This is a genomic window from Virgibacillus necropolis (assembly GCF_044793635.1).
GTDB lineage: Bacteria > Bacillota > Bacilli > Bacillales > Amphibacillaceae > Virgibacillus_F > Virgibacillus_F necropolis_A.
On the sequence record NZ_CP084992.1, the window covers coordinates 1,384,115 to 1,499,457 of the forward strand.

General features: G+C 38.4%; 87 protein-coding genes, 1 tRNA gene and 2 pseudogenes (1 of these 90 cut by a window edge). 22 read left to right on the forward strand and 68 right to left on the reverse strand.

Annotated features, from left to right (window positions below):
• Positions 1 to 84 precede the first annotated feature (84 nt).
• The 5 genes from LG329_RS06790 to LG329_RS06810 all read right to left on the reverse strand — a co-directional run bounded on the left by LG329_RS06790 (position 85) and on the right by LG329_RS06810 (position 6,246).
• Positions 85 to 321: a hypothetical protein gene (locus LG329_RS06790; RefSeq protein ID WP_404455050.1), complete on the reverse strand. Its 237-nt coding sequence runs from the start codon at positions 319 to 321 to the stop codon at positions 85 to 87.
• 485 nt (positions 322 to 806) lie between these two features.
• Positions 807 to 2,219 carry a dihydropyrimidinase gene (gene hydA / locus LG329_RS06795; RefSeq protein WP_404455053.1) on the reverse strand — a complete coding sequence of 471 codons (1,413 nt, stop codon included), beginning with the start codon at positions 2,217 to 2,219 and terminating at the stop codon, positions 807 to 809.
• Positions 2,220 to 2,239: 20 nt separating this feature from the next.
• The gene (gene preA / locus LG329_RS06800; RefSeq protein WP_404455056.1) at positions 2,240 to 3,520 is read right to left on the reverse strand and encodes an NAD-dependent dihydropyrimidine dehydrogenase subunit PreA; all 1,281 of its coding nucleotides are present in this window, start codon (positions 3,518 to 3,520) and stop codon (positions 2,240 to 2,242) included.
• 32 nt (positions 3,521 to 3,552) lie between these two features.
• Positions 3,553 to 4,929 (reverse strand): NAD(P)-dependent oxidoreductase, encoded by a 1,377-nt coding sequence (locus LG329_RS06805; protein ID WP_404456451.1) that lies wholly within the window; start codon positions 4,927 to 4,929, stop codon positions 3,553 to 3,555.
• Positions 4,930 to 4,998: 69 nt separating this feature from the next.
• Complete coding sequence (locus LG329_RS06810; protein ID WP_404455059.1) at positions 4,999 to 6,246, reverse strand: Zn-dependent hydrolase; 1,248 nt, start codon at positions 6,244 to 6,246, stop codon at positions 4,999 to 5,001.
• 402 nt (positions 6,247 to 6,648) lie between these two features.
• Between LG329_RS06810 and LG329_RS06815 the strand changes: the two genes are divergently transcribed.
• From LG329_RS06815 to LG329_RS06835, 5 genes are all read left to right on the forward strand, one after another.
• Positions 6,649 to 8,043: a hypothetical protein gene (locus tag LG329_RS06815; protein WP_404455062.1), complete on the forward strand. Its 1,395-nt coding sequence runs from the start codon at positions 6,649 to 6,651 to the stop codon at positions 8,041 to 8,043.
• A gap of 796 nt (positions 8,044 to 8,839) precedes the next feature.
• Positions 8,840 to 9,016: a hypothetical protein gene (locus LG329_RS06820; RefSeq protein ID WP_404455065.1), complete on the forward strand. Its 177-nt coding sequence runs from the start codon at positions 8,840 to 8,842 to the stop codon at positions 9,014 to 9,016.
• Positions 9,009 to 9,140, forward strand: coding sequence for a hypothetical protein (locus LG329_RS06825; protein WP_404455068.1), 132 nt, complete (start codon positions 9,009 to 9,011; stop codon positions 9,138 to 9,140). The genes LG329_RS06820 and LG329_RS06825 overlap by 8 nt, the downstream gene beginning before the upstream one ends.
• 446 nt (positions 9,141 to 9,586) lie before the next feature.
• On the forward strand, positions 9,587 to 10,729 hold the full coding sequence (proB, locus tag LG329_RS06830; RefSeq protein WP_404455070.1) for a glutamate 5-kinase: 1,143 nt from the start codon (positions 9,587 to 9,589) through the stop codon (positions 10,727 to 10,729).
• Positions 10,730 to 10,742: 13 nt separating this feature from the next.
• On the forward strand, positions 10,743 to 12,002 hold the full coding sequence (locus tag LG329_RS06835) for a glutamate-5-semialdehyde dehydrogenase (protein WP_404455074.1): 1,260 nt from the start codon (positions 10,743 to 10,745) through the stop codon (positions 12,000 to 12,002).
• A gap of 123 nt (positions 12,003 to 12,125) precedes the next feature.
• Here the strand turns inward: LG329_RS06835 and LG329_RS06840 are convergent, their stop codons facing one another.
• Both LG329_RS06840 and LG329_RS06845 read right to left on the reverse strand, forming a co-directional pair.
• A complete protein-coding gene (locus LG329_RS06840; RefSeq protein WP_404455076.1) occupies positions 12,126 to 12,503 on the reverse strand; it encodes a hypothetical protein in 378 nt (125 codons plus the stop codon).
• A 210-nt stretch (positions 12,504 to 12,713) separates the two neighbouring features.
• Positions 12,714 to 13,895 carry a CdaR family transcriptional regulator gene (locus LG329_RS06845; protein WP_404455078.1) on the reverse strand — a complete coding sequence of 394 codons (1,182 nt, stop codon included), beginning with the start codon at positions 13,893 to 13,895 and terminating at the stop codon, positions 12,714 to 12,716.
• A gap of 161 nt (positions 13,896 to 14,056) precedes the next feature.
• Between LG329_RS06845 and LG329_RS06850 the strand changes: the two genes are divergently transcribed.
• The 3 genes from LG329_RS06850 (at position 14,057) to LG329_RS06860 (ending at position 18,027) form a co-directional block, all read left to right on the forward strand.
• Positions 14,057 to 15,223: an NAD(P)/FAD-dependent oxidoreductase gene (locus tag LG329_RS06850; protein ID WP_404455081.1), complete on the forward strand. Its 1,167-nt coding sequence runs from the start codon at positions 14,057 to 14,059 to the stop codon at positions 15,221 to 15,223.
• A gap of 336 nt (positions 15,224 to 15,559) precedes the next feature.
• Positions 15,560 to 16,516, forward strand: coding sequence for an ornithine cyclodeaminase family protein (locus tag LG329_RS06855; protein ID WP_404455084.1), 957 nt, complete (start codon positions 15,560 to 15,562; stop codon positions 16,514 to 16,516).
• A 50-nt stretch (positions 16,517 to 16,566) separates the two neighbouring features.
• Positions 16,567 to 18,027: a sodium/proline symporter gene (locus LG329_RS06860; RefSeq protein WP_404455087.1), complete on the forward strand. Its 1,461-nt coding sequence runs from the start codon at positions 16,567 to 16,569 to the stop codon at positions 18,025 to 18,027.
• A 108-nt stretch (positions 18,028 to 18,135) separates the two neighbouring features.
• Here LG329_RS06860 and frlD read toward each other — a convergent pair whose 3' ends face one another.
• The 6 genes from frlD to LG329_RS06890 form a co-directional block, all read right to left on the reverse strand.
• On the reverse strand, positions 18,136 to 18,918 hold the full coding sequence (gene frlD, locus LG329_RS06865; RefSeq protein ID WP_404455090.1) for a fructoselysine 6-kinase: 783 nt from the start codon (positions 18,916 to 18,918) through the stop codon (positions 18,136 to 18,138).
• A gap of 49 nt (positions 18,919 to 18,967) precedes the next feature.
• A complete protein-coding gene (locus tag LG329_RS06870; protein WP_404455093.1) occupies positions 18,968 to 19,777 on the reverse strand; it encodes a sugar phosphate isomerase/epimerase family protein in 810 nt (269 codons plus the stop codon).
• 85 nt (positions 19,778 to 19,862) lie between these two features.
• The gene (locus LG329_RS06875) at positions 19,863 to 20,699 is read right to left on the reverse strand and encodes a carbohydrate ABC transporter permease (RefSeq protein WP_404455096.1); all 837 of its coding nucleotides are present in this window, start codon (positions 20,697 to 20,699) and stop codon (positions 19,863 to 19,865) included.
• Between the two features lie 51 nt (positions 20,700 to 20,750).
• Positions 20,751 to 21,620, reverse strand: coding sequence for a carbohydrate ABC transporter permease (locus LG329_RS06880; protein ID WP_404456454.1), 870 nt, complete (start codon positions 21,618 to 21,620; stop codon positions 20,751 to 20,753).
• 63 nt (positions 21,621 to 21,683) lie between these two features.
• Positions 21,684 to 22,967: an ABC transporter substrate-binding protein gene (locus LG329_RS06885; RefSeq protein ID WP_404455099.1), complete on the reverse strand. Its 1,284-nt coding sequence runs from the start codon at positions 22,965 to 22,967 to the stop codon at positions 21,684 to 21,686.
• 84 nt (positions 22,968 to 23,051) lie between these two features.
• Positions 23,052 to 23,753 carry a GntR family transcriptional regulator gene (locus LG329_RS06890; protein ID WP_404456457.1) on the reverse strand — a complete coding sequence of 234 codons (702 nt, stop codon included), beginning with the start codon at positions 23,751 to 23,753 and terminating at the stop codon, positions 23,052 to 23,054.
• A 519-nt stretch (positions 23,754 to 24,272) separates the two neighbouring features.
• Between LG329_RS06890 and LG329_RS06895 the strand changes: the two genes are divergently transcribed.
• Positions 24,273 to 25,283 carry an SIS domain-containing protein gene (locus LG329_RS06895; protein ID WP_404455102.1) on the forward strand — a complete coding sequence of 337 codons (1,011 nt, stop codon included), beginning with the start codon at positions 24,273 to 24,275 and terminating at the stop codon, positions 25,281 to 25,283.
• A gap of 261 nt (positions 25,284 to 25,544) precedes the next feature.
• Here LG329_RS06895 and LG329_RS06900 read toward each other — a convergent pair whose 3' ends face one another.
• From LG329_RS06900 to LG329_RS06910, 3 genes are all read right to left on the reverse strand, one after another.
• Positions 25,545 to 26,000 (reverse strand): DinB family protein, encoded by a 456-nt coding sequence (locus tag LG329_RS06900; RefSeq protein WP_404455104.1) that lies wholly within the window; start codon positions 25,998 to 26,000, stop codon positions 25,545 to 25,547.
• Positions 26,001 to 26,078: 78 nt separating this feature from the next.
• A complete protein-coding gene (gene lhgO / locus LG329_RS06905; protein ID WP_404455106.1) occupies positions 26,079 to 27,260 on the reverse strand; it encodes an L-2-hydroxyglutarate oxidase in 1,182 nt (393 codons plus the stop codon).
• 20 nt (positions 27,261 to 27,280) lie between these two features.
• Complete coding sequence (locus LG329_RS06910; protein WP_404455109.1) at positions 27,281 to 28,570, reverse strand: Nramp family divalent metal transporter; 1,290 nt, start codon at positions 28,568 to 28,570, stop codon at positions 27,281 to 27,283.
• 268 nt (positions 28,571 to 28,838) lie between these two features.
• On the opposite strand from LG329_RS06910, the gene LG329_RS06915 reads away from it, so the two are divergent.
• Positions 28,839 to 29,228, forward strand: a complete 390-nt coding sequence (locus LG329_RS06915) for an RNase H family protein (protein ID WP_404455112.1) — start codon at positions 28,839 to 28,841, stop codon at positions 29,226 to 29,228.
• Between the two features lie 70 nt (positions 29,229 to 29,298).
• Positions 29,299 to 30,405, forward strand: a complete 1,107-nt coding sequence (locus LG329_RS06920) for a class II histone deacetylase (protein WP_404455114.1) — start codon at positions 29,299 to 29,301, stop codon at positions 30,403 to 30,405.
• 121 nt (positions 30,406 to 30,526) lie between these two features.
• Here the strand turns inward: LG329_RS06920 and LG329_RS06925 are convergent, their stop codons facing one another.
• Both LG329_RS06925 and LG329_RS06930 read right to left on the reverse strand, forming a co-directional pair.
• On the reverse strand, positions 30,527 to 32,152 hold the full coding sequence (locus tag LG329_RS06925) for an AMP-binding protein (RefSeq protein ID WP_404455117.1): 1,626 nt from the start codon (positions 32,150 to 32,152) through the stop codon (positions 30,527 to 30,529).
• A 22-nt stretch (positions 32,153 to 32,174) separates the two neighbouring features.
• Positions 32,175 to 32,945, reverse strand: a complete 771-nt coding sequence (locus tag LG329_RS06930; RefSeq protein ID WP_404455119.1) for an enoyl-CoA hydratase/isomerase family protein — start codon at positions 32,943 to 32,945, stop codon at positions 32,175 to 32,177.
• 589 nt (positions 32,946 to 33,534) lie between these two features.
• Between LG329_RS06930 and LG329_RS06935 the strand changes: the two genes are divergently transcribed.
• Positions 33,535 to 33,720 carry a Spo0E family sporulation regulatory protein-aspartic acid phosphatase gene (locus tag LG329_RS06935; protein WP_404455122.1) on the forward strand — a complete coding sequence of 62 codons (186 nt, stop codon included), beginning with the start codon at positions 33,535 to 33,537 and terminating at the stop codon, positions 33,718 to 33,720.
• 263 nt (positions 33,721 to 33,983) lie between these two features.
• A tRNA-Ala gene (locus LG329_RS06940) sits at positions 33,984 to 34,054 on the forward strand.
• 16 nt (positions 34,055 to 34,070) lie between these two features.
• Here the strand turns inward: LG329_RS06940 and LG329_RS06945 are convergent.
• The 3 genes from LG329_RS06945 to LG329_RS06955 form a co-directional block, all read right to left on the reverse strand.
• The gene (locus tag LG329_RS06945) at positions 34,071 to 34,970 is read right to left on the reverse strand and encodes a DMT family transporter (RefSeq protein WP_404455125.1); all 900 of its coding nucleotides are present in this window, start codon (positions 34,968 to 34,970) and stop codon (positions 34,071 to 34,073) included.
• A gap of 193 nt (positions 34,971 to 35,163) precedes the next feature.
• Positions 35,164 to 36,648, reverse strand: coding sequence for a sodium/proline symporter PutP (gene putP / locus LG329_RS06950; RefSeq protein ID WP_404455128.1), 1,485 nt, complete (start codon positions 36,646 to 36,648; stop codon positions 35,164 to 35,166).
• Positions 36,649 to 37,181: 533 nt separating this feature from the next.
• Positions 37,182 to 37,655 (reverse strand): hypothetical protein, encoded by a 474-nt coding sequence (locus LG329_RS06955; RefSeq protein ID WP_404455131.1) that lies wholly within the window; start codon positions 37,653 to 37,655, stop codon positions 37,182 to 37,184.
• Between the two features lie 516 nt (positions 37,656 to 38,171).
• Between LG329_RS06955 and LG329_RS06960 the strand changes: the two genes are divergently transcribed.
• Positions 38,172 to 39,515, forward strand: a complete 1,344-nt coding sequence (locus LG329_RS06960) for an MATE family efflux transporter (RefSeq protein ID WP_404455134.1) — start codon at positions 38,172 to 38,174, stop codon at positions 39,513 to 39,515.
• 349 nt (positions 39,516 to 39,864) lie between these two features.
• Here the strand turns inward: LG329_RS06960 and LG329_RS06965 are convergent, their stop codons facing one another.
• From LG329_RS06965 to LG329_RS07000, 8 genes are all read right to left on the reverse strand, one after another.
• The gene (locus LG329_RS06965) at positions 39,865 to 41,313 is read right to left on the reverse strand and encodes an aldehyde dehydrogenase family protein (RefSeq protein WP_404455137.1); all 1,449 of its coding nucleotides are present in this window, start codon (positions 41,311 to 41,313) and stop codon (positions 39,865 to 39,867) included.
• Positions 41,314 to 41,328: 15 nt separating this feature from the next.
• Positions 41,329 to 42,075: an SDR family NAD(P)-dependent oxidoreductase gene (locus LG329_RS06970; protein WP_404455140.1), complete on the reverse strand. Its 747-nt coding sequence runs from the start codon at positions 42,073 to 42,075 to the stop codon at positions 41,329 to 41,331.
• Positions 42,076 to 42,091: 16 nt separating this feature from the next.
• Positions 42,092 to 43,147, reverse strand: a complete 1,056-nt coding sequence (locus LG329_RS06975; RefSeq protein WP_404455143.1) for a tartrate dehydrogenase — start codon at positions 43,145 to 43,147, stop codon at positions 42,092 to 42,094.
• Positions 43,147 to 44,376, reverse strand: coding sequence for a M20 family metallopeptidase (locus LG329_RS06980; protein ID WP_404455146.1), 1,230 nt, complete (start codon positions 44,374 to 44,376; stop codon positions 43,147 to 43,149). The genes LG329_RS06975 and LG329_RS06980 overlap by 1 nt, the downstream gene beginning before the upstream one ends.
• The gene (gene panF / locus LG329_RS06985) at positions 44,373 to 45,839 is read right to left on the reverse strand and encodes a sodium/pantothenate symporter (RefSeq protein WP_404455149.1); all 1,467 of its coding nucleotides are present in this window, start codon (positions 45,837 to 45,839) and stop codon (positions 44,373 to 44,375) included. Before panF ends, LG329_RS06980 begins: the two co-directional genes overlap by 4 nt.
• A complete protein-coding gene (locus LG329_RS06990; protein WP_404455151.1) occupies positions 45,839 to 46,123 on the reverse strand; it encodes a YhdT family protein in 285 nt (94 codons plus the stop codon). Before LG329_RS06990 ends, panF begins: the two co-directional genes overlap by 1 nt.
• A 229-nt stretch (positions 46,124 to 46,352) precedes the next feature.
• Positions 46,353 to 47,762 carry an amidohydrolase gene (locus LG329_RS06995; protein WP_404455154.1) on the reverse strand — a complete coding sequence of 470 codons (1,410 nt, stop codon included), beginning with the start codon at positions 47,760 to 47,762 and terminating at the stop codon, positions 46,353 to 46,355.
• Positions 47,763 to 48,194: 432 nt separating this feature from the next.
• The gene (locus tag LG329_RS07000) at positions 48,195 to 49,553 is read right to left on the reverse strand and encodes a GntP family permease (protein ID WP_404455156.1); all 1,359 of its coding nucleotides are present in this window, start codon (positions 49,551 to 49,553) and stop codon (positions 48,195 to 48,197) included.
• A gap of 272 nt (positions 49,554 to 49,825) precedes the next feature.
• On the opposite strand from LG329_RS07000, the gene LG329_RS07005 reads away from it, so the two are divergent.
• The 4 genes from LG329_RS07005 to LG329_RS07020 all read left to right on the forward strand — a co-directional run bounded on the left by LG329_RS07005 (position 49,826) and on the right by LG329_RS07020 (position 56,230).
• On the forward strand, positions 49,826 to 51,487 hold the full coding sequence (locus LG329_RS07005) for a peptide ABC transporter substrate-binding protein (protein WP_404455158.1): 1,662 nt from the start codon (positions 49,826 to 49,828) through the stop codon (positions 51,485 to 51,487).
• Between the two features lie 24 nt (positions 51,488 to 51,511).
• Positions 51,512 to 52,534 carry an asparaginase gene (locus LG329_RS07010; RefSeq protein WP_404455160.1) on the forward strand — a complete coding sequence of 341 codons (1,023 nt, stop codon included), beginning with the start codon at positions 51,512 to 51,514 and terminating at the stop codon, positions 52,532 to 52,534.
• 695 nt (positions 52,535 to 53,229) lie between these two features.
• On the forward strand, positions 53,230 to 55,197 hold the full coding sequence (locus LG329_RS07015; protein ID WP_404456460.1) for a YjhG/YagF family D-xylonate dehydratase: 1,968 nt from the start codon (positions 53,230 to 53,232) through the stop codon (positions 55,195 to 55,197).
• A 172-nt stretch (positions 55,198 to 55,369) separates the two neighbouring features.
• On the forward strand, positions 55,370 to 56,230 hold the full coding sequence (locus LG329_RS07020) for a hypothetical protein (RefSeq protein WP_404455163.1): 861 nt from the start codon (positions 55,370 to 55,372) through the stop codon (positions 56,228 to 56,230).
• A 455-nt stretch (positions 56,231 to 56,685) separates the two neighbouring features.
• On the opposite strand, the gene LG329_RS07025 is transcribed toward LG329_RS07020, so the two are convergent.
• From LG329_RS07025 to LG329_RS07100, 16 genes are all read right to left on the reverse strand, one after another.
• Positions 56,686 to 57,729 (reverse strand): NAD(P)-dependent alcohol dehydrogenase, encoded by a 1,044-nt coding sequence (locus tag LG329_RS07025; RefSeq protein WP_404456463.1) that lies wholly within the window; start codon positions 57,727 to 57,729, stop codon positions 56,686 to 56,688.
• 144 nt (positions 57,730 to 57,873) lie between these two features.
• Positions 57,874 to 58,887: an endo-1,4-beta-xylanase gene (locus LG329_RS07030; protein WP_404455166.1), complete on the reverse strand. Its 1,014-nt coding sequence runs from the start codon at positions 58,885 to 58,887 to the stop codon at positions 57,874 to 57,876.
• Positions 58,888 to 58,911: 24 nt separating this feature from the next.
• Positions 58,912 to 60,051, reverse strand: coding sequence for a glycosyl hydrolase family 8 (locus LG329_RS07035; RefSeq protein ID WP_404455168.1), 1,140 nt, complete (start codon positions 60,049 to 60,051; stop codon positions 58,912 to 58,914).
• Between the two features lie 46 nt (positions 60,052 to 60,097).
• A complete protein-coding gene (locus tag LG329_RS07040; protein WP_404455171.1) occupies positions 60,098 to 60,883 on the reverse strand; it encodes a Nif3-like dinuclear metal center hexameric protein in 786 nt (261 codons plus the stop codon).
• A gap of 69 nt (positions 60,884 to 60,952) precedes the next feature.
• Positions 60,953 to 64,369, reverse strand: a complete 3,417-nt coding sequence (locus LG329_RS07045) for a glycoside hydrolase family 2 TIM barrel-domain containing protein (RefSeq protein WP_404455174.1) — start codon at positions 64,367 to 64,369, stop codon at positions 60,953 to 60,955.
• 538 nt (positions 64,370 to 64,907) lie between these two features.
• The gene (locus LG329_RS07050) at positions 64,908 to 65,297 is read right to left on the reverse strand and encodes a VOC family protein (RefSeq protein WP_404455177.1); all 390 of its coding nucleotides are present in this window, start codon (positions 65,295 to 65,297) and stop codon (positions 64,908 to 64,910) included.
• A gap of 11 nt (positions 65,298 to 65,308) precedes the next feature.
• Positions 65,309 to 66,412, reverse strand: a complete 1,104-nt coding sequence (locus LG329_RS07055) for a Gfo/Idh/MocA family protein (RefSeq protein WP_404455180.1) — start codon at positions 66,410 to 66,412, stop codon at positions 65,309 to 65,311.
• 242 nt (positions 66,413 to 66,654) lie between these two features.
• On the reverse strand, positions 66,655 to 67,809 hold the full coding sequence (locus LG329_RS07060; protein ID WP_404455183.1) for a Gfo/Idh/MocA family protein: 1,155 nt from the start codon (positions 67,807 to 67,809) through the stop codon (positions 66,655 to 66,657).
• A 48-nt stretch (positions 67,810 to 67,857) separates the two neighbouring features.
• The gene (locus LG329_RS07065) at positions 67,858 to 69,363 is read right to left on the reverse strand and encodes a xylan 1,4-beta-xylosidase (RefSeq protein WP_404455185.1); all 1,506 of its coding nucleotides are present in this window, start codon (positions 69,361 to 69,363) and stop codon (positions 67,858 to 67,860) included.
• Between the two features lie 116 nt (positions 69,364 to 69,479).
• Complete coding sequence (locus LG329_RS07070) at positions 69,480 to 70,166, reverse strand: DUF624 domain-containing protein (RefSeq protein ID WP_404455188.1); 687 nt, start codon at positions 70,164 to 70,166, stop codon at positions 69,480 to 69,482.
• A gap of 251 nt (positions 70,167 to 70,417) precedes the next feature.
• Positions 70,418 to 72,037, reverse strand: coding sequence for an extracellular solute-binding protein (locus LG329_RS07075; RefSeq protein WP_404455191.1), 1,620 nt, complete (start codon positions 72,035 to 72,037; stop codon positions 70,418 to 70,420).
• 85 nt (positions 72,038 to 72,122) lie between these two features.
• The gene (locus LG329_RS07080; RefSeq protein ID WP_404455194.1) at positions 72,123 to 72,995 is read right to left on the reverse strand and encodes a carbohydrate ABC transporter permease; all 873 of its coding nucleotides are present in this window, start codon (positions 72,993 to 72,995) and stop codon (positions 72,123 to 72,125) included.
• Between the two features lie 12 nt (positions 72,996 to 73,007).
• Positions 73,008 to 73,922: an ABC transporter permease gene (locus tag LG329_RS07085; protein ID WP_404456466.1), complete on the reverse strand. Its 915-nt coding sequence runs from the start codon at positions 73,920 to 73,922 to the stop codon at positions 73,008 to 73,010.
• 330 nt (positions 73,923 to 74,252) lie between these two features.
• Positions 74,253 to 75,098, reverse strand: coding sequence for an SDR family oxidoreductase (locus LG329_RS07090; RefSeq protein WP_404455197.1), 846 nt, complete (start codon positions 75,096 to 75,098; stop codon positions 74,253 to 74,255).
• Positions 75,098 to 76,222 (reverse strand): mannonate dehydratase, encoded by a 1,125-nt coding sequence (gene uxuA / locus LG329_RS07095; protein ID WP_404455200.1) that lies wholly within the window; start codon positions 76,220 to 76,222, stop codon positions 75,098 to 75,100. Before uxuA (LG329_RS07095) ends, LG329_RS07090 begins: the two co-directional genes overlap by 1 nt.
• 87 nt (positions 76,223 to 76,309) lie before the next feature.
• A complete protein-coding gene (locus LG329_RS07100) occupies positions 76,310 to 78,412 on the reverse strand; it encodes an alpha-glucuronidase family glycosyl hydrolase (RefSeq protein ID WP_404455203.1) in 2,103 nt (700 codons plus the stop codon).
• Positions 78,413 to 78,806: 394 nt separating this feature from the next.
• Here LG329_RS07100 and LG329_RS07105 point away from each other — a divergent pair.
• Positions 78,807 to 79,022, forward strand: a pseudogene (locus LG329_RS07105) (transposase); the annotation flags it as partial.
• A gap of 297 nt (positions 79,023 to 79,319) precedes the next feature.
• Here LG329_RS07105 and uxaC read toward each other — a convergent pair.
• The 15 genes and pseudogenes from uxaC to LG329_RS07180 form a co-directional block, all read right to left on the reverse strand.
• A complete protein-coding gene (gene uxaC / locus LG329_RS07110) occupies positions 79,320 to 80,729 on the reverse strand; it encodes a glucuronate isomerase (RefSeq protein WP_404455206.1) in 1,410 nt (469 codons plus the stop codon).
• A gap of 15 nt (positions 80,730 to 80,744) precedes the next feature.
• Positions 80,745 to 80,897 (reverse strand): annotated as a pseudogene (locus tag LG329_RS07115) (D-lyxose/D-mannose family sugar isomerase); the annotation flags it as partial.
• 21 nt (positions 80,898 to 80,918) lie between these two features.
• The gene (gene uxuA, locus LG329_RS07120; RefSeq protein WP_404455208.1) at positions 80,919 to 82,019 is read right to left on the reverse strand and encodes a mannonate dehydratase; all 1,101 of its coding nucleotides are present in this window, start codon (positions 82,017 to 82,019) and stop codon (positions 80,919 to 80,921) included.
• 333 nt (positions 82,020 to 82,352) lie between these two features.
• Positions 82,353 to 83,030, reverse strand: coding sequence for a GntR family transcriptional regulator (locus LG329_RS07125; protein ID WP_404455211.1), 678 nt, complete (start codon positions 83,028 to 83,030; stop codon positions 82,353 to 82,355).
• Positions 83,031 to 83,453: 423 nt separating this feature from the next.
• Positions 83,454 to 84,569, reverse strand: a complete 1,116-nt coding sequence (locus LG329_RS07130) for a Gfo/Idh/MocA family protein (protein WP_404455214.1) — start codon at positions 84,567 to 84,569, stop codon at positions 83,454 to 83,456.
• Between the two features lie 52 nt (positions 84,570 to 84,621).
• Positions 84,622 to 85,272 (reverse strand): ThuA domain-containing protein, encoded by a 651-nt coding sequence (locus LG329_RS07135; protein ID WP_404455216.1) that lies wholly within the window; start codon positions 85,270 to 85,272, stop codon positions 84,622 to 84,624.
• A gap of 68 nt (positions 85,273 to 85,340) precedes the next feature.
• On the reverse strand, positions 85,341 to 86,915 hold the full coding sequence (locus LG329_RS07140) for a glycoside hydrolase family 43 protein (protein ID WP_404455219.1): 1,575 nt from the start codon (positions 86,913 to 86,915) through the stop codon (positions 85,341 to 85,343).
• 78 nt (positions 86,916 to 86,993) lie between these two features.
• On the reverse strand, positions 86,994 to 88,460 hold the full coding sequence (gene gucD / locus LG329_RS07145) for an alpha-ketoglutaric semialdehyde dehydrogenase GucD (protein ID WP_404455222.1): 1,467 nt from the start codon (positions 88,458 to 88,460) through the stop codon (positions 86,994 to 86,996).
• A 52-nt stretch (positions 88,461 to 88,512) separates the two neighbouring features.
• Positions 88,513 to 89,394 (reverse strand): fumarylacetoacetate hydrolase family protein, encoded by an 882-nt coding sequence (locus tag LG329_RS07150; RefSeq protein WP_404455224.1) that lies wholly within the window; start codon positions 89,392 to 89,394, stop codon positions 88,513 to 88,515.
• 149 nt (positions 89,395 to 89,543) lie between these two features.
• Positions 89,544 to 90,314 (reverse strand): IclR family transcriptional regulator, encoded by a 771-nt coding sequence (locus tag LG329_RS07155; RefSeq protein ID WP_404455227.1) that lies wholly within the window; start codon positions 90,312 to 90,314, stop codon positions 89,544 to 89,546.
• 282 nt (positions 90,315 to 90,596) lie between these two features.
• On the reverse strand, positions 90,597 to 92,015 hold the full coding sequence (xylE, locus tag LG329_RS07160; protein ID WP_404455229.1) for a D-xylose transporter XylE: 1,419 nt from the start codon (positions 92,013 to 92,015) through the stop codon (positions 90,597 to 90,599).
• A 364-nt stretch (positions 92,016 to 92,379) separates the two neighbouring features.
• Complete coding sequence (locus LG329_RS07165) at positions 92,380 to 93,372, reverse strand: LacI family DNA-binding transcriptional regulator (RefSeq protein ID WP_404455232.1); 993 nt, start codon at positions 93,370 to 93,372, stop codon at positions 92,380 to 92,382.
• Positions 93,373 to 93,443: 71 nt separating this feature from the next.
• The gene (locus LG329_RS07170) at positions 93,444 to 94,241 is read right to left on the reverse strand and encodes a carbohydrate ABC transporter permease (protein WP_404456469.1); all 798 of its coding nucleotides are present in this window, start codon (positions 94,239 to 94,241) and stop codon (positions 93,444 to 93,446) included.
• Between the two features lie 48 nt (positions 94,242 to 94,289).
• Positions 94,290 to 95,189, reverse strand: a complete 900-nt coding sequence (locus tag LG329_RS07175) for a carbohydrate ABC transporter permease (protein ID WP_404455235.1) — start codon at positions 95,187 to 95,189, stop codon at positions 94,290 to 94,292.
• 114 nt (positions 95,190 to 95,303) lie between these two features.
• The gene (locus LG329_RS07180; RefSeq protein WP_404455238.1) at positions 95,304 to 96,539 is read right to left on the reverse strand and encodes a sugar ABC transporter substrate-binding protein; all 1,236 of its coding nucleotides are present in this window, start codon (positions 96,537 to 96,539) and stop codon (positions 95,304 to 95,306) included.
• Positions 96,540 to 96,808: 269 nt separating this feature from the next.
• On the opposite strand from LG329_RS07180, the gene bglX reads away from it, so the two are divergent.
• Complete coding sequence (bglX, locus tag LG329_RS07185) at positions 96,809 to 98,974, forward strand: beta-glucosidase BglX (protein ID WP_404455241.1); 2,166 nt, start codon at positions 96,809 to 96,811, stop codon at positions 98,972 to 98,974.
• Between the two features lie 22 nt (positions 98,975 to 98,996).
• Positions 98,997 to 102,329, forward strand: coding sequence for a GH36-type glycosyl hydrolase domain-containing protein (locus tag LG329_RS07190; protein WP_404455244.1), 3,333 nt, complete (start codon positions 98,997 to 98,999; stop codon positions 102,327 to 102,329).
• 357 nt (positions 102,330 to 102,686) lie between these two features.
• Here the strand turns inward: LG329_RS07190 and LG329_RS07195 are convergent, their stop codons facing one another.
• The 6 genes from LG329_RS07195 to LG329_RS07220 form a co-directional block, all read right to left on the reverse strand.
• Positions 102,687 to 104,450, reverse strand: a complete 1,764-nt coding sequence (locus LG329_RS07195; protein WP_404455246.1) for an L-lactate permease — start codon at positions 104,448 to 104,450, stop codon at positions 102,687 to 102,689.
• 657 nt (positions 104,451 to 105,107) lie between these two features.
• On the reverse strand, positions 105,108 to 105,872 hold the full coding sequence (locus tag LG329_RS07200) for a fumarylacetoacetate hydrolase family protein (protein ID WP_404455249.1): 765 nt from the start codon (positions 105,870 to 105,872) through the stop codon (positions 105,108 to 105,110).
• Between the two features lie 85 nt (positions 105,873 to 105,957).
• Entirely contained in the window at positions 105,958 to 107,415 is a 1,458-nt protein-coding gene (locus LG329_RS07205) for an FAD-linked oxidase C-terminal domain-containing protein (RefSeq protein WP_404455251.1), read from the reverse strand.
• Positions 107,416 to 107,433: 18 nt separating this feature from the next.
• Positions 107,434 to 108,816: a (Fe-S)-binding protein gene (locus LG329_RS07210; protein ID WP_404455253.1), complete on the reverse strand. Its 1,383-nt coding sequence runs from the start codon at positions 108,814 to 108,816 to the stop codon at positions 107,434 to 107,436.
• A gap of 1 nt (position 108,817) precedes the next feature.
• Positions 108,818 to 110,134: an FAD-binding oxidoreductase gene (locus LG329_RS07215; protein ID WP_404455256.1), complete on the reverse strand. Its 1,317-nt coding sequence runs from the start codon at positions 110,132 to 110,134 to the stop codon at positions 108,818 to 108,820.
• A gap of 162 nt (positions 110,135 to 110,296) precedes the next feature.
• A complete protein-coding gene (locus LG329_RS07220) occupies positions 110,297 to 112,492 on the reverse strand; it encodes a malate synthase G (RefSeq protein ID WP_404455259.1) in 2,196 nt (731 codons plus the stop codon).
• A gap of 160 nt (positions 112,493 to 112,652) precedes the next feature.
• Between LG329_RS07220 and LG329_RS07225 the strand changes: the two genes are divergently transcribed.
• Positions 112,653 to 113,537 (forward strand): LysR family transcriptional regulator, encoded by an 885-nt coding sequence (locus LG329_RS07225; protein ID WP_404455262.1) that lies wholly within the window; start codon positions 112,653 to 112,655, stop codon positions 113,535 to 113,537.
• A 34-nt stretch (positions 113,538 to 113,571) separates the two neighbouring features.
• On the opposite strand, the gene LG329_RS07230 is transcribed toward LG329_RS07225, so the two are convergent.
• Positions 113,572 to 114,264 (reverse strand): lactate utilization protein C, encoded by a 693-nt coding sequence (locus LG329_RS07230; protein ID WP_404455265.1) that lies wholly within the window; start codon positions 114,262 to 114,264, stop codon positions 113,572 to 113,574.
• Positions 114,265 to 114,270: 6 nt separating this feature from the next.
• Positions 114,271 to 115,343, reverse strand: the 3' portion of a protein-coding gene (locus tag LG329_RS07235; RefSeq protein ID WP_404455268.1) for a LutB/LldF family L-lactate oxidation iron-sulfur protein. Its footprint extends 358 nt past the window's final position; the window shows 1,073 of its 1,431 coding nt (coding positions 359-1,431); its start codon lies off the right edge, out of view — the gene reads right to left on this strand; its stop codon occupies positions 114,271 to 114,273.

The following is a 115,343-nucleotide window of genomic DNA, read 5'->3' on the forward strand; positions in this document are numbered from 1 at the left end:
ACAAACCTAAATAGGCTACACGCAACTTTGAACAGTTGCGTGTAGCCTATTTATTCGTAGCATATATATATCCAACTTACCTGCTTATTGAGCTTTTTGCTGTGCCCGAATACGGGTTGAGAAATAAATTCTCGTATCGGGATTTAATAGTTGGAGTTCTTCTTTTTCAAGCGTATTTTCCTCAGTAATCCGGGTAAACTCAACAAATGCGCCACTCAGTGTTTCATTAACCGCAGTAATTTGATACCCTTTGTTATACAAATTATCGATTTTCTCCTTCTCTGCCAAAAATTCAGTGTGGTGTGACATCGGCCTTTCCACTTTTGAATTCCCCCTTTTTATCTCAAGAGTTTTTTCTAAAATATTGTTGTCTTTGCCACAAAAGATATAAACTGCGCCATAGCATACCGCTTCGGAAATACACTACGCTTTCCGCGGGCTCGCGCTGAGCCTCCTCGCGAGCAAAAACCGCTCACTGCGGGGTCTCAACGTCTTCGCTGTTTCCGCAGGAGTCTTCGTGTATTTCCTCCGCTAACATGGTATCTGGAAGCAGTACTATATAGCCCCTTCCACTATTATGGCAGTTGATTGGAGCGGAGGACCGTTGACTCCTGCGGGAACAGCACGAGTCTGAAGACCCCACAGCGGTGGTCTTCCGCGAGGAGGCTGAAGCCGTGCCCGCGGAAAGCAACGGTCCGCAGCGGAAATCAACCAGCAGTTATATATATAAACTGCGTGGATTGAATAGCAACAATCCTTACGAAAGGAGCAGAGCCTTATTTAATAACAACAAACTTTAGAAAAGCTTAACTCAAAGATTCTTCGGTTACCTTTTTGTTGGTATTAAACCGTTTACGTTTTAGATAGTTGCCTTCACCTGGATTTCCAACAAATTGTTTGTCGCGGATAACAAATTCCCCTCGTGATAGCACAGAAATTGGTTCACCAGTGACCTTCATTCCTTCAAATGGGTTGTAATCAACATTCATATGGTGAGTATCAACAGATAATGTCCGTTCCCGATTTGGGTCAAAAATTACAATATCAGCATCACTTCCGACGGCAATCGTCCCTTTTTGTGGGAACACTCCAAAGAGCTTCGCTGGCTGCGTCGAGACCATATCAACAAACTGATTAATTGAAATGCGCCCTTTTTTAACTCCTTCAGAGAAAAACAGACTAAAACGATCTTCAATAATCGGACACCCGTTAGGGATTTTCGTGAAATCGCCTTTCCCTAAGTCTTTCTGGCCTTCAAAGTTAAAAGAGCATTGGTCAGAACCTAATGTTTGCAGTTGACCGTTTTTTAACGCGTTCCATAGAACATCTTGATTCCATTTCTCACGTAATGGCGGTGAACACACATACTTAGCTCCCTCAAAGTTAGGCTCTTCTAAATTTGATTGGTCTAATACTAGATACTGCGGGCATGTCTCTCCCCATACGTTATAACCTTTTCGACGGGCTTCTGTGATTTTTTCTAGTGCAGCAGCAGAAGTCACATGCACAACGTACAATTGAGAGTCTGCAAGGCCCGTTAGCTCTACCGCCCTTCCTGTTGCTTCACCTTCTAATTCTGGTGGCCTTGTTAATGCGTGATGGATTGGATCTGTGTTGCCTTTTTCTAATGCCTCTGCTACGAGGTGATCAATGACATCGCCATTTTCGGCATGAACCATGACCAGCGCACCATGTTCTTTTGCAGTTAGAAGTGTACGAAACAGTACGCTGTCATCAACTTGAAAGACATTTTTATATGCCATAAATACTTTAAAAGATGTAATTCCTTCTTCTTCAATAATGGTAGGGAGTTCACTTAGTACAGCATCATTTACTTCTCCAATCATTAAATGGAAACTATAATCAATGACTGCCTTATCTTTTGATTTTTCATGCCAATGACTAACGGCGTTTCTTAACGGCTCTCCTTTATTCGTTAAGCAAAAATCGATAACCGTTGTCGTGCCTCCATAAGCCGCAGCAATCGTTCCCGTTTCAAAGTCATCAGCAGTTACCGTTCCACCAAATGGCATATCCAAATGGGTGTGTGGGTCAACGCCCCCTGGAAAAAGGTATGCCCCTTTTGCATCAATCACTTCATCAATATCCTCGGTAAGATAGGCGCCAATTGAAGTCACCTTGCCATCTTCAATAAGTACATTAGCCTCGTATTCATCAGTTGCAGTTACAATTGTTCCATTTTTTATTAACTTTTTCATTCTTTCTCATCTCCCTTCAATTATTTGACCAAACTAATTCCACTTGCTGGTTGGTTGATCGCAGCCTCACGCTCTTTCCATGTCATTGGCTCTTCGCTTAGCATCTCAACCATGTCAATTGCGCCGTCTACTGGACAAACAATTGAACATAAATTACAGCCTACACAGTCATCTTCGCGAACTTCCAGGTACTCAGTGCCATCTTTAGCTTTTAACATATCGATACATTGATGTGCCGTGTCTTCACAAGCAATATGACATTTATTACAGTTAATACACGTGTCCGTATTAATACGGGCTACAGTTTTATAATTAAGATCAAGATCACCCCAGTCAGAATATCTCGGAACTGACTTACCAACTAGGTCTTCAACAGATGCGATACTCTTGTCGTCCAGGTAATTATTTAAGCCATCAACCATATCTTCTACTATACTGAAGCCGTGGTGCATAGCTGCTGTACAAACTTGCAAACCACCTGCACCCATTAACAAGAATTCCACCGCATCTCTCCAGTCTGAAATCCCTCCAATTCCGGATATAGGTACATCAATCGTTGAGTTACGAGCACATTCAGCAACCATGTTAAGGGCAATTGGCTTTACAGCAGGCCCACAATAACCACCGTGCGCACCTTTCCCAGCTACATGTGGGATGGTGTTCCATGTATCAATATCGACGCCTGCAAGACTATTGATTGTGTTAATCATACTGATCGCATCCGCTCCGCCTTGAACTGCTGCATATGCAGTTGCGGTAATATCCGTAATGTTCGGTGTTAATTTAACAATGACAGGTTTACTAGCTGCTTCCTTTGCCCACATCGTCTGTTTCTCGACGAGCTCAGGTACTTGTCCTGAAGCTGCTCCCATGCCACGCTCCGCCATTCCGTGTGGGCAGCCGAAGTTTAACTCAAATCCATCTACCCCCACCGCTTCTACCCTTTTTACAATCTCGTGCCATTTTTCTTGTTCCGGTTCTACCATTAATGAGGCAATGATTGGGTTGTTAGGAAACCTTTTTTTAGTTTCGTAAATCTCCTCTAAGTTTACTTCAAGTGGACGGTCAGTAATTAATTCGGTGTTATTGAAGCCCGCAACGCGCTGACCATTGAAATGCGTACCCGCAAAGCGGGAGGATATATTTAATATCGGTTCTCCAAGTGTTTTCCAAACCGCTCCTCCCCATCCCGCTTCAAATGCTCTTTGCACCTGATATCCTGAATTTGTTGGTGGTGCAGAAGCCAACCAAAACGGATTTGGTGATTTTATCCCAGCAAAATTAATACTTAGATCTGCCACAAAAATACCCCCAGTAAATTGTTTGTAATTCGTTAAGCATTTACAGTTTCATTTTCACCAATCAATTCTTTATATATAGAATAAGCGGTTAGCTTCCCTTGTTCTGCCGCTTCAACGACCATCGCTTCCCCTTGACCGTTACCGAAAATCACATCACCTGCTGAGAATATTTTTGGATTTGAGGTTTGATGTGTATCAGAATCGATATTCACAATACCTCGGTCATGACTGAGATCAAATTCTTCAATTAAATCCACAAAGCGTGATTGTCCGATAGCCTTAATAACCGCATCCACCTCGATCGTAAACTCTGAATCTTTGATTGGGGATGGGCGTCGGCGACCTGATACATCCGCTTCGCCAAGTTCCATGCGGATACACTCTAGTCCGTTAACGTTCCCTTCATTATCTGTCAAAATCTTCGTCGGTTGGGTTAACCATCTAAATTCAACATTCTCTTGCTTAGCAAACTCATATTCGAATTCATATGCTGTCATTTCAGCTTGCGTTCGACGGTACAGCATTTTTACATCGCTTGCTCCTAAACGAACAGAACAAGTTGCGGCATCAATCGCAGTGTTTCCTGCACCAATGATGGCAACTTTCTTCCCAATAAAATCCTCACGTATCGGTGGTGTCTTTGTCGTTTCAACAAAGTTAATTGCGTCGAGTACGCCGTTTGCATCCTCACCTTCTATACCAAGCATCGGCACTTTTGACAATCCGACAGCAAGTACAATTGCATCGTAAGCGCTTTCAATTTCGCTTACAGAAATGTCCCTGCCAATCATTGTATTCGTACGGATCTCTACACCCAGATTTTCAACTTGCTCCACTTCCCATAAAGACACTTCCTGTGGCAAACGGAACGAAACAATACCGAATGTATCAAGTCCACCGGCTTTTTCTTTCGCTTCAAAAATAGTTACTTTAAACCCAAGACGGGCAAGTTCCCGGGCTGCAGACAATCCAGCAGGTCCACCACCTACAATTGCGACAGATTTTCCGTTATTTTCACCAGCTTTGAACAGTTGTTCATTATTCTTTATCGCCCAGTTTGTTGCATGCCGCTGTAAATTCCCAATCATTATTGGTAGAGAGGCATCGTTCAACACACAGGCACCCTCACACAAGTCTTCTGTAGGACATACTCGTGCGCAACTTGCTCCCACTGGATTAGCTTCCATAATGACTTTAGCTGATCCTTTCATATTTCCAGATGCAATCTTTTTAATAAAGGATGGAATATTAATGTCAGTTGGACAGGCTGTAATACAAGGTGCATCGTAACAATACAGACATCGATTTGATTCATCCATTGCTTCCTTAGGCGATAAATCAGGTTCGATCTCATTGAAATTAAGTGATAAGTCCTTCAGTGAAGTCGTTTTATCCCTAAATCGGTTCATATGCATAATGACGTCCTCCTCATTTTTACATGTGGCCAAGAATAGATCATTTTATATTCTGTTTAAAAATCAATAGCTGTGCTTCCCGCTTGTTGACATTGTCAATGCAGTTTCCAGTAAAACATTAACCCCTTTTTCACAATCTTCCCACTCAGTCAACTCATCTTCGGCATGACTTTTCCCATTAATACTTGGGACGAAAATCATTGCAGAAGGGATATAACCCGCTAAAAACTGTGCATCATGACCTGCTCCACTAACCATTTTTTTATAGGAATAACCTAAGGACTTAGTTGATTCCTCTAGTAAATCAACCACTTCTTTATTGAACCAGACAGTATCCCTTCCCCATAATTTTGTAACTTTAACATCACAACCCTCTTTCGAAGAAGATTGCGTAAGTTCTTGGATAATGTTCTCAACTTGGCTAATAGTTTCAGGGTCCTGGTGCCTTGCTTCCAGTGAAAGGACAACTTTATTCGGGATTACCGTGTGTACATTCGGGTAAACATTCAATCTTCCCATTGTATACACTAATTTATTATCAAGAGCACTCAATTTCTTGCGGGCTTCTGTAATTAAATTATTTGTCCCGAAGAGAGCATCTTTTCTCATGTCCATAGGAGTTGTTCCTGCATGATCGGATTCACCAGTTACTTCTATTTCATAACAAACCATTCCAAGTACACATTCAACAACTCCAATAGAAATAGCTTCCCTTTCAAGAATTGGACCTTGTTCAATATGTAATTCTAAAAATGCTGTAGCTTCTTCAAGACGGTTCTCGTAGTCACCAGCGTACCCAATGGACCGCAGTGCTTCCCTAAAAGTGACTCCGTCTGCATCCACTTTTTCCATCATAGTCGACTTATCAAATTTTCCTGAAAGAACTCCTGATGACATCATTGATGGCTCAAATCTTGCTCCTTCTTCATTGGTAATGTTTGCAACTGTGATTGGAATTTGTGGTTTAATCCCGTTCTCCACTAACGTTCGAATTACTTCTAATCCGGCTAGTACACCTAGTACTCCATCGAATCTGCCGCCTTTCTTTACGGAGTCTAAATGTGATCCTATAACGATAGGTGGTTTATCCTCGACACCTTCAAGAGTTGCATAAGTATTCCCCATGTCATCAATCTTTACAGATAGGCCTAACTCTTCACAACAAGAACAAAAAAAGTTCCGCACCAAGCCATCTTCTTCAGATAACGCTAGACGAGTTACTCCATTGTTTTCGGTCCGTCCAAAATCGGCAAAACGTTCCATCGTATTTTTAAGTCTTTCACCATTAATTAACAAACCTTCTTTTCTCATTTAACAACCTCCCCTTTTATTTTCAAAATCAAATTTTCGGTATATTCCAATACCTATTCATTTAATTATTACACAATCTACCATGTTATTCTATAAATTTTCGTGTTTCTTCTAAAAATTCTGTTACTTTCAGTTAAAATTTTTATCCCTCAATTTGTTAAAAAAGAATAAAAAAATCCCATCACAATAATAGCTCCCTATATTGCATATAGAAAATTCAAAATTGAGAATTATATATTTTTAACTCTACAATAGAGAAAAAATGATCACAATGTACAATATGTATAGGAATCTATTACTTTATTTAACATTTAGTCCAAGGCCAATGTTACCTTACACTAATTCATAACCAGTTCCCGCTTCTTTTATGGTATGATAAAGGTAACAATAAGGAGGGTAATCATGCCAAATCCAGCAATCATTGTAAGAGATAAGCAGCAATCCCACCAATTAGAATTAAGACGCATGTCTATCTATAAACAAAGTAAAATTGTTGAGGCAACAGACGAACATGATCAAACCTACTATATCTTTTTTTATAAAGAACAGTATTTAAACTATATAACACCTAAGAAAACCCCCACACGTTCCCATGTGATGGATTCGTTTAATAAAGGTGTCACACTGCACCCTGCCCACCCATTGGTTGAAACCGTGGTCTCCCCCTATCCACATTTTAAGAAACAGGATTTCAATGTTCTTTTTAAAAAACTTCAGCAGCAGCACACACTTCAAGAAACTGCTTTAATAGCCAGCTACTTTGAATCCTTTATTAAAAAAGATAAATTAGCTAATTTCATCAAAACTCTATTCTATAAGGAACGTCGGGACGGGAAATTATTATCCTGCTATCGCATTCTGCATATTCTTAAAGACCTTGCACCAAACCATAGTTTAGTTACTGCCTTTTCAGGCGACATGGAATTTACCAAATACGATGACCTTTACAAACAAGGGGATGAGACAATACTAGGAAGAGACCCCATTTATGTAGAGAAAAAATTATATTCTACTAAACACAACGATAAACCTTTTCAAAAGCTGTTTACCTTATATCAAGAGCAGGACCGTTGGATAGATATTATCGCAATCTACATAACCCGAGTAGTTCATACACAAAAAGCGGATGATTATCATGCACTCAAATCCCTGATAGATGAACATGGTAATGGCGAAAACATGCTACATTTCCTAGAAGATTTATACAAACGCGGCCTTACTATTGAACCGCTGTATATAGATTTAATGAACGCCTATATCGAGCATGAAAAACTGGAAGATGTTTTAACATTAATAAATAAATATGAGCTTTCATTAGAACCATCCCACTCTCAAGAATTAATCAGGATTGTAAAAAAGAAAGGGATCACGCCCGGCTCTGTCCCTCCAGAAGGGTTACAAAAACTGATCCTTACCTTATCTAAATCAAAAGATGATCAAGCAACTGATATTCTGCATCAGGCTGTTTCCTCATTATTAAACGAGCATACCCTTTCTTACATACAGGATTGGGCACAACCACTCAGAGATATTCCGATTACAAAAGAGGTATTACAAAAGATTGACGAAATGAACCTTATCGCCGATGATCCAAATCAACAACGAAGTCTTGGCGAACTCTACCATTACTTCCATCATCCCAAATTAGCTATTGAATGTATGAGCTGGGACATGGAACTCCGTGAAAATGACCCGAAGCCCGTCCAATGGCTAGCAAAGCTTTATCACGAAGTAGGAATGGAAGCGGAACATAAAGCCTACCAGCAACTTTATATTGACATGGTGAAGCGGTCTTAGAAAAGGCTGTTTCTAAAAGTAGGTTTATTTCCAAAGACATGTGCTATTGCTGCCGTCCAGGATCGCTCTGGGCGGCAGCAATAGCACTCCGGGTACAAGTGAGACATCTACTCAAACTTACGTTTTCGTAGTGTCTTCTTTGCCCGTATACACGTAGACTTCTACGGGAGGAAAGGCAAGGCCACTGAAAAAGTGGTGGATTTTAAAAATTTAACTTTACACCTTAACTTAGCATTTCGAATATACGGAGACTCCTGCGGGAAGCAAGAGATCGGCGAGACGCCGGAGGACGGCAGTCCGAGGAGGCTTGACACTCGCCCTAAGGTGCGCGAAGTATATTCGAATATGCGATGGTTGATCCACATATTTAGTACTATATTTAACTTTTTCAGTAGCCTCGAGGAAAGGCATCGGTGAGATGCGTTAGCACAAGGAGGCTCACCAGCCGCCCTAAGGTGCGCGAAGTGTATACGGGGCTGCGGCTGCCTAGTAACTTGTTTCCATTATCAGTACTATAGATCTAACGTAGATAGAAATTATGTCGAAAAGCGCAAAAAAAAAAAATTAATATTAATGAAATCATAGCCTGTCTATTCACTTCTATAATCGCATTTGCCATGGATTGAGTGGCATCTAATTCAAAAATTTGTGCCACCTAATTCTAATGGTATTCGATAATAGTTGTAAGCTTACTAAATTCCAACTTTTCACCATTCATATCTTTTTTATTTTTTGACAAACTACTAACGGAGGGAAATACCTCATTGTTTAATAAAATTTGAAAGGAGAATAATGAATGGATGAAAAGAAGAAATCAACAGACACAAAGAAAAAGGAAATTGAAAGAAAAAATATTCCAGAGGTGGAGCATACAACATCCCATCCTCAGGATGAAGAAATTAATCTTCAAAATGTAAACTTTGCACCAGGAGAGAATTCGTATTTATCAGGCCAGGATCATCAAAATGAATAAGAAGCAAAATAAAGAAAAAGATCAATCAACCAACAAAAGAGATCATGAATTTTCAGAAGAGTTATCAGATGGCGGAATAAGAGATGAAGTTATTAAAAAGTTTTGGCCTAACAGCAAGAAATAATAGCTAGAGACTCAGATTAAAACATGCGAATACTATCCTTATTTAGAACATTAATCAATGCCTTACCGATTTTTATCAGGTAAGGCTTTTTTTATAGCATCTTTTGTAAAATATCTTTACTCAAATACATTTTTAACTTCCCATATACTAATATCAAAAATTTTCCGATTAGCAATAACAACCGAAGTTTTTCCGATTTTTAAAGTCCCATTTATACGGATTAAAGAGTATGAGAGCATCTCTGGACTGATAAGAAGTATATATCTCCAAATGACAGCGCTTACCATTACTATCTCGCTTATATGCACCCGACTTACCTAAAAACCCTTGAAGTATAAATATGAAATGTTATTCTAACTACGGCAAACAAAACCGAGTTACCCAAATAAAAAAACATATAAATTTATATTATTACATCAAGAATTAAGATTAGAAGGAGTGTTGACTTGACTCAGGATATTGAGGCAAAACGCATCGTAATTAAAATTGGGAGTAGTTCCCTTACAAGCATAAATGGAGAGGTAAGCCGGAGAAAACTCGAGAAACTTGTTGATGAAGTTGTTCGGTTAAAAGAAGACGGTCATGAAATACTACTCGTTTCCTCTGGGGCTGTGGCAGCAGGATACCGCAAACTAGGTTGTCTCACCCGTCCAGAATCATTACCTGAAAAACAAGCATCTGCTTCTATTGGTCAGGGACTACTTGTTGAAACCTACTCTGACATCTTCATGTCACATGGATATGTGGCTTCACAAATATTAATCACCCGTGATGATTTTTCAGACGAGAATCGATATAACAACGCAAGGAAAACCATCAATGTGTTATTAGAAAGAGGAATTGTACCAATTGTAAATGAAAATGACACGATTTCGATGGACTTTTTGAAATTTGGCGATAACGATACACTATCCGCCAAAGTTGCAGGGCTAGTTGATGCCGATCAATTAATTATTCTCTCTGATATAGACGGTTTGTATGATGCAGACCCACGTAAAGATCCAAATGCTAAGTTGCTTCACGAAGTAAATGCGATCACGCCAGCTATTGAAGCTGCTGCTGGTGATCCTGGTAGCGCAAACGGCACAGGCGGAATGAAATCAAAAATAGACGCTGTTAAAATCGCAATGGCATCAGGAATATCTTCCTTTTTAGGAAAAACGGCAACCAAGAATATTTTGTATGATGCGGCCTATCACGATGCAAAAGGGACGTATTTTGAACCGAAAGAAGACATCCAAAATTTAAATCGAAAAAAACAATGGATCGCGTTCAACTCGGGACCTGAAGGTAAAGTAACGGTGAACGATACTGCAAGAGAAGCAATAATCAATCAAAGTAGTATAGCTCCAACAGATATACACACGGTAAGCGGTCGCTTTGATAAAGGAGCCGTTGTAAAAATTTATGATGTTCAAGGTGAAGTAATTGGCCTTGGTGTTGTGAACTACTCTTCAGAATCCTTGAGTAAATTAATTAACCAACCTGAAATTGAAAAGAATAACAATGAAAAAGCTGCGATTGAAAGTAAACACCTTGTGTGTCATTTAGATGCAAAAGTACCTGTAAGTGAATTAATAACTAATTAATTGGAGGGATTGGATGACAGTAACGACAAATGTGAACGTAGAAGAACAAGCAAAACTTGCCAAGAAAGCTGCTAAAACTTTATCTATATTAACAACGGAAGAAAAAAACGAAGCACTACACACGCTTGCTGACACATTAGATAATGAATATGAAACAATTTTACAAGCTAATGAAGAGGACTTAAAAAACGGACGCCAAAAAGGATTTGACGCAGCGTTTATCGATCGTTTGACACTTACCAAGGAACGTATTGAAGATTTTGCTGAAGGTCTACGACAAGTGGCTAAACTAGACGATCCTACCGGTATTGTTAATTCTGATTGGACGCTTGATAATGGAATAAACGTTCAAAAAGTTACCGTACCACTTGGTGTTATTGGCATGATTTACGAAGCACGTCCTAACGTAACGGTCGACGCTACTGGTCTAGCACTAAAATCAGGTAACGCAATTGTCCTTAAAGGTGGCTCTTCTGCAATTAATTCTAATAAGACAATTGTAGAAGTCATGCACCGCGGTTTAGAACAAACCAAAATTCCTAGCAATGCTGTTCAGTTTATTGCGAGCACTGACCGCGAAGCAACACAACAATTATTTACCATGAAAGAACATATTGATGTACTCATTCCTCGTGGAGGTGGGTCGTTGATACAAGCAGTTGTGAATAATGCTACAGTTCCAGTATTAGAAACAGGTGTTGGAAATTGTCACCTTTATATTGATGCAGAGGCAGATGTACAGAAAGCATTAGCTATTCTAGTTAACGCCAAAACAGACCGCCCTGCTGTATGTAATGCGTTAGAAACTACTATCATCCATAAAGACTGGCTTGAAGCAAATAAAGATGAACTGATTAAAGCACTACAAGATAATGAAATCAATGTCCATGGTGACAGCACCATTGTGCAACATGTACCTGGTGCAGTTCCTGCCAATGAGAGCGACTGGGCAAATGAATTTTTAAGCAAAGACATCGCTATCAAAACAGTCGATAACGTGACTGAAGCCATTCAGCATATTGAAGATTATGGCACAAAACACTCAGAATCGATTGTCACCGAGAATGCGAAGACTGCTGAAACATTTATGAAACTAGTTGATGCTGCTGCATTATACCATAACGCATCGACTCGTTTTACGGATGGATCTGCTCTAGGTTTTGGTGCAGAGATTGGAATTTCAACACAGAAATTGCACGCACGTGGACCAATGGGACTACCAGCCCTAACAACGGTGAAGTATTTAATGCATGGGACCGGACAGATTAGATAGAAGGTAAAATTGAAAGTAGCTTGGAGACTGTGATAGTTCTCCAAGCTTTTTTAGTAGGATGGACGACGGTGGGTATATTCTTTTGCAATCGGGCTAATCTTTTCGTCTCAACCTGCAATTCTTTTACGGCTTTAACTTAAATTTATCATTTTTTAGTTTAAAAACTTCCTTTTCCAGGTAATGGACCTTATCCAAAATAAAATCAAATTCATGTTTTGATACGATACTTTTATCCAATTTTTCATCCATATGTGTTAATTTGTCTAACAATTTTTCAAATGCATTGGTTGTTTGCAAAGTAAGTATATCCACTTTTTTATCTAGTCCATTAAAACGATCTTCCATACTAGCAAAGCGTTGATCTTGTGTTTCTTCCATACTATACAGACTTTTTTCATGCCTTTTTAGGTCATCTTTCACAGTCGTGAATTCTACCCTTATTTCTTTTTGAAACTCATTTTGTTGTTTCAAAATCACATCTAGAAGCCCACTATTTTCCATAGGGATTACTCCTTTGCTTGTATTCTAATTCTAATTAAAAGATAGACCATATCAGTAAAAAAGTCACACTAGGAAAATCTCTTATTGCAGGATAGAAAATGTATTTCATTAAGTTACTTCTGATGAAAATTAATTTTTAGTCGGATAAATTTAAGATTTAATCGCTAGATGCACGACAAAAGTTAATTTTACAAGTTTCTTACCAAGCACCTACCCATCTTCCTTCAACACAAAATACAGCAACGTGCAATGTTCAAACTTGCTCGTACATAGTCCAGTAAGATTATCGATTTTTTTCAATCGGTAAATTAACGTGTTTCTGTGGATAAACAATGCTTTTGCTGCTTTACTAATGTTCATATTATGGTTGCAATAGGTTATAAAATTATGTTTAAGATCTGTAAAAGCTTCATTATTTATCAGCGATTTTAACCGTTGTACTAATATCTTTTGCATTTTCGAATCTATTTGATGTGGGAGAATATCAATCAGTATATTCCAGTCATAATAAGAGTAAATTTTAGGAGTAATCGATGATTTGTTTCCATATCTGATCAGCCAATCCGCCTGCTCGTAGGATTGATTGAGACTATCAATGGAAGGAAAAAGGTTCCCGGAGGCAATGGTTACATCGTCAACTTTATATACGCTAAACATTTCCAACAGCTTTTCACATCTGTCCCAGAACCCCACCATAAAGTGTAAAAAGTCATCTTCACTTTCGATAGATTTTAGAAATACGATCCTCTCTGTATTTAAAAAAGCACATATATCTTGTTGATGCTTATCAAATGTTCGCACAACACAATCTAGTAAGGTTTTCTTCAAGCGGTCACGCGGAATAGTTCCATCATTAAATTGTACATTTTTTAATAGGTAATTACCGATATCAACTATAATGCAAATTCGTTTAACCTCTGAATTTATCGTAAGCAATTTACAATAGTGATTAATTTGATTGCGGTTTATAGATTTGTTTAACAATATATATTGCACAAACGATTCCAATGTCATTGTTTCTAAATTTTCGATTTGGACATGCAGTGTTTCCTGCCACATCATCTCTACATATTTTTTAACCAAGTATGCGTACGATTCAACCTCATCGGGGTCGCCAATTATACCAAGTACACCAACAGGTTTGTTGTCAAAATTCAATGGAACAGCAACCCCTGGTAATACATTGTCCATTCTGGATGCTTTATCTTCCGTAAACAGGATAACCTTATTCGCCTTCATAACTTCAATTGATGGCATATGGACGGTTCCAATTCGCGATGAATTTGTATCCCCAATTATATAACCTCGTTCATCGCTTACACTAATTGGAAAAGATAAAATTTCTGAAACCGCTTTCACTGTCTTTTGTGCAAATTGAACGAATCCATCCATCACGATATCCTCCCGTACTTTCCGTCACTTTTATATTATCACAATTTTTAAAATTATAGAAATCAATTATTTTTTGTGTAAAGTGACCATAGATTTTAACAGTGGTTGTACGTTATAACTAAATATAATCTAGGTGGTATCTAATTAGTGAGGTGGTATTTTTGCAAAAGTCAACAGACCTTATCATTATCGGCGGTAGTGTAATAGGATCAAGCGTTGCTTATAATTTACTAAAAGACGGCTACACTGGTGAAATTACCGTTTTTGAAAAAGATCATCTGTATGAATTTTCCTCGACCCCAAGGAGCGCTGGTGGAATCAGACAGTTATTTACCACAGCAATCAACATTCAAATTAGTCGTTATAGTCTACAACACTATAAAACGTTTCCTGAAGATATGGCAATTGATGGCGAAAAAGCCGAAATAGATTTTAAACAACGAGGATATTTATTCCTGGCTAAAAATGAAAACCTGGATCAATTACAAAAACAATGTACATTACAGCGTCAATACGGTGTTCCTTCCGATTTATTAACCCCCGAAGAATTACGAACCATCATACCAGAGTTAAATATAACTGATTTGCAAGGTGGATTATATTGCGCAGAAGATGGCTATCTTGATCCCTATTCCGTCATGCAAGGATATGTAAAAAAGGCAAAACAGCTTGGCGCTACCTATGTCTATGAGCCAGTGGAAACTATTTTAAAAAATGAGAGGGGCGTATCCGGTGTCGAGTTAGCTAATGGGGATACGTATCATGCACCAATTGTAATTAATTGTGCTGGTCCTTGGGCTCCTTTATTAAGCGAAAAAATAAACTGTCCAATTCCTGTTGTTCCTTTAAAAAGACAAATTATCCAGTTTGATATTGCGGAACCCTTGTCATATGACCTTCCATTAACCGTCGACCCTACTGGTGTCTATTTTCGTCATGAAGGAAAAAGCTTAATCTCTGGATTTTCCGAAGTGGTCAAACCAGGAATTGATTTTAAATGGTCCCGTGAATTTTTCATGGAACAATTATGGCCAGTCCTCGGGAACCGAATCGATAACTTTTTACACGCAAAAATTAAAAGTGGCTGGGCTGGGTTGTATAGCTATAATACCGAGGACCAAAATGCTATTATTGGTGAATACCCAGATCTCCCAGGATATTATTTGGCTAGCGGCTTTAGCGGACATGGCATGCAGCAAGCACCTGCAGTTGGTAAAGGACTATCTGAATTAATCCGTACAGGAAACTATCAAACTTTAGATCTGTCACCACTTCGATTCGAACGTTTTGCCGAAAAGGAATTGCTTATTGAAGGCGCAATTGTATAAGAACAAAAGCGCAAGCGCCCGGTTATTGCCGTATGGCCTGTGCCCACGCAACGTGGGTAGTTCGATGTTGCCACTCAAGTGGCGGTTTTAATCGAACATCCTTCTTCCTTGAGATAAAGGAAACACGAAGAGCGTAAGCGATTAAGGACGTTCGACTATGTCGAACTGTTATCGTAAGGAGGAGCCATGTTTATTGCGCCGAGTTTACGAGAAGCAGGAAGGACACTAGGCAATGGGCGCTGGAGCTGGACGTGGCTGACAGGTAGATCAGTTATCCACAATTACAATAGTTTCCAGGTAAATAATGAAAAATAACAAATAAGAAAGGATGATTAAATGCTCTATCTGAATAAAGATGACATTTTAAAAGCAGTATCCATGAAAGATGTGATTGATGCAATTGACGCTGCATATGAAGTCTATCATTCTCAACAATTTATAATGCCCACACGCATGCAAGTTTCGGATGAAGATAACACCCTGTTACTTATGCCTTGCATTACAAAAGATACAATTGGCACCAAACTGGTAACATCATTCCCAAACAATACGGACAAACCGGTTTTGCATGGTCTCGTCATTTTAAATAGTCAGGAAAACGGCGAGATAAAGGCTTTAATTGACGGATCATTTATAACTGGTTTTCGGACAGGCGCCATTGGAGGCTCGGCAATCCGCCACCTGGCTAAAGACGATGCTTCAAAACTTGCGATAATCGGAACCGGCGTCCAAGGCCTTTATCAAGCAGTCGCAGCATGCACAGAACGTTCGATTACAGATATTTACCTTTTTAATCGATCGCCTGAAAAAATCCCTTCCTTTATCGATTCACTTCAACAATGGATTGATGACACTATTAACATTCATGTGATGGATTCAGCTGAAGAAGCGATTACCCATGCAGAAATCATCATGACCGCAACCACTTCTAAAGAACCAGTACTTCCGGACAAACCTGAACTATTAGCAACGAAATTAATCATCGGCATTGGTTCCTTTCAACCAGACATGCGAGAGTTTCCAAAATCCTTGTATACATTAGCAAATCACATTTTAATCGACACAGAAGATGCAATAGAGGAATCTGGCGACATTGCCACACCACTTGAAAAAAATTGGATAAAGCGTGACTCCATCCAAAGCATGGCAAGTTTCATAGCATCCAAAAAACAGGTTGAAGAGGGTAAGACGGTTGTGTTCAAATCAACCGGAATGGCACTATTTGATGTTGTTGTCACTAACTTAATCTATCAACGGGCACTGGAAAAGGAGGTCGGCCAAAACCTAAGATAAAGTCTTTTCAAACAATCTGAAAGCGTTCACATTCCTAAGGGGGAATTACAATGACTATTATTCTAATTGAATTTGTCGTGTACTGTATCGCAATTCTATTGATTGGCTATTATTTCAGCAAAAATAGTAAAACACATTCAGACTTTCTATTAGGTGGAAAAAAGTTACCTGGATGGGCACTAGCATTTTCTGAGCGAGCTACAGGAGAATCAGCCTGGTTACTGCTAGGGTATACAGGTTTTGTTTTCATGACCGGATTAGCTGCGTTTTGGGTTGCGGCGGGGATTGGTTCAGGGATTATATTTGCCTGGTTGGTCTTAGCAAAAAAATTCATGCGTGAAACAGATAAATATAATGTCTTAACACTTCCGGACTACTTAGCAGTTCGCTTCGGGCAAAAAGCCAATGTTATTCGCTGGTTAACTAGTATTTTAATTGCCGGTTTTCTCATGTTCTACGTAGGTGCACAGATGGCCGGTGCCGGAAAAATGCTTTTCACAACGTTTGGCATGTCACCTACAACCGGTGTTATATTAGCTACAATCGTTATTATCGTAATTGCCTTTGCGGGTGGATTTATTTCAGTTGTTTGGACAGATATGATCCAAAGTGTAATGATGGTAATAACCTTAGTCGCGTTGCCAATTGCCGCCTTAATTTACATTAATACTAACGACCTGTCCATTAGTCAGTCACTTGCCGATGTGGGCGGTTCCTTCAATAGCTGGTTTGGCGGTCTAACCGGATTTGCGCTTGGTGTATTATTTTTCAACAACTTTTCCTGGTTCTTTGGCTTTCTGGGTGGACAACCACAACTCAGTGCTCGTTTCATGGCACTTAAAAATGATAAAGACGCTAATCAAGGTAGTATCGTCGCTATCATTTGGACATTTCTGGCATACGGAGGAGCATTTCTGATAGGGCTATGTGCGATTGCCATGTATAATCAAGGATCATTTGCAGATGTTGAAATAATTTTACCAACCATGATTCTGGATCTATTCCCATCCTGGATTGCAGGTATCCTTCTTGCAGGAGTCCTGGCTGCAATTATCACAACTGCTGACTCCCAACTTATGGTAATAACAAGTTCTGTCAGCGAAGATATCATTCATAAAGCAATGGGCATCGAATTAACCGAAAAACAATTAATCTGGATCTCTCGAATATCAGTTGTAATTTTTGGTTTGATTGGGATGATCATTGCACTGGTTTCAGATTCATTACTGTATCTAGTAGTCAGTTGGGCCTGGGCAGGTGTCGGTTGTACCCTATCTCCTGCTATCTTAATGACCTTTTTCTGGAAACGGTACTCAAGTGCAGGGGTTGTTGCTACTGTCCTTGCCGGACTACTTTCTACCATACTGTGGATTAGCACACCTCTTGAAGGTATCATCACATCTAAATTTACAACATTCTTCATCGCAGCATTTTTCGGTATCGTGTTTAGTCTACTAATGCCTGATAAAAATCAGAAGACGGGCGTAGATACGGTGGAAAAAGCGTTGTAGGGTGATTGGGTTGGATGGCTATATAATATCGAAACCCCGACAAAGTCTTAGTCGGGGTTTTTCATTACAGACTGGGTAGAGGACGGACTGTTGATATATCTGGTATTTCTACCATGCGCCATAATAAGTAATGGTCCTAGCAGCATTCTCAGTACCAATTTCAAGGCATCTCTTGGTTGAGTATTTATTTAATACGCCATATAAAAAGCCGGATATGAAAGAATCTCCAGCACCCATGGTATCAACTAATTTTGTATTCTTGACTCCAAGTTTGTAAAACTCCACTCCATCATATGCAATACTACCTTCTTCACCTAAAGTTGCTATGGCTACCTTACATCCCAGTTTTTGTACCTTTAGAAGAAAATCACGTATAAAATTATCATCCCCTTCATATGAGAAAAAGGAATAATCAACGAATTGCGGTAACCATTGGGTCAATGGACTATTAATTTCATCAGAAAAATCAAAAGAAGTAATCATCCCACTTTGTTTAAATCTTTGAAAATAGCACTCGCAATGACCAGAAATAGCAGAGTGAACAATCTTATGATTATTGATATGCAAAATATCGTCTGGACTTAGCGTGAAGTTCGCCATGACCCCTTCCTCATAATTAACGAAACACCTGTCATTTTCCTTTAGTTCCACATGGGTTACTGCTGTCTGACCTTCGTTTACGTGTAAATGTGATATGTCTACATTATGATTCTGCATTTCCTCAATAATTTTCTCACCATTTTCATCTGAACCAACCACCCCTACGTAAGAAGCACCAACTCCATATCTTTTTGAGTAAACTGCAACGTTAACAGCGTTCCCACCTGGATAGCTTTTATTTTGAAATGAATAAACGTCAATACAGTTATCTCCTATTGTGATAATGTCCATCTTCTATGCTCACTCCTAATTCTGATATATATAAATTCATTCTTTTCTATTAATTAATGAAATCTATGGATTTACGAAGAGCATTTTCTGGATTTTGATAATATTGAGATCCCATAATCTCCAAAGTACATATTCCATCGTAATTATTCTTTTTCAGATTGTCCAAATAATCATGAATCGGCAGTACCCCATCTCCAAGACTCAAATGCTCATCCGAATGACCGTCACCATCAACGAGATGAAAATGAATCATATCCTGATCGAAATGTTTAAAAAAATCTTCAGGTGTTTCCCCGGCAAGGTGCATAGCAACTGTATCTATCATGGGTTTTATTGCAGGAGATTTCGTTTCATTAATCATTTTTTTTACTTGATCGCAATTTGTAATAAGATTTGTTTCAAACGTTGTTAGTGGTTCAAGCACTAAAATAATACCTTCCTTCTCAGCCACTTTCGTCAATTTCGTTATAGATTCTAGAGCATAATTCCAAGACTCTTTATTTTGCACTGAGTAATCTCCTATTCCTGATGTAACTAGCATCATTTTGGATTCTAGCTCGGCAGCAACATAAATATTCTCCTTGAAATAATCAAAACTTTTTGTACGCCAATCAATATCTGAGCTTGCTAGATTGTATGGATAGACACATTGCTCTGGTGTGATACATGCAATTTCAATATTTCTCTTACGTATTTCTTTTCGAATTTCTTGAAGATTGGAAAGTAGATTCCTATAAACAAAAAGATGCGGCTCTCCCACCCACAATTCTATGGTATCAAGTCCTAATCTTTGCATAGAGTCAAGAAAATAAGTGAAAGGGTAATGTCTATATGTAATATTCATGCCAGCTAATTTCATTTAATGCACCTCCTAAAGAGTAAGATAGAACTACAGTTTATCATTTTCAAAAGACATTAATAATTACGTGGTTCTCTAAGTTGTATCATCCCTTCACACCGCCATCTGATAATGCTTTTATAAAATGTTTTTGGAATATGATAAATACAATAATCATAGGAATGGTTGCCATGAATAGACCCGCTAATAGAACACCATAATTGGTACCAAGTTGACTTCTAAGATTCATCAGCCCTACCGGTATAGTTCTCAACTCTGAACTTTCAATAAACGCAAGCGCAAACATAAATTCATTCCAAAAGAACATTCCGGTTAATAATCCTGTTGTTAACACTATAGGTTTACTCATTGGTAAAATGATACGCCAAAATACTGACCACGTATTACACCCATCAATATATGCAGCATCCTCTACCTCCCGGGGTAGCGATAAAAAATAAGAACGCATTAAAAAGACAGCAAAAGGAATTTGAAATGCAACGTACGGAAGAATTAAAGCCCAATATGTGTCGAGTAAGTTTATAGTCTGTAACATTTTAAAAAGTGCAATCAGACTAACCTGAGGGGCTAACATTAAGCCACTAAGTATAAATAAGAAAAGGAAGTTTCTCCCTTTAAAATCAAACCTACTAAGCGAATACGATGCAAGTGAGCTCAAGATAAGAACTATCACGACAGAAACACTTGTGACCAATACACTATTAAAGAAGTAACGAGCTACCCCATTTTCCCACGCGACAACAAAGTTTTCCCAGACCCACTTCTCAGGCAGCGACCATGGCTTCATAAAAAATTCACTATTTGACTTAAATCCACTTATTATCATCCATAACAACGGAATAATAATACTAAGAGCTAAAGATATCAAAATAACGAAAATTATTACATTAAATAATTTACCCCATATATTGATTCGCTTCATCAACTATCACACCCTACAAAAATAATTATAATCTTTTCAATAGTTCTTCCTCTATTCACCAGTTCTTGAGGCTTTAATTTGTAGAAAGGACAAAATAACCGTAATGATAAAAATTATAGTGGCAATTGCCGAAGCATATCCCATTTCATCATTTCTAAAACCACTGTTAAAAAGCATGGTGCCTAATACTTCAGTCGCATGGCCTGGACCACCTGAAGTCATAATATAAACTTCATCGAAAACTTTAAATGCTCCAACAGTCGTGAAAGTTGTAGCAACCAATATCATCTCCTTAATCTGTGGAATTGTAATATGAATAAAAGTATGAAATCTGTTAGCACCATCAATCATTGCAGCCTCATATAATGTCCTAGGAATTTTTTGCATTGCTACTAAAAATAACATTGCAATATATCCAGTGTACTGCCACTGAGATACAAAAATAACAGCATATATAGCTGTATCTGGCTCACCCAACCACGCATAGGAGAAGTCCTGAAAACCTATAGCTTGAATAAACTCGTTTATTATACCGATACTTGGTTGATACATCATATTCCATAGTAATCCAACAACGGCTAATGAAAGAATAGAAGGTATAAAGAAAATTGTTCGAAAAAACGGTTGAAACTTACGTACAATTTTTTCCTCTAATATAGCCGCAATAATCAATCCACCACCAACTTGAAAAACTAGTGAAATCACCGCATATAAAACATTATTTTTTAAAGAAGTATAAAACACTGGATCTGTGAACAAGGTTTTATAGTATTCCAAACCAACAAATACCTTTTCAGTGGAAAATGCATTCCATCGAAATGTACTATTATAGAAATTTAATATTATCGGTAAAAATATAAACACTAGTACTACAAGTAATGCTGGAATCACATAGAGTACAGCCCGTTTATTCTGGTAAATATTCACCTTGATTCCCCCTAGAAAGGGGTAAACGACCAAGTTATGTTTACCCCATCAAATTCACTATTTGGTTTCACTTTTGATCTTTTCAGCTTCCTTCTGCACTTCTTCCATAATCTGCTCAGGGGTTTTTGTACCATTTAAAAGCGGTTTCATATTGTTTATATAAACATCAGCTATCCTCGAGTCCACTGCAGTATCTAGCCATTGTGACAATCCTTCTGCTTCTTCCAGGATATTTTGGGCTTCTACAGATTGTTTCAAGGCATTATCTTCAGTTACCGCACCTTTTATTGAGCTATTCCAGTCAATCATGTCAACCATCATTTGCTGGGTTTCTTTACTGGTAAGAAATTTTAAAAACTTTACCGCTTCTTCTGGGTGCTTTGAGTTAGCAGAGACAATAAAACCATCAGGTGCTCCGGTTATAAAGTTTTGATTACCATCTCCACTTGTAATATCAGGCATAGGGAAGAACCCCCAATCAACTGGCATGTTTTCTTCTATGCGCGTAAACCCTTCTGTTTCGATATATACCATTGCACCTTTTCCTTGATAGAAATTTTCCAGAGCAAGACTATGGGACACTGAATTAATATTTTCATTAAAGTTTCCTTGGTCGTTTAATTTTTTAAGGTACTTTAACGCTTTTATATAGCCTTCATGTGTAAACTCGCCCGATTTTGGATTGTAATCCGACTTTAATTTTTCGTTAGGAACAAATTTTTGATTTAACCCAGTCAAATAATGAATGCTTGCCCAAGGCAATTCATTTCCAAGATAAATAGGTGTCACTCCCTCGCTTTTCAATTTTTCATTAATAGCCATGAATTCATCCCAGTCTTTTGGCTCTTCTAAATTATATTTATCGAATATTTGTTTATTGTAAACAAAGAATTTACCGACAAGGCGAATAGGTATACCATAGTTTTTCCCTTCAGACTTGAAGGGTTTTAAGCTTGCAGGAACAAAGCTTTCCTTCCATTCTGAATCCTTATTCAAATAATCCGTTAAATCTAATGCTATTCCTGCATTAATAAACTTTTGAATGAATTGCCCTGACCAAGAAAAGGTAATATCTGGAGCATTACCTCCTCCCACAGTTGTACGTAGTTTGTCTTTCATAGGATCATCTCCAACGGCTTCCATTTCAATATTTATATCAGGGTTTTTCTTCTCAAATTCCTTAACCACCTTTTCAAAAAAAGGTGAGTATTCAGGTTCAGGCCACTTTTGAAGAAATCTTAATTCAACTTGGTCTTTCCCTGATGATTGTTCCGAGCAGCCGACTACAACTAACATTACAGACACCACTAAGATTGAAAATAACATCAATTTCCTATTCATTTACTTTTACCTCCAATTTTTTATATTAACTAATAATGGTATATACCATTTACAACAAGCCTTCATTTGATAAAGTTTTTCATCTTAATTTTCCAGGCTAAGCCGCGAGTAATATCTAACGATATCGCTTCTTATTGTTGACTCCGTAACTTCTACCACTTGATCATCTGCATTATAGGCAATTGATTCCAAGAATATGCACGCGCTGCCATCCTTGATTTTAAGCAATTTACTTTCAAATTCATTAGATATGGCTACTTGCATGTACTGATCTGCCTTAATCGGTTTTACTCCATAATGTGTTTCTAGCATTTTATATAACGAGACATCATCAGTAATATACTCTTCAATTCCTTTACAATAGCTGTATGGAATATATGACTTTTCTATTGCAATCGGAATATCATTACCTGATCTTAATCTTTCAAAAATAATTATTTCATCTGCAACCTCAATATTTAACTTTCTTGCCATTGCTAAATCTGCGAAGTCTTTTTTTATATTAAGTACTTTTGTGCTTGGACGTAGGCCTTTAAGTTTTAATTCCCTACTATAACTATTAAATGTGATAAAATCCATTTCTAGTTTTCGTACAATGAAGGTGCCCGCTCCTACTCGTCGTTCAACCAATCCCTCCCTCTCTAAAATAGACAATGCATTTCTTGCTGTCATTCTACTGACATTACCCTTTTCGGCAATCATCCTTTCTGACATTATCTTGTCTCCTTCTTTTAGTTTTCCGTTATTAATGTCATCTAATATTAGCTTCTTTAACTGTTTATACATGGGCAGTTTATTTGATTCTTTTTTATAATCCACAAAGTTCACCTACATTTTTCTTGGTATATACCATTTTATAAAATCATAAATTATACAGGCAAGTCTGTCAACGATTAATTTTTTGTAAATTCTTAATTCGGTTCTATAGATACGTTTAATACTTGTATCTATAAGGTTTAACAAGAAGTACGATCCTTCAATAAATTCATAATAATTTTAAAATTTATTTAAAAACGCTTGCTTAATAAATCATTGACTGCTAGTATATGTTTTAAAATTACCGTGTTTAAGTATTAATAAAAAAATTTTAATATTAATGGTATATACCATTTTGGTGAAAGGTGTGTGAAGAAACCATTGAAATACGGACGTCATCCCCCTTTGTATTAGTGGCAGATAAAGATTATTTAAAGAAAGTGGAGTTATTTATCTTAAATATATCCAATATCTGGGGCCCATACCTCCACTTATACTTTTCAAGAATGGTCAAGAACAAAATAATGTTTAGCCTAAGGAGGATATTTAATGTTAAATTTTGACGAAAATGTTTACTTAAAAAATGGAAAACTAACTTATGAAACACGTGAGGAAATCGAAAGGGTAGCAGATGAGATCTCTAGTGAAGGTTTTAAAAATATCTTTTTCATCTCAGTTGGTGGTTCCATCGCTATAATGTGGCCAATTCAAGAAATGTTAAAACAAATGACAGGCATTCCTGTGTATGCTGAACAAGCTGCTGAGATAGTTCTAACTGGACATAAACAACTCACAAAGGATTCAATCATAGTCATGGCATCCAAGTCAGGAAATACGAAAGAAACAGTTGCCGCTGCTGAATGGTGTATAAATCAAGGGTTTCGGGTTGTTTCACTCGTAGGCAAAGAAAACTCCCCTTTGGAAAAAGCAAGTCGATGGACAATTCCAAACCTTGCCGAAAATGGGGTTGAATTTGAATATATGCAACTCTTCATGCTTCTTTTTAGCTTGCTAGAATCTAGAGGGGAATTTCCTGATTATAAAAACTTTGCTGATCAATTAGAATTTCTTCCTAATAACCTGTTGAATGCAAAAAAGAAGTTTGACCCTATCGCAGATGAGATAGCAAAAAAGTATTATAGTGAACCATACAACATATGGATTGGCGGAGGAGAAATGTGGGGAGAGGTTTATTTATTTTCCATGTGTATTCTCGAAGAAATGCAATGGGTCCGGACAAAGGCAGTTTCTTCCTCTGAGTTTTTCCATGGTACACTGGAACTCATAGAAGAAGAAGTACCTGTTTTTCTTGTTAAAGGAGAAGGGAAACGACGTAAAGTAGATGAACGTGTTGAAGAGTTCTGCAAACAATATACAAATAAATTTGAAGTTCTGGACACGAAAGACTACGAGCTAAACGGAATTGATGACCAATACCGTTGGATTCTTGCACCAACGATTTCTACAGCTCTTTTAGTAGACAGACTGGCACAACACTATCAAAAATACACCGGACATAATATGGATGATTACCGCTATTACCGACAATTCGCCTATTAACTCAGGATTTATTCTATAAATATCAACTTTTGTCAAAGCCTTATTATGAAGGAAAAAGCAAATTAGATATGGCTCAATTAAGAGCCATATCTAATTTGTATACAATAACACGATTATCACAAAAATCCCTACTTACACATCATTAATTCAAAATTATCACATGCAGAGCCTAGGTATTATAATACAAGTGATATTGATATTATTCGACAAAAACCGAGAAGTGACAGTGGCACACAAAACCCTCTCCCTATCCTATTCACTTTAGCTATCCGCTTTTTTCAATCCTTTAATTGCTCCAAGATGCATTCCCTCATGATACAATGTGAAATTCAAAATCTCTCCGACTGTACTTAACGATTTAAAAGGTTTCGCTGCTTCTTCATCAAGTTGACCGACTAGAGATGCCTTCAGTTTTTCCGGCTGTTCTTCAAGAAGTTGTCTTATCTCATCGAGTGACGGCACTTCATCCTTCCAATCGGTTGGCGTTGTCCCTGGAGTAAATAGTTCAATATAATGAGGAGGAATTTCAATGTCTTTTCCACCAAATCTAGCAAGTAAAGCATTTTGCACCGTGTATATGTGGCCCAGGTTCCAACGAATCGTATTGCGAAACCCTTTTGGCATTTGATCGGCCTGTTCTTCTGATAAACCTTCCATTTCATTCAATGTGTTTTGTCTAACTAAGTTAATTTGCTTGAAAATCATTTCTTCGTTCATAATTGCAACTCTCCTTTTCTCTTAATCTATTTAAAGTTAACACAAGTTAGCCGTTACGATAAGACTGAGCTCTCCCCCCTACAACCGCCCAACTACCTCCATCCCAATCTCTATGGAAGCTGTTGCTGCCGGTGATGGAGCATTGCACACGTGGATTGCTCGTCTGTCCTGGATGATCGCAAAGTCATCTAGTAAGTTGCCTTCACTGTCGAGGGCCTGAGCACGCACTCCAGCCTTTGCCTGCCTTATATCATCCTCATTGATTTCCGGAATGTACCGCTGCACGCCTTTGATAAAAGCTTTCACACTATAGGAGCGAAGCATTTCTTTTAATCCTTCAGCCATATTATTCCGCACCAATTTTATAAACCCGGGATAGGTTGTTCCTTCGATGAATTCCTTAAAATGAAAGTCTAATTTCCGATAGCCTTCACGCTTAAAACTATAAACAGCATTCGGCCCAATTAATATTCGGCCATCTATCATTCTTGTAAAATGGACACCGAGAAATGGAAAATCAGGATTTGGTACTGGATAGATAAGATGCTTCACCAGATGGCGTTTCTCGGGCTTCAACTCGTAATATTCACCACGGAAAGGAATAATTTTCAAGTCTGTTTTAATGTTTGCCAATTGTGCGACCCGGTCAGAAAACAATCCAGCACAATTAATAACATATCGGCTGTGAATAACTCCCATACTCGTTTCCAGTTCCACATGCTCCTGCCAAAATTGAATATCTGTTACTTCTGTATGTAAGGAAATTTCTCCTCCATGCTGTTTGATGATTTCACCAAACGTCTCCGCAACTTCCTGGTAATTCACGATTCCCGTGCTTGGCACCCTAATTGCCGCAATTCCATTCACATGAGGCTCAATTTCCTGTAATTCCTCAACTGAGATTCTTTCAACCGCAAGTTGATTTTCCAAACCCCTTTGATAAAGGTTTTCTAGTAAGGGAATTTCTTCTTCTTTCGTTGCTACAATCACTTTACCGCATAAATCGTAGTGAATTCCGTGTTTTTCACAGAACTCAACTATCTGCCTGTTACCTTTTCGGGCCAGTTCTGCTTTTAAACTACCCGGTTTGTAATAAATACCGGAATGAATAACGCCACTGTTTCTACCTGTCTGGTGAAGGGAAAGTGCTGCTTCCTTTTCTACAATGATAATCGATGCGTTAGGGTACTTTCTGCTGATTTCCATACCAACAGAAAGCCCAATAATGCCACCACCGATAATAGCATAATCATAAACCATTTTTCTTCACTCCTTATTGCTTAGAACATATCAATTAATTCAATGATTCCGAGGTATCCAAACAAAACGACACAGCCGGTTAAAACAATATTTGCAATCCAGCCATTCCTAAAGTCCTTAACCACACGCTTCGAATTTAATAACCAGAGTAGCGATATAGCCAAAAACGGCATGAACAATGCTCCTAGCGCACCATATATGATAACGAGCGCCACTGGTTTACCGAAAAATAAAAGAAGCATTGGTGGGAAAGTCAACCAAAGAAGATATGCGCGATAAGCTGGATCTTTTTCAGATACTGGTTTATCAGAATGCTTTCCTTTTTTTCGTATCATACGAACAAAATCTGCAAACAGATAAGGCACCCCATTCCAGACACCCAATAAGGAAGAAAATGCTGCAGACCATGCACCGATTAAAAACATCCAACGTGCAACCGTTCCAAATTCCTCACTAAATAAATTTGAAAGTGTCACTAATCCCTCTTCTCCATTGACCTTAATGCCAGTTCCGTATAGGAATTCAGCTCCGACTACTAATAGTGAAACAGTAAACACGGCAGTAATCACATAGCCAATAGCGGAGTCCATTTTCATCATTGGAATCCACTTTCTGCCTTCCCATTTCTTTTCACGGATCCAATAACCATAGGAGGCCATTGTAATCGTACCTCCGACTCCCCCAAGTAGACCTAATACAAGTAACATGGAACCGTCACCGGTACGTGGTACTAAACCACCGATAATATTGCCGATATCCGGCACCAGAATAACTGCTGATCCAACAACAGTTACAAACATAATACCAATCATGATTGTCATAACATTTTCAAATAGCTTGTACTTTCCAGTTAAAACAAGCGCCATTCCAGCAAGCCCGTGGATGATCGCCCACGCCCACAAAGGCATAATAGGAAACATGGTTACCATCATAATTGCACTGGTCGACATCGCCGCCGCACCATAACTAAATCCCCAAAGCACCGAGTATACCCCGAAATAACCCATCGCCCATTTTCCCAGTGAACGAAAGCCTTCCAGAATTGTCTTACCTGTTGCTAACTGCCAACGACCCATTCCTTCTGTAAAAAAGTATTTAAAAATAGCACCGAGCACAATCGCCCATATCAGTGTCATACCAAATCCAGCACCCGCAACAAGGGCAGCGATTAAGTCACCTGTCCCAACACCTGTGGCAGCTGTAACGAAACCAGGCCCGACAGTTTTCAGTTTCCCTTTAAATGTAGTTGGTGGAACTGGTGTATCTGTAGGTCTTTTTACATGATTCTGTTCAATAGTTTCAGCATTCATTTTGAAACCTCCCTTTATAAATAGCTTTCTGTAAGTGTTCGCGCATCACTTCGAATCTCTTCCAGTGCTCCTCCAGGATAATCTGGTGGCTGGTCAATTTTATTAAGTATAGAATAAATATTGTTTTCAATTCAACAATTATTCAGAAATGTATAAAAGATAAGTCATTTGGCTCAGTCTGTTTTATGGATTAGAGTCAGGCAGTTGGCAACACCTACAAACTGTTATAACCTAGTACTATATCCTCAAAAAAAGGAGCCAAAAAACATTGATTGAAGTTTACACAGATGGGGCATCAAGCGGTAACCCGGGAATCAGTGGTGCCGGAATTTATATAAAAGCAAGTGGAAAAACACATGAATACTTATTTCCATTGGGAGAGATGTCTAACCATGAAGCTGAATTTCACGCTGTTATAAAAGCATTAGAAATTTGCGTGGAGCATTTCCCAGGTGAAATACTATCATTCCGGTCAGATTCGAAGCTGGTAGTAGATGCGATTGAAAAAGATTTCACGAAAAACCAAATCTTTCTTCCCATGCTTGAAAAAATCAGGGAAGAAGCAAGCAACTTTCCATACTTTTTTATCAAATGGATACCTGAAAAAAGTAATAAAAATGCAGATCAGTTGGCAAGAAAGGCAATTCGGATGCAGTAAAATTCTTATGAAGGCTGTACTAATCAACACTATTTCCTTATATAATAGTACTTATGAAAGGGTGATCTACATGCAAAGTTCAACTGGATTCATTTGTGATGAGAGCTACTTTTGGCATCAAACGGGTAATGGAGCGTTGATGTTGAGCGCAAGCGGTTGGATACAGGAAGATATCCACGCAGAAAACCCGGAAACGAAACGTCGTATAAAGAATTTACTTGATCGGTCACATTTCATTAAAGAGCTTGAGCAAATCGAACCAAGATATGCCACTCGGCAAGAAGTCGAGACTAATCATACAGCTGACTATGTTGAGAAGGTTAAAACGTTAAGTAAGTCGGGTGGTGGTGATGCTGGAGAACATGCAATCGTCGGACCTGGGTCTTATGAAATTGCCCTACTGTCTGCTGGAGGTGTATTAACAGCTGTAGATTCGGTAATGAACGATAAGGTTAGCAATGCTTATGCACTAACTCGTCCACCGGGGCATCACGCTGAGCAAGATGGTGGAATGGGGTTTTGTCTATTCAACAACGTTGCAATTGCTGCAAAATATGCTTGGTCGAAGTACGGACTCAAGCGAATAGTTATCCTTGATTGGGACGTGCATCATGGGAACGGAACGGAAAGCGCATTTTATTCTGACTCAGAAGTATTATTTATTTCCGTACATCAGGAAAACATTTTCCCAAAAAATCGTGGGGCCATTACATACACTGGTAAAGGAGATGGATTAGGGTATAATGTGAACATCGAATTACCTGCCGGCACTGGAAACGAAGGGTACAACTACACATTTGATGACGTGATAGAACCAATTATAAATCAGTACCAGCCAGAATTGATTTTAATTTCAGCAGGTCAGGATCCGAGTCGGTTTGATCCATTGGGTCGCATGCTTGTAACGGCTGAAGGTTTTCACCAAATGGCATCAAGGGTAAAAACATTAGCCGAAAGGCATTGTAATGGTAGATTAATTGCCTGTCATGAAGGTGGCTATAGTACTTCATATGTACCGTTTTGCACATTGAAGATCTTGGAAGCTTTTAGTGGGAAGCAAAGCAATGTTGAGGATCCGTTTGACCTCGGCCATCATGAAGGTCCTATCTATCAAAATCAAATAGAAGCTATTAATAAAGTTAAAGAGATTCAAAATCAATATTGGAGTTTTCCATAATAATTAGAAAACTTGGCTTATCGCCAAGCCTTAATGGCGAAAGCCTTAGTTGCACTTATGCAGTAAGAAAGGATTTATACTTTCTTAACTGCTAAATAGAGGGGACAAAACACCTGTCCCCTTACCGAGTCCTCCACACGTTATCGATGCGATCATATGAATCCAACCGCAGATCATTTTTTTCATCACGCAGTTTATGTTTTGCAATCCTTTCAGATGGAGTTAGAGGCAAGTCTGTCCGAAATTCCCAATACCGAGGTATTTTAAAATAGGCAAGGTAATCATCACAGAATTCAATCAACTTTTTTACAATATCACTATGATCTGTAATTCTGTCTTTTAACACAACATATACTTTTACTTCATCACCACGCAATTCATCGGGAACAGGAATCGCTGCAACGTAATTTACATCTGGATAAAGTTTTATGGTTTCCTCGACTTCCGTTGCCGAAATATTTTCCCCACTTCTACGGATCATTTCCTTTTTTCTTCCTATATAATAAATCAATCCTTTCTCATCCATATAAGCCAAGTCACCTGTATGGAAAAATCCATTTCTAAAAGCCTCTTTTGTTGCTTCCGGATTTTTATAATAACCTTCCATTACACCTGTTCCTCTTAAAACTAATTCACCAATTTCACCACGTGGGACAGGGTGATCATGATCATTCATAATTCGTACTTCCCTATGCTGATTTGGCCTGCCTATACACCCTGTACCAACTAAAGCATCATGTTCCTCTTTCGTGACAGAAATATCTCCACCTGTTTCCGTCATTCCAAAGCATTCGAACCAAGGGGTGGCCCATCGTTTCTCGAGTTCGTTATGAAGATGTCTGGGGATTGCGGAACATGAGATATGCCTGACATAATGGGTCTGATAATGCTGAGAGACCGGCATTTTCAACATAAGTACAGGCATTACACCTAAACAATAAAAGTAGGTAACCTTATATTCCCGCACTTTCTGCCAAAATGTTGATGGATGAAAACGATCCAGAACAATTAGAGTTGCACCTGATGCTAATGAAGTAATCAAATTCCATTGAGGATCCATGTAGTAAAACGGCTGTGCAGTCAGCATGATATCGCGTTCGTTTATGCCAGGATGTGATGGCAATACATTATTTTGTCCCATTGTTAACCAATAATTATGTGTAAGCATGCATCCCTTAGGTCGACCTGTCGTTCCTGACGTATACTGTATATTGACGATAGTCTCGGGATACACAGGTAATAACGGCAGATCAGCCGTTACCTGGCTACATAAATCTTGCAAATTATGAACACCATTTTGACTGTTTTGACCTACTGACACGATATGTTTCAGTGTTTTCACGTTTGTTTTAATGCGTTGGAGTAAAGTGACAAACGCAGATGAAGTGACAACGGTTGCCGCCTCTGAGTGTTCAAGAAGATAGTTAGCATCAAACTCCTTATAGTGACTATTAATTGGCACCATGATTGCCCCAATCTTGCCTATAGCGAGCCACGTTAAAGGAAATTCAGGGCGATTCTTCATCATGACAGCTACGCGATCCCCATTTTTCACGCCTAGCCCAAGCAGCACATTCGCGATTTTGTTGGATCTCTCATATATTTCGCTAAAGGTTAATTGTTCATTAAACTCATCAATTACAAGACCTATCTTAGTACCCCAACGAACTGCGGCTCGCTCTGTTAATGTCTTGATATCTCCCACTTTATCCAAATCAAGATTTCCCACAGTCCCCATACCTGACATCGCCAAATCCCCTTCCCTGGTTTTAATTTTTCTTTCTTAATTTAAATTTCTCGGCTGCTTTTTCAGCTTCATCCGAGAATGTTGTTGAAAGGACATGCTCCACCTCTAATTCGTATGCACTTTCAATCGTGGACTGGGAACCATGGTTTAGGACAAACTTTGCTTTTGAAAGAGAAACTTGGGGTAAATTACTCAATCTAATTGCTAATTTCATAGCAGCTTCCTCTAATTCCCCTGAATCGACTACGAAATTAATTAACCCAAGGACTTTTGCTTCTTTTGCTGTAAACCTTTCACCTAGAAGTAATAATTCTTTTGCTTTGGTCAAACCCACAGTCATTGGAAGTAGATGTGATATCCCACCTGTTACACTAAGCCCGACGCTCACTTCCGGAAAACCGAATTCCGTATTATTATCGGCAATAATTAAATCACAACATAAGGCAAATTCACATCCAGCACCGAGAGCATAGCCATGTACCGCAGCAATTACAGGACACGTGGCCTTTCGAATTTTTCGTGTAACATCCTGAAGTCGTTGAAGATGATTCCTTAATTCCGCTTCCGTTTCGAATTTCGTATCTGCTTTCAAATCGTGACCAGCACAAAATGCCCTTCCTCTCCCAGAGAGAATAATAGCCTTAACATTATCATTTTCAGCCTGTTTCAAAGATTGATTTAGTTCTTCAATCAACTCGGGTACAACCGCATTTAAACGATTAGGTCGATTAAGGAAGATCAAAGCAATGTCACCATTTAATTCATAATCCACCGTTTGTTTATTTTCATCCATGAATAAACAGCCCCTCTAATAATACTTCCGTAACGTTGGTTATTATTCATATTATGCATGACTTTTTGATTAATTCTCAGGTCAAGCTAGGAACAATGTTAAGCAACTATTGTCGGGTGTTTTGTAAAAGGTTTATAAAACATATAAATGGGTACTTGATAACTATGTTGTTTCTTATATAAATATAAACAATGATTAATCAGTGCAGTAATACCCTTCAAAGGGTTTTGCAAATATACGCCTTGTAATTTGGGGACTTTACTTAATTTGATAATAGAAAGGAGGGTCGAAAACATAGAAGAATAATAACTGTAATAGATTTTGTTTACTACAACGCTGATAATCAGTAATGTTTATATAAGAGATAGCTGAGGATTTTAATCTAGAGTGGTTGTGTAACTGTAATTAAAACGAAATATGTCGTATCAAAATGCTGAAAAAAATAACTAACATGATAGCAGCTTAATTAGTCCGAATTTTACAAAACGACCTGGTTAAGATTTTGTTAGTGATACAAGGTATTTTTTTATCAGTTTCATTTCTCCACTTCACGGATCAGATTCAATAAAAGTGGAGAGGAAGTACGAGTTTGTGTAACATAAATGTTTTGAAGAAAAAGATAGAAGAAACAAGAAAGAAAATGTATGAAACATACGAAAATAACCCGAATGATCCACAAATATTGACCATTTCACAAAGTTTAGATGTACTATTAAATGAGTATGGTCAAGCATTTAAAAGTGCCAAAAAATTAAATAAAGGTCAAAAGAATTAGTATGATGAAGTGGATTATCATGTATGCCCAATATCCCACTAAATTGATGGGAGTATTGGGCATTTTCAATTACTCATTGACTCATAATTGGCTAGCACCATTACGAATATTGACACTAACCTTGCTTTCTATCATGCAATCCTATTAAAAATAAGCGTATCATTGTATCGATATCCACCTCTATCAAACCCTTTACTAGAATAATAACCGGGAAGTGACATGCACCGCAGACTATGCTATAATTAGCTCGTCCAATCTTTCCCGGGGCCATGGTATAATGGGATTACACTTGAATGGCATTCAAGTAATCGGGGTTCAATTCCCCGTGGCTCCATCCTTGGTTAAACTTGTTACACGCCCCTTCTCCTAGACACCACATACTCTACAGCGCCAGTACCAATAAACACACCACTCAAAATTAATAGAAATCCAACCACATGATACAGCGTAATAACTTCATTTAAAAATATAGCCGCTCCAGTAATCGCAAAAAGTGTGTTCAGATTAATGAAAATAGCTGCTTCAGCTGGCCCTACTTTTTTAATGGCGTAGTTGTAACTCATATGGCCAAACGCTGATGCGAAAACTGCACTGAATAAGAAAACTGCTCCCAGCTTCCAATCTAGCAAATAGGTAATCTCCTGAAGTCCAGATCCAAAAACCTGACTCAACAAAAAGATGAAAACCGAACCAAGTACAAGCATGTACCCAGTTGCGAGCCGTGGATCAAACGTCGGTTTCAGTTTACTAATCAATACAAAACTAAATCCTTGCACGACAACTCCAATTAATATGATGAGGTCCCCCAACGAGACAGCTGCCAATCCATCAGCACCGGTCAACGTCGTCACAACTATACCTATAAATCCTAAAATGAAGCCAGAAACTCTTATCCACGTGACATGCTGACGCAAAATAATCACAGCCATCATCATGGTAACGAGTGGCATCATCCCCAAAATTAACGCTGCGTTTATACCGGTTGTCATCTCTATACCCACCGCGACAAGCGAATGGTGTAAAATCACATTAAAAACAGCTATGTAAAAAATGATGAGCCACTCATGCTTAAGAGGTAACCTGAATATCCCCATCACAGAACAAATCACCAAAACAACAATGCCCGCCGTCATAATTCGAAACGACGTCAGTAACATCGGATCAACTGCATCAACTAGTACCTTCAACGCCGATACATTTAACCCCCACATCAACATAACCATTAACAAAAGAATATAAATTTTCACCATAAATTAATTCACCTAGTTCCTCAGCTACTTCCTCTTACTCTACTATAATGCCGAAATCCTGTCATGACTTGAATTTAATTCGACAACGTTCGACAAAAACCGGGAAGTGACAGGCGCCACCCACCATACAACCATTCACAAACCAAAAAGAGCCCTCCCCAACAACCGGGAAGAACTCTTTCCGTAATCCATATTAAGATTTTTTCAATATAGATTTAACCTCGTCAAACTCATCTTGAATTTCTTTTGAAGGCGCTTTTCCTAATAGACTTACAACCATAATTGTGATCCATGAAAGTATGAATCCTGGTACAAGTTCATACAGATTAAAGATACCACCTATATCTGCAAACATTGGCCAAATAATTACTGTAGCAGCACCAACAATCATTCCAGCTAAAGCACCATTTCTCGTCATGCGTTTCCAGAACAAGCTCAATACGATTAGTGGACCAAATGCAGCCCCAAAACCAGCCCAAGCATAACTTACTAATTCTAGCACTTTACTATCTTGATCATATCCTAGGAAAATAGCAATAATAGCGATTACTAGACAAGCAATTCTACCAACAAGCATTTCCTCTTTACGAGTAGCGTTTCTTCTGAAAAGTTGCTTATAAAAGTCCTGTGCCAGTGCACTTGAAGCAACAATTAATTGCGAATCTACTGTACTCATAATCGCTGCGAGTATTGCTGCAAGTAAAAAACCTGCTACCCATGGGTTAAATAATACTTGCGTTAACATAATAAATACAGTCTCGGAATTTTCAAGAGGAGCACCAGTAACTTCAAAGTATGCGATTCCTGTAAAACCGATAAAAATAGCTCCAAACAGCGATATAACCATCCAAGTCATTCCAACTAAACGCGCTTTTGGAATTTCCTTCGTTGATTTAACTCCCATAAAGCGAACGATAATATGTGGTTGGCCAAAATATCCAAGGCCCCAAGCGAGTAATGAAACGACACTTATAATCGTCGCTCCGGCAGTTATGTCTAGATACGATGGGTCAATTTCACCGATTATCTGTAATGTTTCGTTCCAACCACCAAGTTCATAAATAACTACAATCGGTACAACAATTAGAGCTAAAAGCATTAAAATTCCCTGAACAAAATCTGTCCAACTTGCAGCTAAAAATCCACCGAAAAGAGTGTATGAGAGAATGACTCCGCATCCTATCCATAGAGCTAATGTATAATCCATTCCAAATGAACTTTCTAAAAGAATAGCTCCACCTACAAGACTTGAAGAAGTGTAGAAAGTAAAGAATACGAGGATAACAATTGCAGAAACTACCCTTAATAGCTTTGATTTATCACGAAAACGGTTTTCAAAGTAATCCGGTACGGTAATCGAATCATTGGCTACTTCTGTATAAACCCTGAACGGTTTGGCAACAAATTGCCAGTTCAAATATGCACCAGTTGCTAAACCAATCGCAATCCACGCACCTCCCATTCCACTTACATACACAGCACCTGGTAAACCCAACATGAGCCAACCACTCATATCAGAGGCTCCTGCACTTAATGCTGCAACTTCACCTCTAAGACGTCTTCCACCTAATACAAAATCATTTAAATTACTTGTCATTCTTGTTGCAATTACACCTATTACTCCCATTCCAATTAGATAGATTATAATTGCGGTTAATTGAGAAATATTAATATCCATTTTTTATTTTACACTCCTTGTTTCAGTAAAGTACGTTACAATTGATAGTATTACTAGTAATGGCATAGGTATTAACAGCCAGCACCAAGTTGCTAAAGTTAAATCCACATTATCACCCCCTATAAATGACTATCATTAAATCCTTATACAATCGCACAAAACCGAGAAGTTTAATCAAAACTCGTCAAAAACCAAAAACATAAGTAGCACCCAGTAAACTACTCACTTAAAGAAATGTTGATAAAACCAATATATGGATCGGTAAAAATAACCAAAACCATACAGAACCCGACAAAATATTCCGTGAGTTACCCCCGCTTTTGCGCTATTGTATGCACCCCTATTCATGTAAAAACAAAGATTAGTAGAATAGTAGGATGCGTCACTGAATAGACACAACATTTATCACTATAACATAAGTGGAATTTTTAAACAATTCTACCTATTTTCTTGACATCATTCTTTGTAAAAAAGTCAACACAATTTTGCTTTAAAAGACACTATTATTCCTTGTATTAGACGAAGCATTTACGCTAGCACTTTGCCGAACTTTCAGTGCTGTTATTCAGAAAGTGAATAGCACCTAAAAACCATTGCACAATCATCCTTTCTTCAAATAACTTTTCTGGAAATGAGTTATGATGCACCACATTTGGTAAACTTCCAGTACTACCCTTTATGTGCATGGATCCACCTGCAGGAACTTCGACAACTATTTTTTGTCTTTCGATTGCATTGACATCAATTAGACCTGAAAAGTCTTCGTAGTCAAGTTCGCAAATAGTTTCTTCCCCGCATACCAGACAAAGGTACACATTTTCAGCTTTATTTAAATCAGTTCCTATTGCTTGAAGCTCATTTACATTAAATTGAAATGACCAGGAAAATGTTGGTTTCATTAAGTATTTCACAAAAATCCGCGTATCATGACTTACCTGATAATGACCATATAGCGAATCGGGTTTATTAAGTGCCTTAAATGCTTTGTGCTCAGTAATTTTTGTCAATACTACACCATGATATAAGTCTTGAGTTTATATTTTCATTGATTTTAGCCCCTTTTATAGAATTTTGATGGGTATTTTTACCTAATTATATTTATTCAACATTATAACTGAAAATTCCTGCTTACCGGACAATCTTTTACATTTAATCACCATGTAACACCCCAACTAAACCTCCTCGCACCTAGGCATAAACCAGACAACACCCTAACCCAGGAATTTCCCAATCTCACATGCTAAACTATAGAAAGTACGTTAGAAAAGCGCAAGCGCCTTGGTCAGCCCCGACAAGTTTAAGGCGAATCTCTTAGTGATGATTTTTATCACAAGGAGATTTGACTTAAAACCTCGAGAGGCTAGGCGCTGGAGCTAGACAGATAAACGCCAAAGTTTTATACTTTCTTTCCGTATTAAGAAAACTTGGCATTCGCCAAGATTTTGTGGCGAATGTTATAGTTGCGCTTATGCAGTTAGGAAAGTTTATACTCCTTCTTATCTGCCTAGAAAGGTTGGCGAAAAATGAAGACGCAACATAATTTTACGCAGGGGAATATCCTTAAAAAATTAATCATCTTTTCTGGACCTATTATGCTTACCAATCTATTACAGACATCCTATCAATTTGCTGATAGTTTATGGGTTGGAAATCTACTTGGGGGAAATGCCTTAGGTGCTGTTGCTGTTTCGAGTACGATTATTTTCACCGTACTTTCGTTTGTTATTGGCTTAAATAATGCGGCACTTACCATTCTGTCACAGCAAAAGGGTCGCGATAATGAAGTAGGATTAAAGCATTACTTGAATGCATTTGTTGTAATTCTAACCATTCTCTCTGTAGGGTTAGGTGTAACAGGCTTCATTTTCGCGGAACAATTTTTACAACTGCTTGGTACCCCAGAAAGTATGATGGAAGCAGCAAAATCCTATTTACAAATTAATTTCCTTGGAATGCTGTTTTTATTCGGATATAACTTCATTAGTACCGTGCTCAGATCCCTTGGTGATAGTAAAACACCACTGCGTTTTGTAATGATTGCAGTGGTATTAAATATTGTGCTTGACCCTCTCTTTATCGCTGGTTTCAACCTGGGAGTGGAGGGAGCTGCATATGCTACTGTTATCTCACAGGGAATAGCTTTCCTATATGGAATCATTTTTGTTCTCTATAAAAAACTGGCACCGTTCAGCCTGCCAACTTTACCGACAAGACAAGAAGTCGGATTAATTCTGAATCTCGGTATTCCCTCTGGATTACAAATGGCCGTTATATCAGCTGGTGTGGCAGCTATCATGAGTGTTGTAACAGGTTTTGGCGACGATGTTGTCGCTGGATTTAGTGCTGCTCAACGCCTGGACAGTCTTTTAATGCTGCCAGCACATGCATTGGGGACCGCAGTTAGCAGTATGGCTGGGCAAAATATCGGTGTCCGTGATTGGCAAAGGGTGAAAAGAATTGCAAAGTATGGTGTTTTATATAACTTTTCTGTCATGCTAGCCATCGGAATTGTTGTGGTGTTTTTTGCGGAATACGGGGTTAGGCTATTTATCCAAGAAGAAGAGGCTGTCCAATTCGGTACAAAATATCTACAAATCATTGCTTTATGTTATCCGTTTTTAGGAATAAACTTTATCTTAAACGGCATTGTTCGTGCCTCAGGAGCTATGTACCAGGTTCTCGCACTGAACGTCATTTCCTTCTGGGTGCTGCGCTATCCCCTGACAGCACTATTTTCCAATCTTTTTGGGGATATAGGAATAGCCATTGGTATGGGAGGAAGTTTTATTACAAGCAGTCTAATAGCTTCCCTTTATTACCGCTTCGGAAAATGGCGAAAAAAAGAGTTATTTTCAGAAAGTACATAGTCTAAGGGGGAAAGAGGAGGGTTTCTTGTCCCCCTCGACTCCTCTTTAGTACCAATTAAAAATTGCAATTACGACAGCGTCTACTCAATCAAATCGAAGAACACTTCCTTTCTTATTATCAAAAATTCGCTTCAATTTATTATACGGTATATGAGAATCAATACATTATCCTGCCCAAGAAAAATCTTTCAGTTGATAAAAAGGGATGAAACCGAATTAAGACGACATTGAATAAACATTCTTAACAAACAAAATAGCCGTCCTTCTAATGGCATGTAACTTGCACATCAGAAAGAACAGCTATAAATAATTTAGTATATTTCGAGTAGCAAGCCGCTACAACTAAAACTTACTCAAACTTCACCGCTACATTTTTTACTTGCGTATAATTCTTCAGCGCCTCAAGCCCTTTTTCACGGCCGAATCCACTTTTCTTATACCCTCCAAATGGCATCTGAATTCCGCCACCTGCACCATAATTATTAATGAAAACCTGTCCAGAATCTACTTTGTTCCAGACACGATTTGCCTTACCAATATTACTGGTCCATATTCCAGTTACTAAACCGTATTCTGTGCCGTTTGCGAGTTCAACCGCTTCCGCTTCAGTCTTAAAGGAAAAAACGGTTAGCACTGGCCCAAATATCTCTTCCTGAGCAATTTTACTTTTTGGATCACAATTTGTTATTAATGTTGGTTGCATATAATAACCATTTTCGTGGCCATTAATTTGAACCTGTTTGCCACCCCAAATTAAACATCCGTCTTCTTCAGCTTGCCTTATGGACGATTGTATTCCGGAAAACTGTTTTTCAGAAAGGATAGGTCCTAAATCAAAATCTTTTAATCCTGGACCTATCGATATGTTTTCAAACTTTGTTTTAAGTTTTTCGATGAAGGTGTCTTTTATTGATTCTTCCACAATAAGTCTTGATCCAGCAGAACAAGTTTGACCTGCATTTTGGATATTGGATTTCACAACACCTTGAAGCGCTTCGTCCATATTACAATCACTAAAGACTATATTTGGCGACTTTCCACCGAGTTCTAATGTTACTGGTACGACATTTTCAGCTGCTGCTTTCATAACCGCTTTCCCAGTTTGAACAGACCCCGTAAACGTTACATGATTAATATCTGGATGACTAGCTAAAGCAGCACCAGCTTCATAACCGTAACCTGTCACCACATTAAATACTCCCGATGGTAAACTGGATTCATCAAAGCATTCTGCTAGTTTCAGAGCAGTCAAAGGTGTGTCCTCAGCGCATTTAATAACAACTGTATTCCCTGTTGCAATTGCGGCCGCTGCACTTCTAGCACTGATTTGAAGTGGATAATTCCAAGGGATGATGTGCGCTGTTACTCCAATGGGTTCACGTACTGTAAAATCTAACACACCATGATCAACTGGAATTGTTTCTCCCATTATTTTATCTGCAACTCCCGCATAAAATTCAAAATATCTTGCTGCAGCTTCAACGTCAGCATACCCTTGAGATAACGGCTTACCAACATCTGTTGTTTCAAGCTCCGCAAATTCATCCTTATTTTCCCGTATTTTTTGTGCCATACTATGCAGAATATACCCACGCTCATGTGGATTAGTTTCCTGCCATTCTTGACTTTTAAAAGCTCTTTTTGCTGCTTTCACTGCCACATCTATATCTTCATAATCACCACGAGGAATGGTTGCAATTTGTTCTTTATCAGCTGGATTATATACAGAAATTACATCCTTGTTATGACTTAAAACCCATTCCCCATTTATATACATTCTCAAGTTGTTATTAACCATGTTAAGCACCCCTCTTTATATTCCTCTTCCTCCATCTACGTTAAGTGCAGTACCTGTAATCATATTGGCTTCGTCCGTTAATAGAAATAAGATAGATTGTGCAATGTCCCTTGGTGTAAGTAGCTTTCCGAGAGGTACACTTTTACGAAAAGTTTCTTCTTTAGCAACTTCAATATCCGCATCTTTTGCTGTAAACTGCTGAAGCATATTTGTATCGCATGGACCTGGGTGTACTGTATTAACACGGACATTATATTCTGCAAGTTCTATCGCTAATGCCCTTGTAAAACTTTCCGCCCCTCCCTTAGATGCAACATATGCCTGCAATCCTGGACGAGGCCTTACAGCAGATATTGAGGCAACGTTAACAATAGATCCGCTTTGTTGTTTTTTCATATGCTTTGCTGCTTCCCTGCACGTCAAAAATAGCATAGTCATATTTATATCCATCGTTTTATTCCATTCATCCAGACTAACATCGTCAATGGGAGTAGCTCGCTGCGCAATTCCTGCTGAGTTAACCAGCCCATCAATTTTCGAGTGTTGTTCTGTAGTATCGGTAAATATGTTTTGGACATGGACTTCATCAAGTAAGTTACCATTATAGATAGTTAGCTTACTATTTTCTAACTTTACTAACTGATTTGTATGGATATCACATGCAATAACATTAGCTCCTTCCTGAAGAAGGATCTTAACTGTTTCTAACCCCATACCACCATTAGCACCGGTTACAATAATCGTTTTATTTTGTAAGCGCAATTCAAATCCTCCTCATCTAAAACATTCTTGCAAAAATTTCATTACTCACTTCTGTGGTTGTTAAAGTTCCACCTAAATCAGGCGTTGTTTTTCCTGACAATATAGTGCTTTCAATTGCTTGCAAAATTTGTTTACTTATATCTCCACGCCCTAAATGTTCAAGCATTAACGCTGTTGACCAAAACTGGGCAATCGGATTGGCAAGACCTTCTCCAGCGATATCAGGTGCAGAGCCATGTACTGGTTCAAACATTGATGGATATTCCCCAGTTGGATTAATGTTGGCTGATGGCGAAATTCCCAATCCTCCAACAAGTGCGGAACCTAAATCCGATAGAATGTCTCCAAATAAATTAGAAGCGACAATAACCTCAAAAGTCTCTGGCTTTTGAACAAACAATGCAGCCAGGGCATCTATATAAAAAGAATTTAATTTAATATCCTTGTACTCTTCTGCAACTTCTTGGACAACTTTATCCCATAACCGCATGGAATGAATAATTGCATTGGACTTTGTTGCACTTGTTACTTTAGATAAACCTTTATCAGTTGCATATTCAAAGGCAAAAGACGTAACATCCTTAATTCCTTTACGTGTCATAACGCTATTTTGAACAGCTAGTTCATCATCTGTTTTATCGAACAACGAACCACCAATATTTGAATACTCGCCCTCCGCATTTTCACGAATAATAGTAAAGTCAATATCACGCGAATTACTTAATGGGCTATTAATTCCTTTCAACTGTTTAATTGGTCGGAAATTAATGTATTGCTTAAACTGCTTACGAATTGGCATGATTAATTCCCATATCGAGATGTAGTCTGGAACACGCTTGTCCCCAATTGCTCCGAACAGGATAGCATCATACGCCGATAATGTTTCTAATCCATTATCCGGCATCATTTTGTGATGTTTTAAATAGAATTCTGAGTTCCAGTTATATTCGTCAATCTCAAAGTCTATCGTATGGTCATATTTTTCAATCATCCTTAATAATTTCAATGCTTCGACCATTACTTCTTTGCCAATGCCGTCACCTGGTAAGGCTGCAAGGTGAAATGTGCTCATTAAGATACACCGTCATTCAAGAAAGTTAATGCAGCTTCCCTGTAAATTTCAGTAGTTTCAGCTAATTCATCCACATCTACGTATTCGTTAATCTGATGCGGAATATCTCTGTCACCTGCTCCAATTGTGACAATTGGAATACCAGCAACATGCAAAAACGTACCATCAGTTGCTCCAGGAACACCGTTATAAACAGCTTCTTTCGTTGTTACTTTTTTAACGGCAGCTGCTACCGCTTGAACAACTTGGTCTTCTTTATCCGTATTTGTTGCAGGACGGTCTTCGATAACTTCATAATCTGCTTTAAAGTCTGGATCGTCTTCGGCAAGTTTTTCAAAAATGCCTTCTATACTTTTAACTAGTTCTTTATGATCAAGCCCTGGAATGGTTCGTATATCTAATGTTGTCATGCAATGATCCGGAATAACGTTAATTTGTGCATCTCCCTTATAAGGTGCTTGTAATATGGTTGGGGTTATACTTGGCCACCCTAACAGCGGATGTTTCCCCAACCGCGCCTGTTCACTCTTTTCCAGTTCTTCTAAAGCAACAATAATCTTTGCCATACGCCAGTTAGGATTAATTCCACTCCACGAAATAGCGCCGTGAGCCATTTTCCCATATACATTTATAACGATTCTCATTGCGCCTCTTTGAGCAATACAAACTTGGTTTTCCTCTGGCTCGCAAATAATGGCACCATCTACATCATCTGCCCAACCTTGTTTTATAAAGTGCTTAATTCCAGTCATAAATCCTTCTTCATCACACGGAATACAAAGAATGATTTTACCAGACCACTTTTCCTTGTTTCGTAAAAGTGAATGCACAGCTGTGATCATACATGCCAAATTACCTTTTGTATCGTTCGTTCCTCTACCATACATTCTTCCATCTACTATCTCAGCACCGAAAGGATCAAGCTCCCATGCATCGTGATTTCCCTCTGTAACCACATCGGTATGCCCTTCAAAAAGTAACGTTTTACCTGGTTTGCCAGAGTCAACAATACCAATTACGTTTGGTCTGCCAGGATTAACCATCTCCATATGCACTTCAATACCTAGATTTTTTAAATAGTTTGCGACAAAATTGGCTGCTTTCTCCTCATTACCATTTGGATCACCAGGTCTATAAACACTCGGAATACGGACTAATTCTTGTGTTAAAGAGATTACATCTTCCCTATCTTGTTTTTGTCTAGTAGTATTTATTTCTGTTTTATTCATGCATTTGCACTCCTTTTAATTTGATCAACACTATTATTCATCAATCTTTTATGTGTCAGTAAACTTACTATTATAAAGGCAAAAAATGATAGGACAATCGGTAGTACTACAGAATGCATTCCTAAGGGCTGCGGATAAAACGTATCAAATAAAATGTATGTACTTATACCGAGAACCATTGAAGTAAGTGCACCGTATTTATTAGCTTTACTCCAATAAAGTCCCATTACAATAGGCCAAATAAACGCAGCCTCTAATCCGCCAAAGGCAAATAAGTTCAACCATATCAATAAATTAGGTGGATTTAATGCCATTAAGAATACAATAGTACCTAGGATTGCTGTTATGGATACACTTAATTTTTTAACCTTATCGGACGATGCTTTTGGTTCAATATAATTTAAATAAACATCTTTTATAATTGTTGAACTGACGAGTATTAATAACGAATCTACTGTTGACATAATTGCTGCAAGTGGTGCAGATAATACAATTCCTGCTAACCATGAAGGCAAAACCTCTAATGCTATTAACGGCATTACTTTATCGCCTACTTCAATTCCAGGCAAAGTTGGTCTGGCAAATACGCCAATTAAATGCATACCTAGCATGATAAATCCAACTACAAGAGTTCCGATAATAATTGCACGATGCAACGATTTAGAGTTTTTGTATGCCATTGCTCTGACTGCTATTTGCGGAAGGGCAACGACTCCGACCCCTACCAATATCCAAAATGATGATACATAGGCAGGCGTAAGAGAAGCATCCGAACCAAACGGTGTTACAAAGTTCGGGTTCTCAGCTGTTAAATCTGCCATAATATTGGATATTCCTCCACCAGCAATAACGGTAGCAATTAACAACACTAGTGTTCCGATTACCATTACAACTCCCTGCACGGCATCAGTTACAGCAACTGCACGGAAACCTCCAATTACTACATAGACTAATACCGATACAGCAAATATGAATAATGCTGTAGTGTAGTTTAAGCCGGTTAATGATTCTAATAACCTTGCTCCTCCAACCCATTGTGCGGCCATTGCTGAAAACAAAAAGATAATAATACTTAATGCCGAAAGGATTACGACCCATTTGCTCTTATATCGTTCTTTTAAGAAATCTACCATTGTTATTGAATTGTATTTTCGAGACATGATCGCAAATTTCTTTCCTAAAATCATTAATACAAAATATCCTGTAGCTACCTGTGACATAGCAAGTAGTACCCAGCCAAGTCCTTCTGTATATGCGATACCCGGACCACCAATAAAACTACCAGCACTACCATAGGTTGCAGTCATCGTCATCGCTAAAACAAATCCGCCTAACTCCCTGCTCCCAAGAAAATATTCCTGTAAAAAGTTACTCGATGTATTAACATATTTACTGGCCCAAAATCCGATAAGAAAAATAACAACTAAAAATATAAGTAAAGGTGTAATTACAGCCCAATTCATTATTTAATTCCCTCCTCATCCTCAAGGTCAACCTCAACAAACCAGAATTTAACGACAATAATAACCAGAATTGCCATGATAATTGTTCCTACAATACAACTATAGAAAAACCAGGCAGGGAATCCAAATACATAACTGTACTCCTCAACAGGTTTGCTACCCATCCCATAAGCAAAGCTAAACCACCAAATAAAGTTGAATATTACCAAACCTAATCCAATCAGCGCTTCACGATTAGCAATTTTATACCTTGGGTCTACTTCTTTGGCACTATTTTGTTTCATCTTCTCATCCTCCCTAATCATCTTGTTTCTAGTAATCTAGCATTTTCCTCTAATCTCACTCCACTTTTTAAGAGTATTCTAAGTATTTTATATTGAATACGGTTACATTTCATTAGACATTTATATAAACTCAATCCGTGTAAATGTTACACAATGTAAAATGACAGGAAGAATATAAGCTCTTGTATAGTGTTAAAAAACTTATCTATCGTTACTATAGTAGATAAGGTTAGAATTTATTTGATAGAGGGGATTGATACTTTCCTTTAACAGCTATTTCTTGCTCCAATTCTTCTTTAGCCAATTCCAATAAACCCTGTTTTTCCAATAGATCAATAACACTTAAACCAAGTACTTTAGAAGCCATTAACATTCCTTTATGTCCAATCCCTGAGCCTACTGAGGCTGTAAATTGCCAGGAATGTACAGGGGTTCCAATCGGTACACATGCTGTATTAAACTGAGCAGTAGGAATATTCCAGGAAACATCTGCTACATCAGTTGACCCAGCTAAAATTCTACCTTCATCATACGGCTTGACTATAGTTTCATTTAAATTGTAATTCACAAGGTCTAAAGGTGCACCGGAAGCCCTTACAACCGTCTCTTTTGTCCCTACATCAAATGAATTCACAAGGTCCTTAGCTAAGTTTTTATCTTGGTCATCGAATAGTGGTGGTCCAACTTTCTTCATATTATTGAATAAAACTTGACCAAGTACATTATTTGGCAACATGTTATAGCAACCAGTTAGAAAGTCGACTTCATAATCAGTATCTGTCATCAATGCGGCACCCTGCGCAATATTCAAAACACGTTTATAGATTGAATCCACATCATGCCGGAATGGAGCACGTACATAATACCAAATCTGCGCCCTATCCGGAGTAACATTAGGTTCGTGCCCTCCATGCGTTATTACAGAATGAATTCTTGCTCCATCAATCATATGTTCCCTTAGAAAATGAACACCAGTATCCATGAGTTGAACAGCTTTTAGTGCACTTCTTCCAGATTCAGGATTAGTAGCTGCATGGGATGCTTTACCTTTAAATGTGAACTTCACCGAATTCATAGCTAATGTACTGCTACTCCAAAGCGAATTTAATGCACCTGGATGCCAAGTTAAGCACACATCCGTATCCTTGAATATACCATCACGTATCATATGAATTTTTCCTATCATCGTTTCTTCTGCTGGACATCCGAAGAATTTAATCGTTCCCTTTTTGTTTTCTTCCTCCATCACCTTTTTTGTAGCAATAGCTGCACCAACACCAGCAACCCCAAAAATATTATGACCACATCCATGCCCGTTTCCGTCTTCTTCCACTGCCTCTCTTTTACTTGATACTTTTTGAGATAAACCTGGAAGAGCATCATATTCTCCTAAGATTCCGATCACAGGTTTATCACTTCCCCATGTAGCAACAAAAGCAGTCGGCATTCCTGCTACTCCCATTTCTATGGAAAACCCTTCTTTTTGTAACATATCTGCTAACAGTTTAGAAGACTTATATTCTTGTAGCCCCAGCTCAGCGTATTCCCAAATTTGTTCAGAAGCTTCGATTAGAGTTGATTCATTTTGATCTATCCATTTCATAAATATACTATTTTCCTGCTCGATATCCTGATCCATAAATATCCTCCTTATACAATAGACGAAGTATAGATAACTTCAATAATTAAATAGAACTATTACATTATGAGAGAATAAATGATGACCATTTTCAAAGTGTATACACAACTCTCTCTTTTATTTAAAAAATGGTATCACAAGTAGTGGGAAATATCTATATATTATGAAATTTTATCAGTAATGATATATTGTTCGGTTAAAAGAAAATGCCCATAAATAGTTAATATGCTTGAAGTGACAGGAGAAATATGAATAATACATCAAAGTCTATTCAGGTTTATCGGGAGATTATATAGAAAGCACGCATGATGTGCACAATGCAGTAGTTACAGCTAAGGAAGAGCTTGGAGCTATTGTCTAAAAACCATTAAAAAAGCCTTAAATGAACATGTGCATTCATTTAAGACTTTTAATTTTTATTTCACCATTCTATCAAACCAAAATAACCCACAAAATAAACGTCACTACTATCGATACAATGCCTTGTATTAAGGTCCCCGCGGTCTGAGCTTTATACGCTTGCGTCACCGACATGCCACTGAATTCCTTTACAACCCAGAAGTAACTATCATTTACATGTGATACAACCATTGCCCCTGACCCAACAGCCATTACTACTAAAGCAAGCGGTACTGCACCCTCTATACCTAATTGCGGTAAAAGTGGTGCTATTAATGAAGATGTAATAACTAAAGCTGCTGTTGAAGATCCTTGTGCTGATTTCAATGCCGCAGCAATTATGAACGGAATGAAAACAAACATTGCACCCGTAAAAAATGCACTATCCCCAAATTGTTGAATAAAATCGGCAACTGGAGTAGCTTTTATAACGGAACCGAAAGCCCCACCTGCACCGGTAATCAACAAAATTGGTGCTGATTCTTTTATTGCAACTCCAATCCATTCTGTTAGTGTTTCTTCGTTATACTTTGGCAGTAGCAAAAATGCAAACAGAACACCAATTAATAACGCAACTACTGGTGATCCTAAGAACAGTAGAATATCAAATAACGTGCCAGTCCATCCTGCAAATGTGATGACTGAACTAAACCCAATTAATAGAATCGGAATAACAATTGGTGCAAATGATTTAATAGTGGATGGCATTTCACCAAACTCTTTTAAAATGGTTTCATAATCATATGTCAGTTCCGCATCTTCACCTTCGACCTTAATTTTTGTTCCTACTCTCATTGCCCATAGGTAACCCGCAATAATTGCTGGAATGGATACGATAATACCCATTAAAATAATTGTTCCAAGAAAGTCTTCTGCACCAATATTACCTGCTGCAGCTATTGGTCCTGGTGTTGGCGGAACTAATGTGTGTGTCGCAAATAAACCCGTTGATAGCGCAATTGCCATGGAAGCTATTGTCACTTTTGCCCGTTTTGCAAGTGCTTTTTGTAAGGAAGATAATATAATATAACCTGAGTCACAAAATACTGGAATACTTACAATTGCACCAATGAGACTCATTGCCATCTGTGGTCGTTTTTCGCCAACAATTCGTAAGACAACTTCTGCCATACGCAATGCTGCACCTGACTTTTCCAATATTACCCCGATAATTGTACCAAAAACAATTACTAGACCAATACCCCCCATTAATCCACCGAATCCATTGTTTACAGATTCAATAACGGTTGACAGTGGAAGTCCTGCTAAAATCCCAATGGCAAATGCGGCAAATAATAATGACAGAAACGGATGTAACTTTAACTTAGCAGTAGCAAAAATAATAAACAAAACACCGGCAACAATTAATAATATAAGACCAAATCCATCCATACTTTCCCCCCTCATATTTTAGAAAATCTTACACCATTCATCCCGTACATATAAGCAATAAAAAAAACTGGTATAAGTAACTATATTCATAATAGGACATCTTTTATTACTTTTATTAGTTTTATTAACCTTCTCTAATTCGACAATAATTGACAAAAACCGGGAAGCGACAGGCACCTACACATGCACCAAAATCCCCATTGAAATGTGTCAAAATTTGGTTTATTGTATAAAAATATTCCGAAAATACAAAATAGAAGGAGATTAACACTATGAGACTAACAAAACTATCATCACTAGTATCATTTGCCCTTTTGCTAAGTGTATTTGTCGTAGCATGCTCCAACACTTCAGGCACAGAAGAAGAAACAAAGGCTAATGAGGAAGTAAAAAAAGAGCTTCATTTACTTAGTAGTGACACAATACCTACAATGGATGCTCACATGGGGACTGACGTAATATCCTTTCAATTTATAGGTGCTACAAAAGAGGGGCTATACCGCCTTGGTGACAATTTGGAATTAAAACCAGGGATTGCGAAGGATCACACAGTAAGCAAAGATGGTTTAACGTGGACTTTTAATCTTCGTGATGATGCGAAGTGGTCAAACGGGGATCCTGTAACAGCACATGACTTCGTTTATGCATGGCAGCGCGCGGTAAATCCTGATACTGGATCTGAGTATGGACCGTATTTGATGGGTGGTGTCATTAAAAACGCTACTGCTATCAATAAAGGTGAAAAGACATTGGATGAACTAGGCGTTAAGGCTAAGGGAGACCACATGCTAGTCGTAACACTTGAAAAGCCTACACCGTATTTCAAATCGTTAACTACCAGAAGTACATTCATGCCTTTCAATCAGAAATTTATTAAAAAGCAAGGTAAGAACTATGCAACAAGTACCGATACGATGTTATTTAATGGTCCTTTCAAGCTAACGAATTGGGAAAGTACGGCGAGTTCTTGGAATTTAGAAAAGAACCCGAAATATTGGGATGCAGAAACGGTACAAGTAGAAAAGATGACATTTGATGTTGTCAAAGATCCGCAGACTGCTGTCGATTTATATGAAGCTGGTAAGGCTGACCGAGTAGATCTAACTTCAGATCTGGTCGATAAATATGCTTCACATAGTGACTTTGCAGTTACACCTGAAACGGCATTGTTTTATTTGAAATTCAATCAGACAACCTCAGATGCACTAGCGAATGTTAATATTCGGAAAGCACTGAGTAAAGCGATTGATAAAAAATCAATGGTTAACGAACTGTTAAACGACGGATCCATTGTTTCAAATGGTTTTGTTCCACAAAATTTCGCTAAACATCCTGAAACAGGTAAAGGTTTTCGTGAAATCAATGGCCCTTTAGTTACATATAATGTGGAAAAAGCACAAGCATTATGGCAAAAAGGCTTAAAAGAAATAGGAAAAGAAAAAGTGGAACTTGAGCTTTTATCTAGTGATGGTGAAGTTACAAAAACAACTACCGAATATATTGCTAATCAATTGGAAAAGAACCTTCCTGGATTGTCGATTGAACTAAAAAGAGTTCCATTTGAACAACGACTGCACGCAGACACAACAATGAATTATGATATTGAACTTGCTGGATGGGGCCCGTCCTATCTTGACCTGTATACATGGTTGGATCTTTGGTTAACAGATGGCGGCAACAACAAGATGGGATACTCTAATAAAGAATATGATCAATTAGTAAAAAGTACTGTAGATGAATTTGCACTTGAGCCAGTTAAACGTTTTGAAGCTTCCCTGAAGGCCGAAAAAATATTAGCCAAAGATGCTACAGTCGCTCCATTGTATCAAAGTGGCCGTTCACAGTTAATCTCGCCTAAAATAGAAGGCGTAATTAGCCGACCATTCGGTCCAAAATATGAGTACAAATGGACACGAGTTGCGCCAACAGAATAGTTCAATAGAAAGGATAGAAGAAATATGAATCATACATCAAAGCCTATTCAGGTTTATCGAGGAGATTATATAGAAAGCACGCATGATGTGCACATTGCTGTAGTTACAGCTAAAGGGGACTTGTTAGCTTATTATGGAGACCCACATAGACTCACATTTGCCCGGTCATCTATGAAAGCCTTGCAAGCTGTACCAATTGTAGAGTCACATGCACTGGAGGAGTACGATCTAACAGAAAAGGAATTAGCATTGTTTTGTGCTAGCCACAGCGGCGAGCCTTTCCACAGGAAATCAGTAGAAGACGTGCTGAATAAAATACATCTGGAAGAAAAGCATCTTCAGTGCGGGACACACATCCCCAGAGATATAGATAGCTATAACAAGCTGATAAAAAGCGGAAAGGAACTTACACCTTTTTACAGTAATTGCTCTGGAAAACATTCCGGAATGCTCGCGGGATGTGTCAAACAGAATATGGATGTGGATACTTATCGCGAAGTATCACACCCTTATCAACAACAAATTATAGATGTCATTTCAGATGTAAGCAGTTACGAAAGGGAAAAAATCATGACCTCTGTCGATGGCTGTGGTGTACCTGTTCACCGGATCCCACTTTATAATTTAGCGATGGCTTTTGGGCGTACAGCTTCACCTAACGACTGGGATGATGGAGAGCCAAAAAGGAAAAAGGCTTTAGGTCAAATTAGTAATGCAATGGTAAATTTCCCTGAGATGGTTGCAGGTACAGATCGATTTGACACCGATTTAATGAGAGAATACCAAGGTAGATTAGTAGCTAAAGGAGGAGCGGAAGGGGTTCACTGTTTTGGTGACCGGCAAACTGGTATCGGTGTAGCTGTAAAAGTAGCCGATGGAAATGCCAGAGGAACCAGTGTAGCTTCCATGCAAGTATTACATGAGTTGAAAATTGGTGACCAATCAGTATGGGATCAACTAGAAACGTATTACCATGCCCCTGTTTTAAATGCACGAAAAGAAAAGATTGGAGAAATAAAAGCGTCATTTGAATTGAATTTTATCTAGGCTGCATTCCCAAAGATTGTTGCTTTATAAGAGAATAGATATAAACTGTGTCATAGCATACCGCTCCGGAAACATGGTATCTGGAAGCAGTACTATATTGCTCCCTTCACTATTACGGCAGTTGATTGGAGCGGAGGACCGTTGACTCCTGCGGGAACAGCACGAGTCTGAAGACCCCGCAGCGGTGGTCTTCCGCGAGGAGGCTGAAGCCGTGCCCGCGGAAAGCAACTGTCCGCAGCGGAAATCAATAGCACTTACGTCGCAATATATATCAACTACGATGATGAAAAGCAACAATGCGTATGAAAAGAGCCTTTATATTAAGATTGGTCATAGATGTACATGAAACACTAAACAAGGAATTGGCGGGGTGACCGTCAATTCCTTGTTTAGTATAATATTCTACTATTATCTTTAAACCTGGTTTCGGTTACCTGGTCCCTTGATCACCCCACTCTATTACTCGGCAACATTCACCTAATATCGGAAATCGACAAACAACTACCAGTTTTACAATATAAAACCTCATTCCGTATTATTGACTTTAATTTGCAAACAATTTATACTTTTCAATATATACAATGAAAGCGCTTCACACTTTTACTACTCTAATACATAATTTTATAGACTTATGTTTGCGAAATTTATTAAAAAAATAGGGAGATGATTATTTGGAAAACTCATTGGATGAACTAATGCGATTCGAAGCTTCTACTATATATGACATTAAAACAACTGCATCTGGGCCTCAAGGCAAACTTCCACTTACGGATCAAATGCTTCGAAATTCTCCTAGTGGTAATTTATTTGGTTTATCTCAAAATGTTGGAATGGGATGGAAACCTACTAATTTAAATGGTAAACAAGTATTGTTGTTAAGCACACAGGGAGGTATAAAAGACTCGAATGGTGACCCAATCGCATTAGGGTATCATACCGGCCATTGGGAAGTTGATATTCTAATGAAAGAAGCTGCTGGAGAAGTGAGTAACCACCTAGGTATCCCTTTTGCCGCTTATGTCAGTGATCCGTGTGATGGCAGGTCACAAGGAACCACCGGGATGTATGATTCCTTTCCATATCGTAATGATGCGGCTACGGTTTACCGACGTTTAATACGTTCTTTACCAACAAGAGAAGCTGTCATTGGAATTGCTACCTGTGATAAGGGGTTACCTGCGATGATGATTGCACTAGCATCAATGCATGAGTTGCCTACTGTTGTAATTCCAGGTGGCGTAACGCTTCCTCCTTTATACGGAGAAGATGCTGGAAAAGTTCAAACAATTGGTGCTAGATATTCCAATGATGAACTTAGTCTAAAAGAAGCATCTGAACTAGGCTGTCGGGCTTGTGCAACTTCAGGTGGTGGATGCCAATTTCTAGGAACGGCCGCTACAGCCCAAGTGGTTAGTGAAGCACTCGGCCTTTCGATCCCGCATTCCGCATTAGCACCATCCGGGCAAGAGGTTTGGAAAGAAATGGCCAGACAATCAGCACGAGCTGTAATAGCAATGGAAAATCAAAACATAAATACGAAAGATATCATTACCGATGCTTCGATTAGAAATGCAATGGTGATCCATGCAGCATTTGGTGGATCTTCCAATCTACTACTTCACATTCCTGCGATTGCACATGCAGCTGGATGCTATATACCAACTGTTGAAGATTGGAATGAAATAAATAGAAAAACACCTAGACTTGTTAGTGTACTTCCGAACGGCCCTGACTATCATCCAACGATTCGGGCATTTTTGGCTGGTGGTGTTCCGGAGGTAATGTTATATCTACGTCCATTAGGGTTATTGGATGAGGATGTCATGACTGTAACTGGAAAGACCTTGCGTGAAAACCTTAACTGGTGGGAACAATCGGAACGGAGAGTGAAAATGAAGGAAAGATTAAAAGAAGCCGATGGACTAGAAGCAGACCAGGTAATCATGTCACCTGATCAAGCTCAAGAACGAGGCTTAACATCAACTTTCACTTTCCCTACAGGAAATATCGCACCTGATGGGGCAGTAATCAAGTCCACATCAATTGACCCTGAAAGACTAGACGAGATGGGTGTTTATTATCACAAAAGTGAAGCAAAAGTATTTACGAATGAACAGGATGCAATAGAAGCAATAAAAAATCGGGATATTCAAGAAGGCGATATTATGGTCCTTACCGGTTGCGGTCCACTTGGAACAGGAATGGAAGAAACCTATCAAGTTACTTCTGCACTAAAGCATTTATCCTATGGAAAATTTGTGACTCTATTAACAGATGCACGTTTTTCCGGGGTTTCTACGGGGGCTTGCATTGGTCATATTGGTCCAGAAGGTCTAGCAAACGGTCCGATTGGTAAATTACAAACAGGAGATATAATTGAAGTTAGAATCGATGCGACTAACCTCACTGGGCACCTCCATTTTCTAGGAACAAAAGAAAAGGAAGTTTCTCCTGATGAGGGAAGCCAAATACTTAATCGCAGACAACAAAACAAGCAAATAAAACCTTCCCCTAATCTTCCAGATGATACCCGTTTATGGGCTGAATTACAAAAAGTAAGTGGAGGAACTTGGAAAGGCAGCATTTATGACGTTGATCGGATTATTAAAGTATTGAAAGCTGGAGAGGAAGCTTTAAGTAAAAATCCTATTGAAAATAAGTAAAAGTTTACGTAAAAAGGATTCCCATTATGTTTATAATGGAGATCCTTTTTGGTTACCATAGGTACCATTTCAAGCCAACGATAATTAGTACAAAACTTGTAGTGCAAAGACCTTCATTATAAGTTATCTTTGTAGTAGTGGATTTTTTATCAACATGAGGAGGGACTTTTAATTGGACCTGCAAGAAGCATATAAAGTATTAGGTGTTTCAGAAAATGCTACGGAAAATGAAATAGAGAACCAATACATGACCTGGGTTAGACGGGATAATGCACACCAAAGCCAAACTGGAACAGAGAAGCCCTTTGATTTTGAGTTAATAACAGATGCCTACAATGTAATTAAATCATACAAAGAATATGGTTCAAAATCCCCGCAGGAGTTTGATTCGTTTCGGGAAAGAGTGGAACATTTCTTCCGCTATTATAAGATTCATATGCTTGTTGTCATCATTCTTATTATTGTATGCGGTTCCATTGTCCAGGCTGTCGTTGATCATCGTCAGGATGAGAAAGCATTGGCATCCCTGCCACCAGAAAACCTAAGCATTATGCTATATGGTGGGTACTTCAGTCCCGAAACAAACACAACTATATTGTCTGAAAATGTCTTGGAAGTAATTCCTTCCTGGGATCGAGTAACAATAACCTTGAACCACCTAATTACTAAGGTTGATGATTCTATGGATGTTAGTTACCAAGGAAAAAATGCTGTACTATTTGCAACTAGTAAGCCAGATATATACATTATGGATAAGGAGAATTTCAATCGTCATGTAAATAGTGGAATGTTTCAGCCCCTAGATCAATTAGAACCATCTCTTAAAAATTTCTTAGACAGCAAAGAGATGATTTATGCGGAAACAATAGAAAGTTCGACTAAACATTTATATGGGGTTGAAATAACAGACACATCTTTCTTCGAGGGAATACAAGTAAGTAAGGATGAAAAGGTTATTGCTGTTAGAGCAGATGCTAAACATAAAGACAATGCGATGAAATTAATTTTGGAGTTAACAAACGAAAATGAGTAACCTTAGGGCCATACAACAACTACTTTCAGCTGTTGTATGGCCCTTTACCACATTTAGAAAGTCTGTTTTCTAAATGTTTGTTGTTATTAAAAATTGTTACTGTCTAGGAAGATGAATGCACATCAGCAGTGGAAATATGCGAGACTCCTGCGGGAAGAGTAAGCTACGCAAGACCTTAGCTATGCGAGGTACGAGTGTCTAGCTACGGCTCCTAGCGCCTAGCAAATAGTTAGTCATGATGAAAGTAGGGACAAATCACCCTACTGTTCACATGCCTATCTATTTGTACGCCGCAGAGCAGTCGCCTCCGCTTTTCGTAAGAGCTGAGGAGGCTTGCGGCTTCCCCGGCGGCAAAGAAGACACTACGAAAAGCGAACAACGTGAGTTTGAGTAGATGTCGCACTTGTACCCGGAGTGGTGAAAGCGAGTATATTTCCACTGCGGCATTAAACAACCTAAGGCATTCCATTCGGATAAACCATCACCTTAATACTCTCTTTCTTATTAACCCTTGCTTTTTCCATTGCTTCCATCGTTTTCTCCAGTGGATACCGATCTGTTATTAATGACCTCATATCAGCAATACCTCGCGATATAAAGTCCATTCCTTGCGTATACGTGTTGGAATATCTGAATACTCCATAGACGTCCAACTCATTATCAGCTATCAATGGAACATTTACGCCAATTTCATCTTGTGGAGGTAGTCCAACAATTGCTAACTTGCCACCACGCTTAACAACGGACAGCGCAGCTTGTAATGCTTTAGGATTACCCGCCGTTTCAAAAGCAGCATCAACCCCCACATCATTAGTTAGCTGTTTTACAGCTTGAATTGGGTCTTCTTCACGAATATTAATTGTTTGTGTAGCACCCATTCTTTTTGCAGCTTCTAAACGTTTTTCTTCCAAATCAGTTACAATAATCGTCGATGCTCCAAATGCTTTTGCAGCAGCAATTGCTGTTAGGCCAACTGGCCCCATTCCCATAATTGCTACAGTAGAACCTGGCTGCAAATTCACACGTTTACACGCATGAATACCTACTGAAAAAGGTTCATTTAATGCAGATTCTTCAAAAGATAAATTATCAGGTATTGGAAACAAAAAATCTTCCCGGTGACTAATATACTGAACGAAAGCACCATCAACTGGTGGTGTTGCTAAGAATTCTACTTCAGGACAAAGATTGTATCTACCTTCTTTGCAGTAGCTGCATCTGCCACAGGTGATGCCTGGTTCGATGGCAACACGGTCTCCTATTTTAAACTTTGATACCTTTTTACCAACTTGTGCAACGACACCTGCACATTCATGTCCTAAAATAATTGGTTTCTCGACTACATATCTACCAATCTTTCCGTGCTCATAATAATGTATATCTGATCCACAGATTCCTACCGCCATTACCTTCACTAGAACTTCATCTTCCTTAACGGTTGGTATAGGAATTTCCTTTATTTCAATTTCTAATGGTTTATTCATTACTGCCGCTTTCATTGATTTTGGTACTTTAAGCTTTTCGACCACAGGATACCCTATCCTTTCCCCTCATTAAATTAACCTAAGGAAGAAATCTTGTTCATCCTTAGGTTATAAGACTATCTTCTTGCTTCACCCTGTACGGACATTTTCACCTGTTAATCAGTTGAAATCTGCAATCTTCCAAAAGGAGTTTTTCGGCATATGATTTACATCAAAAACAAATGGCCAATTTTTTCTCTCTTTTACTGGAAAGTTATCTAACCATGTGTATTCGTCTGTTGCTCCCCAAAAAGTAACAGATGTAATGACGTCAGCGTATTCTCTGAATAACTTAAAAAACCCTTGGTAACGTTCTGCTTGCAGTACTTTCATTTCCTCTGTTGGTTCAGTAAAATGTGTACGTTTATCATTAAAGTTAAAGACAGATACATCCATCTCTGTGATTTGTATTTTCATGCCTAAAGAAGCATATTTTTCTATAGCTTTTCTTATTTCATCATAAGATGGACCTGTTAAATTCCAATGCGCTTGCATACCAATACCATGAATTGGTACTCCCTTGTCTACTAACCCCTTAACCAACTTGAAAATTTTATCACGTTTTTCAGGATTGGATTCATTGTAATCATTATAGAAAAGTGCAGCATCAGGGTCTGCCTGATGAGCATATTCAAAGGCTTTATCTATAAAATCATCTCCAATAATAGATAACCACTTTGAATCTCTAAGTATATTTTTGCCACTATCTGTTACTGCTTCATTAACGACATCCCAGCTGTAGATTTGTCCCTTATATCTTTCCATTACTGTTGTAATGTGTCTTTCCATTCGTTTTAACAGTGTTTGCCTATCTACTAATTTCCTGTTAGCGTCCGTGAATATCCAATCGGATGTCTGGTTATGCCACACTAATGTATGACCTCGAACACTTTTCCCATTCTCTTTCGCAAACGAAAGAATCTTATCAGCAGTTTCAAACGTGAAACGGTCCTCCTCTGGGTGTAGAGCCTCAAATTTCATTTCATTTTCTGCTGTAATACTACTAAAATGCTTTTTAATTATCTCTTGCTCCGAATTCAGCGTCATAGGGTTCACTGCTGCACCAATATGGAAGTAATCTTGATACACCTTATGAAGTGAAGGTATTTCCTTGCCATTTTTATGATCTGACATCTAAAACCTCTCCTTAAACGTTAATTACTTTCTTGGCATCCAAATTTTAAAGTTCCCACTTATGGCCAACAGCGAAAATAAATAGAGACAATTATCGTAATACCTTCTCCCACCCTTACGTAATGGCGTATCCAAGAATAACTCTACACACTTTCGGGCATTGGGACCTGTTGTTGCCAGTGAAGCCATTGCATTTGAAGCAACTAACCCAACAGGATGTAGAGACTTTTCCTGAAAGGGCTCTCCAGCTACGGTATATCGACGGAAATCAGAAGGGTCTTTATCGACAAAAAATTGCTGTATTTTTCCTGTTATTTCAGTAGGGCACTTTCCGTCTCCAAACCACTCGTAATCCAAGCCTATATTACAAGCGACGCGATAAGAATCGCTATAAAAGTGACCGTAACCATTATCATCATTTGGCGTCCCATCATAATAAGCATATTCTGGTGCTAGCCCCGTATCAGGATGACAAGCAATTCTTAAGTACTCCCTACTTGCACCGGCAGCATCTTTCCAAAACTGTCTATCTTCTGGATAAGCCCATAATGAAAACAGTTCATAAAAGTGTGGTAAATGATAGGATGGATCAGAAAACTCTACGTTTGGTACAAATTTAATCAGTTTGTTTTCTGGATTCCACATCGGATATCCTAAACCCTCTTCCCCTTTATGGATACATGTGTGCAACAGATCTTTTGCTTGTTCACTGTAATTAAATGGTTGACTACCATCTCCCCAGCGATGTGAAGCAAAAAATAATGCCAACGCAAAATATTCTTCTCCATCTGGCGCTGGACCATAAGAACGTTTTGAGCCATCCGTGTTACATGACCATGCAAAATAGCCAGCATTTTCTCCTTCTGTCATGTACATATTCTTATAAGTCCATTTCCAAAGCCGATCAAAAACATCCTGTTTGTTCAGCTGTACAGCCATCATCATTCCATATGACATTCCTTCAGTACGAACATCTATATTTCCTGTATCTAGCATGTAAGCTTCATCGTCCCCAACTGTATAGTATATTTGCGTTTCTTCATGTTCATCAGAAAATAGTTTGTCCCATGTTTCATCAATTCTTTTCAAAATTTCTTCCTCTGAATACCCATATTCCTTTAATAAGTTTCTATATTGGCTCTTGTGAAAAGCGGCCTTGTTCATTATAGTAAACCCTCCACTAAAACAGTTTAATTTAAATGAGATGTTATTATAGTACTTGGAAATTTTGTTGGACTGGGACAAAATGTATGGGAATGCTGGGAAATATCTCGTCCAGTACCTCTGTTAGATATTTCATACCAGGTTCTTCACTTTCCGCATGACCTAGTACAATTAATGACTTGTCTTTCCCAAAGCAAATAGAATCCCGTACATATTCTGGCGTCTCCCATTCAGGTCCTTCACCATAAATGACTAAATCAAGATTTTCATTTTCAAAAAGTGAAATGGCATTAGATCCCCTATACCCTACCAATAAACCAATTCGGGTACATGGCATGGATGTCTCCCCCACAGAACGTACAAAATCAATTCCTAGTTTACGTTTTACGTACGCTGCGATTTCTTCAACAGTCATTGAAGGTATCGTTAAAACTGTCGCAGTCGCTTGATTCTTTTCAACGTATGACTCCCACTCAAGCGATTGAAGCAAACCTTGCATAATACCATCAGGCTGATAGCGATGCCAATAATCGTGAAAACGATAAATTGCAATACCTGAATCGTTTATTAGTTTGTATTTATCATCATAAACCTGACGTTGCTCGAACTCATCATTATCCCAGTGGCTGTAAAATACCCCTTCGTGTGTAATTAAAAGGTTTGATCCCAGTTCGTTCGCTTTTTTAATGACATTGTACGTAGGCATAAATGACACAGCAATTCCTGTTACTTCTGTACCTGGAGAGCCAAATTTTAATGTATCGACTGTATTTTCAATAACTCCCACCGGTCTAGTTAGTCGATTAATTACTTCTTGTATGGTAATTCCCACACTGTCACATCCTTTTTTACATACTAAAGGCGTTGTCGGTTACATCCATTCGTACTCTCGTGAAATTCCCTATCTTTCAAAACGGAACCAGCCAAAATCGAAATTACTTCCTGGAAGGAATACGAATGTTACTTTTTGTATTCCTGTTATTTTTTCCAGTTCAAATACTCGTTCTTCATATCCGTCAGTTTTCTGGAACTCTACGATTTGATTATTCTCGCCTTCTTCACTAGCAAATCGCACATGGATCGTATTCTTATCGATAGGCGATTTACCGTTAATTAATAGTTTCGTAGTCCCTTCGCTAGTAAAGTCCATTTGTTCAAACTCTAGCGAAACGTTATTTCCTATACCTTCGACACTATTTTCTGTTATTGAAAACGTGTCCCCATAGATATGGTCACATTCTACAGCTGAATTTCGTTCAAAGGCTCTATTTTTCTTTTCAAAAGAGAACCCTTTGATATGTACTTTCTGATTCAGGACGAAACAAATCGACGTAATACCTTGAAGTCTCTTTGACAAGCGATAGGTTTCTTCTTGGTACACATTCCATTTGGATTCCTTTTGATAGATTACATCCGCTAGTAATTCACTTCCTTCTTCATCAGGCATCCCTTCCCAAATTTGCAGAGAATACTCCTCACTTGATAAGGCAAAAATCGGAATCGTAATGGTGTCAGACCCATACGTACCAAAATTAACTTCACGAAAACCTACTTGCGTTTCTCCATCTCTACTTGTTGCTAAGCCTCTTTCATTTCCGTTTCCAACTTCCCCTTTACTATAATCATAGAGTCCCCCAAATATAAATCCATATGGGTCTTTGTAAGCTGTACCAAGGCCCTCTGCCGTAAATTCTAACTCAGAAATTAATTTGGTTCTGTCCGTACCATTCTTACTCGTACAACGAAGGCGGAATTCTCCATCACCCAGCGCTGTTACCTTCGCTTCATGGCCATTCGTTTCAACCTTTGAAATGTTTGATGCAATCCCTACATCATTCACGACACTCCACTCTACTTCATGGTAAGAAGTATCTTCAGGGTATAATTTTGCTCGCACGACCTTCTCTTTATTTGATTCATCAAACACTTGTCCAAAATCGCTGATAATTTCTAGTTTACGAAGCGGTATTTCTTCCTCTTTTCCCATAACTATTGGTAAATGTTGATTCTCCTCATTTACAGATACCCCTTCTACAGCGCCATCCTTGACTGGAACAGACTCAACTTCTACCTTCTGACCTTCTAAGCCTTCGGAAATCACCTCAATTTGGACCGAACCGGGTTCTAAAGTTGATCCTATAACAGCCATTAACTTCCCACTGAACAATCGTCTACTAATCCCTTTATATTGATCATAATCCGTGCTATCCCCATTATCCAGACCAATCAAGCGACCTTCGCCAGTAACATTGACAGAAACGCGATTATTCGCATTCTCTACCGGATTACCATTTTCATCTTCCATATTAATTTCCACAAAAAGCAAATCCGTACCATCTGCCGTAAGCTTTTTCTTATCCGCATGCAAACGTACTTTTTTCGCATCACCAAAGGATTTTCTTACATTTGTAGCAATCACTTCACCGTTTTCATCATATGCGATTGCTTTTAATACACCTTGCTCATAAGGGACCTTCCACCATCCAACAAGTTCTGTTCCATGTTTATGGTCAATATCATGCGTTCCTATTTGACTACCATTGAGCTGCAGTTCAATTTTAGGCGCGTTGGAGCAAACTCGTACATCAATCATTTGCCCTTCATTAAAATCCCAATAAGGAAGAATATGCACCATTGGTTTTTTCTTATAATCAGTCCATGCCGCTTGGTAGATATAATACGAATCTTTCTTAAAAGTAGCTGTATCAATCTGTCCAAAATACGCGTTTTTCGTATGATAAGGTGTTGGTTCACCGATATAGTCAAATCCAGTCCAGAGAAATTGCCCAAGTGAAAAAGGTGTATCTCTTTCTGCTATAATACAAGCTTCCGCTGACTTTGCTCCCCAACTTGTTGAACTATTTCCTAGTGCAGAACACTGTTCATCATCATCTGCGAGAATCGACTTTTCATAAGGGAAATGATAAATGCCCCTACTTTGTACAACGGAGGATGTTTCACTACCATAGATAATCCACTCCGGATGTTCCTCATGATGTTTTTGATAATATTTTTCTGCATAATTATACCCGGCTATCTTAACTAGATCTGCACAATTTTGCGCATTTTCCCAAGGCATATAATTGGACCCAATGGTAATTCCCGCATTTTCTTTCGGATCATATTTTTGGACAAACTCCATTAGCATTCTTGTTAGTTCTTGCCCTCGCTCATCTGCATGCGTATCATAAATTTCATTTCCTATACTCCACAGCAGCAAACTCGGGTGATTTCGATCACGCATTACCCAATTTTTCACATCGATATGTGCCCAATCTTTAAAAAACCTTGCGTAATCATAAGGCGTTTTTGATCTTTCCCACATATCAAAAGCTTCCGTAACGACAAGCAATCCCATCTCATCTGCTAAATCCATTAATTCTGCGGCGGGCATATTGTGGGCTGTGCGAATAGCATTTACACCCATATCTTTCAATATCTCAAACCTTCTTTTAAGGGCCGTTTTATTAAACACGGCTCCCAAGGCTCCTAAATCATGGTGTTCACAAACCCCGTTTAACTTCATCTTTTTACCGTTTAGTTGGAAACCTTGATTGGGATCAAGGCTGGTTGTTCGAAATCCAATATTCTGAGATACCGATTCAATTTCTTCCAAATTCTGATTAACTAGCTGTAATTCAGTTTTAAGCTGATAAAGATTAGGCTCATCTGTATGCCATAGCAAAGGATCTTCTAGAAATAGTGTTTGTCGATTAAAATCGCTTCCTGCTTCAATCTTTTCTGAAGTTGTAGCAACCTCCTGCCCTTTGTACATGATTTTATGGGAGAGTTGTACATGTTCATGGCTATTAATTTCTGTGTCGACTTCGACTTGCCATCCATCATCCTGCTGATTGGTTGTTACGTAAATTCCATCCGTTACAATATGATTTTCGCTTCTTGACTTCAGCCATACATTACGATATATTCCAGCACCTGAGTACCATCTACTATTTGGGCTTTGGAACACTACTTTCACGAGAATTTCATTTTCCCCTTCCACAGCCGCATCCGTTATGTCCTGCTCAAAAGAGGAGTAACCGTATTTCCATTCACCAACAAACTTTTGATTGATATATAAAGAAGAATCCATGTAAACTCCATCAAAACATAGGAGAATCTGCTCTCTTTCTTCTGTTGTACATGTAAACTTCTTACGATACCAACCTATACTGTTTTCATATAGATTTAATGTATTATAGATAAGCCAATCATGAGGCAGATCAACCGATTCAAATTCCAAAGTTGTACTATCCGTAAATTCCAGGTTGCTTTTTGCGAATTCCCATCCATTATTAAAAAGTACTTTCTTATTCATGTTTGATAAACCCACTTTCTTCTGGAGCAAGTTATTGTTCAAAGACCCTATTCTTACGCATTGTTGCTTTTTCATCTTCGCAGTTGATATAAACTGCGACATAAACAAAAATCATGTTCAGTGCCCTGCCACCGCTACAGAAAAATCACTACGCTTTCCGCGGGCTTGCGCTGAGCTTCCTCGCAGGAGTCTCCGTGTTTTTCCTTCGCTAGGGGGTCAGCTCATAACTTCAGTGATTGGAGCTGCGGGTAGTCGACTCCTGCGGGAGGAAAGGCATAGGTGAGACCCCGGAGTGCGGAGCACGAGGAGGCTCACCAGCCATCCGCGGAAAGCGACTACCCGCAGCGGAAATCACGTTTCTGTTACATCGCAGTTTATTTCCGTAGCGGTAAGTCATGACACAGTTTATATCTATTCTTTCAATCTTTACGAAAACAGCCTTGTTCAAAGGCTCTATTTTTCTCTTCAAAAGAAAAATAGAGCCCTTGATGCATCTTATGATGATGGTCAAAACAAACTGACCCACTCATATCATTTACTACAAATCCTTTTGATCCACATTAAACTCAATCAAATTACCATCAGGATCCATACTAAAGATCTGTGCAAAACCACTTTTACTAGTTGGTTTCTCTTCCAATTCAACTTCCATTTTCTTCAAATAATTCAGTGTTTGGTAGTAATCTTTTACGCGCACCGCAAAATGACCATCCTTCGTATTAATTTTTTCATTGGTGCGAAGTGTTTCAGACTCTTCATAAACAATAAGATGAAGTTGTTGATCTCCAACCTGATACCAAGCACCTGGAAAATCAAAATCCGGACGGCTTATTTCAGGAAAACCAAGCACAGTCCCATAAAAATACTTCGCCTTTGCTAAATCTGTAATAGAAAGACTAACATGGTGAAAACTCTCTAATTCTATCAAATAATCATTCCTCACTTTAAAGGTGTAACCGATGAGTCAGCTGGTTCTACATTAATTGCTTGTTCCTGCGCTTCAATACATAAAGTCGCTGCTTTAAATGTATGCTCCTGCGTCATCGCATTTTCTGTTCCATTTAAACAATCCAATATAAATTCTCCAAAAAAAGGGAAGCCAACTTTTCCAGATAGTTCAAAGTGTTTTTCCCCTTCATGGTTAACTAAGTACAAATGATTGGACGAGGAATCTCGACCAATATCAATATATTTTCTAACCTCTATATAGCCATCTGTACCTAAAATTAATGCACGACCGTCTCCCCATGTGCCAAGACCATCCGGCGTAAACCAGTCAACCCGAAAATAGAATGTAGCACCATTGTCTGCAAGGAGTGTTGCGTCGCCATAATCCTCAAATTTAGGATATTGTTTACTGTTATAGTTTGCTACCTTACTATGCAATACTTTCGCATCCTTCGCACCTGTATAATGTAGAAACTGTTCAATCTGGTGACTTCCAATATCACACAGAATCCCGCCGTAGGAATCGGGATCAAAGAACCAATCAGGTCGAGAGTTAAATCTAGCTAGGTGAGGACCCGTACCAATTACTTGTACTACTCTACCAATGGCTCCTTCTTCAATTAGTTGGCCAGCAAATATTGCGCTTTCGACATGTAAACGCTCACTATAATAGATTCCCCACTTAAGTCCGGTTTCTGCAACTTTTTGTTTTGCTTTTTCAACTTGTTCTTTCTTTACAAATGCAGGCTTATCGGTAAAATAATGCTTTCCATGATCCAAAACTTTGAGACCTAAAGGACCACGTTCTGAAGGAACATTTGCACTTGCCACTAGTTTAATTGAAGAATCCTCTAGAATCTCTTCTTCTGAAGAGGCAATTTTCAATTTGGGATGTTTTTCAGCGAAACCCTTCACTTTTTTAGGATCTGGATCGTAAACAGAAACTAGCTCTCCACCAGCTTCTATTAATCCGTTGCACATGCCATGAATATGACCATGATCTAATCCAATGACAGCAAAGGGAAACTCCCCCTTTCCAACCACTTTATTGACGTTTCCTTTTGGAGCATAATTCATACCATCACTTTTATCCATCCAAATTCCCACCTTTGAATTTCATACAATTTTATTGTAATGCTCTTTTCATAAGCTTTGTTGCGCCACAAAAAATCATGTTCTGTGTGTCCTGCAACCGCTGCGGGAACAGCACGAGCCCGAAGACCCCGCAGCGGCGGGCTTCCGCGAGGAGGCTGAAGCCGTGCCCGCGGAAAGCAACGGTCCGTAGCGAAAATCAACCAGCAGTTACGTCACACTTTATATCTATTCGTAATTAACTATCACTCATAATTTCCACCTGTAGTAATTTTGTTTTCACCAAAATCCTCAATTGAATTTTTCTTTTCATAGAAGCGAGTAGCATTTCTTAATACGCCTTTCCTTGTATAAAAAGGACTGTCTATGCGCAAAGGAAGCTTCACTGCCTTGCCTGAAACAGATGACTCATAAATAGCGGTTATGATTTCAAGCGTTTGTTTCCCTTGTTTACCACTGATTAATACATCGCCTTTGCACTCAATAGCCGATAATACATCGTTTATTTGTCCGATATGACCTTCGTATGTCAAACTTTTCAACTCATCATATACTTTTTGAATTTTATCTTCTAATTCTTTATCATCTTTCGGAAACCCATTCTCTCGTGATCTTGATGCCTTCAGCTTCCAAGGTACAGAAACACGAGCCCTTTTACCTTGAAAAACTAACTGTTGTTCCTCTCCATGGTGCACAACAGAACTTGTAATTTGTGCCAAACTTCCATTATCATACTTGGCTATTGCAATAGACAAGTCCTCAACCTCAGCGTTATCGTGGGATGTGTTGCTAGTCACAGCTGTTACCTCTGAAGGCATACCGTTCATCCACTGAAAAATATCAATATGATGAACTGCATGGTTTAATGTACATCCGCCACCCTCTTTTTCCCAGGTACCTCGCCACCACAGATTATAATAACTGTGACCTCTCCACCAATAGGAATCAACTTGGGTGTGAACAATTGGTCCCATTAATTTTGTATCAAGTACTTGTTTTAACTTCATCATTGGCGTTGTGAAACGATTTTGAGCTACTATTGATAAGATTTTATTACTTTTATCTGCTGCTGCGTTCATGGCATCGCATTCTTCCAAAGATGATGCCATAGGCTTTTCGACTAGCACATGCTTTCCAGAATTTAATGCATCTATAGCAATTTCAGCATGTGTGTAAGGTGGAGTACAAATGGAAACAAGGTCAATATCTGTTCTGTTCAGTAAATCATTATGGCTATCATAAAAATCCGCAGATAGATGAAACTTTTCCTTTAATTGTTTTGCCTTTTCAGGAAATACGTCACAGACCGCAACAATTTTACATCTATCTGGAAATTCTAAATAAGCTTTAATGTGTAGGGGTGCAATAGCACCAGCACCAATAATGGCAACATTCAACATATAATTGCTCCTTTAATCTTTTTTAAGATACTAAAGAATTCTACTTAACTAATACGAGGATATTAACGAATCATCTAACCCAATATATGAAGGCGTTTCATCAGTTACTGGAATAATTTCTATTAAAGTTACTTCATTTTTTGTCAAAGAAATGTCTAGTAGCAATTCGCCATTTTCACTCTTTTCATTCGACGTTCTTACTAATGGCTGAGCGCTTTGTTTTAATGTTTCCACCATATCTTTACTAGGAAATCTCGGACGCCCCATCTCTTTCCAGGTTTTCCAAGGGTTTGCATGACTTTCATCAACTGTTTGCCGTTTAATAAACACATTTCCATCGTTCACAGGAATCTCATAGTTAATAGTTGTTTCAAAGCCACTTCCCTTTTCCATTACCAGGTTCCAAGCGGCAATTACAATAGAACCATCCTCCTTTCTGGTTACCAATGTTTGACCATCCCGGTATAGTTGCTCCTCACCCAGTGCATTAAAAAATGCAAATAAGTGGAAAGTTGGCTTCGGAATTCCATTCAAGGCAATTAATCCAAACCCTCCATGAAATTGTGCTTTTGGAACATCCAGCTCTTCAAACACATCACTGAAGGTCCAATAAGAAAAGGAATCAACAAAATCGCCACCCTCACTAAGAATCCGGGCAAGATAAGCTGCATTAAGCGTTGTATCATGAACCGGATTAATTGGACTATAGGATGTATTGTATTCCGTGATATGGAACGGTAAATCAGGATACGGTGATGCTTGAATTAATTCACGTACTGTTTTAAATTCATCCAGCATTTTTGTATTGTCTGCTAACTCTTGATAATAGTAATCAGGCGTAACCTTTTTCGGTGGTTTCGATGTATAGGCATGTCTGGAAACGAAATCAATCGGCACATTTTCTGCTTGGCAAAATTTTAGAAATTCAACAATCCATTCATCCGATCCTCCACAAATAGCAGGGCCACCTACATGAATGCCATTGTTTACCTCCTTAATAGCATTTGCAGTAGCTTTATATAGTTTGAAATACTCTTCTTTATCATTATCCTTCCAGAAGTTCACTAGATTTGGTTCATTCCAAATTTCAAATGGCCATTTTTGTACTTCCTCTACACCATACCTGCTGATAAAGTGGGAAGTAAGCGCTTTTATTAAATCTGTCCATTTATTATAATCGTTTGGAGGTGTTATATTACCTTCCCAAGCAAAAATAGTTTCTTCGCTAGAGGCAAGTAGTTTCGGCATGAACCCTATTTCAATAAAGGGTCTAATTCCCAATTCCAGAAAAGAGTCAAAAATCCGATCAATATACGTGAAATTATAAAATGGTTGTTTCACTCCATCTACTTCAATTTCCCGATAGATTCCAATATCATCATGTAGTAGCCCATGACCGCGAATATACTCAAAACCAATTTTTTGTTTTGCTAGTTTCAAATGATCTAAATAATCCTTTTGCAACGCCAGCCCTAATCGACCAGTTCCTATGCAGTACTTCCAATTGGCATTAAATTTTTTTTGCACCTGATGATTAACAACTGTTTTACTCATAATTCCCCACCTTGAATTTTTTTGGCCTTTTTCTATAAGTTTGTTGTTATTAAATAAAAAGATGTTCCTGTACTGAAAGATTCCACTGCGGCATTAAACAACTTAATAACAACAATCTAGGTCTTCTTAATAAAGTTTAGCTCGATATCCTCCATGACTTGTTTGCTATTCATCATAAGAGCATAACAAACAATACCTGCCAGAAATAGAATAATAAAATCCGATATAACATACATGACAAACACGGTCATAATGACAATCCCAATATTCCCAATAGTAGCTTTTACTTTTGTAAAACAATAAAATACGGAAAGTCTATATATATCCCTAATTCTAAAGTTGAAATTAGCATTAATCAGGAAGACATAAAGGGACACAGTTAGTGTCAATATCAAAACAACTAACAATAATCCACCTAGAATTTGATTAGAAACCGAATCTTGTACATTGAAATATTTTAAATCTATAACGAGAACAGATATTACTAAAAGCAATGGTAGCCAACATTTGAGTGTGTCAATAAAATTAAGCTTATAGCCGTAGAAAAAGTCTTTTGTAGGAGAAATTTCCTTTTCCCGAATTAATTTTCCTATCGAATAACAAAGAGCTGAAATTGAAGGTCCTGTAGGGATAAGTGCCAGGAAATAAATAATAATATTGGAGATGCTAGGTATCAAGGTTACAAGAAAAAACAAAAATACAACGTTAGTTAATACAAAGTAAATAGTTAGAAGTAATAACCAATAAATATGATTCGTAACATCGGAAAATATCCCTTGTCCAAACTCTTTGCCATTATCCATGATAATCCCATCCTTTGCATTGTCTTGTTAGTTGACTTTGAGCAATTTTCAATCTATCTACTTATGTATTTAGTAAATCCTTATTCCCTCTGAAGATAAGAGATGTGCAATACGAGGGGTTAGTCTGAGAGCAATTGGCAAACGGACCAGATGTCATTTCCAAACTGTCCGGATGTCATATAAAAAGGTAAATCCGCCTGCAAGTATACCTTGTATCTTGCAGGCAGTTTATCCTCATTAGATTTTATTAATTACTTATTTTGTTCATCGTATACCTTATTTGCTAAGTCTACATAATCAGCCAATCCCTTAGCTTCCAACTCTTTTACATAAGAATCCCACTCTGACAAGTCACGGGAACCAAGGATGAATTTTAACGTGTTTTGTTTTACATGATCAAGTAGTGGTGTTTTTAATAGATTCTGTTTTTCAAGTTGCATTTGATCGTATTTAATTGGTGGATCTGGTACCAGGACTTCTTTCGTTTCAGCCATCGCGTTTTGGAATTCAATCTCTTCCTCACTCATCATAGAATGAAGTAGTTCTGTCGATCCACCATAAGCAAATACCCCACCAGAGAATCCAAAGTCAACATTCAATTCCTTTGTTCCAGATGGATTTAGACCAACGTAATTTACATCCTCTGTCAATTTTCTTGTACCATCTTCAGCTTTGGTATATGTTACTCCTTCTACGCCCCATTTAGTGAATTCTTTTCCTTCAGGGCTATACCATAACCAGTCGATAAATTGAAGAATTGCTTTAAAGTTAGGATTGTCTTTCGCTTTAGACGAAATCATGATCCCGTTTTCCAGCTTTGTTCCAGCCATAACTTGTCCTTCTGGTCCACCAGGAACAGGTATCTTCGAGATAGCAAAGTTTTCTTTACCTAATGTTTCTTCCATATCACTACGATACTGTACAATAGTTTGCGAATTCGTATTAATGACAAACGATTCCCCATTAATAAGTTTTTGTACAGCCTGATCATCGTCTTGCGTTACACTTTCTTTGTCTAGCAATCCTTTTTCAACTAGACCATGGAAATAGGTAACCATTTCCTTGTGTGCGTCTGTAGCCGGTGCAAAGTACCAATTTTCTTCTTCTTTGTCAAATTTCAAACCAGTCCCTAGTCCCCAGCCAGCTCGAGTACCAAAAGAAGTAGCTGCAATGTTTAGCGTACTCTCAAATTTGAAACGATCGGAGAAAGGTGTTACATCTGGATAAGCTTCTTTCATTTTCGTTAAAACGACCTCTAGTTCTTCCCAAGTTTTAGGAACTTCAAGATTCAATTCTTTTAAAATATCCGTTCTTATTGCTAGCGTATAATCTGGCCATACATTCTCATGCATACCAGGAAGTAAATAATACTTACCATCTTTTTGTCTTAACCCATCCAAGTAAGGTTTCATATTCCATTTCTCCACTGTCGCTTGGAAATGTGGCATATATTTCACATAGTCACTTACAGGAAGAATAGCACCTGATGCTACAAAAGGTGTCTCTTGGCCCGGGTAAGTTTTCGGGATGATCAATGGTGAATCCCCACTACTTATGAGTAGGCTTCGTTTCTGTTCGTAATCACTCATTGGTACTACTGTCGTATCAAATGATACATTGGTTCTTTTCTCAATTTCTTCAAATAGGAGCCAATCTTCTTGTATTGGATAGTTCGGGTGGTCACTGTAAAGCATGGAAATTGTAATTGGTTCTTTGGCCTTGAAGGTATCTCCCGCCTCATATTCATCCATTGCTGCACCTGAATCATTCGCTGAAGCATCTTCTGTCTCCTCCGTACAAGCAGATAAAAATATGCCTATGAACATCATGACGGACACTAAAGTTAATAACCTTTTTAATCGTTCATTCATACTTTTCTCCCCCTTAGTTTTAATGGTGACTTGATAAAAACTAGCTGATCGTGGATTCACCCCCCCAATTTTGTTTTATAAGAATTTATCCTTTTACAGATCCCAGCATAACGCCGGAAACAAAGTACTTTTGGATAAATGGATAAACCGTCAATATTGGCAGTACAGTCAACACCATTGTTACAGATTTAATATTTGCTGAAATTTGCGTTAAGTTATCTGCACTGGTTGCACCTGAGGAAATTGCGCCCTCTGCACCTTTAATAAGGTTTCTTAAATAGATTGATACCGGGAACAGCTCTTTCTCACTAAAGTATAGAAATGCAGGGAACCATGAATTCCAATGAAATACTGCATAAAACAAAAACATAGTAGCTAGAATTGGCTTGGAAAGTGGGATTATTATTCTTAATATAGTACCGTATGTACTGGAACCATCCATGATAGCAGCTTCCTCAAGCTCGTCTGGTATATTTTCAAAAAACGTTTTCATGATTAACAAGTTGAAAACACTAATAGCTCCTGGAACCACAATAGCCCAAATTGTATTACCAAATCCAAGTGATGTAACTAGTACGTAGTTGGGGATTAGCCCCCCATTAAAAAACATCGTAAAAACAGCGAACATCGTGAAAAATTTTCTTCCCTTTAGACGTTTCTTGGATAGCGCGTAGGCAAACATCCCCGTCATTACCAATGAAATTGCTGTACCTACAACTGTATAAACTACTGTGTTTTTATAATTAATCCAAAACATTTTGTCCGAAAGAATAACCTTATAGGTTTCTACGTTAAAGCCTACAGGTATAATGTTTACATTACCTGCATTTATTTGTGCTTCTGAACTAAAGGATTGGGCAACAATGTTTATAAACGGGAAGAGTGTTACATACACAATAAGTAACAATATGAATACGTTAAACACTTTAAATGTTTTATACTGCCATGATTCCTTCATTATTTTTCCTCCCTACCACAAACTATTATCTGTAACTCTTTTAGAAATATAGTTAGCCGAAAAGACTAATATCAATCCTATGATAGATTCAAATAAACCCATCGCTGTCGCATAACTAAAGTTAGAAGATTGTAAACCTATCCGATAAACATATGTAGCAATAACATCGGCTGTTTCATAGGTTAGTGGATTATATAGTAGTAATATTTTTTCAAATCCAACCTCCAAAAAGTTTCCGATATTCAGAATTAACAACACAACAATCGTAGGAAGAATACCTGGTATTGTAATGTGGATTGTCTGTTTCCACCGATTTGCACCGTCTATCTTAGCAGCTTCATACAACTCTTCATTTATACCAGCCAACGCAGCTAGATATAGAATAGCTCCCCAACCTAGGCTCTGCCACATTTCGGTACCAATATATATGGTTCTAAACCATTCAGGTAACTGTATAAAATTGATTCTGTCTCCTGAAAAAAACTCTACAAGATTATTAATCGCACCGTTTATGGAAACCAATTCCAAAACCATACCAGCAACAACTACCACCGAAAAGAAATGTGGTAAATATGAGGCAGTTTGCACAAACTTTTTAAATCTCTTTGATCTTAATTCATTTAATAAAAGAGCAAATATAATTGGTGCCGGAAAACAAATAATTAACGAAAGTGCCGCAAGTACAAGCGTATTTGTTAAAACATTGAAAAAGGTGGGATCTGATAAGATCATTTTAAAGTAGTACAACCCAACCCACTTTTCCCCTAAGATACTTCCTCCGGGCATAAACCTTCTAAAAGCGATAATGTTCCCAAACATTGGACCATATTTAAATATGACCATGTAGATGATTGGAAGTAGTAATAAAGAGTAAAGCTGCCAATCCCTCTTAAATAACTTAAAAGCATTATCCCTCTTTTCTTTCATCGATACTTTGACTTCGGATTGATCAGTTAGTTGCTGCACATAGGATCCCCCTTTGCTCTATTAAACAAGAAAACCATTTAATAGAAATCGATAGTTTCACATTAATTGTATTGTCGTATCCACCTTGCCGTGATAACGCTTTCAATGGCTTTTGTGTTAAAACATTATTCCCTTGGATCGTCGAACACTATATTTAAATGTATTTTAATATAACTAGTATGTTAGTTAGTTGTTGAAAATAGTATAACGTTAACCCTTATTAAATACAATAATAATTCAGACTATTTTTTACTTTTTTTAGTGTTAAATAAATCTAGCAATTTACCAGAGTTAAACACCAGAATAGGACATAAATCCGCCATCTACTGGAATACTAATACCAGTTACAAATCCACTGGCATTGTCATCAACTAACCATAGCAGTGTTCCTAAAAGATCTTCAGGTTTTCCTAATCTTCTCATTGGTGTCTGGGAAACTATTTTTTCCATTCTTGGTGTTGGTGAACCATCACTATTGGTAAGAAGAGATCGATTTTGCTCCGTTAAGAAAAATCCCGGAGCTATTGCGTTTACACGTACACCCGATTCAGACAAATGAACGGAAAGCCATTTTGTAAAGTTCTCAATCGCAGCTTTGGCTGCACTATACGCTGGTACTTTTGTCATTGGACTTGGAGCACTCATCGATGAAATATTGATGACTGATCCACTGCCACCTACCATTCGTTTAGTGAAAATTTGAGTAGGAATAAGTGTACCAATGAAATTTAGGTTAAGGACTGACTCAAATCCTTCCGTAGAAAGGTCGAAAAATGAAGTTACTTCATCGTTTTTGATATCAGCCAGATTTAGTTTTTCATTAGTGGTGCTTGCCTTCGGATGGTTTCCACCAGCACCATTGATTAGCACATCGTACCTACCATAAGTTTCAAAAACCTTTTCTTCTGCAAGTTTTACACTTTCGATATCTAAAACATCACATTCAATGGCAAGAGCTTCTCCTCCTGCGTCTTTTATTTCGTTTGCTACATTAACTGCCTTTTTATAGGTACGGTTCAGGATAGCTACTTTCATTCCTTGTCTTGCAAGCTCTACTGACATGCGGCCACACAATATTCCACCGCCACCTGTTACGACAGCAACTTTTCCTTCTAAATTTGAATTTAGTGCTAACATTAGATTACTCCCTTTTGAAAAAATTTAATCGATTCGTCTTGTGATTTTATGGAATCTTTCTGACGATTGCCATTTACCAGGCTATCCCAAATCCCCCACAGATACATAATCCCCAGTGCTCTATCATAAAGACCATACCCTGGTCTACATTGCTCATCCCAAATATGTCGTCCATGGTCCGGACGTACATAACCTGTAAACCCACTTTCATGATAGGCTTTAACAATATTACAAATATCTACCGTTCCATCTTCCGCTCTATGTGAAGTTTCTATAAAGTCACCATTTTCATAGACCTTTAAATTCCTGATATGAGCAAATGGTATTCTATCTGCAAATTCTCTTATTATTTCAGGGATGTTATTATCTGGATTTGCTCCGAGTGAACCACTACAAAGGGTAAGACCATTTGCTGGATTATCAACTAACTTTAAAAACCTTCTAATGTTTTCTTTTGATATAAGAAGGCGCGGTAACCCAAAGATAGGCCATGGTGGATCATCCGGATGAATAGCCATTTTAATATCATTCTGTTCAGCTATTGGGATAACCTGTTCCAGGAAATACTTCAGGTTGTCCCACAAATCCTCTGTCGTTACCCAACTGTATCTATCAAATAATTCTCGAAGTGATTTCAATCTTTCCGGTTCCCAACCAGGCATGGTAAAATTCGAATTGTTGCCTATTTTATCAACCAATTCTAGTGGATCCATGTTTTCAACTTTAGCCTTTTCGTAAAACATGGCAGTCGATCCATCCTCTAGTTGCTTAAATAGTTCTGTTCGAGTCCAATCGAAAACGGGCATGAAATTGTAGCAAATCACCTTTACGCCAGCCGCTGCTAAATTTTCTATCGTTTTTTTATAGTTTTCGATATATAAATCCCTGGTCGGCAAACCAAGCTTTATATCTTCATGAACATTGACACTTTCTACCACATCTATATGGAATCCATGGCGATCAGCTTGTGACTTTACAGCCTCTATTTGCTCTTTAGGCCATTCCTCGCCAGCCGGAATGTCATGTAAAGCCCATACAATTCCCTCAACACCAGGTATATGTTTAATGTGATTCAGTTTTACACTATCGTTTCCTTCTCCAAACCAACGAAATACCATTTTCATGTCATCTTCCACCAATCGGTCACAGTTATTAGGGCTGTATAGTTCATGTAGCGCTTGTTAACCCGTTCAATGCAGTCAACATATTGATTAATAAATGGTTCTATTTTTGTCATCTGGGATACCAGACTTTCGATAAAAATACGCATTTATCTTATCCCTCCACTCCTCGGCATTGGATAATTGTAAATACAATCTTTCACGTACATTGTTGAACCTGTGTTCATCAATTTTTCCTTCTAATTGATCCCAGCGATTAATTAAATCTTTTACCTGTTCCACCCCACTGAAGTGCGTATCATAAATATGTTGGATCACATTATTACCATTTTTTAGTTTGTACGTGTAAGGTACATGATGGAAAAATAAAAGCAGATCATCCGGGCATTTATCTAATGAATTGTAGATCTCGTTATTAGGCGAGAAATATTGAGCGGAAAACCCTGTTCCTGTCTCAACGGTTCGGTCAACACCTATCCCATCTCGGTCGGCAAAATGATACGTTCCCCACATCGAATATTCGTACCCATCCACATTTGGACCGTAATGATGATTAGGATTCACCATCCAACCAACCCCGAGTGGAGCCGTATAGTTCTCATAAATACCCCAGGAATCTAAAAGCATTTCTTTAATTTGTATTCCAACAAACGGATCTTTTCCGAACGTTAATTCAACCCATTCATCTGTTATTTCCTCTGTTTCAAGGTCCGGATTCCAAATCAAACGACCATAACCATAAAGATTTGCCTGGGCTAGGGTATTACCAGTCCAATTGATATCATTACCGATATTAGATACAGCTGCTACGCCACTATAACGATAATTAAACTCTGTCCCTTCAACGATTGATTTAACAGTTGTTCCCTCACCTTTTGCAAAGGTATCGAAATTGAATATTTCTTTCCATTGTGGTACCAAATAGCATAAATCTTTTTGTTGGCCTGTATATTCTTGAGCTACTTGAAATTCGATCATTTGGTTGGTTTCCTCCATAGCACCAAATAGAGGTGAAACCGGTTCTCTGACTTGGAAATCCATTGGACCATTTTTCACTTGTAAAATGACATTATCAAGAAACTTTCCATCTAACGGTTTAAAGTTGTCATAGGCTGCGCGTGCTCTATCGGTTGATCTGTCGCGCCAATCCTGTAAGCAATTATAGACAAAGCATCTCCATACAACGATTCCATTAAATGGACGCAATGCTTCTGCTAAAACGTTGGCACCTTCTGCATGGTCTCTGTCATAGGAAAATGGGCCTGGACGATGCTCCGAGTCTGCTTTCACAATAAAACCACCAAAGTCAGGTATGTAGTTGTAGATTTCGCCGACCTTATCCTTCCACCATTGTTGTACATTTGGATCAAGTGGATCAGCAGTAGTTAAATTACCGATTTCTATTGGACTAGCATAATTGATACTTAAGAACGTTTGAATACCGTAAGACCTAAATATATCGGCTACGTTTTGTACCTTAGGTAATAATTCACTGGTTATGAGGTTTGTTTCTACTTTCCAGACATTTACATTATTGATTGAAATAGCATTTATGCCTACAGAAGAAAGCATCCTCGCATAATCTCGAATTCGATCCAGATCATCAGCAAACTTATTATTATCGTAAAAAATAGATTTTCCTGAATAACCACGTTCAATACTTCCATCCATATTATCCCACTGATTAAGCATTCTTATCTGATTCTTAGGCGTGTCAACAAGATCAAGATTATGGATTGTTTTCCTAGTTTGGATTAAGCGTAATAAATGGAAAACTCCATACAGAACACCCTTGTCCGACTTCCCAATTAATACAATCCTTTCCCTTTCTCCCTGCTTAACCGATTTGATTAAATAACCTTCATCATTTACCTTTTCTAATGTATCTGAAGGTATATCGTAATCCTCTAATTTAATGTTTTCATAAGTGCCCAATATAATAGTTGAATCATTATTAACACCATTTGAAATGGATGGTTCTTCCTTTAACATCGATTTAATTCCATATGCCATCTCGTTTGAGGCCGAGTCTAAAATAGATGACCCCCCCAGGAAAGCAATATTTAAGCAATAGGGTAAATATTGCTCCCTCGACTTTTGATCATCTATTTGCTTGTATTGTAACCAACAATTGTAACTGTTTTCTTGTTCTAAGCTACCACCAAAGTTAGTAGTTTCAACACTAGTATTCATAATTTACCCCTCTCTCGTCATTTATTGACACTATTTGATAACGGTTACAAAATAACTTGTACAAAGAACCTAACCTTGTTCATTAAGAAATTATTTATCATGGACGAACCATAGTATCAGCACCGAACGTGTCTGATCAATCCATCGTAAATGTGTGCCAGTAGCTACACCAAAACAAAGGTATTCTTCACCGTTTTATTCCCTGACGAAGTACTTAAAATATAAGATGTACTGCCTACATAAAATAATATCAACTTCACCTTAGTTTGTCTATTAAATAAACAAAGAATTTCGACAAACAAAATATTTTGTTATTCGCAAAAAAGTGAATTCCTTGATTCATAGCCTTTGTGTCCCAACGGAGTTGAAACATGATAAGGAAGTACATTTGGTGATGGTTACCTCTATATTTATTCGACATTTAAAACGTATTCCAACAATCAAAGACCTGATTAAACGTCTGAATGATGATTTTGTTTTTAAGCTGCATTGCGGGTATCTTGTTTCTGACAATCCCCCCACTGAAGCATCCTATTCTCGACTTTTAACGAAACTTAGTTTACCGGCTGTCCTAGGGAAAGCACAAGAAAAGGTTGTGCTTCAGGCGATTATTATGTTTATAACGCTTCAAAATTAGCTAGTGATTTTATTAACGTAATCTCAACAACAAGTCGCTTAAAACGGTTTTCTTAATAAAGATTCAACAAACAATTATGAAAATGATTCAAATAAAAGTAACAAGGAAAATTTACCTTATTTCCGAAAACCCACTCTACTTCTTTAGTTAAAATACTTAAAGTCTGAATTCAAGCGTTGTCCGCTTAATAGTAATCCTCGCGACCACCCCAGAACACATAATTCTCTACGTCATTACCTCAAAATCTTCCTCTTTTAGGAATGTATTTTCCTATCTTTCTAACTCAATATCCAAATATCTTTCTATATTATTAAAGGATATATCCTGGACCAACTTGCCGAGACTTTCCACGTCATTTGGATATTCACCATTTTCCACCCATTTTCCAACGATATTACATAAAATTCTTCTAAAGTATTCATGCCTTGTGTAGGAAAGTAGACTACGAGAATCTGTAAGCATTCCAATAAACCTTGATAAAATACCAACATTGGCTAGTGTTTTTATTTGTGCTTCCATTCCATCCCGTTGATCATTAAACCACCAAGCTGTTCCAAATTGGATTTTTCCAGGTATATCTCCTTGAAAGTTCCCTGCCATCGTAGCCATCATATAATTATCTCGTGGGTTTAAGTTATACAAAATTGTTTTGGGAAGTTCATTTGTTATATCTAACTCATTTAATAAATTAGATAAGTCTTCCGCATATGTGAAATCTGCAATCGAATCAAAGCCAGTATTTGGTCCAACTTTTTCTAACATTCTTGTATTAGTACTGCGTAATCCACCAATATGGAATTGCATAGACCAACCTTTATTTGAATAAAGTTTTCCTAGAAATACTAATACATAAGATTTAAATTGAGTTGCTTCTTCTTCTGAAATTGACCTTTTATTTCGTGCCTTTTCAAAAATAATCTCACATGTTTGTTGATCCGCATCGACGTAGAATGATGAGTCAAGTCCATGATCGGATAAACGACACCCTACTTCATGAAAATAATCTACTCGATTTGACAACGCTTGTAAAAATTCTGTGAATGTATATATAACGCTACCATAAACGCTTTCTAATCTTTCAATCCAGTTCACAAATGTATCCGCATGTATGTTAAGTGCTCCATCTGGACGAAATGTCGGTAACACTTTAGTATCAAATGAATGATCTTCCTTCAATTGTTTGTGGTAATCCAACGAATCAACCGGGTCATCAGTTGTGCATAGTGCTCTTACATCAAATTGTTTTATTATTTCCCGTGCAGAAAAGTTTCCTTGCTGTATTTTTTTATTACTTTTTTGCCATATTTGTTCTGCTGTTTCCGAAGTTAATACTTCATCAATTCCAAAACAACGTTGCAGTTCCAGATGTGTCCAATGATAAAGTGGATTTCCTATCAACTGAGGAACTGTTTCTGCCCACTTGATAAACTTTTCTTTATCACTTTTAGATCCAGTAACGTATTCTTCCGGAACGCCATTTGCTCTTAACAAACGCCACTTATAGTGGTCCTCACCCAACCAAGCTTCTGCAATAGATGAAAATCTTCTGTCTTCAGCAATTTCTTTGGCCGTAAGATGACAATGGTAGTCAAAAATGGGCATGTCCTTTGCATACTTATGAAAAAGTTCCTTAGCGGTTTCCGTTTCTAATAAAAAGTCTTTGTCCAAAAATTGCTTCATACTGTCCACCTCTTTTTATTCTGGATTATCAAAATTAGTAATTCTTATAATTCGAGGATCAGTAAAAATATCAGATTCATCTTTACTTGTAGTTGAAAACTCAGAAATAATCGCACCATCTTCGGCTGCCTGGAACCAATGCAATGTATTTGGTGGGATGGTGTATTGCTTTAAAACCATACTTTATAATCAGTTGATTAAATCTTTTGACCTTAGAGAATCTTTTTGGCGCTTGTCATTTACAAGGCCATCCCAAATCCCCCATAGGTACATAATCCCCAGGGCTCTATCATAAAGACCATACCCTGGTCTACATTGCTCATCGAAAATATGTCGTCCATGGTCCGGACGTACATAACCTGTAAACCCACTATCATGATAGGTTTTAACAATATTACAAATATCTACCGATCCATCGACTGCTCTATGCGATGTTTCTATAAAGTCACCATTTTCATAGACCTTTAAATTCCTGATATGAGCAAATGGTATTCTATCTGCAAATTCTCTTATTATTTCAGGGATGTTATTATCCGGATTTGCTCCGAGTGAACCACTACAAAGCGTAAGACCATTTGCAGGATTATCAACTAACTTTAAAAACCTTCTAATGTTTTCTTTTGATATAAGTAAGCGTGGTAACCCAAAGATTGGCCATGGTGGATCATCCGGATGAATAGCCATTTTAATATCATTTTGTTCAGCTATTGGGATAACCTGTTCCAGGAAATACTTCAGGTTGTCCCACAAATCCTCTGTCGTGACCCGACTGTATCTATCAAATAATTGTCGAAGTGATTTCAATCTTTCCGGTTCCCAACCAGGCATGGTAAAATTCGAATTGTTGCCTATTTTATCAACCAATTCTAGTGGATCCATGTTTTCAACTTTAGCCTTTTCGTAAAACATGGCAGTCGATCCATCCTCTAGTTGCTTAAATAGTTCTGTTCGAGTCCAATCGAAAACGGGCATGAAATTGTAGCAAATCACCTTTACGCCAGCCGCTGCTAAATTTTCTATTGTTTTTTTATAGTTTTCTATATATAAATCCCTAGTCGGCAAACCAAGCTTTATATCCTCATGAACATTGACACTTTCTACCACATCTATATGGAATCCATGGCGATCAGCTTGTGACTTTACAGCCTCTATTTGCTTTTTAGGCCATTCCTCGCCAGCCGGAATGTCATGTAAAGCCCATACAATTCCCTCAACACCAGGTATATGTTTAATGTGATTCAGTTTTACACTATCGTTTCCTTCTCCAAACCAACGAAATACCATTTTCATGTCATCTTCCACCAATCGGTCACAGTTATTAGGGCTGTATAGTTCATGTAGCGCTTGTTAGCCCGCTCAATGCAGTCAACATATTGTTCAATAAATGGTTCTATTTTTATCGTCTGAGATACTAGACTTTCGATAATAATATGTATTACTATCCCTCCATATTATTGAACCTGTATTAATCACATTATTACAATTTTTTAGTTTATACGTATAGAGCAACACTAGATTCATACATCAGCACTCTCCCGATATCTTTGAATATGCTCTTTAAAACTATTTGGTAACGATTACAAAATAAAGTATACAAAAAACTTACCCTTATTCATTAAGAAACTATTTAAAATATCCTGGATAAAGAATCTTCACTTCTCCCATTTCTATATTTACTAATTTCAAATGGGATTCCATAATCTCTTGCGCACGGTCTGGATCACCATTAGAAATATAATTAAAAATATCTTTATGTTGCGAAACAACAACTTTCCAGTCAGGGATTGACGCCAAGCGCAGCATACGAAGTCTGTCAAAGTGACTATTCATTTGCCTTACCATGTTCCATGTGCGTAATTTTTTACACCCATCAAATAATAGGCGATGAAACTCCTCATCCAGTTCAAACAGTCTGTGGTGGGAATCTTTCTCTAAACACAATTCTTGTAATGTAATATTAGTTTCCAGCTGGAATAATTGATCCTTGTTAAAGGTTTGACTGGCCTCTTTTACGATAGCCTTTTCAATACTCTCTCTAACAAAACGTCCTTCTTCTACAAGCTGCGGATCGATTTTTGTTATAATCGTTCCACTTTGGGGGTAGACACCTAATAACTCTTCATGTGCTAATTTCAAAAATGCCTCACGGACTGGAGTTCTACTAACTTGAAGTCTTTCAGAGACCTCTTTTTCAGAAATTTTTGTGCCAGGTTCTAAATCTAGATCAATGATCTGTTTTTTTATTGTGTGGTATACAAAGTCACGTGTTGATCCATTAATCCTTTTATCAGTAATTAACATATCCTTCACCTCATCGTTTTCATGAAATAACAATACTTGAACCAACAAACGCTAATATTAATTATACTAGTATGGTAGTTACAGTATATTGTTATTTTTCAAATAATTCAATAGTAAATTGAGATTATTTACAATTTTTTTATAATGACAAAAGCGCAAGCGCCGTTTAATGCCGTCTGACCTGGACGACGCCGTATGAGATTAGATTCACTTTGACTTATCGCGAGGAGGAGTCATGTTTATTGCGCCGAGTTTACGAGAAGCAGGAAGGCACTAGTACGTCCTGTACGTCGGACCTGGACGACGCCCTGCATGGGACCAAAATATTCAATGTCAACCTTTTAAACATTTTTTACTAATTGAAAAAGAAACAAGGACAAATTTTATCCTTGTTTCAAAATATCTTTTCTAGTCTGCAATCCATTAAAACTTGATTAAGTCATTAAAGTTATGTTGGTTAATACCAACGGGAAGTGGATACGGTTGTTCGCACTTACTCATTATTTCATAATGCCGATTTGAATCTGAAGCATCATGAAATCCGTGCATGATGTCTAATACATGAAAAGCGAGATCACCGTTTGCCCTAGGTGTTTCCTCTTTTAAGATAGCAGCAGCCATATCAGCAACACCTAATCCTCTACTGTTTTCACTGAAGCCATTTGTCAGGGGAATTTCACTCCAATTTTCATGATCATGTCTACGAACATATACCGGTCCACCAAAAGTATTAGGATCTGGAACACTCAAGCTTCCTTCGATTCCATGGATTTCTATATAAGGTAATTGGTGATGCCATGTGTCAAAACTAGTAATAATTGAGCCCACTGCACCATTTTCAAAATCGAGTACACCATTAATTTGTGTTGGTGTTTCCACCCGAATCTTTTCCCCATATTTTTCTTTACTAGTAATCATTCTTTCTGGAAATGCTATATTAGTTGAACCTGTTACTCGTTTAGCCGGTCCCAAAAGTGACACTAAAGCAGTCAGGTAGTAAGGGCCCATATCAAACATGGGTCCCCCACCTTTTTGATAAAAAAATCCAGGATCAGGATGCCAGCTTTCATGTCCATGATGCATCATGAACGCAGTTGCAGAAATAGGCTTTCCAATCCAACCATCATCAATTAACTTTCGACTTGTTTGTAGTCCAGCACCTAGAAAAGTATCTGGTGCATTCCCTACAAGTAATCCTTTTTCTTTTGCAACTTGTAACACTTGTTGCCCTTCTTCACGTGTTACAGCAAGAGGTTTTTCCCCGTACACATGTTTACCAACCTCCAATGCAGCGAGTGCTACCTTTGTATGTACAGCTGGAGGAGTTAAATTAATGACAAGATCAATATCTGGGTCAGCTAATAGTTCTTCTGTAGTATAAACGTTGGGTATATCAAATTCCTCAGCACGCTGTTTTGCCCGATCTATGTCAACATCGGCACAAGCAACAATATCATAGACATCAAATAGTTTTGACGTTTTGAAATAGATTCCACTTATATTCCCACAACCAACAATTCCTACATTTAATTTCTCCATTTGACATACCTCATATTTCTTATAGTTTAGTACGTATATTTTGCCGAAGTTTTTACCTAGTTGCCCAATTCATACCCTTACGCATAAGGGCGATAACTTCCGGCATGCGAACAATTTCTGCTACATGCCCTAAAGAATTATAATACACTTTACCCTGCCCCCATCGTTTCGTCCAAACAACCGGCATATCGACTTCACCGTTTGTCTGATAAGGACCATCAGCGACAGGAAACCGAGTAGTAGCATGGACCTTTACCGCTGGATCTATATGCATATAATATTGTTCAGACACTACAGTAAAATCTTCCATTCCTTCTGTGAGTGGATGGTCAGCGTCCAGAATATTGACAGTATAGGAAATACCATCATTACCTGGGTGCGCTACCCATTGTCCACCGATCATAAATTGATAGTCCGTTTCCATCCGGAAGGAATCTCCCATCCCTCCATGTAATCCAGCTAAACCTGTCCCGGCTTCGACTGCTTCCATTAAAGGAGTCAACTGTTCTTTGGTGATCTTATCCTGTGTCCAATTTGGAATAATTAGATCATAAGTTGTAAGATCATCTTCCTCCAAAGTACTTAGGCTGTCACTAATCTTTACATTGAAGCCCTCTTCTATTAATATACCGGCTAAAATATCTGCCACTTCCGCTGGTTCGTGCCCTTCCCAGCCACCTTGAAAAATTAAAGCTTTTTTCATAAACACTCACCTTATCTACAAGTTTCATTTCACTATCCAAACCATGATTATTAATGTTTAACAAAAAATCACTCTATTTCTTGATAATTGAAATACTCAAAGTCTGAATTCAACCGTTGTCCGCTTAAATCCTGTACACATATACCAACGAAGGTTCCAGTGAAGCGAATATAATCTGCATCGTCGTCAGAAAGATTGCTTATATCTATTTTGCCACCGATTTCCCGCCATTTGTTTCCATCAACTGAAAAGAAAAATTGGAGCCATTCATTATCAATTTTGGCTTTCAATTTAGTCGATGAATGACCCTCTATAGTAATATCTTCAGATAACAATTCATCGTATTTACCGTGCTTGGATTCAATAATCCCCAAACACTTACCGAGCTCTTCATGATGCGTGACTCTTAGATATACATAATCATCCGTATCATAGTAGACAATCAGACCTGCCATTTGTTGAAAATTCGTTGGTTCAAATTCTACAGCCGTTTCCACCTCCGCATGAAAACTCTCTAACCTTCTAGCTAAAAGACTTTGCCGATGATAAGAGTTCATCGATTCTCCACCCTTTAGCCTTAAGTATCCTTTACGTTCAGACAATGAAACCCAATCTTCAGTAAACGGTCGGCGTAATGAATTCCAGTACTTGTTTAGTTCTTCGCTTGTAAAATCATCGTAATTACTTTCCTTTTCAAAAGGATGTGGTTCGAGATCAGGAGCGGGGACGATTAGTTGTGGATGATTCCCACCTTCCACTCTTATCCAATCATCATCTGTCCAATAACACTTTTGGATAGCAGTTTCACGACCTAAAATACACTTCTTGTCCACCACTGGACGTCCACATAAGTGGGCTAAGTACCATTCACCATTTTGCGTTTCTACTAAACTACCATGACCCGCCTTTTGTAATTGGATAAAATCACTTTGATCCGAAGTTAAGATCGGATTAGTAGGATCCAATTCATACGGACCATCAAGTGACTTTGAACGCGCTACTGTTACAGCATGGGTGTACCATGTACCGCCCTCCGCTGTCACTAAATAATAGTAACCATTCCTTTTGTAAATATGTGGTGCCTCTGTTAAAGCTATTTCTGAACCTTTAAATATATTCTTTACTGGTCCGACCAGTTTTTTCTGTTCCACTGAATACTCCTGAAGTGCTATTCCAGCAAAGGAATTGGTCCCTTTTCGGTGATCCCAGATCATATTCAATAGCCATTTCGAACCATCATCTTCATGATAGAAGGAAGGATCAAAACCACTACTGTTTAAGTAGATAGGTTCTGACCAAGGACCATTAATATCCTCAGCGGTTATTAAATGATTATGGGTATCTTTAAATGCGCCTTGTCTACTTTTTACATCCGTGTAAATCAAATAAAATAACCCATCTGAATAAGTTAAGCATGGCGCCCATACACCACCTGAATTAATATTCCCAATCATATTCAACTGGGATAATTGTGTTAATGGATAGTTTAGTAGTCTCCAGTTAACTAAATCTTTTGAGTGATGAATCTGTACACCTGGAAACCATTCAAATGTCGAGGTAGCAATATAATAATCATCACCGACCCTTAAGAATGATGGATCGGGATGATATCCAGGTAATACAGGGTTTGTTATCTGCTTCATTCAAAATCCCACCTTAGTAAAAAAATGAGAGACTGCCTCAGTCGTATTAAAACATGAGACAGCCCCAAAAATACCTTCTTAACCCTTAATGAAAACCGTCTTCGTAGTAGTAAAAAACTCTTTTGCAGCTTGCCCTTGTTCTCTAGATTGTGAGCTGGAAGCTTTCATTCCTCCAAAAGGTGCCTGAAGCTCAACACCTGCTGTTTCAGAATTAATTCGAACAAGCCCTGCTTCAATATCATCAATAAACGTTAATATATAATCAATATTCTTTGTAAAAATGGATGCACTTAAGCCAAATTCAACATCATTAGCTAATTCAATTGCTTCCTTTACAGTTTCCACTTTCATCAATGCTAACACTGGTCCAAAAATTTCTTCTTGGGCAATTGTCATAGAAGAGCTAACTCCATCAAAAATGGTTGGATTAACGTAAAATCCATCTTTTAAATCAGTAGATTCTGGTGTATCACCACCAAGAATTAGTTCGGCACCTTCTTCGATACCTTTGGTAATGTAGCCACGTACAGTTTTATACTGACTTTCACTTGAACACGGGCCCATCCATGTAGTGCCGTCCAGCCCATTGCCTACTTTTATATCTTTCACTTTTTCTAAAAGCTTTTCTTTGAATTCCGCATAGATACTACTTTGAACGATTACTCGGCTACTGCATGTACATTTTTGTCCAGTAGATTTAAGTCCACCACTAATAGCTGCATCTACAGCAAGGTCGATGTCACAATCATCAGCAACAATGATTGGATTCTTCCCTCCCATTTCTAACTGGTATTTACCTCCGCGACCCGCAACAGTTTGTCCAATGTTGTTACCAACGTTGTTTGAACCCGTAAACGTTACTGCGTTTACATCTTTATGTTCAGCAAGACCTTGACCAATTACGGATCCTTTACCAGTGATTAAATTGATAACACCGTCTGGCAGTCCAGCTTGATCAAAACATTCCATTACTTTTGCCGCAGTAACTGCCGCCTCAGTAGCAGGTTTCAATATAACCGCATTTCCATAAATAAGGGCCGGTGCCATCTTCCAAATAGGAATCGCCACAGGAAAGTTCCAAGGCGTAATAACTCCAACAACTCCCAAAGGAACCCTTTTACTGTACATCAATGCCGAGCTATCAGAAGCAGGAATAACACCTCCTATTTCTCGCATTCCTTCACCTGCATAGTACCTTAGTATAGCGACACCACGACTTGTTTCCCCTTTAGCCTCTGCAAGTGTTTTACCCATTTCCCTCGTCAGTGTTTCTGCTATATCATTCAAGTTATCTTCTAAGATTTGAGCCATTTTAAATAAGTAGTTTCCGCGCTCAGTACCAGATAAGTTCTTCCACGTTTTTTGTCCTTTTTTCGCAACATCCACAACCTTGTCTAGATCCGCCTTGGTTGAGCTTTGCACACTACCAACCAGTTCATTTTTATTGGCCGGATTGTAACTTGGAACCACTTCACTTGACGATGACGCTTGCCAAACACCATTCACATAATTTAAATAAGTTTTTGTCTCTGCAATTGTAGACATATACATCCTCCTATAATTTTAAATTTGATAACGTAATATGAACACGTTTTCATTAAACCTTTACATTAACCTGAGATTTAACAGGATTAGTTAATACACCTATTCCTGGAATCTCAATTTCTATTAAATCATCTTCCTGTAAGGTAAAATCATCTCCTGGTACAATACACGTTCCTGTTAATAAAATCGTACCATCAAATAATTGGTTATCCCGAATCAAATAAGAAACAAGTTCATCATATTTTCTCTTCAGCAAGGAAGTATTAGCACTATCCTCAAATACTTTAACGCCTTCTCTGAAAATACGACAGGTAATTAATAGATTATAAGGATCAGTGACTGTTTCCGCCAAACGGATTGTAGGCCCTATTGCACAAGAGTGCCTCCAAATTTTGGCCTGTGGTAGATATAAAGGATTTTCTCCTTCAATATCACGGCTACTCATGTCATTTCCAATTGTGTATCCGACAATTTTACCATCCCGATTTAGTACTAAACCCAATTCGGGTTCGGGAATTTGCCAATTAGAATCGCTGCGAATGTAAACTGGAGTGTTGGGTCCTATTGTTCTTCGTTCCGTAGATTTCAAGAATAGTTCTGGCCTTTCTGCCTCATAAACCTTGTCGTAGTAAGAGTCTACTATTGCTTTAGCCTCATGATTTCTGGCATCCCTACTTTTAGAATAAGTGACGCCCGCAGCCCAAACCTCATAAGCATTAATTGGAAGTTGTAAAGATAAATCTTCTAATTTCTCATCCAATGGTAAGGAATCCTGAATGATTTCGTTAACGATCGTTAAACATGTTTCACCTTTATCATCTGCCCTCGCCATTAATTCAATAAAGTCGGCATATGGCAAAGCGTAAACCTTCGAATCATCCGTTACGGCCGCAAGCAAAACAGCACCCTTTTCCTTATATTTTATAATTCTCATTTAACCCCTCCGTTTTATATTATAAAACCACGTTCTGTAATATACATATTAGAAAACTTGTCATTCGCAAGCCTTTGTGGCGAATGTCATAGTTGCACTTATGCAGTTAGGAAAGTTTATACTTTCCTATCTGTTAAAAATTTAATCAGCTAGATGGAATGAATGGATGATTTATACCCTAATTGATGCGAAACAGTTAATGCTGATTCCTTTAATAAATCAATTGTGGTCTTTTTATATTCTTTTGTAACATTGGATATTGTAGTTGATATACTAATTGCCGCTACTGCCGAGCCCCGATAATCAAAGATTGGAACAGCAATACAGTACACACCAGGCTCATTTTCCTCGTTGTCCATAGCATAACCAGCTTCATTTGCTACTTGTAATTCTTTTATGTACATCTCTTTTGAAGTAATTGTGTGTTTGGTTTGTTTATAAAACTCATAATCAGTTAAAATATCATCTATTTCCACTTCACTTTTGAAAGCGGTTAATATTTTTCCAACAGCACTTGAATGGATAGGGACCCTTCTACCAATACGTGAAAAAACAATGGAGGTAGCACCTTCTACCTTATCAATATATACACCTGATTGACCATCCAGGATAACTAGATGCACCGTCTGACCGGTAACGTCTGATAATTCCGTTAAGGCATGTTTAGCAATTTTGCGAATATCAAGGCTGCTAAGCACATAATTACCTCGTTCAATTAGTTTTAACCCGAGGCTATACTTACCCGTTTCCATGTCTTGCTTTATATAATCGTGCATTTTCAGGGTTTTTAGAAGTGTGTGTGTTGTACTCTTATTCAACCCCATTTTAGTACTTATTTCTGATATTTTAAGCTCCGTTTGTCTTTCATCAAATAAATCTAACATACGCAGTGCTCTATCTAAAGATTGGATAATTGGCATAATAAATCTCCCTCTGATGTTGTAAAAATATAAGCCTGTTCACTTATTATATCAAATCCCCTTTCCCGTTATTTGGTTTTTTAAAATATTCATATAATTATATATAGTATAATACACTACCTTTAATTTGTCTTCAAGAAATATTATATGAAGTGACAGGCACCCTAAACAAAACAAGGAATTGACGGTCACTCCGCCAATTCCTTGTTCGCTTTTTATATTTCTTATCACAAGACCTATTATTCGACAACATTCACCAAATAACAGGAAGTGACAGGCACTTCAATTAACATTATATTTTTTCTCATTTGATTTTGAATTAGATTGTGTCAATAGGGTTTCTAATTCCTCTAGTGATCTTCCCTTTGTCTCAGGTACGAATTTCCATACAAATATAGCTGAAAGAAGACTCATAACGCCATAGAAGGAATAAGTTAAGCCACCACTAAATTCCATCATAGCTGGATATGTTGAGGATACAAAATAGTTAGCTCCCCATTGTGCAGCTACAGCAATCGCCACAGCCTGCCCTCTGATTTTATTTGGGAAGATCTCTGATATAAGTACCCATACCACTGGACCCCAAGACATCATAAAAGATGCTGTATAAATAATTATAAAAACTAATGTAGTAATTCCAATAATATCGAAAAAAGCGAGTCCCGCTACCCCGAACATACCCATCATCATACCGATGGAACCAATGATTAATAAAGGTTTTCGACCAAATTTATCTACAGTTAAAATGGCTATTATCGTGAAAACAACATTAACTAACCCCATAATAATTGTTTGAAACATGGATGCATCTTTTGCAGCACCCATACTTTCAAATATACGTGGAGCATAATAAAGCGCAACATTAATTCCAACAAATTGTTGGAATACAGATAATAGAACACCAATAACGATGATGGTCTTCCCATACGAGAACAGTTTTCCTTTACTTACATTAAAGGACTTCTTAATTTCAAACATTGTTGCTTTGGCCATCTTTTGATCATATATTTTAGAAAGTATAACCATTGCCTTCTCATTTTGATTTTTTGATACAAGATACCTAGGCGTTTCCGGAACAGCAAATAGAAAAACTAAAAACAGAACAGCTGGAATCGCCTCTGACAAGAACATATAACGCCAGCCCACATCATTAATCCATTCCACTGATTGACCTTTCGAGATTCCCCAGTTAACAAAATAAACGACCAGCATTCCAAAAATAATCGCAAATTGATTTAATGAAACCAATCGACCTCTGAGATGCGAAGGTGCGATTTCACCGATATACATTGGCACTACAGCTGAGGCTAAACCTACTCCGATACCCCCGATTATACGGTAGATATTAAAGGTAATTAGTAGCGCTATTGTTGGATCTCCTTTAGTGAAAAATAAAAATTCAGGATACGCAGAACCAAGAGCCGATAACAAAAATAGAAATGCCGCTATTAATAGCGAATACTTCCGACCAAAGGTAGTTGAAAAATATCCAGACATAATACCGCCTATAATACAACCAATTAAAGCACTAGAAACCGTAATTCCATGCACGAGTGAACTAAGGCCTAAACTATCTGTAAAGTAAACTTGCAAAGCGCCTTCCGCTCCAGATATGACAGCTGTATCATAGCCAAATAAAAGACCTCCTAAAGTTGCGACCAAAGTGATTAACACGATATAAAAGCTTTTATTTTTTTCCATCTCTATCAGAGAGAGAAAATAATCCCTCTCCTTTTCACCTCCTATAATGAAACCGCTTTCTGCTATTTTCTATAAATTATTGTAACAGCCTAAACTTAGTTTGTACAGTGGATGAACTAAGATAATTGATATAGTAATTGAATATCTTAGATTCAATAACCCTTCCTTCAACCTCTCGATTCTTAACCTCATCAATTTAGAAAAGCGCCTTTCTCCCTACAAAAGACGTTCACAAGATTATATAGATGGAACAAGGGCAACAAAAAATACTAATGATAAATCCATTCAAAACAAGCGACCGACACTCCAAAACAAAAAAGACCCACACATCACCAAATTGGTCTGCATAGGCCTCTTATATTCGTTATTCTTTTAATTTCACAGAATCCCGCTCAACAAGTTCTGTCGAAAGCTTATAACTATGATTTACTTTTTCACCTGATAATAATTGAAAAATTAAATGTACAGATAACGCCCCGGCTTCATATTTAGGCTGTTTCATAGTGGTCAATGGTGGGGTTATATATTCGGCTAGCTGAATATCATCAAAGCCTATTACGGAAATGTCCTCAGGAATCTTTATCCCATTTTCCCTAAAAGCTTGTATGCCCCCGATTGCCATTTCATCATTCGCGTAAAAAACCGCTTCAGGTAATTCATTTTGAGCTATCAACATTTTTGTTGCTCTGTATCCACCTTCACGTGTGAAATCACCAGACAATCTCCACTTTGATTGATATGTTAGCCCATTATCTTTTAATGCCCTTGAAAATCCTTCAAATCGCAGTTCATTATCATGCGAGTTATAAGGGCCATTTATATACGCAATTTGTTTATGACCCTTTTTGATTAAATGTTCAGTTGCAGCGTAACCACCATCCACATTATCTACTTCAACATGAACGACAAATTCATTTTTTAGTTTTCTATCCAATACAACAAGTGGAAATCCTTCCCTTGCTGATTCCAAGGTTAGTTCATCGCTAATATTGTGGGCTAGAATAATGACCCCGTCCACTCGTTTTTCTTTTAAAAATTTAACAGCTGTAGATTGTGATCCTCCAATTGAACTGCAAGCAATCAGATCATATCCATTTGTTGTGGCAACATCCTGAACACCTTTGATTAATTCTGAATAATAGGGTCCGGATAAATCACTCAGAATTAAAGCAATTGTATTTGTCTTTGTTCTTTTTAAGTCTGATGCAAAGCCATTTTTTTGATAGTTTAACTCCTTGGCAGCATTCTCCACCTTTTTTCTAGTAGATTGGCTAACTTTAGTACTGTTATTTAATGCGTATGAAGCTGTCGATATCGCTACTCCTGCGAGCTTTGCCACATCTTTAATTGTTGCCATTTTTACTTCCTCCATAAAATTCCTTTAAAAAACCTATTTTAATAGTACCTTTATTTCTAACAATTAGTTCATTACTTAATACCGGACATAGTGAATCCTTCGACAATATACTTTTGAAAGAAAGAAAATATTATCATGATCGGTATAACCATAAATGCCGCTCCAGCCATTTGTAATGCAAAGTTATTTGCATATTGACCTTGAAGCAGTGACAGTCCTACAGATAACGTGTACAGGCTCTCATCATTTGCGATAATTAGCGGCCACAGGAAGCTGTTCCATGCGGCAATAAAAGTTAAAATTCCCTGTACAGCAAATATCGGTTTAGCGATCGGAATTATTAACCGGAAAAAAATATAAAATTCTCCTGCTCCATCTAAACGGGCAGCTTCGATTAAATCAGTTGGAATGGTAGTCATAAATTGTCTGAACAAAAAGATGCTAAAAGCAACTGCCAAGCCTGGTAATATAATTCCAGTCATCGTGTTTGTCAGACCCATTTCATTAAGTAATAAATAAACAGGGATCATCGTAACTTGTCCAGGAATCATCATTGTTGCTAAAACAACATAGAATATTTTCTCCCTGCCTTTAAATTCGAATTTCGCAAACCCATATCCGGCCATGGCGTTAAATAGTAATCCTATGAACGAAAAGAATACAATAATTAATGTATTTCTTAAGTATACAAGGAAATTTAACTCAGTGAACAGTTTAATAAAGTTTTCTAATGTTGGATTTTCCGGAATCAACGTTGGTACAAGCTGCAGTACTTCACTTTCAGGCTTAAACGCACTGGAAATCATCCACAAAAAGGGGATCGAAACCAAGACTCCGCCAAGCACCATAATAGTTGTTACAATCCGCATTTCGGTTTTACTTTTTTTCATAGCTGTAGCCATTAGATTCACCCTTCCTTAATACTCTGTATCAGATTTTCTAGCTTTAAACTGAACTAACGTCACAATAATAATCATGATAAACAATATAAATGATGCAGCGGCTGCGTAGCCAAATTCACTAAACTGAAAACCTTCCTGATAAATAAATAATGCAACTGAAACCGTTCCGTCTAACGGACCGCCTTGCGTCATAACATAAGGCTCTTCGAAGAACTGCATCCATCCGATCAGTGTCGTTACCGTAACAAAGAACGTTGCGTATCGTAGCAGTGGCAATGTCACATGGAAAAGTGTTTTTATTCGACTTGCCCCATCCATTTCTGCAGCTTCATAATATGATCTCGGAATTCCTTGCAGAGCAGCAAGGAAAATAATCATGTTAATCCCGATTCCCTTCCAGACTGCCAAAATAATTAACGAAATTTTGGCTATCAATGGATCCTGCAGCCATGGAACTTCATCTATATTTACAAGCGATAAAACATAGTTGATTAATCCATAATCTGTATTGTACAGATATCCCCAAATTACTGCTACAGCAATGATATTGGTGATCGAAGGCATGTAGTATACAGACCTGAAAAAGGAGAACAGTTTATTGCTGCCATAATTCAACAATAAAGCGATGCCTAATGAGAAGAAAATAACGAGAGGCACACCTATAATGACATAAAAGGCAGTATTATAGACAGACTTTAAAAAAGTATCATCTTTAAAAAGTTCTATATAATTTTCCATACCTATAAAGCTAATATTCGACCAATCAGCCAACCCTTTTAGATTAAGATCCGTAAAGCTAATTACAAATGCAATCAGTATTGGGATAATACTAAAGATCATCAGCAATATTACTGCAGGTGCAATAAACATATATGGTTGTTTATTTTGAAATTTACTTTTAATTGAATCCAACATTTTTAACCCACCTATCAATACTGCTCGCGATATATATGAAAAGAAATATGGAGCATAAGCAACTGCTCATTGACTCCATATTTTTTCCATTATATATCAACAGCCTGCTTTGTTTTATTCTTCTTCCAGTAATTCCTGAGCCTTTTTGTTAAACTTTTTCATTTCTTCCTCTAGATCTGCTCCACCTGCATTAATACGTTCAAGTGAACTCAACAGTTCCTGAGCAATTCGTTCAAATTCTGGTATTTGAAGTCCTGCTTTTGCATCCTTCAATTGTTCCCCGAACACTTGATAGTTAGGATCCTCTTTTAGTACCGGATCTTCCCAAGCTTCCGTTCTTGCTGGTAGTGTGTTGGAAACTTTTAACCACTCAAGCTGTGTTTCCACTTCGTTCATATAAGAAATAAACTTCAATGCGTTATCTACATTTTCAGATGTATGGAAGACAGATAAAACGGATCCACCCATACTGGATGTTCTTGATTCTTTTTTAGGCATAACTGCTGTCGCCCATTTCCCTTCAAGATCAGGCGCCTGGTCCTTCATAATATTGATCATCCAAGGACCACTGAAGAACATCGGTTTAGATCCATTGCTGAACGCTTGTACAATATCTCCACCTTGTTGTGTTTGACTGTAACCCTTTTCAAAATAGCTATGATAATACTCCATTGCTTCAATAAATTCAGGTGAATCAAAATTCAAATCTTTATTTTCCAAATCTGCTTCATATCCATTTTGCCAAGCAAAAATGAATGGTGTAATCTGATCTTTTTGATCGATATCAATTCCAAATTGGTCTTCTCCACGTGCTGAAAGCGTTGCAGCAGCGTCTTTCAATTCTTCCCATGTTTGTGGAGCTTCATCATATCCAGCTTCTTTTAAAATATCTGTACGATAGTATAAAACGCGTGTATCAACATACCAAGGTATACCTACAATTTTATCTCCACGTTTCATTACAGCTTTTGAACCATCAAAATAATTCTCAGGTGCAAATTCCGGGTAGTCATCCATATATTCGGATAAATCCTTTAATGCGCCTGCCTCAGCAAACTCTGCTACCCATGTTGTACCCAGTTGAAGTACATCAGGTCCATTTCCGGAAGCAACTGCCGTTAATAGCTTATCGTGTGCATTACCCCAAGGGATAGCTTGTACTTCTACTTTAAGACCTTCATTTTCTTCTTCAAATTTCTTGGTAAGCTCTTCAAGTTTCTTACCTTCCTCACCCATTGCCCATACTTCAATTGTATCACTGCCGCCTTCAGAGCTATCATCAGAACAAGCACTTAAAAAGGCAAAAGCAGCCATAATTGAAAACAAAATTATTAATTTGGATTTCTTCAAAGCAAAACACCCCTTAAATTTATTTGTGAACATCTATTGAAACGTTTCGATATATTGATTATAATCAATACTGAATCCGCTTTCAATAGTTTTAGTAAAATTTTATTATTTTTATTCAAATTTTTACAACAAATAAGCTATAAACACTTGTATAATGGGATAAATTAAGATTAAAATAATTTGACCGCAAGATGAAAAGACCTTATAATTCCACTATACAATTTATCGAAACGTTTCATTTAACTACTTATAGACACGGAGGAGTAACTATGAATAATAAACAATTAGTTTCACTCATGGACCAAATGACTTTAGATGAAAAAATAGGTCAGCTAATGCAGTTAGCAACACCTTTTTACAAAGGATCTGCTAACCAAGGACAAATTACAGGTCCGATGGTAGGCATGGGAATTAACGATGATGTTGTTCGCAACAGTGGTTCCGTGCTCGGAGCATCGGGTGCTAACGAAGTAATCAGCATTCAACAAGCACACATAAGTGAAAATCGTTTAGGTATCCCTTTATTAGTAATGTCCGATATTGTTCATGGCTACAAAACTATTTTTCCTGTTCCTTTAGCGATTGGTTGTTCATGGGATCTGGAATTAGCAGAAAAAAGCGCAGAAATCGCTGCAAAAGAAGCGGCAGTATCTGGCGTACATGTCACTTTTGCCCCTATGGTTGACTTAGTTCGAGACCCTCGCTGGGGCAGGGTAATGGAGTCTACTGGTGAAGATTCATATCTAAATAGTCAATTTGCTAAAGCCCAGGTTCGTGGTTTCCAAGGTTCAGATTTAACAAATGACTATGACCGTGTTGCTTCATGCGTTAAGCACTTTGCTGCATATGGTGCTCCAGAAGGCGGGCGTGATTATAATACTGTCAACATGTCAGAACGCGAACTACGTGATTCCTATTTACCAGCTTATAAGGCAGCACTTGATGCTGGCAGTGAAATGGTTATGACTGCGTTTAACACAGTAGACGGAATACCCGCAACCGGAAACAAACAATTAATGCGTGACCTACTTCGCGATGAATGGAACTTTGATGGCGTCATTATTTCCGATTGGGGAGCAGTCAAGGAGTTAATCCCACACGGAGTTGCAGAAAACGAAAAAGAAGCAGCATTAAAAGCTTTAACAGCTGGTGTCGATATCGAAATGATGACTGCATGCTACGTGAAAAATTTAAAAGAATTAGTGGATAATGGCGATATCGAAGAAGAATTACTTAATGAATCGGTATTACGCATATTGCAACTAAAACAAAAACTTGGTTTATTTGATAATCCATACCGTGGAGCAAATGAACAGCTTGAAAAAGATATAGTAATGAGTGAAGCACATAGACAAGTCTCACGCGAACTAGCATCAAAATCCGCTGTATTATTGAAAAATGATGATGTTCTACCATTACAAAAAGAACAAAAGGTTGCTTTAATCGGTCCTTTCGCTGATAACAACGACATTCTTGGGCCATGGTCATGGTTAGGTTCAAAGGACGAAGCAATTACAATGAATGAAGGTCTGAAAATGAAAGTGAATGCCTCCAACTTTACCGTTTCCAAAGGCTGTGATATTGAAACGAGTGATGACAGGCAGCTAACTGAAGCGCTACAAGTAGCAAAGGATGCTGATGTTGTTGTTCTAGCCCTTGGAGAAGATTCCGAAATGAGCGGTGAAGCTGGATCCTTAACAGATATTAGGCTACCACAAGTCCAACTCGATTTAATACGAAAAGTGAAAGAACTGGATAAACCAATGGTGTCGGTGCTATTTAATGGACGTCCTTTAGATTTGCACGGGGTAATGGAACATTCAAATGCGGTATTAGAGGCTTGGTATCCAGGAACAGAAGGTGGTGCAGCAATTGCTGACTTAATTTTCGGTGACGCTAACCCATCAGGAAAACTAACCATGTCATTCCCTTACTCTGTCGGACAGGTACCTGTTTACTATAACAATTTCAATACCGGGCGACCAAAAGGTGCACCAGATGCCCAAGAACGATATGTATCACAGTATTTGGATAGCCCGAATGAACCACTATTTCCATTTGGATACGGCTTAAGCTATACAACCTTCACCTACAATAACGCGAGACTTTCAGCAGCAGAAATGACTGCTGACAGACCGATAACAATGAAGGTATCTGTTAAAAACACAGGTAATACAGCTGGAGAAGAAACAGTACAACTCTATATTCGGGATCTTGTAGGGGAAGTCGTACGGCCATTAAAGGAACTAAAAGGATTCGTAAAAATTCACTTACAGCCCGAAGAAGAAAAAGAAGTAACGTTTACTATTTCAGAAGAAGAGCTACGTTATCATCACGCAAACCTTGAATTTTCAAGTGATCCAGGTAAGTTTATTGCTTATATTGGATCTAATAGCCGGGATGTCCAAGCTATTCCTTTCGAATTATTAAAATAAGCACCTAAAGGAGAATGCATAAATGAACGAGTCTAAATTTACGATTAAAGAAGGAGATTTACAGTTCACCTTTTTAAATAGTGGTGATTTATTTGAAATCAGTCATAAAAGCACGATGATCAATCAACTATTGTCCAATCCAATTGACGGAGCATTAAATAACCTCTACTTGCGTATTTATGCGTCTGATGAAATAAAGGTTATCCCTTTATTAGGTGTTAAGTCTGATAGCAGCTTGTTCACCAACGAATCTCAAGTTATCTGGCAAGGTTCTAAGTGTGGCGTAGAATACCAGGTTACATTTAGATTATCATCGAAGGGAATCTGGTTCTGGGATGTTACCTTGAACGCCGAAGATATAGACGTAGATATTATTTACGGACAGGATCTGGGTCTTGCCGATCATGGAGCTGTTCGCTCAAATGAAGCTTACATGTCTCAATATATGGATCACAAAGTATTTGAAGATACCAAGAAAGGTTATGTTGTTTGCACACGGCAAAATCAACCTATGACTGACGGCTTTCCGTACATGCAACAAGGTGCACTTAATAAAACAGTTGGTTATTCTACAGATGGATTTCAATTTTTTGGACTATCGTATAAAACCACAAACGTGCCAGAAATACTAACGAAAGCCACCCTGGCAAATGAAATCTATCAATATGAATTTGCTTATACAGCATTGCAGTCAGAACGCCTTACATTATCTGGCCAGCAGCAATTTGTATTTTACGGCCTTTTTAAAGAGGATCATCCATCAACTATTACTTCCTTAGAATTTGAAGATGAAGTATCGAATGCATGGGAAGAAGTGAAAAATCAGCGCACCGCAGCTCGCCAACCGTTGGATAAGATCAGTACTTCTTCTATTATAGGAGAACCACTTCAAACTTTATCCATGACAAATGAAGAGATTAACAACTATTTTCCTGCGCGCCATCAGGAAGAATATGAGGATGACTCACTACTCTCGTTTTTTACGAATTCGTATGAGCACGTGATCTTGAAGGAAAAAGAACAACTTGTGGAACGACCACATGGCCATATCTTAATGAGTGGACAAAATGATAAATTAAAAGAAGACACGATAACTTCCACTTCCTTTATGTACGGTATTTTCAACTCCCAAATAACAGTCGGAAATACTTCCATGAATAAGATGTTATCGAATATACGAAATCCGTTAAACATAATGAAAACGTCCGGCCAAAGGATATACGTAGAAGTGGATGGAACTTATCGCTTACTTACCATGCCGTCGATGTTTGAACTAGGATTTAACTATGCACGCTGGTACTATAAAACCGAAAATGATGTATTGGTTATCACTAACTTTACAACTGTTGATACACCTGAAGTGCAGCTGCAAGTAAAGTCATCAAGTGGTAAATCCTATGACTACCTAGTTACAAACCAAGTAACAATGAACAATAATGAATACGAAAGACCGTTCAAGATAGAAAAAGAAGGAAATACCTTATCTTTTTATGCTGATTCTGAAGCTGATAGCGCGGAAAAATATCCAGATCTATCTTATCGTCTTCATGTAACAGGTGCTGATGTTCAGTTAGAAGATGAAAACCTTTTAGCTCAAAACGCTTTACCTGGTTTAGCCTCGCTTGTGGTTCTACATGTGAATTCCTCAAGTGAATGGGAAATAGGAATAGAAGGACTATTATATAACGAAAATAAACCTTGGAAGAAAAAAGACTTTGAAACGGAAGCTGCGCGTTATCGTACATTTTATCGTGATGTTATGAAAGGCTTTTCCCTGTCAATAAATAACGAAGCAACAGAAGAACTTGAAAAAATGAACGCTACTGCATGGTGGTATACACACAATATGCTTGTACACTTTTCCGTGCCACGTGGACTGGAACAATATATTGGAGCGGCATGGGGAACACGCGATGTATGCCAAGGTCCAACCGAATATTTTATGGCAACGCAAAACTTTGAATCAGTAAAAGAGATTCTTATAAAGGTTTTCTCCCATCAATATGAAGATATCGGAAACTGGCCGCAGTGGTTTATGTTTGATAAATATGCAAACATTCAACAAGCCGAAAGCCACGGTGACGTAATTGTTTGGCCTTTAAAAGTAATAGGAGATTATTTAGAGGCAACGAAGGACTATGCTATTTTGCAGCAAAAAGTTCCTTACACAGAGCGGGATGGATTCGGATTCACTGAAAAAACCGAAACTATCTTGGATCATGTCAAAAAGGCAATTAACTATATTAAAGATGAATTCATCCATGATACGTTCTTATCATCATATGGTGATGGCGATTGGGATGATACACTTCAACCAGCAAATGCCCAACTAAAAGAATTCATGGTTTCAAGCTGGACAGTCGCATTGACGTATCAAGTAATTAGTAAACTGTCAGAAGCACTCATAGAACCTGATGAACAGGAAGCAAATGAATTACAGGCATTAGCTTCCGGAATTAAAAATGATTATAATCGCTATATCCATAATGCAGATATTCTACCCGGTTTTGTATATATGGAACAACCAGGAAAGTCAGAATTCATGCTACATCCGACCGATTCGAAAACCGGAATTAATTATCGATTACTACCAATGATTCGAGGAATGATTAGCGAACTTTTAACAGCAGAAGAGGCTAAAGAACATTATGCTATCATCAAGGAAAATCTTTACTTTCCAGATGGCGTCCGCCTAATGGATCGACCAGCTAAGTATACTGGAGGAGTAAGTACACATTTCAAACGGGCAGAACAAGCAGCCAACTTCGGACGCGAAATCGGTTTACAATATGTACATGCAAACATCAGATTTGTTGAGGCAATGGCAAAACTCGGTAATGAAGATGAAGTTTGGAGAGGTTTATCGGTCATCAATCCGATTGGTATCAGAGATATTGTTCCAAATGCAGAAATCCGTCAAAGTAATACCTATTTCAGTAGTTCTGACGGAAAGTTTAATACTCGATACCAAGCACAAAAAAACTTTGATAAACTTAGAGATGGAACCGTACAAGTCAAAGGTGGCTGGCGCATTTATTCAAGCGGCCCAGGGATTTATATGAACCAATTAATTTCTAACTCACTAGGAATACGTCAAGAAAAAGGTAACCTTGTTATTGACCCAGTGTTGCCAGAAAAACTTGATGGATTACAGTTTAAATTTACGTTCATGGATCGGCCTGTTACATTTGTTTACCATCTGAATCAGGATAAGAAACACTTGGTTATTAACGGTCAGAACGTGGAAACAGAATCCATTACCAACCCTTACCGTGATGGCGGATTTATTGTCGGACATAAGGTGCTCGAGGAACTTCTATTAACGGATAACAATAAAATAGAAATTTATATGTAACAGGTTAACCCACAATTCTGAAGAAGGATTGTGGGTTTATTTTAGTTTAGCTAACAGTTCCTACTCCCAAGTCTGAATTGGACTTGCACACCTAAAGGCTACTGAAAAAGTTAAATATAGTACTAAATATGCGGATCCACCATCGCATATTCGATTATACTTCACTTTCCGCGGGCGAGTGTCAAGCCTATCTCTTGCTTCCCGCAGGAGTCTCCGTATATTCGAAATGCTAAGTTAAGGTGTAAAGTTAATTTTTTTAAAATCCACCACTTTTTCAGTTGCCTTCCTAGTAGTTGATAGACATCCAGCGCAAAAAAAACTCCCTCAACATCGAAGGAGTTTCATTAAAATATGGGCTTAGGAAGCGATATCGTGTTGAATAGCATTTAAACGCTTTTTGTTCGTTGCAATAAGGTAAAAGACAAGCGCCCAAATAAGAACTGCGATAATCGTTCCAATGTTGAAAATTCCTTTGTCTGCTGTCCACATAATGGAATAACCGATCGAACCTAACAACAGCGCGTAATAGAAAAACGGAAGAAGCGTTTTACGAATAACATGCCCTTCTTTCCCTACAAGTCCAACAACGGCCGATGCAGCGACCACGTTATGCACGCAGATCATGTTTCCAGCTGCACCACCAACTGCTTGAAGGGCAACCATCCAAGTTGGGTCAGCACCGATCCGCTCACCTACCCCGAATTGGAAGAGGGAGAACATCATGTTACTAACCGTGTTACTACCAGCTACGAACGCCCCAAGCCCTCCGATAAACGTTGCAAAAAATGGATACATGGAGCCCGCTATATTTGCAACGCCTTCTGCGAGTACAATCGGCATTTTTTCATAACCCGCTGCCCCGCCACCTGAGTTAAGAAATACTTGCACCATTGGAACAGTAAAGACGAGGGCTGAACCTGCAGCAATCATTGTTTTACCGGAATCTTTCCAAGCCCGGGCAAATTCCCTGCCTTTCATTCCGTGCATATAGTACGTAAATACTGATACGACTATAAAAATGAAGCCTGGTGAATAAAGAATGTCCCAGCCGGAAGATATCTCTGTTCCAAAGATATTTGGAATCGTAATCTTGGCAGCTTTAAGCCATTCTCCAACAACAGTTAGTCTTGAAATAAGTAGTAGAACTGCAATCAAAACGTATGGAGCCCATGCACGCCACATGCTGATTTTGCCTGCATAGATATCGCTATGTTTGAGTTCAACACGACCAGTCCATGTTGGGTCCCAGCGATCTTTTGCTTCGAAATCCCACATTTCGCTGTCTTTTGGCATAAGGAAGCCTTTTTTGGCAGCAGGAATGACAATTGCCAACCCAATTAAGCCACCAATCATGGAAGGAAATTCAGGTCCTAATGTAATTGCAACTATAAGATACGGTACCGTCATCGCTAACGAAGCAAATATGGCAAACTTCCAGACCCTTAAGCCCTCACTGAATGACTTGTTTTTTCCGAAAAACCGGGTCAAAATAGCGACTAGAAATAATGGGATTAACAGTCCCGCAATGGCATGAAGCAAAGCTACTTTCCCGGCAACACCAAATACAAAAGCTGAAACATCAGTAATTTGGGAAAGCGGCTCAATTCCTGTACCTACACCAACAATCATCGGCGTTCCAACTGCTCCAAATGATACCGGTGTACTTTGAATAATCATACCGCAGACAACAGCCGCCATCGCCGGAAACCCAAGTCCAACCAATAATGGCACTGCAACGGCAGCAGGTGTACCAAATCCTGCTGAACCTTCAATAAAAGAACCGAAAAGCCATGCAATGATAATTACCTGAATACGACGGTCAGGTGTAATATCTGTGAAACCGCGACGAATGGTGTGCAGACCCCCACTTTCTTGAAGTGTGTTCAATAGTAAAATCGCGCCAAAGATAATAAATAAAAGCGTAACAGCAACGATAAGACCATGTACAGATGCAGCAGCGACTTTTGGAAATGCTACATCCCAAACGAGAAGCGCCAGTAAAACCGCGACGATGTAGGAAAGCGGCATCGCTTTACTCGCTGGCCACTTAAGTCCGACTAGAAAAACCGCAACAACAATAACCGGAAGTAAGGCCAGAATAGCTAATATTCCATTTCCCATTTTCAAATCCCCTTATAAAAGTTTTTTTATTAGGCTCTTTTCGTACCCAATGTTGCTTTTTTATCTTCATAGTTGATATAAAATGCGACTTAACTAAAATCATGTTCGATGCCCTTGCGCCATCGCTGCGGAAAAATCACTACGCTTTCCGCGGGCTCGCGCTGAGCCTCCTCGCTCGCAAAGACCGCTCCCTGTGGGGGTCTCAGCGTCTTCGCTATTTCCGCAGGAGTCTCCGTGTTTTTCCTCCGCTTGTGTGGTGTCTATAATGGAACGATAGAATCACATCATTGATTAGAGCATGAAGTTCCCACTATTATGGCAGTTGATTTTCGTTACGGACAGTCGACTCCTGCGGGAAAAGCAACAGCTGAAGACCCCACAGGAAGTGGTCGATGAGGGCCGACTAAAACCGTCCTTTGCAGACAACGTCGGCATACCCCTTGCCGGGGCAAGGAGGCTGAAGCGTTGCCCGCGGAAAGCGAACTGACCGGAACGGAAATCAACCAGCAGTTACGTCGCGTAATATTGATATTCTCTCAAAAGCAACAATCTTTACGAAAACAGCCTTATATTAAATAACAATATGCATGTCCGCTCATAAAAACACAGAAATTTAATATTGTTATATAAACATAGAGATTAAACATAAAGAAAAAATCAGCCTTGTTTTACAGGATTACGAAGCTTACCAATTTCAGCAATTTCACAGACGATTTCATCGCCATCTTTCATCATTTCAGCACCAAGCGGACTGCCAGTTAAAATCACATCGCCCGGTTCCAGTGTCATCACTTCGGATAAGTAAGCAATCATCTTTCTCATTGAAACAATCATAAGCAGTGTTGAGCTATTCTGCTTCTTGTCACCGTTTAAGTATGCTTCAACCTTGATTTTGTCGGGATCAAGTTCTGTTTCGATATATGGGCCAAGCGGTGTGAACGTATCAAATGACTTTCCTATCATCCAATGCCCAGCTTCATGGAAAAACTGTGGTGCCGTTACATCATTGGCTACCGAATAGCCAAAAATATAGTCTGTAACCTCTTCTTCAGAAATGTTGCTCGCGCGTTTGCCAATCACCACTGCAAGCTCGGATTCAAATTTCACTTCTTCTACTTTACTTGGGATAACAATTGGCTCCCCACTCCCAATAACAGAAGAAACGGGCTTATAAAAAAATACAGGTATATCGGGTAATTCAGAAGGTAGATCAGCTGTTTTACCGACATAGTTTGCACCAATACCAATCACATGACGTGGTGTAAGCGGTTCCAAAAGTTCAATCTCTTCAACATCATGTACTACTTCTGTATGCTTCCAATCTGAAAATATGTCCCCCTCAATTTCTAGAATACCGTTGTCTGTTACGATTCCTTGCAAAATTGTCTCTTCAGTTTGTTTTTTAAATCTAGCAAATTTCATTGTTTGATCTCCTCAATTCTGAAAAATTAAGATGGGTTACACTACCCATCTCTCTCATTTTTATATCTTGTGAACTAGTAAACTATTATACTTCTGCTTTTTTCAGTTCCTGTTTAATTTCAGCACAACGGCCAGGGCTCGGGAATAGTTTCCCTGGATTTAATAAGTCATCCGGGTTAAATACAGATCGTATATCCGTTTGCGCTTCCATTTCTTCGTCACTGAAGATAAAGCGCATTTCAGATGATTTTTCAATGCCAACTCCGTGTTCCCCAGTAATCGAACCACCAACATCTGCACAAGCCTTCAAGCATTCGGAACCCGCTTTTGATGCACGTTCACTTTGACCCGGTATACTCGCATCAAACAAAATAAGCGGATGAAGGTTTCCATCTCCTGCATGGAAAATATTCGCAATACGAAGTTCATACTTTTTACTTATTTCAGCTATTTTTATAAGCACTTCTGGCAAGCGTGTTCGTGGAATAACACCATCCTGAACGAGGTAGTCAGGAGAAATTGCTCCCATTGCACCAAAACCCATTTTACGGTTTGCCCACCAAAGTCCGCGCTCTGCTTCATCCTTTGCTACTTTTACTTCGCGCACATTGTTGTTTTTACATACAGTAAGAATTTCATCAATTTGGTCGTCAATTCCAGCTGCAATTCCATCAACTTCAATTAGCAGGAAAGCAGCAATGTCTCTCGGATGCCCAACCGGATAAGCAGCGGATTCCACACCCTCGATGGCGATAGAATCCATCATTTCAAGTGCCGCTGGAATTATACCAGCCGAAATAATCTCAGAAACAGCTTGGCTCGCATCATTAATATCATCATAATAGGCGAGAACGGTCTTTTTACCTTCAGGATTTTTTAATACTTTCACCGTGATTTTCGTCACAATGCCAAGTGTTCCTTCTGAACCTGTCAACAGACCAAGTAAATCGTATCCTGGGCGGTCAGGAACCCCTTCTCCTCCAATTTCAACGATTTCGCCATTTGGAAGAACAACTTCAAGTCCTAAAATATGGTTCGTCGTTACACCATATTTTAAACAGTGAGCGCCACCCGCATTTTCAGCAACATTACCGCCAATCGTACATGCATACTGGCTTGAAGGGTCTGGTGCATAATAGTAGCCTTTGTCCGAAATGGATTGTGTCAACTTCAGGTTAACAAAGCCCGGCTCAACAACTGCTTTTCTATTTTCTAGGTCGACGTGAAGCATCTTCTTCATCCGAACCATACTAATAAGAACTTCACCGCCGAACGGAGTCGCTCCTCCGCTCAATCCCGTCCCTGCCCCACGTGCAATATAAGGAACCTTTTCTTTGTTTAATCGTTTCACAATCTCTGAAACTTGTTGTGCATTATTTACAAAAACAACCGCTCTTGGCATCCCTTTTGACATCGTATAGCCGTCACATTCATATGAGATGAGGTCTTCTTTTAAATATAGAACTTCACTTTCACCTACAATATCGATTAACTGTTGAACAACAGTGTCAGAATTTTGCTTTTTACGATTTTTCCCAAACATACCTTCCACCTCCTTCTTCTATGATTTCACTAGTTTGCTAGCTTCTTTTTTATCTTTTTCGTAAGCCCAATCTAGCAGCTGAACAGTATGGACTACTTTTTCACTTCTACCATGTTTTTCAACACCCATCGCAATTTGGAGCATACAACCCGGATTACCCATTGAGATCATGTCAATATTGTCAGGAATATCATCGATCTTACGGTTAAGAAGTTTCCCTGCCATTTCAGGATGCGTGAGATTGTAAATTCCCGCACTTCCGCAGCATCTGTCTGCATCAGGTAAATCTACCATTTCCACGCCTGGGATTTCTTTTAAAAGTTGACGGGGTTCAAAACGAATACCTTGTCCGTGAGCTAGATGACAAGCATCATGGTACGTGATTTTTGTTTTAATTTCTGTTTTTGGTCGTTCAAAATCATTGTCATACAAGAACTTAGAAACGTCTTCAATTTTAGCTGAAAACTCCTCTGCCAAAGGTAGCATTTCAGGATCATTTCTGAATAGCTCGTGATATTCCTGAAGCGCACATCCGCATCCTGCAGCATTTACAAGGATTTTATCGTAATCTTTAAAGGCCTCTATGTTTTGTTTCGCGAGCTTTTTCCCTGTTTCTCTTTCCCCAGCGTGAATATGAAGGGCACCACAGCATCCCTGTTGTTTGGGAAGGCCAACTTCAAATCCATTATGTGTGAGAACGCGAATGGTGGATTCGTTAACGTCACTGAACATGACATCCATGACACAGCCAGTCAACATGCCAACCCGTTGTTTTGTCTCCCCCTCAGCTGGAACAATTTCTGGATATCTATCTAGTACAGGTTTGCCGACTTTAGGAAGAATGGCTTCCATATCTTTCAAGTGTGTTGGCATTACATTAAGCAAGCCTGTTTTTCTTACTACGCTTTGTACACCGCTCTTTTGGTAAAACCTTGTTAAACTACCCAGCATATTCAGGCGGTTTTGATATGGGAAAACTCCCTTCAAAACTGTCCTGCTGAAAGCACCTGTAAATCCCGTTAAAGGCATCGCTTGGCGAACCTGTCCACGAGCTTCTTCAATCAAGCCACCGACTTGGACGTCTGCCGGACATGCTGTTTCACAAGCACGACAATCAAGACAATCAAAGACAGGTTTGGAAAAAGCTTCATTAACATCAAGTTTGCCTTCCGCAACTGCTTTAATTAAATAAACGCGACCTCTTGGCGAATGTTGTTCCTCACCTGTTTCTTGATAAGTCGGACAAGCTTCAAGACACATCCCACAGTGAACACAGTCTTCCCACTTATTTTTATCGGGAATATCTTCCCAAAGGTAGTTCCCTAGACTCTTCGTTTGACAAGGTGCATCGGTTTTCTCATTGTTCAATAAACTTTTCAATCTATTTTCATCCACACTCATTTTAAATACCCCCTACAAAACGTTGGCGGTTTAGGATTTCCTTTGGGTCATTTGTTCGTTTAATGCCTTCTAATAAAGAAAAATAACCTGGCTTTTCTCCCCAAACGCCAACCGCTTCTCTTAATGTAAACGGCAAATGTGTACACACAACATACCCACGTTTTTCTTCTACCTTTGTTTTTAATGCTTTAATGTAAGAAATGATATCTTCTGGAAATCCTTTGACATAAACTTTCGAAATGCCATGCCCTACACCACCATGTGCTTCGACTGCAACATGATGTGCTTCAGCAAGGTTGTCGGCCGCTTCCAGGTTAACGAGAACATCTAAATTATTGCTTCCAATTTTCAGTGCCGCCTGTGTGTTTGCTTCATTCGTGTCATCATTGTAGCCATTAGGTCCAAAATGACGGAACTTTTCCCACCAATGTCTTGCTTCCTCTTCATGCAGCACGGAATGCTCGACGCCGATTGGCAAATGTTCCTTTACCCATTTTTCCTGATCAAGGACAGCATTTTCCCGGTCTTCAAATGAAATTGCTAGTGTATATTTACTATTGCCTATCATTTTTTCAGAAATAGAAGGATTTAAAATCTCAAGAGAGACTGGTTCCATGAAAGAATCGAGAATTAGCACAGAAAAATCACGAATAGCTTGTTCATTGCCTTTAGGGAAATGCAAAAGAGATAAACCTTCATATTTCGGGAGAGGACGTAATTTAATCGTGATTTCGCTGATGACACCTAGCGTTCCCATTGAACCGATAAAAAGCTTATTCATGTCATAACCCGCCACGTTTTTCACAACTTTACCACCTGTCCGGATAACCCTCCCGTCCGAATATACGATTCTAGTTCCGATGACCAAGTCTCTTGCAGATCCGTAAAGCAATCTTTTTGCCCCGCTATCATTCGCTGCGACAATGCCACCAATCGTTGCCATTTCCGGCCAGAAAGTGTCAAGTGCAACACGCTGCCCATTCTTACCTAATTCATCTGTAATTTCCTTTAATGTCGTTCCGGGTCTCACCGTCAATGTCAGGTCACCAACTGAATGCTCTACAATACCTTTGTATTTGGAAAGCGATAGTAAAAAATCCGCTTGTTCAATCGCCCCGCCGTAGCCCCGCTTCGTTCCGCCTGATACAACATTGACCGTTTTATCGTGTTTGTTGGCATAAGCAAGAACCTTTGAAATGTCTTCTTCGGAATGGGCTTCAATGATTTGAATCCCACCGTTTCCAAGCGGATGTCCTTCTTCATCGTTAAGTTTAAGTTGTTCTTTCGGCAAAACCCCTTTTAAATCTAAAGAAACCATGTTGCTGTACCCCCTTGATTTAAGCCATTATCTTAAATTACTATGCTATAACAAAGCCAATAAACTATTTTAAAAAATCAGAAACTTTAACTTACACAGATGCTAAAGGTGAAAAAAAGGGACTAACTCCTTTCAAAAGTAATAGTCCCTGCTTGCCTTTTCCTATGAACGAAGATTAGTCGCCTTCCCTGTACGATACTTTTCTTTTGCTTCAAGACGACGACGGTGAAGAATTGGTTCTGTGTAGCCGCTCGGCTGCTCTTTCCCTTTGAATACAAGGTCGCACGCTGCCTGGAAAGCGATTGAATCATTGAAGTTAGATGCCATTGGACGGTATAATTCATCCCCCGCATTTTGATCGTCAACAATTTTTGCCATGCGCTTTAGCGTATCTAACGTTTGTTTTTCCGTGCAAATACCATGGTGAAGCCAGTTGGTTATCATTTGGCTCGAAATACGCAATGTTGCACGATCTTCCATAAGCGCTACATTATTAATGTCAGGAACTTTTGAACAGCCAACACCTTGCTCAACCCAGCGAACTACATAACCGAGCAGTGTTTGTGCGCTGTTATCAAGCTCTTCTTGAATCTCTTCTGCAGACCAGTTTGTATTTTCCGCCACCGGGATTTGCAAAATTTCATCACGGTAATCTTTTGTTTCTTTTGCAAGCTCCTCTTGAACTTTTCTTACATCAATTTCATGGTAATGAAGCGCATGCAATGTCGCTGCTGTTGGTGATGGAACCCAAGCTGTATTTCCGCCTGCTTTTAAATGACCTACTTTTTGCTCGAGCATATCGGCCATCAAATCTGGCATTGCCCACATTCCTTTGCCAATCTGTGCTTTTCCTTTTAGGCCTGTGTTTAAGCCAACACGTACATTATTTTTCTCATAGCCGTTCAACCAAGTCGATGATTTCATTCCACCTTTACGGATCATCGGTCCCGCTTCCATCGATGTATGAATTTCATCGCCAGTACGGTCTAAAAATCCTGTATTAATGAAAACAATTCTCTCTTTTACTTCATTAATACTATTTTTCAAGTTCAGGCTAGTACGGCGTTCTTCATCCATTACACCGATTTTAAGTGTATTGCGCTCCATATCGAGCATATCTTCTACGCGGTTAAACAATTCATTCGCAAAAGCAGCTTCTTTTGAACCGTGCATTTTTGGTTTAACAATATAAACAGAGCCTTTTTGAGAATTTTGGTAAGGTCCATTGCCTAAGAGACCGTGTTTAGCCATTAAGCTTGTAAACACACCATCCATAATACCTTCTGGAATTTCTTGCCCACTTTCATCCAGAATCGCATTGTTCGTCATTAAGTGACCTACGTTACGGATAAACATAAGCACACGACCAGAGAGTGTAACCTCTTCACCGTTCGGACCTGTATACGTCCGATCAGGGTTTAATGTACGGGTGATTTCTTTTCCGTTCTTTGTGAATACAGACGTTAAATCACCTCTGTTCAAGCCAAGCCAGTTGCGGTATACAAGCGTTTTATCTTCAGCATCAACAGCTGCCACGGAATCTTCACAGTCCATAATGCTTGAAGTAGCGGACTCTAAGAAAACATCCTTCACTCCCGCTTCATCTGTTTTTCCAATCGGGTGATCGCGGTCGATTTGAATTTCAAAATGTAAACCATTATTTTTTAACAGGACAGCTTCAGGCTCTTCTGCTTGCCCCTGGTAACCAGCAAATAGAGAAGCATCTTTAAGTTCAGTTGTTTCACCGTTTTTAAGTGTTACTTCTAATTTCCCGTTAATGATTGCATATTTTATTGCTTCTGTATGTGATGATACCTTTAGCGGTACATGTTCATCCAGGAAGTTTTTAGCAAAAGCAATGACTTTCCCGCCGCGGACAGGATTGTATGAATTTTTCTTCTCAGCGCCACCTTCTTCACTTATTGCATCTGTTCCATATAATGCATCATAAAGCGATCCCCAGCGGGCGTTAGCAGCATTGATTGCATAGCGCGAATTGTCAATTGGCACAACGAGCTGTGGTCCCGCCTGGTGTGTAATGACGTCGTCGATATTCTCTGCCGTAATACTAAAATCTTCTACCTGAGGCTCCAAGTAGCCGATTTTTTTCAAAAATGCCTTGTACACTTCAAAATCAAACGCATTGTTTTCTTTATGCCATGCATCAATTTGCTTTTGAAATTCATCACGCTTTACTAACAATGCTTTGTTTTTCGGAGCTAAATCGGAGACAAGCTTCCCTAAATCAACCCAAAACGTTTCACTGTCAAGACCCGTTTCTGGGAGCGCTTCTAAACTAACAAAATCATAAAGTTCTTTTGCAACCTGAAGATTGCCAGTTTTCACATAATTCACCATTCACCATACCTACCTTTCTTTCCATCCTTCTTTCTACTATTCTATTACAGGGTACGGTAGAAACAAAAATACATGTTTTGCATAATCATTATTCCTTTTGGCTATACCGTACTGTATAATAAAGCACAATACACGTTACGCTTGTGAAAGGGTGCTAATAATGGACATAAGGCAAATAGAATATTTTGCAGAAGTTGCGAAGCAGTCGAACTTTACGAGAGCAGCTTCAACGCTTCATATTTCCCAGCCATCATTAAGCAAAACAATTAAAAACCTTGAAAGCGAGCTCGGTGCCCCGCTTTTTTATCGAGGGGCTAAACAATTGGAGTTAACAGATGCGGGAAAAGCACTTTTAGTCAATGCCAAAAATGTTCTTCATGCTTTTGAAAATTTAACATCTGAACTAAATGATGTCATCGATTTAAAAAAGGGTGAAATTAAAATTGGAATTCCCCCGATTATAGGTGCTGCATTTTTTTCTAAATTAATTAGTAAATACAAAGAAGCCTATCCTTCCATTGATATGATATTAACTGAAGTTGGTAGTAATAAAATTAAACTAGGCGTTGATGAGGGAGCGCTTGATATTGGTTTAGTTTGCAGTATTCCCATGCAAAAAGAAAACTTTGAGACAATTAAACTATTAAAAGATCCGTTAATGCTTATAGTCCATAAAGACAATCCGTTAGCCGAAAAAAAGACTATCGATTTTTCACATATTGAAAAAGAACCATTTATTTTATACCGTCATGATTTCTCCCTGCATGATAGTATTATAGAAGCTTGCAAGCAACATGGTTTTTATCCAAATGTCGTCTGTGAAAGCTCACAAAAAGACTTTATGGTTGAAATGGTTGAAGCAAAACTGGGTGCGGCCTTATTGCCGAGTAAAATTTGCGATCAGATCCACAACGAAAAAATTATAGCAATTCCTTTTAACAAACCTGTTGTTAACTTGGAATTAGGCATGATCTGGAAAAAGGATAAATACTTGCCATACAGTGTACGTGAGTTTATCACCATGTCCGAATCGTTTACGATTTAACTTTTTTCGACAAAAACCGGGAAGTGACAGGCACCTACACCACCAAATAAACCGCCTTAACCGGCCCGTGCACCCCAACAACGATGTCCATTTCAATGTCAGCACTGTTGCTGGGGCCCGAAATAAAATTGACACACGTTGCAATTTCCTTGCCAGCTTCTACTTGTTTATGAATCTCATGTGTAGCTTGCGTCATCCGAGGTACAATGGATGACTTTGGTACGATGGCAATATAGGTAGTCGGCAACAGACTTACGGAACGGGCAATATCTTTATCATTAAATTGAACAATCGTACCCGACTCGGCCAAGCTTATATCACTAAAAAAAATACCCAAGTTAGCTTCTTTCGCTTTTTCAATATTTTCTTCACCTAAAGCCGTGTCCCATCTGTGTGTTTGCTCATTATCAAATACAGATGTTAGTCCATATTCAGCAAATCTAGCATCCTTCGTTGTTACAATCGTTCCTCCACCGTATTCATTAATAACCTTTTCTATCGTTTCAGAAAGCATAGATTTATCTGTTTCTACCACATCTACCTTTTTAGCTTTACTGTTTTTTTGGAAAGTAGCCAATAAATCATCAGGGGAATCATTTTTGTAAACCTCCCATTGTGGTTGATGTTTCCACGTTGGAAGGGTAACGTCAGTTTTGCGTTTACGTCCAAGTTTGTCGGCAATCTCATTTAAAAAAACGTCTTTATTATGAATGGTACCTTTCGCCATTGTCTTCTACCTCCCTTTCTTATGTTCCTTAAACCAGCTTCGAAAGTTATCCTTTCCAGGTGCAGGAAATTCACGGATTGCTGTCCACGGCTTCATTGGACCTGGACCTTTTGAAATACTTCCGTCTTTTACTAATGGTTTCATAAACGTTGGCGCACCTTTTACAGCCATCTGAAAAAGAGAAGGTGTACTTGCACCGACACCAAATGCATTCATGGCCATCTTTTCGCTCTTTTTTACCATCCCTTTTTCAGCTACGTAATTTTCCCGATGTCTAATCAGTTGTTCATGTAGTGGAATTTTAACCGGACAGGCCTCTGTACAGGCTGCACAAAGACTCGATGCAAAAGGAAGTTCGCCATATTCCTCGTAACCCCCGAGAATAGGGGAAAGTACAGCGCCAATTGGCCCTTGATAAATGGACCCGTAAGCATGTCCACCAATTTGTCTATAAACTGGGCAAACATTTACACAAGCTGCACATCGTATGCAATGAAGAGCAGACTGAAATTCAGTCCCTAGTGCATTCGAGCGACCGGCATCCAAAATGACAAGGTGAAATTCCTTAGGCGCGTCCACACAATCTTCTTCCACCCCAGGAGTTAAATTCGTTACATACGTGGTTATCTTTTGTCCAACAGCACTTCTACTTAGTAAATTTACCAGAACATCAAGTTCATCCCATGTTGGAACGAGTCGCTCCATCCCCATCACTGTTATCTGTGTATCGGGGTAGGTTGTTACCATGTTCGCATTACCTTCATTGGTTACAAGAGAGATAGAACCAGACTCTGCAACAGCAAAGTTACAACCTGTAACCCCAATGTCAGCTTTCATGAATACCTCACGGAGCTGACTTCGCGCAAAAGCGGTTAACTCCCGTGGTTCTTCGGTTCCAGTGTACCCTGCTTTTAATTGGAAGGTATCTCGAATTTGTTCTTTATTCTTATGCAATGAAGGAACAACAATGTGCGAGGGTCGATCTTTATCATCTATTTGTAAAATATATTCTGCAAGATCTGTTTCATGTACATCACAACCGACGTCTTCAAGCGCTTCATTTAAACCGATTTCTTCTG

Coding starts and splice junctions, on each gene's coding strand:
- hydA (WP_404455053.1), bottom strand. CDS start 2,219: ATGAAAAAGTTAATAAAAAATGGAACAATTGTAACTGCAACTGATGAA.
- LG329_RS06805 (WP_404456451.1), bottom strand. CDS start 4,929: ATGAACCGATTTAGGGATAAAACGACTTCACTGAAGGACTTATCACTT.
- LG329_RS06810 (WP_404455059.1), bottom strand. CDS start 6,246: ATGAGAAAAGAAGGTTTGTTAATTAATGGTGAAAGACTTAAAAATACG.
- LG329_RS06815 (WP_404455062.1), top strand. CDS start 6,649: ATGCCAAATCCAGCAATCATTGTAAGAGATAAGCAGCAATCCCACCAA.
- LG329_RS06820 (WP_404455065.1), top strand. CDS start 8,840: ATGGATGAAAAGAAGAAATCAACAGACACAAAGAAAAAGGAAATTGAA.
- LG329_RS06825 (WP_404455068.1), top strand. CDS start 9,009: ATGAATAAGAAGCAAAATAAAGAAAAAGATCAATCAACCAACAAAAGA.
- LG329_RS06835 (WP_404455074.1), top strand. CDS start 10,743: ATGACAGTAACGACAAATGTGAACGTAGAAGAACAAGCAAAACTTGCC.
- LG329_RS06840 (WP_404455076.1), bottom strand. CDS start 12,503: ATGGAAAATAGTGGGCTTCTAGATGTGATTTTGAAACAACAAAATGAG.
- LG329_RS06845 (WP_404455078.1), bottom strand. CDS start 13,895: ATGGATGGATTCGTTCAATTTGCACAAAAGACAGTGAAAGCGGTTTCA.
- LG329_RS06855 (WP_404455084.1), top strand. CDS start 15,560: ATGCTCTATCTGAATAAAGATGACATTTTAAAAGCAGTATCCATGAAA.
- LG329_RS06860 (WP_404455087.1), top strand. CDS start 16,567: ATGACTATTATTCTAATTGAATTTGTCGTGTACTGTATCGCAATTCTA.
- frlD (WP_404455090.1), bottom strand. CDS start 18,918: ATGGACATTATCACAATAGGAGATAACTGTATTGACGTTTATTCATTT.
- LG329_RS06870 (WP_404455093.1), bottom strand. CDS start 19,777: ATGAAATTAGCTGGCATGAATATTACATATAGACATTACCCTTTCACT.
- LG329_RS06875 (WP_404455096.1), bottom strand. CDS start 20,699: ATGAAGCGAATCAATATATGGGGTAAATTATTTAATGTAATAATTTTC.
- LG329_RS06885 (WP_404455099.1), bottom strand. CDS start 22,967: ATGAATAGGAAATTGATGTTATTTTCAATCTTAGTGGTGTCTGTAATG.
- LG329_RS06890 (WP_404456457.1), bottom strand. CDS start 23,753: ATGTATAAACAGTTAAAGAAGCTAATATTAGATGACATTAATAACGGA.
- LG329_RS06895 (WP_404455102.1), top strand. CDS start 24,273: ATGTTAAATTTTGACGAAAATGTTTACTTAAAAAATGGAAAACTAACT.
- LG329_RS06900 (WP_404455104.1), bottom strand. CDS start 26,000: ATGAACGAAGAAATGATTTTCAAGCAAATTAACTTAGTTAGACAAAAC.
- lhgO (WP_404455106.1), bottom strand. CDS start 27,260: ATGGTTTATGATTATGCTATTATCGGTGGTGGCATTATTGGGCTTTCT.
- LG329_RS06910 (WP_404455109.1), bottom strand. CDS start 28,570: ATGAATGCTGAAACTATTGAACAGAATCATGTAAAAAGACCTACAGAT.
- LG329_RS06920 (WP_404455114.1), top strand. CDS start 29,299: ATGCAAAGTTCAACTGGATTCATTTGTGATGAGAGCTACTTTTGGCAT.
- LG329_RS06925 (WP_404455117.1), bottom strand. CDS start 32,152: ATGTCAGGTATGGGGACTGTGGGAAATCTTGATTTGGATAAAGTGGGA.
- LG329_RS06930 (WP_404455119.1), bottom strand. CDS start 32,945: ATGGATGAAAATAAACAAACGGTGGATTATGAATTAAATGGTGACATT.
- LG329_RS06945 (WP_404455125.1), bottom strand. CDS start 34,970: ATGGTGAAAATTTATATTCTTTTGTTAATGGTTATGTTGATGTGGGGG.
- putP (WP_404455128.1), bottom strand. CDS start 36,648: ATGGATATTAATATTTCTCAATTAACCGCAATTATAATCTATCTAATT.
- LG329_RS06960 (WP_404455134.1), top strand. CDS start 38,172: ATGAAGACGCAACATAATTTTACGCAGGGGAATATCCTTAAAAAATTA.
- LG329_RS06965 (WP_404455137.1), bottom strand. CDS start 41,313: ATGGTTAATAACAACTTGAGAATGTATATAAATGGGGAATGGGTTTTA.
- LG329_RS06975 (WP_404455143.1), bottom strand. CDS start 43,147: ATGAGCACATTTCACCTTGCAGCCTTACCAGGTGACGGCATTGGCAAA.
- LG329_RS06980 (WP_404455146.1), bottom strand. CDS start 44,376: ATGAATAAAACAGAAATAAATACTACTAGACAAAAACAAGATAGGGAA.
- panF (WP_404455149.1), bottom strand. CDS start 45,839: ATGAATTGGGCTGTAATTACACCTTTACTTATATTTTTAGTTGTTATT.
- LG329_RS06990 (WP_404455151.1), bottom strand. CDS start 46,123: ATGAAACAAAATAGTGCCAAAGAAGTAGACCCAAGGTATAAAATTGCT.
- LG329_RS06995 (WP_404455154.1), bottom strand. CDS start 47,762: ATGGATCAGGATATCGAGCAGGAAAATAGTATATTTATGAAATGGATA.
- LG329_RS07000 (WP_404455156.1), bottom strand. CDS start 49,553: ATGGATGGATTTGGTCTTATATTATTAATTGTTGCCGGTGTTTTGTTT.
- LG329_RS07005 (WP_404455158.1), top strand. CDS start 49,826: ATGAGACTAACAAAACTATCATCACTAGTATCATTTGCCCTTTTGCTA.
- LG329_RS07010 (WP_404455160.1), top strand. CDS start 51,512: ATGAATCATACATCAAAGCCTATTCAGGTTTATCGAGGAGATTATATA.
- LG329_RS07015 (WP_404456460.1), top strand. CDS start 53,230: ATGCGATTCGAAGCTTCTACTATATATGACATTAAAACAACTGCATCT.
- LG329_RS07025 (WP_404456463.1), bottom strand. CDS start 57,729: ATGAAAGCGGCAGTAATGAATAAACCATTAGAAATTGAAATAAAGGAA.
- LG329_RS07030 (WP_404455166.1), bottom strand. CDS start 58,887: ATGTCAGATCATAAAAATGGCAAGGAAATACCTTCACTTCATAAGGTG.
- LG329_RS07035 (WP_404455168.1), bottom strand. CDS start 60,051: ATGAACAAGGCCGCTTTTCACAAGAGCCAATATAGAAACTTATTAAAG.
- LG329_RS07045 (WP_404455174.1), bottom strand. CDS start 64,369: ATGAATAAGAAAGTACTTTTTAATAATGGATGGGAATTCGCAAAAAGC.
- LG329_RS07055 (WP_404455180.1), bottom strand. CDS start 66,412: ATGGATAAAAGTGATGGTATGAATTATGCTCCAAAAGGAAACGTCAAT.
- LG329_RS07060 (WP_404455183.1), bottom strand. CDS start 67,809: ATGTTGAATGTTGCCATTATTGGTGCTGGTGCTATTGCACCCCTACAC.
- LG329_RS07065 (WP_404455185.1), bottom strand. CDS start 69,363: ATGAGTAAAACAGTTGTTAATCATCAGGTGCAAAAAAAATTTAATGCC.
- LG329_RS07070 (WP_404455188.1), bottom strand. CDS start 70,166: ATGGATAATGGCAAAGAGTTTGGACAAGGGATATTTTCCGATGTTACG.
- LG329_RS07075 (WP_404455191.1), bottom strand. CDS start 72,037: ATGAATGAACGATTAAAAAGGTTATTAACTTTAGTGTCCGTCATGATG.
- LG329_RS07080 (WP_404455194.1), bottom strand. CDS start 72,995: ATGAAGGAATCATGGCAGTATAAAACATTTAAAGTGTTTAACGTATTC.
- LG329_RS07085 (WP_404456466.1), bottom strand. CDS start 73,922: ATGAAAGAAAAGAGGGATAATGCTTTTAAGTTATTTAAGAGGGATTGG.
- LG329_RS07090 (WP_404455197.1), bottom strand. CDS start 75,098: ATGTTAGCACTAAATTCAAATTTAGAAGGAAAAGTTGCTGTCGTAACA.
- uxuA (WP_404455200.1), bottom strand. CDS start 76,222: ATGAAAATGGTATTTCGTTGGTTTGGAGAAGGAAACGATAGTGTAAAA.
- LG329_RS07100 (WP_404455203.1), bottom strand. CDS start 78,412: ATGAATACTAGTGTTGAAACTACTAACTTTGGTGGTAGCTTAGAACAA.
- uxaC (WP_404455206.1), bottom strand. CDS start 80,729: ATGAAGCAATTTTTGGACAAAGACTTTTTATTAGAAACGGAAACCGCT.
- uxuA (WP_404455208.1), bottom strand. CDS start 82,019: ATGAAAATGGTATTTCGTTGGTTTGGAGAAGGAAACGATAGTGTAAAA.
- LG329_RS07125 (WP_404455211.1), bottom strand. CDS start 83,030: ATGTTAATTACTGATAAAAGGATTAATGGATCAACACGTGACTTTGTA.
- LG329_RS07130 (WP_404455214.1), bottom strand. CDS start 84,569: ATGGAGAAATTAAATGTAGGAATTGTTGGTTGTGGGAATATAAGTGGA.
- LG329_RS07135 (WP_404455216.1), bottom strand. CDS start 85,272: ATGAAAAAAGCTTTAATTTTTCAAGGTGGCTGGGAAGGGCACGAACCA.
- LG329_RS07140 (WP_404455219.1), bottom strand. CDS start 86,915: ATGAAGCAGATAACAAACCCTGTATTACCTGGATATCATCCCGATCCA.
- gucD (WP_404455222.1), bottom strand. CDS start 88,460: ATGTCTACAATTGCAGAGACAAAAACTTATTTAAATTATGTGAATGGT.
- LG329_RS07150 (WP_404455224.1), bottom strand. CDS start 89,394: ATGAGAATTATAAAATATAAGGAAAAGGGTGCTGTTTTGCTTGCGGCC.
- LG329_RS07155 (WP_404455227.1), bottom strand. CDS start 90,314: ATGCCAATTATCCAATCTTTAGATAGAGCACTGCGTATGTTAGATTTA.
- xylE (WP_404455229.1), bottom strand. CDS start 92,015: ATGGAAAAAAATAAAAGCTTTTATATCGTGTTAATCACTTTGGTCGCA.
- LG329_RS07165 (WP_404455232.1), bottom strand. CDS start 93,372: ATGGCAACAATTAAAGATGTGGCAAAGCTCGCAGGAGTAGCGATATCG.
- LG329_RS07170 (WP_404456469.1), bottom strand. CDS start 94,241: ATGCGGATTGTAACAACTATTATGGTGCTTGGCGGAGTCTTGGTTTCG.
- LG329_RS07175 (WP_404455235.1), bottom strand. CDS start 95,189: ATGTTGGATTCAATTAAAAGTAAATTTCAAAATAAACAACCATATATG.
- bglX (WP_404455241.1), top strand. CDS start 96,809: ATGAATAATAAACAATTAGTTTCACTCATGGACCAAATGACTTTAGAT.
- LG329_RS07190 (WP_404455244.1), top strand. CDS start 98,997: ATGAACGAGTCTAAATTTACGATTAAAGAAGGAGATTTACAGTTCACC.
- LG329_RS07195 (WP_404455246.1), bottom strand. CDS start 104,450: ATGGGAAATGGAATATTAGCTATTCTGGCCTTACTTCCGGTTATTGTT.
- LG329_RS07200 (WP_404455249.1), bottom strand. CDS start 105,872: ATGAAATTTGCTAGATTTAAAAAACAAACTGAAGAGACAATTTTGCAA.
- LG329_RS07205 (WP_404455251.1), bottom strand. CDS start 107,415: ATGTTTGGGAAAAATCGTAAAAAGCAAAATTCTGACACTGTTGTTCAA.
- LG329_RS07210 (WP_404455253.1), bottom strand. CDS start 108,816: ATGAGTGTGGATGAAAATAGATTGAAAAGTTTATTGAACAATGAGAAA.
- LG329_RS07215 (WP_404455256.1), bottom strand. CDS start 110,134: ATGGTTTCTTTAGATTTAAAAGGGGTTTTGCCGAAAGAACAACTTAAA.
- LG329_RS07220 (WP_404455259.1), bottom strand. CDS start 112,492: ATGGTGAATTATGTGAAAACTGGCAATCTTCAGGTTGCAAAAGAACTT.
- LG329_RS07225 (WP_404455262.1), top strand. CDS start 112,653: ATGGACATAAGGCAAATAGAATATTTTGCAGAAGTTGCGAAGCAGTCG.
- LG329_RS07230 (WP_404455265.1), bottom strand. CDS start 114,264: ATGGCGAAAGGTACCATTCATAATAAAGACGTTTTTTTAAATGAGATT.